Origin of the sequence: Methylocaldum szegediense (assembly GCF_949769195.1) — a bacterium.
Lineage (GTDB): Bacteria > Pseudomonadota > Gammaproteobacteria > Methylococcales > Methylococcaceae > Methylocaldum > Methylocaldum szegediense.
In genome coordinates, this window is the sequence record NZ_OX458333.1 from 4,375,996 (window position 1) to 4,489,740 (window position 113,745).

Consider the following 113,745-nt stretch of genomic DNA (forward strand, 5'->3'; position numbering starts at 1 on the left):
AGAACGACGGTTTCGTGCAATACCTTATTGTGCTTCAAGTTATGCAACAAGGCCGGGGGAATATCGTCTCGGCTACTGGTCATGAACACGGCGGTACCCGCTACACGCAGGGGAGGATTGCTGGTGATCTCGGCCAAGAAGTGATCGACGTCTACCGAGCCTTCCCGCAAGTTCTCCCGAAGCAGATCGCGGCCGCGTTTCCATGTTGATAGAAACGTGAAGGCGATAAGTCCGATGACTAACGAAAGCCAGCCGCCTTCGAAGATTTTTGTCGCGTTGCCTATCAGGAACACCGAATCGACGGTAATAAATCCGACGGCTGCCAAACCGCTCACGATAGGATTCCATTTCCACAAGCTGTACACTACGACGAGCGCCAAAATCGTGTCGACGGCCATGATTCCCGTTACTGCGACGCCGTACGCGGCCGCCAAATTGGATGAGGATTGAAACCCGAGAACCAGGATGACGGTGGCAACCATCAATGCCCAGTTGGTCCAGGGAATATAAATCTGGCCGTTTTCCTCTTCGGACGTGTAGTGAGTGCCGAGCCGCGGGCAAAAACCGAGCTGGATGGCCTGGGAGGTGAGCGCAAAAGTAGCCGAGATGATTGCCTGGGAAGCGACAATCGTGGCTATAGTGGCGATCACGATCATGAACGCGAGCATTCCCTCAGGCACCAGCAAATAGAACGGGTTCTGGATCGCGGAAGGATTCTGGATCAGAAGAGCGCCTTGGCCGAAGTAGTTGAGCATAAGTGCAGGCAGGACGAACAGAAACCATGTCTTGCGGATGGACTCCCGACCGAAATGTCCCATATCGGCATACAGTACCTCTCCGCCGGTTACGGCCAGGACGACGGCGCCTAAAACATATACGGATGGCCAGCCGTGTGCCGAGAGAAAATAAATGGCGTGCGCCGGGTTCGCAGCGGCCAACACCTCAGGAGCTTTTAGCAAGCTCAGCGTGCCAAACGCCCCAATAGCGAAGAACCAAACGCCCATGACCAGCCTGAATAGTGCCCCGCCGCCGGCTGTCCCTTTGCGCTGGAAGGCGAAAAGCCCTATGAGGATGGCGAGTGATAGCGGAACGATGTAAGAACGAAGTTCTGGTTGTAGGACTTCGAGCCCCTCGACTGCGCTCAAGACCGAGATAGCCGGCGTGATCATGCCATCACCGTAAAATAGCGACGCGCCGACCAGCCCCACCCCAATCAACAGACGCCGTAAGCGAGGGCCGATTTCTGCCTTTTGCTGGATAAGCGTTATCAGAGCCATGACACCGCCTTCGCCTTTGTTATGCGCTCGCATGATGACGATGGCGTATTTCAGCGAAATGACGATCAGAAGTGCCCAAAAAATAAGTGACAAGACGCCGAGTATGTTCTCCGGGGTTGGCTCCAGCACAAAAACGCCGGCGAAGCATTGTTTAAGCGCATAGAGCGGACTCGTACCGATATTGCCGAATACAATGCCCAGCGCCCCAAGTATCAAGCTTTTTTGCGCGTGTGATGGGTACGGGGCCAGAGTTACCGAATTCATGAACATTCTCCGTCGCCGACGCGAAAAGAGCGGGCGCAGCGTTCACGGCGTTGTGTGATGATCGGCTTGTCGATCCGTGCAAGAAGTGTCCTCGGGTAACCGGAACGCTTGTCGCGATCTGTCGGGACGCTATCTTGGCGATGCTTGTATGGGAGGGTGTCGCGGACGGTTGACAAGCGCATTTGATCCGATTGGCTCAGGCTTGACATTTCTAAGCAGCTACCGAATTTAAGGAAAAGAGTTTCCGCGATTCGGGATACCGCTCTCCGCTTGGATGTCCATATCCCGGCTTCCTTCCGCTTCGGGAAAGCAGACTCACGAGAATTCAGATCAGGCCGTGCCGGATGGGCCGGCTGTCAAAGGATCGCTGCTCAACGGGTTTGGGCATGCCTTGGCGCCATCCAATCGAGTTTTAGAGCATATGGGACAAAAGCCGTGATGCAACGCTCGACAACATTAAAAAATGCTGAAATCTCGCTCGCCCACAAGTATTGGGCAGCACAGAGCGATGTTACCCGAGGCTTGGCGTTTACAGAACAGTTCGAGAGCAACAACCGGTGAATAGCAATTTTCTACCGGAGAAATATTTCGGTTTGACTCGAATTCAATTTAGCGTTGTGCGGTGGGCGACCCCGCTACGTCTAGCTACGCCTTTCGAAGAGCGCCTAACGGCTGGGCGAGGGCGCGAGTGCGTATCTGCAACATATCCTTTTTGCTTGAAAAACCAGCGTTGAATCATTAAGCTTCCACGGTTTTACAACAAAGAGCGCTCGATGTTTCGTCGTCTTCCGGTCGTCGGAAGCTGGAAGATCGGCAGCATTCGAGGGTGAATATTCTTTCCGGCATTTCGGAAACTGAAACAGCGGAGGTGGGTGAATTCGCGCCGTTCGTGTGCATACCGGAGGCGGCCAGAGTGCTAGGAAGGAATAAATTTTATTGGGCGCGCAAGATGTAACGGATAAGGGCAATGGTGCGTTCACCGGGGACACGGCGGTGCCCATGTTGGGTGGTCGGATGCGATCTGGCTAGAGTGGGCCATTCGGAGCGGGGCGGTGATACAGGGAGTCCAATCAGGGGGTGGCTGCGAGTTTTAGGAAAGGGCTCGATCATAGGCTACAACGATTTTGACGCATGGATAAGGCCGTGGGACCGCACGGACAGAGCCATTTAAATGTTATCGGCACGCAATTAGATGCGGTGCTGGATCTGGCCAATGTCGCATCGTTGTCGAATGCGGTGATTGCCTACGAGCCGGTTCGGGCGATTGGAACCGGGAACGCCACAGCAGTTGGGCACATAATTGAATACCGGTGCTTGCGGTGGAAAATCGCGGAGCGGGAACCCGAAACCTCCGCTTCAGTCCGAGATTTTTACGGCGGCAGCGTCAAGCCCGAAAAGGCCCGGTCCCTGTTTGATATGCCCGACGTGGACGGTGGATCAATTGGTGAAGCATCCCTGGACGCCAAGTCCTTTCTCTCGATATGCCATTCGGTTTAGGTGAGTTTTATGTATCAGGCATTGACAATTATTCATGTCTTGGTCGCCTTGGCGATCATCGGATTAGTCCTTCTTCAGCAAGGTCGGGGCGCCGACGCTGGAGCAGGATTTGGGGGCGGGGCGTCCAGCAGTTTGTTCGGCGCCCGTGGTGCGGCCTCTTTTCTCTCCCGTACGACTGCGATATTGGCCACTCTGTTTTTCATGACGAGTTTAAGTCTTGCGTATCTGGCGGATAAACAAGATAATAAACAGGTTGATATCATAGATGGTCCCAGTGTGGACCCGTCTCGACGCGATCTTCCGCAGGTAGCGGAAGAGCCGCCAGCAACTGACAAGGCCGATTTGCCCGAGAGTGCCGATGCGCCTCAGTCGCCGGAGCCAGCAAAATAGCCAACCTTGTTAGATCATGTTCAGCCGATGTGGTGGAATTGGTAGACACGCCATCTTGAGGGGGTGGTGACGCAAGTCGTGTCGGTTCAAGTCCGACCATCGGCACCAATTCTTGATTCGAGACGGCCTGTCTATTTTGCATAGTCAGGCCGTTTTGCTTCCCAGCGCCTAAAAATTCGATGCAGTTTCATGTACGCAGCACTGACGGGAGGGCTCGACGGGGCGAGCTCATCTTTTCGCGAGGACGGGTACAAACGCCGGCATTCATGCCTGTAGGCACCTACGGTACCGTCAAGGCAATGACGCCCGAGGAACTTAAGGAAATCGGTGCTGAAATCGTTCTCGGAAACACCTTTCACCTGATGTTGCGCCCGGGTACGCAAGTGATTCGCTACCACGGTGGTTTGCATGAGTTCATGCATTGGGAGCGTCCGATTCTGACCGACTCCGGCGGATTTCAGGTTTTCAGTTTGGGTGCCATGCGCAAGATCACCGATGCCGGCGTTCAGTTCCGTTCTCCGGTGGACGGCAGCATTACGTTTCTAGGACCAGAAGAATCTATGGCCGTCCAGCGGGATTTGGGTTCGGATATCGTGATGGTTTTCGACGAGTGCACGCCATATCCGGCGAGTTACGAGCAAGCCGCCGATTCGATGCGGCTGTCTTTGCGTTGGGCGGAGCGGAGCAAAGAAGCGCATGCAGACAATCCGTCGGCATTGTTTGGCATCGTGCAAGGCAGCGTTTACGAAGAGCTCCGGCTCGAATCGATCGAGGGACTCAAGCGGATTGGGTTCGACGGCTATGCGATCGGAGGTCTTTCGGTGGGCGAGCCAAAAGAAGATCGGGCGCGTGTCTTGAACGCACTGTTGCCTCACATGCCCGCCGAAAAGCCTCGCTATTTGATGGGTGTCGGTACGCCCGAGGACATCGTCGAGGCCGTGCAGCTCGGCATCGACATGTTCGACTGCGTTTTGCCGACGCGCAACGCCCGCAATGGTCACTTGTTCACGCGCTACGGCACAATCCGTATCCGCAACAGTTGCTATCAGAACGATATCCGCCCGTTGGACGAGGAATGTCGTTGCTATACCTGTCGGAATTACAGCCGTGCCTATCTTCGGCATTTGGACAAGTGTGGCGAAATTCTCGGATCCCGGTTGAATACGATACACAACCTTTATTATTACCAAGAGCTTATGGCCGGGCTTAGGGAAGCGATCGGGCAGAATCGTCTGAGCGAATTCGTGGCTTGGTTTTACGAGCAGCGAGGAAAAGGCGATGTGTGAAGTTTTGTGTAATAATGCCGCGTTTTTAAAAAGATAAACAAGGATCCATTATGAGTTTCTTGATTTCCGATGCATTTGCTCAAGCCGCGCCGGCTCAGCAAGAGCCGGGATTGGCCGGTCTCATCTTACCGCTCGCTATTTTGCTGGTCTTCTTTTTCTTATTTGTTCTCCCCCAGCAACGCCGGGCCAAAGAACAGAAGAAAATGATCGAGTCTTTGACCAAAGGGAGCGAGGTCGTCACCAATGGTGGGCTGCTCGGTAGAATAGCGGATTTGGACGAAAATTTCGTTCAATTGGAAGTTGCTGATAACGTTTATGTTTACGTCCAGCGTCATGCGATTGCGGCACTCATGCCGAAGGGTACTTATAAGGCAAAGAAAAAAGCCGAAAACAAAGGCTAAGCAATAATCAAACGGCGGATGCCCCGTCCCCAAGGGTATCGCGCCTTACAGGCAGCTATTATGCGAAACAGCTTTCCACTTTGGAAAAATCTTCTGATTATCGGGATATTGGTGCTGGCGTCGATTTACTCGCTGCCCAATTTTTTCGGCGAAGATCCCTCCGTGCAGCTTTCACCTCTGCGAAGCGCCAAACTCGACGATGCCACTCGCGTTCAAGTCGAAAAATTGCTGAGCGACGCCGGGTTAAAACCGAAGTCGCTCGAGTTGTCCGAAAAGCGACTTCTGGTGCGTTTCACCGAAACCGAAACCCAACTCAAGGCGGCCGACCTGTTAAGCGAATCGCTGGGCACGAACTATACGGTAGCACTCAACTTGGCACCGGCCACGCCCGCTTGGTTGAGGGCGATCAATGCCCAACCCATGTATCTGGGTTTGGATCTTCGGGGTGGCGTGCACTTTTTGATGCAGGTGGACACCGAGGCGGCCATCCGACAGGCGGAAGAGCGTTACGCCGAAGACATTCGTTCGCTTTTGCGGGAAAGCAAGATCCGTTACCTGTCCGTGGACAGGGGTAACCGGGTTATCGAGGTGAAGTTCCAGGACGGGGATACCTTGGCCCAGGCCAGGGATGTCATTCGGCGAGAGCTTCGCGGTCTGGATATCAGCGTGGAAGGAAACGCGATTCGGGCCACGATGTCCGAAACCGAGCGACGGGAGACTCGCCGGCTGGCTGTGGCGCAGAATATCACGACCCTTCGGAACCGCATCAACGAATTGGGTGTCGCCGAGCCGGTGATTCAGCAGCAAGGCGAAGACCGTATCGTGGTACAGCTTCCGGGCGTCCAGGATACCGCTCGTGCCAAAGAGATTCTGGGAGCCACCGCGACGCTCGAATTTCGCTTGGTGGACACCGAGCACAGCGTTCAGGGTTTGGAAGAGGGCAGGACGCCACTGGGGAGCAGGCTCTATTACGATCGAAGCGGCAGGCCGATCTTGTTGCAGCGCAAGATCATCGTGACCGGCGATCAGATTGTGGATGCTTCCTCGGGTCTCGATTCCCAATCCGGTTCGCCGGCGGTTTTCGTGACGTTGAACAGCATAGGCGCCCGTAAAATGGCCGATGTCACGCGAGACAATATCGGCAAGCCGATGGCGGTCGTGTACATCGAAACCAAGACGGAAACCAAGGAAGTCGAAGGTCGAAAAGTGACCACCAAGAAGAAAATCGAGGAGGTCATCAACGTCGCGACGATTCGCGACCGTTTCAGCAAACGTTTCCAGATCACCGGACTCGACAGCACCGACGAAGCGCGCAATTTGGCGTTGCTGCTGCGCGCCGGTGCTTTGGCGGCACCGGTGGACATCATCGAGGAACGTACCGTAGGCCCCAGTTTGGGTAAAGAGAATATCGAGCAGGGCACCCGTTCCTTCATTATCGGCTTTGTCCTGATCGCGATCGTGATGATTCTTTACTACAAGGTCTTCGGGATCATCGCGAATATCACGCTGATTTTCAATGTGGCTTTGATCCTGTCGATTCTGTCAGTTTTGCAGGCGACGCTGACCTTGCCGGGGATCGCCGGCATCACGCTGACGATAGGTATGGCCGTCGATGCCAACGTACTCATTTACGAGCGCATCAAGGAAGAACTGCGTAACGGCAATTCCATTCAGTCCAGCATTTACGCCGGATTCGAGCGTGCGTTCGCAACCATTTTCGACTCCAATCTCACGACGCTCGTGGCGGCAGTCATGCTGTTCGCCATCGGCTCCGGTCCCGTGAAAGGGTTCGCCGTAACCCTGACGATAGGGATCTTGACCTCCATGTTCACTGCGGTGATGTGTACGCGGATGTTGGTCAATTTCGTCTACGGCCAGAGGCGCGTCGCCAAATTGTGGATCTGAGCCGGATTCGAAGAATTTCAGGAGATATGATCAGTGGCCGATACTAAAATTCGGGGTTATAAAATCGACTTCATGCGTTGGAGCTGGCCGGCGGTTGTTCTGTCCGCTGTGCTCAGCGTGGTGTCGCTCGTTTCACTGGGGTGGCAAGGACTTAACTTCGCCATCGACTTTACCGGAGGCACGATTATCGAGGTCGCTTATCAGGAGCCCGCGGATCTCGAAGAGGTGCGCCAGCAGTTGAAAGACGCCGGTTTCGCCAATCCGATCGTGCAGCATTTCGGAACCACCCGAGAAGTCCTAATCCGTCTTTCCCCACAGGAGGACATGACAAATACCGACCTGAGGACTCGGGTTATGGATGCCTTGAGAAAGGATCCCGCCGTTCAAGTCGAACTCCACCGTATCGAGTTCGTCGGCCCCCAAGTTGGAGAAGACTTGGCGGAAAGCGGCGTGGTTGCCTTGCTGCTGGCGGTACTCGGGATTCTGGCCTATGTCGCATGGCGTTTCGAGTATCGTTTTTCGTTCGGTGCCATCGTCGCCAGCGTGCACGACATCGTTTTGATCCTCGGGGTGTTTTCCGTTTTTCAGTTAGAGTTCGACCTGAGCGTGCTGGCCGCCGTTCTCGCGATCCTGGGTTACTCGATCAACGATACCATCGTGATCTTCGATCGAATTCGCGAAAATTTCCGGAAGATCCGACGCGGCGAGGTTTTGGACATCATCAACCTATCCATCAACGAAACGCTGAGCCGTACTTTGATGACCTCTTTTCTGACCTTGTTGGTCTGTATCGCGATGGCCATCTGGGGCGGAGAAGTCCTTCGGAACTTCTCTCTGGCCTTGATCGTCGGCATCGTGGTGGGTACCTATTCGTCGATCTACGTCGCGAGTGCATTGGCCTATTGGTTGGGGGTCAGCCGCGCCGACCTTCTGCTGCCTGAGAAGGAGGGGGCAACCGATAACCGTCCCTGATCGCATCCGGATTCGATCGGATCGGAAAGGCCGCTTCGAGCGGCCTTTTTTCGTCGGCAACTTTCCCAAGTTGGCTCAGATCAAATGGAGGACAGTCCCGAACGCGACTCCTCATGAGGGAAGGGCTAGCCATCGAGCAAATGGCCGCCAGATTGAAGGTCCACGTTCATACCCTGGCCGATCGCATAGGCGAGCGAAACTTGATGCTGCCGGAAGCCTTGCGCGCCGCCGAGCGCTACATCGCGGAGCAATGGGAGGCTCAAGGGTATGCGGTAAACCGCCTCGCCTACGAGGTGCGGGGGATAGAATGCGCCAATCTGGAGATAACACGGCAGGGAAACCGTCGTGCCGATGAGATTATTTTGATCGGAGCTCACTACGATACGGTATTTGGGAGTCCCGGCGCGGACGACAACGCCAGCGGCGTCGCGGCGTTATTGGAGTTGTCACGCCTGTTCATGAGCGCCGCGCAGAAAAGGACCGTCCGTTTTGTGGCCTTCGTGAACGAGGAAGCGCCGTTTTTCGGCGGACGATACATGGGCAGTCTGATTTATGCCAAAGCCGCCAAACAGCGCGGCGATCAGATACGCTTCATGGTTTCGCTCGAAATGCTGGGCTGTTATTACGATACGCCCAACAGCCAGAGCTATCCGGTTCTGCTCAAATACGCTTACCCCGACCGCGGCAATTTCATTGCCTTCGTGTCTAACCGGCGTTCTCGGAACGACTTGCTGCGCCTCGTCCGAGCCTTCCGCCGCCATTCGGGTTTTCCGGTTGAGTATCTCGCTGCGCCGTTCTTCGTGCCCGGAGTCGCGCTCAGCGACCATTTTTCATTCTGGAGGCAGGGGTATTCAGCGATCATGGTGACGGATACCGCGTTTTATCGAAACCCCTGGTATCACACGGCCGACGACCGGCCAGATAGACTTCAGTACGAATCCTTCGCGGCGGTCGTCCTAGGTTTGTATTCGGCGTTGCTGGATTGCGCGAACGATGCGTTCTGAGGCTGCACGATCATGTCCAAATCCGCTCGATCGGAAAATCGATACGCATCACCTAGCGACCTGGTCGCCGCGCTGGGCGGCCGTTTTTCGGCCGAACTGGAAATCGATGTATCAGAGCGGGGCGACGGCGAACTTTTCAAATGGTTTCTTGCGGCCGTTTTGTTTGGGGCGCGTATTTCCGAGAGGATTGCGGCGCGTACCTACCGGACCTTTGCCAAAAGAAAGCTGACGACGCCCGAAGCCATCATAGCGTGCGGTTGGGACGGCTTGGTGGCGGTCCTGGACGAAGGCGGGTACACCCGTTATGACTTCAAGACCGCGACGAAACTGTTGAACCTGTCGCAGTCTTTGCTTGAAGAGTACGGGGGCAGTCTCAATCGACTACATGCGAAAGCCGAATCCGCCGAGGACCTGGAACAAAGATTGATGGCCTTGGCGAAAGGCATCGGGCCGACGACAGTCACTATTTTCTTGCGGGAATTGCGCGGCATATGGCCCAAGGCGACACCGCGTCTGTCCGATCTGGCTATAGACGGAGCCAAAGCGCTGGGTTTTTTGCCCGACGAGCAGTGTGAGAACCGTTTAGCGGCAGCACGACTGCAGGCGCTTTGGGCAAGGGCTGGCGGGGCACCTTCCGAATTCCCGGATTTCGAAACGGCATTGGTCAGGCACGGCCTGTCGCTGCGACGGGCGAAGACGCATGCCGGCAAATCGGCCGGTTGATCACGCATAGCCCGTTTGGCTTTGCCCCGCGGAGTGAATTCTGGGCATTGTTTCGAGCGAATGACGGGAGCTCGATTCCGCGAGCGGAGCGGCGCGTTAGGTCGAAGGCAGGAACCGCTCGCTAAAGATGTGCTCATCGGAAATCCCGAAAGCGCGTGCCGTCTCCGTTGCTGCATCGATGAGCGCAGGGGGACCGCAAAGATAGAGGTCGGGAGCGGGGCCACCCTGTTCCAGGTCGCGCCGTAAAGCATCCACGGGAGTGCCGCGAAATCCGCTCCACGTCGGTTCCGGGTGCCACACGCACAGTTCGACCTTGAGCTGCGGCAAGTGTTGGCTGAGTTCCCGAAGGGGATTCAGGCAGAATAGTTCGGCTTCGCGATTGACGCCGAAATAGAGCCTGGCCGGTTGCGGTTCCTGTAACTCGGCCATGTGGCGAAGCATGGAGAGCAACGGCGCCAAGCCGGTACCGCCGCCCACGAAATAACGTGGCCTGAGGCTTTGTGCCTGCAAGACGAAATGGCCGCTAGGGCCACGGATGTTGATGCGCTGGCCGATTTTCGCCTCCCGCTCCAGGTAAGTGGAGAACGCTCCGCCCGGTTGCAGCCGGATCAGAAATTCCAGTTCACCAGTCCAGTTGGGGGTATTGGCGATGGAGTAGGCTCGGCTGATGTCGGTGCCGGGAATTTCCAGGCTCATGTACTGACCCGGTTCGAAATCCGCAGCTTGGCTGCCGTTGCTGTCCGGCTGCAGCCGCAGTAACAGTCGCACCGTTTTTTCGGCGATGGTCTCCAGCTCGACGATTTCGGCCGGGCGACTCGCCAGTCCTTCGAAGCGGATGCGCTGGAAATCGTAAGGCGCCTTGAGCGATAAATTGCTCAGCGGGCGCGTTCGGCAAAGCAATACGTCGCCTCTAGCAGCAGCGTCCGGGGGCAGCGCCAGGGGGTTATAGCTGTCCAAGTCGTAATCGCCGTCGACACGGGTGCAGAGACACGCGCCGCAACCGCCGTCCCGGCACAGTGACGGCAGTATAATGCCTTCCTCTGCGGCGGCGGCGAGGAGATTCTGCTCAGGGCCGCAGGTGAAATTGAGCTGCTGCCCGTCGCGGGTAGTGAGTGTGATGACATGGCTGGTCATGGCTTCTCCGTTGGAAAGTCGGTCATTGAAATCACTTGAGAGTAAATCGGCGAAGCGGTGCGGTGGGCTAGGCCGCGAGCCCGTAACCCACCAATCGACCTCAAAACGCCGGTTAAGCGGAACCCGCCCTGAACCGTCGAACGGATCGCCCCGAGCGGAGCCGAGGGGCCTGTCCTGAGCCTTGTCGAAGGGCTAGCCCCCATCGATCGATTTCGTTTGGCTCTACGATCCGACGACGAATGTTCACTCGAATGCCGAATGGAATAAGCTCTCTCCTCTCAAGTATTCAAGCCGCACGCTGAAGTGCTGCCTCGATGTCGGCTTCGGCCGTGGTGATCGGTTTCAGATCGAACCGCGCCGAAAGCTGTTCCAGGAGGGCTGGCGTCAGGAATGCTGGCAGGCTCGGTCCGAGCCGGATACCGCGAATGCCGAGTGATAGTAGAGTCAAGAGTACGGCCACGGCTTTCTGTTCGAACCAGGACACCATGAGGGACAAGGGCAAGTCGTTCACCCCGCAGTTGAAAGCTTGCGCCAGGGCACTCGCGATTTGAATGGCGGAGTAGGCGTCGTTACATTGGCCGAGGTCCAGGAGACGCGGGATGCCGCCGATAGTGCCGAACTCGTTCCGATTGAAGCGGTACTTGCCACAGCCTAGGGTGAGCACGACACTGTCCTCGGGTACGCGGTTCGCCAGATCGGTGTAGTAATTGCGCCCGGGCGCCGCGCCGTCGCATCCGCCGATCAGGAAAAAGTGACGGATGGCGCCGGTTTTGACAGCATCCACGACTTTGTCGGCAACGCCGAGCACCGCGTTGCGGGCGAATCCCACGGTGACGGTTTGTTCCGGGCCATCTTCCTGGAAACCTGGGAGAGCCAGCGCCGCTTGAATGACCGGCGAGAAGTCGCCGTTGGCGATATGGCGTACACCTGGCCAGCCTACAGGTCCTGTGGTGAAGAGGCGTGACCGGTAGCGAGGATGGGGTTCGATCAGGCAATTGGAGGTCATCAGGATCGCGCCCGGAAATTCGGCGAATTCGTGGGTCTGGTCCTGCCAGGCACCGCCGTAATTGCCGACCAAATGCGGATAAGCACGCAGTTTGGGATAACCGTGGGCCGGCAGCAGTTCGCCATGGGTGTAGACGTTGATGCCCCTGCCTTTAGTTTGTTCCAGTAGGGCCGCCAAATCCTTCAGATCATGGCCGCTGACCAGGATCGCCTTACCTTTGACCGGAGTCGTCCGCACGGCGGTCGGTTCGGGGTGGCCGAAGCTGCCGGTATTGGCGGCGTCCAGAAGCTCTAGAGCCGTTAGATTCAACTGGCCGACGGCCAGCGCTTGATCCAGGAGTGTTTCGGCATCGGCGGGGTTACCGGCTAGAAAGTCCAGGATTTCCTCGAAACGGGTATAGAGTTCGTCGCTTTCGTAACCGAGAATGCGGGCATGGTAGGCATAGGCGGCGACCCCTTTGAGTCCGTAAAGAATCATTGCCCTGAGACCGATGATATCGTCACCCACTTGTTCGCGGCCGGCGGTTACGGCGGCTGACTTAGTTTGCGCCAGCAAGCCGTCGATATCATCCATCGGCTGCCAGGCGGCGGGTCCGTTCAGGACTTCGGGAGCGCCGCCTCGTTCCCGTGCCGCCTCTTCGTAACGTGCCTTGATTCGGTCGCGCAGCCGGGCGGTTTCCTGAATCATGGCGATGAAACGGGCGGGATTGAAGTTGACGTTGGTCAGGGTCGTGAACATCGCGTAGAGTATGAACCCGTCCACCTCGCGGTCAGAGATGCCGAATGCACGGGCGCGCCGGGCATACTGGGCGATGCCTTTCAACCCGTAGATCAAAAGGTCCTGAAGATCGGCGGTGACTTGATCTTTACCGCAGATTCCTTTGGTGCTGGTACAGCCGTTACTGGTATCGGTACGGGCGGTTTGTTCGCATTGATAGCAAAACATGGCATTTTTCCTTTAATTGGACATTCAAATCGTATCGACGGTGAACAACATAGCGGCCGAAGAATCGTCTCTCCTTGACCTAGGTCAAGCGGCTTCCTTCGGGAGACCGGCATGAAGAGAACGATGCCCGATTGGATTTACCGGCACTTGCTGTTCGCGGAGTTGGATCAGCCTCAATTGGCCCAGGTGGTTACCGCCGCGCTTCCTGTTCAGCTGGATGCGGGAGAAGAGCTTTTTACGCATGGTCAGCGGGCGACCCGCTTCTTCATATTGGAAACCGGGACGATTCAGCTTTATCGCCTTTCGCCGGCGGGCGAGGAGAAGGTGATCGAGCTGATTTGGCCCGGCCAGTCTTTTGCAGAGGCGGTGATGTTTATGGAGGGCAACCGTTATCCGGTCAGCGCCCGCGCGATCGTTCCCAGCGAGGTTTGGGGGTTCGACATGAACGTGTTTCGGGCAGTGTTGCAGAATTCGCCCGCCGTCTGTTTCCGGCTTCTGGGCCGGATGAGCCAGCGCCTTCGCCAGCTGCTGCAGGAAATCGACGAGTTAACCCTTCAGAACGCCACGATGCGGCTTGCGCAATACCTGCTTCGGTCCGCGCCTGAGCCAAGCTGTGGACGTTACAGCGTGCATTGGGAAACGCCGAAGCAAGTGCTGGCTTCGCGGCTTTCGGTTCGTCCGGAGACGTTTTCCCGGATTCTTCAGCAATTGGCGCAGGCCGGCATAATCCAGGTCCACGGCAAGACGGTGGAGGTGCTGGATGCGGCCCGTTTGAGGAACTGGGCGGGCCAGAGCGATTAGTCATCTAAGAAACGGCGGCTTGACCTGTCCGCCGTTTTAGGACGGCAGCCGAAGCCGTACCCACCGCTGCGGCGGCGCTGTCGGATTTTCGCCGTTCGGCGATTTCGCTCAGTCGCCCACTGCGCCGAGTTCAAGCCGGGACGGAACCTGCCCATCGACCTCGTCGGACGTAGATTCGGCCTTTCCGATACCGACATGCGTACGATCGACGCCGGGCAGCCCGATCAGCTCTTGCTGAATCGCCTTGGCGCGGCGGTCTGCCAGTGCTTCGAGTTCGGAGGTAGGTAAGGGCGGCGCGTTGCTTACCAAGTGTTCGAACAGGCGTTCGTAGAAATCCTGGTCCTCACTTCCCCGACCGATTAGCGCCAACATTCGGCTGACACGCTGCGGCCTTTTTCCCGTTTTCTTTTCATAGTCGGCCTGAATCTCTTCTAAGGCTTTGGGACCTCCGCGTTCGACCACGAGGTCTTCCAGCGCACGCTGGGTCTTGGCATTGGTGAACGCCAGGGGCCCCGGATCTTCGCCGGGTTTGAGTCCCATGTCCAGTTTTTCCGCAACGGCTTGGCGAACGTGTAATGCCTTCAGGGCTTCGCCGTCGCGCTTGGGGTCAAACCGGCCATGTATGGTCAGCTTGAGCATCGGGCGTTTTTCCATGGCCTCCGCAACTTTCTTGAGCTTTTCCTTCTCCGGCGGTGGCAAGGTATAGCTGCCAGGACCGAAAAGAACGGTCTCCGGGTGTTCCTCTTCGCCCGCGAAGACCGATCCGATCATGCGAAACGGCGCGGTCACGGCTTTTTTCACCACCGTGGTGACGGCCTCCCAAATGAGCTTGCCGTAGCGGAACTCGGGGCTGTCTACATCGCCCTCGACGGGTACCGAGACGTTGATTCGTCCTTGAGAGTCGGTAAGCACGGCGACGGCGAGATCCAACGGTAGGGAAACGGCATTGGGGCTTTCGACGCGCTCACCCAGGGTGAAATTGTCGAGAACGATCGTGTTGTCACTCTTCAAGTGGCTGTTGTCGATTTTGTACTGGAGATCCAGATCGAGCTTGCCGGATTGAATCTTGCGTCCCGCGAAGGTCGCGCTGTAGGGCGAAAGCGACGTCATCGCTACGTTGCGGAAGGTCACCTCGATGTCGCTGAACTTTTTTTGCTGCAAGGGATTCAGCGCGCCGTCGACCGTGACCGAGCCAAACGCGTCAACGCGTCCAGTGAACGCTAAATGGGTTCCGCCGGACGCCGACGTCGAAATATCGGTAATCGTCCCATTGAAATCGTGAATCAATGCGCCAAAGGGGAAGACCAGACTCAGATCGCTGAAGTCGACGACACCGTTTTCGACTCGGACGCGTTCCACCGTAACAGGAAACGGCTTTTTCGAATCCTGCTTTGCGGGCTTCGGAGATGCAGCTGCTTTTGGAGCGCGAGCTTTTGGGTTTCTTTCTTTGAATATGGCGGCGAGATTTGTCGAGCGGTCTTCGAAAATGGTGATCTTCGATCCCGGTTGATCGATCCTGATTTCTTGAATCGATAGGCGGTTAGGTTCGAGCGAAAAATCGATCGCGGTTGCGGAAAGCTTTTTCCAGGATAGAAAACGTTGGCCGGTCTCGGTTTCCTTCAACAGCAGATCGGAAACACTGAGAACGCCTTTGCTCCGGATTGACGGTGCTTTCGGAGTTTGGACAAATTCCACGTTCATGGTCGTGGACAAGTCGCCGCTCTCGAGCTTGAGTTTGGCGAATTCAGCGACCAGAGGGTGTAAGCCCTTCAGGTTTATTCGTTCCATCTCAATCTTGGCGTCCGCCCGATCACCTTTAAGGGATGCCGTGCCCGTTGCCTTCAGCGTACCCCCCTGTTTGACCTTGAGGCTGGTATCGAATTCGACCGGTGTCTCGTCGTCATTGGTGAGGTTTTTGAGGTCGACCTCGATGTCTTCGAAGTCATAGGCGATCTCGGATGAGTAGCTATGGTCAACGACGCCGAGAGCGAATCCCTCCAGCGCGAACGCGTTGAGTGCGAAGTGCCATGGCTGGTTGCCAGACTTGTCGGCCGGTGCTTCGGTGGCTGGCGATTTCGGACTGGTTTCCTCCGTCTTGGGAGCGAAGAGTTCGGCCAAATGAATGGTACCGGCCTTATCTCGAACGATTCGGGCGTTGCCGCCCTTCAAAGCGGCGCGCCCGATGATCGCCTCGCGTTTCTCGAGGTCCAGGTGCCCGTCGGCTAGCTCTAGCACATCCCAGGCCGCTAAGGGGGCGGTAGAACCAGGTTCACTCAGCGCGATGCCGTTTAGAGTCGCCGCCAGCCCGCCGATATCGGCTTTGGTCGTTCCCGCTCCAACTTCCGCCTGGGCTTTGAGATCGAGGCCGAATCGGTCGACCGAAACGACATAAGGCGAACGGCGGCTAGCATCGGCATACGCCACGCCGACATCGGCAATCTTGAAATTTTCGACCGTCAGTTTCCAGGGTATTTCAGGCTCTGTGCCTTGGGGCGGATTGGATGGATTGGAAGGACTGCTGTTCGGTTGATCTTTCACCAAGCCTTGCCAGTTCAAGGAACCGCTTGCGTCTACGGATGCCCTGACTTGGCCTTTCTCGATGACGAGCGAAGGGACGGTAATCGACCGGCTCGCCAGGTCAAACTCGGCATTGCCGGTCTCGATCTTTTCCAGTGTCAGGATCGGCTCGTCGGTGTCGGGCATGGTGAACCGGAGTTGCGAGAGCTTCAGTGCAAGATTGTTCAACGAAAGGTCGGTTTTTTCACCGTTCTGGCTGTACCGGTAGTGTGCCGACAACGCGGCGACACCAGATGGTTCAGCTAAATTGAGGCGGTCTCGCAAATGTTTCCACGGGATCGCCAGGTTGAAAGCGTCCAAACGTAGGTTGCCTTCGGACAGTAGTGGCTGTAGCGACAGATTTCCCCGCCACTCCAGGGTTCCTCCGTCTGCAAGTTTGAGAGCGAGTTCGTAAGTACCCGTCTTGTCAGGGAGGGTTGTGAGCATATCGAGTGTCAAGTCGATCGGGCTCACCGTTTCGACGATATCGGTATCTTTGGAGTAATCGGCGTATTGCACTGAGCCATTCGTCAGTTCGAAGTGCTTGAGCAGAAAACGGGGGAGCGGCTTGTCGGGTTGTTCCGGTTCCTGCGGTTTTGGTCTAGCTTCTGCGATTTTTGCCAAGTTGAGTTTGCCGTCTTCGTCGACAACGGCTCGCAACGACGGGTTTTCCAGACGCAAATCGGAAAAAGTCCAGGCTCGGCGGAAAATACTCTCGAGTTCGAAATTTACGAACAAACGGCCGAGTTGAAAAACGGGCTGCCCATCCGTGTCGTTCAGCTTGAAGTCGCGGGCTTCGAGAGCGAACGAGAAGGGATTGAAGTTGACCACGCCGATCGAAGCGTCCCGCTTGAGCTGCTCGGCGGCCACCTTGGGCACGTAGCGCTGCACCAGAAAGGGCACGAGGGAAAACCCAGCTAGCGCATAAATCATGAGTACGGCCGCAAGGGTTAATATCCATGGATTTCTAGCGATTCGGACTAGCCGATTCATGCAAGTTCGGGCTCCTTGACGTAGGATTGGCAAAGCGTAACGAATAAGTGTAGTGCCGGTCTTGACTCGTGCCGATGTCAGGTTTCCCCACGGCGCAGATTACGCCGATTGAAAAAAGCATTCTTATCTTTTGACTCAGACAAGCTCAAAGCTGCTTCCATTACCAGCGGGGAAGTGAAAACATTATCGATTATCCGGTTGCCGGTCGAAAATAGCTGCAGTCGAGTTTAAGGTCGAAGTAAACTTTTGCGGAAATAAGGGGAGGGGCAAATCATCGGGTGCCTATCGGAGGCAGCGGAATCTCGGGCCGAAAAATCCACAGGGCTCCGAAGAATTGATAGGCGCTCCAAGGTTTTTTTGATATATATTTGTTTCCCCGTTTCTGGAGCATCTGGCGGAATCAGTTGCTAACTATCTCTGGGTGTGGCCGCGAGGTTGGACTGGGTGGTTCACACCAAGCAGTCGAAGTAGAGCCAATGTTTAGAGCTGATCGTGTTTTCTGGGAGCGTAATAATGTAACGGGACAAACTGAATGGTTTTTTCTGACTCGGGAAGGCGTTAAGGGACCCTATCAATCGGAGGCACTTGCGCGAAAGGCGCTCGATGAGTTTAAAGAGCAATGCATACGCGCCGGAAACAATGCCGCCAGAACTTCCGATTGGAACAGTCATTTTGAACTTGTTCGAGACGGGGCCGGTTGGACGCTGCGGAAAGTCGTTCCCGCCGAGTCGAAGTAATAGGATTCGGTAAAGCCGCCCGGCATTGGCACGCCGAAAAATGTTTTAAATCGGACAAGCTATCATCGATCCTTCGCCGATCACGGCGAAGGAGATGAGGTTCGCGCGGCAAAACCGTCTGCTTTCGCTGTCTATCCCACCGCGTCGTTTTCCGCTTTATTCAATACCAGACCGACCAAAGGCGTCCCTTCCAGGACTGCTATGGCTCGGGATAGTTCTTGTTGAGTCGTTTTTCCTTCTTCGACGACTAATACCGCGGCATCGACATGAGTCATGAAAGACAGCGCATCCGCTGTTCCCAAGTGAGGCAGGTCGAATATGATGAACCGGGAGGCGTAGCGGTGTTTCAATTCTTGCACCAGATGGGCCATCTTGGGCGACGCGATGAGTTCCGAAGAATTGAATACCGGCCGTTTTCCGGGCAGTACGACAAAACGACTAATGCCTTTGGGATTGATGAGAATTTTTGACAGGGGAACATTGTCGATCAGATGGTCGGCGAAGCCTACGGTCGGATCAATGCCCAGATAACGATGCACGGCAGGATCTCTGAGGTTGGCATCGGCGAGAAGAGCGGACTGGTGGACCTCGAGCGCGATGCTCAGTGCGAGATTGATAGCAGTGAGGCTTTTTCCGCAGCCTGCGCTGGGGCTGGTGATAGCCAGGGTATTCCAGCCGTGTTCGCGCATTTTGTGCAAGACACGGGTACGCAGGATTTTGTACGCGTCCACGAAGGCGCAGGGATTGTACCCGGCGATGACCCGTTGTCGGCGCAGGAATTCCCTCGACAGGGCCACGGTTCTGGTCTGGGTGTACTGGATGTTTTCCAATGAAACCAGGTCCGCCTTGGCGGTCTGCGGGCTCGCTAGTGCGGAATCCTGATGATGTCCAAATGCTCTGCTGATGCTTTCCATAGCTCACTCCTTCCCTGTTAGGTTGGCTTTCGGGAACCGACCCGTCGTCACTGTCGAAGTCGACGGGTCCGGCTAGCGGTTGCAGCGCAACCGAATTTCATAGGCTCTACTTAAAGCGTATCCATTTTGCGTAAGCCTCTAAACCATAACACATCCAGCGGTATCCAAAACCAATGGACAAGCGCCAGAACAAGCAAGATGAGTCCCAAACCCGCCAGCACGCTAACGGTTCTGATTTTGTGTTGCTGTGAAATCTCTTCGTCGGTTTGCAGGTAAGGTATCACGGCGACGGGTGCCGTGCCCGCCAATACGGCTATCTGCTTCATTCCGCGTACGGTTTGGTCCAAATTTTCCGTCAGCAGCACATATCCGAATCCGCCAGCCATCGCCAGCACCATGCCGAGAAACGCAATCGCAGGCCGGTTCGGCTTGAGCGGTTGTTCTGGCACTAGCGGAGGCTCAATAATAGAAAACCGCTCGCCCTTGCTTTTCCTTTCGAGTTGCTCGGCCACTTCCGCTTCCATTGCTTTAGCCTTCAGCTCGCGGTAACGGGTGGTCGCGTTTTCGTAATCCCTCACCAGTTCCAGATATTGCCGTTCCACTTTAGGAGTTTGCAATAGGCGTTTTTCATACTCACGGAGTTTTGCCCTGACCTCCTCTCGCCGCTTCCGCAGAGTTCGCAAATCCTGAATGACACCTTCGCGTTGCGCTTGCAGCGTGATGTAGGCGGGATTCTCAGGCTGCCCCGAGGTCATCTCTCTGATCGTGCGAGTCGTTTGAATCTTTTTCAGTTCCGCATCCAGTGCGGAAATCTGCTTTCGCAAATTAATGATATCTGGATGATTTTCGGAGTATCGTTCCCTGAGCGATGCCAATTGGCCGTCCAGTTGGGTGATACGCTTGGCCAGTTCCAAGCCACTTTCGGGGTTTCCCGCATCCAGTTTTAGCGAATTGATTTCGAGACGCGTCTTGACAACATCGGGGTGCTTGTCCGAATAGCGGCTGGCCATGGCCAAATACTCGGCCTTAAGACTCTTGAGGCGTTCCTCGGGACTCAGAATGCGTTCTCCGGTCGAAGAGATCACGGGAACATCAGGCTTGATTTGGGCCAATTGCCCGTCCAAATAGAACTTGCGGTCCTCCAAGGAACGGATTTCGTTGTCGATCTGCATCAGCTCGCGCTCGCTGCGGTCCATGAGATCAATATTGATCTGTTTTTGCTCAGGCAGGCTATTCAGGTTCTGCTCCTTGAATTCGGCGAGCTTTCTCTCCAGGGCGGAAACATGCTCGCCCATCCGTCTAGCCTCCTCCTCGAGGAAATCCGAAGTTTCAGCGGTTCTTTGCGCGCGGGTCTTGAGGTTTTCCTCCAGATAAAGCGAAGTGATTTCGTTGGCGACGCGCTGGGCAAGCTCTGGATCACGGCTGTCATAGGACAATGTAAACGCGATGGTGACTGTGGACGGCCTGCCGGTACGTGGATCGATGATATCGGCGCTGATCGTTTCCAGAGCGATATCGGCACGCATGCGTTCAATGATTTCCTCTTCCGTGAGCCGCTGGCGTTCGTCGGCGTACAAATCGAATTTCTCGATGATCTTGTTCAAGTTGGCCCTCGTCATGACTCGCTGACCGATCATTTGCAAGCGTTGCGTGGCATAGGTCGTGATGGTCGAGCGTACCAGGTCGGACGGTATTTCCTGCTCTTCAATCAAAATGGTTGCGCTGGATCGATAGGTCGGCGGCAGCAGCACGGCGAGCAAGAGGCTCAAAAACAAGATGCCCCCTAGAATCGCTGCAAATTGATGTTTGCGGCGCTTGAACGCAGCAATATAGTCGTGAAGTCCTTTCTCTTCCATGATTTCCTCGCCAATCAGTACTTTTGCTTATCCCACTGATAACGGATGGTCAGATAAGCGGCATGAGATTCAGGGATATCCGAGACGATATCGATCTCTTGTCGTCCATACTGATATGACATGGAAAAAGACCAGTTTTCGGTCCAATTCCAGCTTAGCTCGCCGCGGGCGCGGAAAAGCTGGCGATTGAGTGTAATGTTGCGCTGATCGGCCGTCTTGCGGTCCACATAAGAAAATTGAGCCAAGCCGCTCACGGTGGGCTTGAACTTGTGTTTTCCCGTGAACGTGACCGTATCGGCTTCGACCAAGTTGCCGTATAGGCTAGGGCTGACCGTGTGCGCATAGTGAAGATTCAGTTCGTCTGCGTCGAAGCGCTTAGTTGCGTTCAGATCGATCACATAGGTCACGAAGCTGCTGTCGACATGATCGAAATTATCGAGTATTGGCTCGCCACGGCTATCCCTGAAAATGGTTTGGAAAACGGCCTCGGTCTTGTTGTATTGGGCCCCGGTGGCGAAGCTGACATCGAAGGTTTCGTCAATGGCATAGGAAAATCCGGCAATGGCCGTGGCGTAATCAATCTCGATTTCGTCGGCGCGATTTTCGTAGTTTCCGGGAATGCGGAACGGTCCAAAATCCAAATGTCCCGGAATGAAAATCGTGCTCCCGACCGCCGAATAGCGGGTGTAGGAGACCGAGCCGTTCATCGTCAGCCGCTCGCTGTAATCGTGAATCAAAACTACCGACCCGGAATGGCTTTGATAATCGGGAAAAAAGGTATTCGCTTTGTTTCGATAATCGGTATTTTGGAATTGATAGTTCAGGCTGAGACGGGTTCTTTCGCTCAAGTCGTAGGTCCACGATGGATTAAGCGTCTGCCGATTTCGCCTAACCTGCTCGAATATCAGATCGTCGGTTTCGACGAAGGATGCACGGGTGGAATCTCGAATGTAATCGCCTCGAAGAGCGAATTGGCTGCGTTCCGTGACGAAGTAACTGCCTGTCAAAGAGACGAACTGATTGAGGCTATCCAAGCCCTTTTGATTGTAAAAATAGTTGTCGAGGCGGATATTCCCATCGAGTTTCCAGGTCTCCTCCGCGGCTGAAAATCGTGTGTTCAAGCCGAGCCTCGTGCCCCAGACATCGGTATGCGGGCCGGGTGTGAGAAAAAGGTTGGTGTTGTATTCCTGTCCCACGTTGGCATCTGCCTGGAAGGTATATTCCACCGCTCCGCTGTCCGATGCGATCAATAATCCCACGCCCCACGCGATACAGCGTCGAGCATTTGCGCGTCGCTGATTGTCGGCAGCGCCGACCGGTTTGGCTTCAGGCATGACTGTCACCGCCAGCCAAACATACGGGCGGCATCGGCGACATGGCCTACCGGTACCGGCGCGCTTCGCGCAAGCTCACGGGACCACGACGACATCTCCTCTCTGCAAAAGAATGTTTTGCTCCAAGGACTTACCGCTTGCGACTGCGTCATAGTCGAAGGGCAGTGCCACTTCCTTTCCGCCTATTCGGCGTATGATCTTGATCGCGTCATCATCGGCGAAAGGCGTTAAGCCGCCCGCCATAGACAGGGCTTGCATGACCGAAACCCGATTTGGCGTGACGAATTCGCCGGGTTTGTTGACCCTGCCGATCACATAGATCTTGTGGTTCAAATTGACCAAAGAGACGCTGACCTCCGGTTCGGCGAAGTATTCGCCGAGCTTTCGGGTGATTTCGGATCTAATTTGATGGATGGTCTGACCGCCAACTTGTAGATCGCCGATTAGCGGAAAGGTAATTCCCCCATCCGGTCGCACCAGGGCTTGTTTCGTCAGTCCATCTTCTTTCCAGACAGAGATCTCGAGGACATCCCCGGCATCGACAACATAATCGGAAGGAACAACGGGCACGGATGAATCGGCGGGGACATCAGGCGTCGACGCGCCGAACGCCGGGCAAGTAAAGCGAGCGGTGAGCGCAAGAACTAAAAATCCCTTTTTCATACGCGCAACTACAGAATGTTTCAAGACACCAGACGGGTGGGGTAGTCCAGCTTCCCATGGACCGTGATCGCCGGTGACGGTATAGTCGGAGAATACTACAGCTCATTACGTTTTTCACGCTCGTAACAATCCAGATAGTAGACGGAGAATGGGCCAGGGAGGTGCAGGCAATCTCTTCTTCTGATCGAAACCATTCTTGACCGGATTTTTCGGAGGATCGGCGCGTTCTGCGAAAAGCCGCGACTTCCGGATGGCCGATTTATCGTGCTCGAAGGGGAAACTTCGGGTGGATTTAACCGTTGGACATTAGGGACGATGCCATGCTGATCAGGGTTTTCGCTTTCTTAGGTTTCTCGCTCGCTGTGACTGTGTTCTTGACGGGCTGCGGCGGTGCCGAGGAACGCAAGGCCGAGTATCTGGAACGAGGAAGAAAATATTTCGAAGAGCGGAATTTCGAAAAGGCCAAGGTCGAGTTCAAGAACGTCTTGCAGATCGATCCCAAGATGGCCAAGCCTTACTTCTATCTCGGGCAAATCGCGGAGGCGCAGAAAGACTGGCGGGAAGCCCTTGGCTTTTACCAAAAGGCCGGCGAGCTCGATCCGAACGACCTAGAGGTCAGGGTCAGAATGGCGAAGCTGTACCTGCTGGGCAAGCAGATCGATAAGGCCGATGCCCTAGTAAACGCGGTGCTCGGTGTCAAACCCGGGGATATCGATGCAAGACTGGTAAAGGCGGGTTTATCGAGTCTTAAAGGCGATATAGCCGCGGCTATCGAAGAGCTCGGCCGCATCACGGCGGAACAGCCGTCCCGCGCCGAGGCGTTTCTCATTCTAGCGATGCTCCACACGCAACAAAACCGGCTCGATGAAGCCGAGGTCGTCTTGGAGCAAGGGCTGGCTGCCAATCCGGACGACGCCGAAATGCAACTCGGCCTTGCCAGGCTCGCGGTTCAGATGAAAAAGCTCGAAAAGGCCGAGGCGATTTACAAAGGAATGGTATCCGCCGACCCAGCTAACCTATGGCACCGTAAACGTTTGGCGGAGTTTTATGTGCAACAGGAACGCCGGGACGATGCGGAGCGCGTTTATCGCGAGGCCATCGAGGCCAGCCCGGGCGACAGCCGGCGTTACATCCTGCTTGCAGAATTCTTGGCAAAATCCGGGAAATCCGACGAAGCGGTCGCGGAGCTGTCCAACGCGATTGGGATTTATCCAAATGCGACGGATTTGCGCTTCGCCATGGCAAAGCTTCGCGAGCAGCGCAGGGAAATCGATCGCGCGGCGCAAATCTATCGAGAGATCGTTGCGTCGAATAAATACGCTCCTGATGCTTTGAAGGCGAAAATCCGTTTGGCCGTGCTGGCACTGGCGGAAGGGCACTTGAGCAGGGCTAGTGCATTGGCTGATGAGGTCCTCGAAGCGAATCCGGGGGATCGCCAAGGGCTCATGCTGCGCGGGCGCATAGCTCTAGTTCGTAAAGACAGTCAGAAAGCGGTCGCGGCATTCCGATCTTTGCTCAGAGAGCAGCCGGATTCCTGGGAAATACTCCATCTGTTGGCCGTTGCCCATAAGCTGGATGGCAAGCCGGCTCTCGCCCAGGAAAGTCTCGAGCGGGCGGTGGCGGCGAATCCCGATGAATTCAAGGCATACAAGAATCTGGTCGATTATTTGACGGAGCAAAAGAATCACTCGTTAGCGCTCGAAAAACTCGACGAATTCCTGAAGCGGCACCCGGAGCACCGGGAGAAGCTGGAAGCGCTGGTGCTTAAATCGGAAGTCTTGGCAGCAGCCGGAAATTCTCGCGAACAGGAAGCCGTTCTCAAACAAATTAAGGCCGAATTGCCCGAAAATCCTTCCGGTAGCTTTCTGTTGGGCCGGTTTTATCGAAGCCAGAAAAAATATGATCTGGCCTTAGCCGAGTATGAGGAGTCGCTCTCAAAATCGAGGGACGATTATGAAATCCTGAAGGCTATTCTCGGCGTTTATGTCGAGCGGGGCGAGGCTGAAAAGGGCGTGGAACGAATTACACGAGTGTTGAGCGCCGATCCGAAACACGCTGGGGCCTACCAGTTACTCGGTTCTTACTATCTGGGCGAAAAGCAAGAAATCGAGGCCGTCAGGTTTCTAAACCTGGCGATTCAGTCCAATCCGCGCTGGCTGCTTCCCTATGCGAACCTCGGGGCTTATTACGAGCAAACGGGCCGGCGGGACTTGGCGCTCAAAACCTACCGTCGGGCGCTGGCCGCGCTACCGGGAGAACCCAGCGTGTTAATGAATCTGGCGCGGGTTTATGAATTATCCAAGGATTACGAAAACGCCATCGAACAATACGAAACCTTGCTTAACTCAAGTCCCGGCAACCTGCTGGCGCGCAATAATCTTGCCAGTTTGTTGAGCCTCGATCACTCGAAACAGGATCTCGAACGGGCGCTCGAACTCGCGAGGGACTTCGATCAAACCGAGGAGCCGGTACTATGGGATACCCTGGCTTGGATTTATTACCGAAAGGGCGAGTACGAAAAGGCTTTACCTTTACAACTAAAGGTAGTCGAGAAGTCTCCGGGCGTACCGATTTACCATTATCACCTGGGTATGATTTACCTCAAGAAAGGCGAGCGGGCGGTAGCCGCGGAGCACCTTCAAAAAGCGGTGGACTCGGGCAAGGATTTCGCCGGACTGGAAGAGGCGAGAAGCGCCTTGACTTTGGTGACGGAAGGTGGTTGAGGAGAATCCCAGTTTTGGTGTCAAGGTCAAAACCGGGATTCCCACGTCTGCGGCTGACGCCCAAATTTCCGGGCCCGGCTGGGCTATCGCCAGAGGGTGAGCTCTTCCGGCTGGTAGCCAGAAGGTATCTGAGGACGATGCTCGGGAGAAATCGAATCGCTTATCCGGTTAAGGGCCATTACCGTGGGGCGCTTGCCGGACAAGTCCACCATTTCGACAGGTACGCCGGACAAGTCGCTGAGTTCTATCGGTGGTAGCGATATTCCGAACTGGCTTGCGAAACCTTGTGCTTTGGCGGCGATGCGTTGAGTGAAAGCGAGGAGCGAACGTATTGTCGCGTAATCATCGGCGGGCAACTGCATCGACGAGGGATTCGCGAGGCAAACTTCCGCTAGCTTGGTCTCTTTCTGAAGCACGTCCACCTGTTCGCAGCTGATGCCCGCAACCTGCTTTTCCCGTCCCGTCTTCACGAGACGCGACTCGTTCGCTGCGCTTTGGGCGGCGCCGAGCTGATCTATGGAAATGCCGCCCAGCATTTCCTCCCATTTCGCCCGTTGTTTCGGGGGTAGTTTTCTGAGTTGATCACCAAAGCCTTTAAGTAGAGGTTGAAGGTCTTGAGTTTGGCGAGCGATTTGATCGATCTTTTCTTCGGTGATGGGCGTAAACCGCTGATTTTTATGGTCGATCAAGACCAATTGCTCGCTTGCGCGCTGATAAATAATGTCCAGATTGCGATCGCCGCCGGCGCCTTTGACCATAATCCGTCCATCCGTGATAACAACCGGCTGAACGGCAGTTTTTTGTCCTTCTTCCACGCGGAATTCGATAGTGCTGTCCGCTTTGGAAGGCGAGATCCAAAAGAGATGGCTTATCACGAGCAGATAGAGCAATTTTCGATTGTGCATAAAGGAGATTCCTAAGGTGCTTGCTTGCCGCAAAGGCCGCGAATGGAAACGTTTGGAAACGTTGCGTAGAAAAACCGTAGCCGCTGTTCGCCCGAATACGCCAAGCCGATCGTGGATATCTAAAGAGCTAGCTCCGGGCTCGGAATCGGCTCGCCGGCGAAGCGTGTCTCTGGAGCGGCAGGTCAGGCTGATGCATCGCCAGAAAAAATCGGCGCTGGCGAGACGGTGACGTATTCATGAGTAGTTAAGCGTGACGTAAATGGCACCAACGATAAGAGCAAAAAAGAACAATCCGAGAAAGGCGCGAAGAATGCACACCCAACGGTGCTTCTTTGCAGCCGTTCCGAGTTTAACATCGATAGCAGCAGCAACCACGAACTCGAAAAGGTCCTCGATCATTTTGACGTCTAACTCAGGTTAGAATGGAGCGGTAGAACGCATTCTGACATGTGTGTTCGACTTGCGACAATCGCCGGCGTGATTTTAGGATTGCGTCAAGACGTAACCGGTTCTATCAGGTAGGTAGCCAGATGTTTAAAGAATTCAAAGAATTTGCCATGCGGGGCAACGTCATCGACATGGCGGTGGGCATCATTATGGGGGCAGCGTTCGGTGCTATTGTGAAATCATTGGTGGACGACGTACTCATGCCGCCCATCGGTATGTTGTTGGGAAACGTCGATTTTTCGGATCTTTACATCGTGCTCAAGGATGGTGCTGCGGCAGGTCCTTATGCTTCTTTGGCGGAGGCCAGGAAGGCGGGGGCTGTTACTATCAATTATGGGGTTTTCCTCAATTCGGTAGTCAGCTTCCTGATCGTGGCTTTCTCGGTTTTCTTGCTGGTCCGAAGCATCAACAAATTGAAGCGTGAAGCGCCGTCTGCGGCGCCGGCTACAAAAGAGTGTCCTTATTGCTTGTCGACCGTCGCACTGAAGGCGACTCGCTGCCCTCAATGCACATCCGAGCTTAAGTTATAGGTCAGGCCGTGGTGGGCGGACACACGCATGTTCATGTCGATGCGATCGGAGGGCACGCAAAATTCCGATTGGGACTCTCGGCCGCTCTGACGATTGCCTTCGTTATCTTCGAAGTCGTGGCCGGGCTGATCGCGAACAGTCTGGCCCTATTGACCGATGCCGCACACAACCTGACGGATGTGCTGGCGTTGGTGCTTTCCTGGTATGCACTTCATCTGGCCGAGCAACCGTCCCATGCCGGCAAAACCTTCGGCTACCATCGTGTCGGCATTCTTGTCGCCCTTATAAATTCCACAACGCTGACGGTAATCTCAGCCGGAATCTTCTACGAAGCCTATGAACGCTTCGTTTCCCCGCCGTCCGTCGCCGCGGATATCGTGATCGCCGTCGGTGCGGCTGCGTTCGTGGTCAATGTCATAACGGCCTGGCTGGTTAGCCACGGCGCAGAACATGATCTGAACATCAGGAGCGCCTTCATTCATTTGTTGGGCGACGTGTTTTCGACCGCCGGAGCCGTCGTCGCCGGCATCGGAATCTGGTTTACCGGCTTCTATTGGCTGGATCCCTTGGCAAGCGTTCTGATTGGGCTGCTTATCCTATGGAACGCTTGGATGATTCTTAGGGAAACCGTCGACATCTTGCTGGAGAGCACGCCTCGAGACATCGAGATGAGCGCGATGGTTCGGGACGTTCTTCAAATCGAAGGCGTAAGAGGTGTCCACGATCTTCATGTTTGGAGTATTTCGAAAAGCTTTCGCTTTCTTACCGCCCATATCGTGATCGACGACGTGCTGATCAGCCAAGCTGCTTTGTTACAGCATGAAATCAAGGAGATGATCAGAGATAAGTACGGTATAGGTCATTGCACCCTGCAATTGGAATGCGAGGGTTGCGACCCGGATTCCCTCTATTGCGACATCAGTAATCATTACGGTCATCGCCATCGCCACAGCAAGCATCGGCATGCCGACAAATGAAGCGGCAGCAGTGTTCCTGTGTTGTGGATAATTGTAAGTAGAGTGCCTCTCCACTTAGCCAAACGACCGGCGGCGACGGGCCATCCGGGCCTCGTCTCAGAATCGGCTTTTGAAGGCTTTATAGAAAAACCAGCCGGAAAGTCCCGCGGACGCCAAAGCGGTTGTCAGGGATGCCCAATCAGCGAGGGTGAACGGACCGAAGCTCACCGGCCATCCGGCGAACGACGACGCGGCGAAGATGCAAGCGATAGCGGCGAAAATGGCTCCGCCGAGGATCAGCGTTCCGCGGACGCCCCAGTCGGTCGCCTCCGAAGCGAAAACCATGTCTTCCTTGCCTGGAGCTTGAGCAGACATCTCGGCCTGCTTGAGCCTGAGCGCCTTTTTGCGCGCTTTGTCTCGCTCCCTGGCTTTGGCGCTTTGTTGCTTCTTGTAAAGCTCGATCCCCTTGGCGATTCCCTGCGCTATCAGCTTGGTCTGTTCCTTGGTTTGTCCCGGCTTTTGGATGCTCCTCGCCACCTTGAGCGCTTCTTCCTGGATGCTTTCCTTCATTTGAGTTTGAATCGACGGTCGAGAATCGGTTTTGGACATAGGCTTTCGCGAGAAAAAGATGAGTTGGTCACGTTAGTTCAAGATGGGCAGGTTGACAATCTCGCACTCACGAGACAACGACGTCCGGGAAGCCGATTTACCGGGAGTCGAATGGCTTGCCGTAGTCCCTTATAAGGTTTATCCATGGAAGTGCAATTGAAATGGCATGGTGCAACCGGAAAAGAATTTATTCGGAGCGATCGAATAAGTAAGGAAACCCGGATCGAACCCTTCGATCGCCGTAGGACGGGCCCTTGATTGCGCTCAGGACAAATTTGTCGAATGCTCTCCTGGGGGCTGTCAAAGGGCGTGAACGGAATCCAGTTGTTCAGGGGTTCTTTAAAGTGGCAATGCCGCTATCTCGGAGTGAGCAAATCGTGACCACGAAAAGCGCAATTAATGCGGAACGGATTCAACGAGCGATGCGATTGGGCAAGGCAGCCGAAACCGAGAGCGGAGGTTTGCGCTATGTCCGCTTCGTTCACGATTTCGAGGATATCACGCGCGGGACTGTCGTCCTTCATGACCAAGCCGTATACGGCTATCCGCCCATCGGACGGTTGCTCGCGCTGCAAACCGGCCTTGCGAAACAGCTTTCGGGTCCTTTTTGGCTGGAGGAGAAAGTCGACGGCTTCAACATTCGTGTGGTCCGAGCCCAAAGCGGCACTATTGCTCTAACGCGCGGCGGTTATGTCTGCCCGTTCACCACGGATCGCTTACAGGATCTACTAGACATGTCGATTTTCGACGATCAGCCCGATTTGGTGCTGTGCGCCGAGGTCGCGGGACCGGACAATCCCTATGTCGAGAGTGCGCCGCCCTTTGTTGCGGAAGACGTGAAGCTGTTCGTGTTCGACATGATGCGACAGAATTCCCCTCGCTTCCTGCCTCAAAATGAGAAAATGGCGCTGATCCGCCGTTATGCCTTGCCGTCCGTCGAGATCTTCGGGCGCTTCGAAGTCGGCGATGTCGCGCCGATTTCTGCGATTCTGAAACGGCTCGACGAAGAAGGCCGGGAAGGCGTCGTGTGCAAGGAGGATTCGCCGCGCCAGCGGCGCACCAAACATGTCACCGGTAGCGCCAATCTTTCGGATATTCGTGCCAGCGTCTACAGCCTACTGGATTTGCCGCCGGAGTATTTCACCAGCCGGATGTTGAGATTGGCTTTATTTGTCGAGGAGCAGGAGCTTGCGGATTCGGAGAGCCTGAACCAGCGTGCCGGTGCGGCATTTCTAGACGGATTGACAGGTGCCATTCGCCAGTACCGTCGGGAAGGGAGGGTTGCGCATCGTTTCCGCTGCCGGTTCCGCGATCCGGAAAATGCCCGCCGATTGATCCGATATCTGAAGCAGGCGGCGGGTCACGTTCAAATCGTCCCGCGGGAGCTGGAACCGGACGGCGACTACTGGCGGCTGGAGTTCGATCGGATCTATCCGTCGCTGAACGGACTACTGAGCGATTGGCTGGCCGGGGAGGTGGTGTTCGATTAGCGTTTCCAGAACGCTGCGGAGATTTTCCGGCATCAGGATTTTCACGCCGACTTTGTCTGCCCATTTGCGAAGACCCTCGTCCGCCGAGATCAGGACGCCGTCCAATTCGTATGCCAGAAGCAACACGTCCATGTCCTCCCGGCTGTCGATGATACCCTGCCGCAATGCTTCCCGGTAACGCTCCCTGAGCCGGTTGATGACTCGTCCCGGATCCTGGATCTCGCCAGTTTCCCGTGCCGCCTTGGCATATTCCTCGGCGATGTGCTGGCCGCGGTCGATGCGCTTGCGCACTTCTTCGATGAGTTCGTACACGATTTGAGCCGGAATCTGCAGGGTGAACTTGCGCGGCGAGCGGATGCGTACACTGGCCTCGAATTCCGGCGGCAGCTTGCCCAGGTTTTTCATGAGACGGAGTTCGTCGTACACCGATCGCGGCATGAAACACTGGACCGACGTTTGCCGGACTAACTCAAGAAAACCGAGGATGGCGTTCGGAGAATCGGTTCCGAATTGGGCGTAGATATCTGGATTGGTGAAAACGCTGGTATCGAGGACGAAGCGCTCAGTCATGGCGACTCCTTCGCGGATTTCAGGAGGTTATAGCCAAGCCGGCGGGCTAGCGTCAACCGTCCGCTGCTTGGGTTTGTCGAGGCGTGTCGAGTGCTGTCCTTCGGGAATCATTCGATCCGGTGCACTTCCAATACGGCATAGGCGTCTGTTGATTTTGTTTTTCCGATGCAAGGAGAATGTACGGCGATGTGATCCCGGCGCGTATGGCAACGGCTGACGCGCCAGTCTCTATTCGCCTAGAGGAGCCTCATGAATCTGGAAAAAGTCGTCTTCGGATTCTTCATCGTTCTCGCCGCCACGCTCAATTTCGGCTTCTTCATCGGCGAAATCGATCAGCCTCATCTCCATCATGTGTCCGAGCTGTTTACCGCCATCGTGGTGAATCTGATCGCTACTGTACTCAAATTCGGTGATCGTACCCAGATCGGCGCAATTCATCTCGCGACCAGTCTGGTGGCCGATCTTCAACTGATCGCAGCGGCCGTGGCCTGGGCCAACGCAGCGTATATGTCGCCCGAGGGCTTGACGCCCGGTGCCATGGCCAGCGTGGTGTCGCTATCTGGCGGCGCTTTGCTCGCCAATCTGGTTTCGGTGACGCTGCTCATCGCTGAGACCGTGACGCTGCGCCGATGAACACCAGCCCCGCCAATACCGCGTTTTTCGTGGCGCTTCGTCACATGCGGGCGCCCCTCATCTTTTTGATCGTGATTTTTGCGATCTCGGTCGGGGGGCTGGTGCTGATTCCGGGCGTCGACGCGGAGGGTAATCCTTGGCGGATGGATTTTTTCCATGCCCTCTATTTCATCAGCTACACTGCAACGACCATCGGTTTCGGCGAAATTCCCCATGCTTTTACCGATCAGCAGCGGCTTTGGGTCATTTTCTGCATCTTCCTGTCCGTGGTCGGCTGGGCTTACGCCATCAGCAAACTGTTTGCCGTGATTCAGGACCGCGGATTCAAACAGGCGCTGACCAGCCAGCGTTTCGCCCGTTCGGTGAGGAGACTGGGAGAACCGTTCTACGTGATTTGCGGCTACGGCGAGACCGGCCAATTGTTGGCCAGATCTCTGGATCACCTGAATATCCGGTTCGTGGTGATCGATATCGATCCCGATCGGATCGACGAGCTCGATTTGCAGGATTACGCGTTCAACGCGCCGGGCCTAGTCGGCGATGCGCGGCTGCCGAACAACCTGATCATGGCCGGACTGACCGACCCTAACTGTGTGGGTGTCATCGCCCTTACCAACGACGACTCGGCCAATCTCGCAGTCGCCATCGCGGTACGCTTGTTGAATCCGAAGATTCCTGCGCTGTGTCGGGCAACCACCGTGGACGTGGCCGCCAACATGGCGTCCTTCGGCACGAAACACATCATCGATCCGTTCGAAAAATTCGCCGAATACCTTGCACTGGCGATCCGGTCTCCGGGTTCCTACCGGCTGCTGCAATGGCTGACCGGACTGCCGGGAACGGAATTGGCCGCCGAGCGCGTGCCGCCTCGAGGAAACTGGCTGGTGTGCGGTTACGGCCGATTCGGACAGGCGATCGTCCGTCATATCACGCACGAGCATTTGGACGTGACCCTGATCGATCCAAAGCCGCCGAGCCGCGCAACGGCGTTGCCCTGGGTGCTCGGCGAAGGGACCCGCGCCGAGACGTTGCACGAGGCCGGGATCAAGGACGCAGTGGGAATCGTTGCCGGCACCGACGACGATATCAGCAACTTGTCGATCGTGGTTACGGCGCGCGAGCTCAACCCCAATTTATTCGTGGTGTTGCGGCAGAATCTGCAGGCCAACCATGAGTTGTTCAAGGCTTTCGATTCCGACTTCACGGTGGTTCCGAGCGAAATCATCGCGCACGAATGTTTGGCAATTCTGACGACGCCGCTGCTCTCGCGTTTCCTTTCTATTGTCAAGCGCAAGGACGATGCCTGGGCGGACAATGTTATCGCCCGCATATCGGCTGCGACCGGGACTCTGGTTCCTGCCGTTTGGAGCGTTACGATCGATGCACAGGAAGCGCCGGCCGTTGTCGAGGCGATCCAAAGCGCGAGCATTGGTTTGGACATCCTGCTGCGCGATCCGGCCGATCGCACCCGGGAGATGCCCTGCGTACCGCTAATGGTGGTGCGTGATACCGAAGCGATCGAGATGCCGGAAACGGGGTTCGGACTACGCAAGGGCGACAGTATCCTGTTTGCCGGACTGTCGTCGGTGATTTCCGACCAGCAGGCCATACTTCGCAACCTCAAAGTCTTGAATTATGTGTTGTTCGGCCAAGAGGTGGCCAGCAGCTGGATTTGGCGAAAATTGACCGGTGCCGATGCCGGGCTTTGAGAGCGCCGTGTGCTGGACATGGTTTTCGCCGCCATGACACACTTTCCGGCCCACGATTACCGTTAGGGAGACACACCGATGAGTACGAGCATCCGCCCCGATCAGCTGCTGCAATCCATCGACGAGTTCTGGGACCAGGAGATACTGCCGACGCTTATCGAATACATCAAGATCCCCAATGTTTCGGTGGCATTCGATCCCGGCTGGGAAGCGAACGGCCACATGCAGCGGGCGCGCCGGCTAGCGGTGGAGTGGCTGCACCGGCATACCGTTCCCGGTTGGACCCTGCACGATCTCGATATTCCCGGGCGGACGCCACTCTTGCTTTGGCATGTTCCGGGGGATTTGGAGAAGACGGTGCTGATCTACGGCCATTTGGACAAGCAGCCTGAAATGGAAGGTTGGTATGAAGGTTTCGGGCCGTGGACACCGGTACTCAAGGACGACAAGCTTTATGGCCGGGGAGGCGCCGATGACGGCTATGCCCTGTTTGCCGCGATTGCGGCCTTGAAAGCGCTGGAAGGGCAAAAGCGCCCGCGTGTAGTAATTCTCATCGAGTTTTCGGAAGAAAGCGGCTCCCCGGATTTGCCGGCCTATTTGGAACGCTTTGGTCATCTGATCGGTACGCCCGACCTCGTGATCGCGCTCGATTCGGGAGCCGGCGATTACGAGCGGCTTTGGTCGACCACTTCCCTGCGCGGCCTCGTGAACTGCACCGTGGACGTCAGAGTGCTGACGGAGGCTGCGCATTCGGGCATCGCGAGCGGTATCGTGCCGTCGTCCATGCGCATCATGCGTCAGTTGCTGGACCGTTTGGAAGATGCAACGACCGGAGACATTCGTCTATCCGAACTGCACGCTGAAATTCCGGTTCAGCGGGTAGAACAGGCGAGGGCAGCGGCAGCGATACTGGGTTCCGGTCTGCTCAATAGTTTCAGCGTGGTGCCCACACTTCGTCCGGTGGGCGACGATCCGGCCGAGCTGCTGCTGAACAATACCTGGAGGCCGACGCTTTCGGTGGTCGGGCAGGATGGCATGCCGCCTCTAAAAGAAGCCGGAAACGTGCTACGCGCCCATACCGCTTTCAAGCTATCCTTTCGGCTGCCGCCGACAGTGGACGCCCTGAAAGCCCAGGAAGCGGTCCGACGCGTGCTGACCGCCGATCCGCCTTATGGCGCCGAGATTTCCGTCGAGTTCGAACCGTCGGGGACTGGCTGGGACGCGCCGGCCTTGGCACCCTGGCTCGAGCAGGCGACGAGCGAGGCGTCACAAGCTTTCTACGGCAAGGATGCGGCCTATTTGGGGCTCGGCGGCAGCATTCCGTTCATGCGCATGCTCGGCGAGCAGTTCCCGCAGGCCCAGTTCTTGATTACCGGTGTTCTGGGCCCGAAAAGCAATGCTCACGGGCCGAACGAGTTCCTGCATATCCCTTACGCGAAGAAGCTAACCGCCTGTGTGGCATATATTCTGGCCCGATCCGCGGAGCTAGCCGGTTGAGCTCGGGGGGGGAAAGGAAGGTTAGCGGGTGACTTTAACCGAAAACCCGAGAGCCCTTATACGGTCCGCTATCGCATCTAGTTCCTCGCCCGGCAGTGCAGAGAGCCTCGGCGCCTGCTCCTGCATCGAGGGCCGCGCGAGGCCGTAGAGCAGAACGCCTTGGATCGGAACGTCTCGATGCTTGAGGTCTGCCAGGAAATCCAGATAAGCGCGCCGTTCCGCTTCTGAAGGTGATTCGCCGTCGAAGGAGAACAGACAGGTTTGAATCCAGGTGGGACAAAGCCGCGCGCAAATCTCCAGATTGCGGTGTACGGATCCCGGGGTGAGATTGACCTGGTTGATCCGAAGTATGCCCTCCACGGTCGCGCTGTCCACTTTGAACCAGACTTCTCCCCCGAGTTCGCTCCAGCGTTTTAGGGCCGCCTGTACGATCGGTTTGTGCACCAGACTGCCGTTGGTGATGAGCACCAGCTTGATCTGGCCGAGCAGGCCGAACTCGTCACAGACCGTGCCGATCAGCTCGACGATTCGATCTAAGGTCTTGCAACTGGTCGGCTCGCCGTTTCCCGAGATGGCGATGTCCTTGATGGCGCGTTGCTCGGGCGGTATCTGAAACCGGTGGTAGAAATCTCCCGTCAGGATTTGGTTCAACAGTGCGCGCAACTCACCCCCCAATCGTTCTGCATCGATGTCGGGAGCGGCACCGCGGGTGAGATTGGGCACTTGACAATAGACACAGCGCCAGTTGCAGGCATTGTTAGGATTAAGATTGATGCCGACCGACAACCCGCCCGAGCGCCGAGAAATGACGGGGTAAACATAGGTCAGGCCGGCGCTATCGCGGCTGTGGTCTTTGGTAGTGAGTGGGCGCATGGATCAGGAGGGGTCGTGGTCTGAAGTGTACGAGTTTCGTGAAATACCGTGTATGCCGCAATAGAACGCGCTTTGGCTCCGTCTAACTTTTCGGATGCCGTGCGTTCTCGTCCGGTGTGTCTTTAGCGGACGGCCGAGAGCGATTCTGGATCGAAGTCCTACGTTGACAGGGAGGTTCATCGGTGGACAAAACAGAGATCATTACCGTTGTCCCTTTTGGCAGACGCCTTGGATTCGGCCAAGAACTTCACGATTTGGTGGTGAGAGGGATAAATCGTTTCACGGTATTCAAAATTTTGCGAGCCGTGGCGATAGCGTGCGCCAAACCGGAGTTTACCAAATGTCCGGCCCCTTACCGTCCGAGTTTTTTGAGCGCGAAGCAGCTACGTGAGCTTGCCCTCGACCACAAGAACGGGATGTCGGAGCGCTTCGTCGAAGAGGCGCTCTCCAAGGGTGACGAATGCTACGGCATATTCGATGGCGATCGGCTGGCCTCTTACGGCTGGTATTCGTTTCGCCCGACGCGTATTGATCCCCCGGAGTTGGTGCTGCGCTTTGACCCTCAGTACGTCTACATGTACAAAGGGTTTACGCATGTCCGCTACCGCGGACAAAGGCTACACGCGATCGGAATGACATTGGCTTTGAAGCACTATCTCGATCGGGGATACAAGGGACTGGTTTCGTACGTCGAGTCCAACAATTTCGATTCGCTCAAATCGGTGTCGCGTATGGGGTATGAGAAGTTCGGCTCGATCTATTTGATGCGCGCTTTCGGGCGTTACCTCATCCACGTGAGTCCTGGATGCGAACGATTCGGCTTTGCTATCGAGGAGCGGGAAGGGGAGTTGGCCGAATTGTAGTAGCTTCCAGCTCAGCTTTACATCATCACCGGTTCGCTTCCTTTCTCGATGCAAAGACGCCATTGCTGTGCTCGCACTTGGGTGCATGAACATGGCGCTTTTGCGCGCGTTAAGGCTGCCGTTTTTTCCTTGCTCGTGGCGTCTTTGCTTTCTTGACTCCGGTGCGGCGAAAGACCCCGTGCGGAAGAGCACCGCCGAACGTTGGAACCTTAAAGCACTCGGATATGGTCGAAGAAACAAGATGCAGTTTTCACAAGAGCCGAATGCCGGTTCCTGGATAAGGCATCATCGGATTCGACCCGAGGGCTTCTGGACCAAGGAGGGCTGATCATGCGCATACCCGGTAGATCTGGTTTTTTCTGGGGTTCCGCTTTGTTGGTGCTTGCCGGGTTCGTGGCGGCTGCGCTTCCGTATCCTTGGCATCAAGCCGATCGGAAATCGACGTCCGATGTTTTGGCGGACGAACCAGTTCTCGGGGTTGCCGATGAGAACGATTCTACTTCCGCTGAGACATTCCGAAACCCGCCCGAGATAACCAGTTCGGATGGAGTCCTGCACGTGACACTCGACGCCGAGAAAAAGGAAATCCGGATCGGCGAGCAGAGCGTCACTGCGATGGTGTACAACGGCCGTTATATCCCGCCGACGTTGAGAGTTCACCCCGGTGACACCATGAACATCGAGCTGGTTAATTCGCTGGACGCATCGACGAATTTGCATCATCACGGCTCGAACGTGTCGCCGTTGGGCAATGGTGACAACGTCTTTGCCGATATCATGCCGAATACCCGCTATCAGCAGAAAATCGTATTTCCAGATACCCACCCCGCCGGCTTTCTGTGGTATCACCCGCACATGCACGGTTTGGTGGAGGCGCAGATTTTCGGGGGCATGTCCGGTGCGTTGATTGTCGAGGGCATGCTCGATCCGTTTCCGCAGTTGCACGGTATCAAGGAGCGAATCCTGCTCCTCAAGGATTTCCAGAATATAGGCGGCGAGATACCTTCGGAGAACATCGACAGTAATGCCGGAACGACCCGCACCGTCAATGGCTTGGTCAACCCGACCCTGAAAATTCATCCGGGAGAAACTCAGTTTTGGCGGATCGGCAATATCGGGGCGGATATTTATTACCGCCTGAAGCTGGACGATCACGTGCTTTATGAAATTGCCGCGGATGGTAACCGCCATACCAAGCGCGTCCCACGGGAGGAAATTTTACTGCCGCCCGCATCGCGCACCGAGGTGTTAATTCAAGGTGGCCGCCGCGGGATTTATCAACTGCGCACGCTTGCGGTCGATACCGGTCCCGACGGGGATCAGTATCCCGAAGTGGTGCTGGCAACTTTGATTTCGGAAGGCACCGCACACGAGCCGGTCCAGCTTCCGACCGAAGACCAATTCCCACCGGTAGAGGATTTGCGCGAGCAACCCATTGCGCAATTCCGCAGCTTCCAATTTTCGGAAGATCCCGACACGAACCAGTTCTATATCGATGGCAAACAGTTTGATCCCAATCGGATCGATACTCGGGTCAAATTAGGGGACGTGGAAGAATGGACGATCGAAAATGCCACCAACGAAATGCACGTGTTTCACATCCATCAGCTCGATTTTCAGGTGACGGAAATCGATGGACAGCCAGTGCCTTTTGTCGGCCGTCAGGACGTGGTCAATCTTCCCGTGAAAAGCCGGGTCAAAATCCTTATTCCGTTCACCAATCCGGTAATCGTCGGTAAGTTCGTCTACCACTGCCATATCGTCGCTCACGAGGACAACGGTATGATGGCGACCGTCGAGGTGGTCCCTTGATCGCCCGAATGGGTAGGTATTAAAAGCGAACGGTAAGCCTGGCTGTAGGCGGCGGGCAATCGGCACAGCCTGAGACAAATGGCGGTGGGGCCGTGTCTCCTGCCGCCAGGCAATTTAGGCAGCCTCTCGGATTTCCGAACACAGGGCAACACTTAGGAAAAGAGCTGCCGGATCATGTCCCGGATCCTTTGTTGTTCCGGGGATAGTGCGTCCGGAGGACTGTCCTGGAGCCAATTTAGGTATTGTTGGATCACATGCCCAGCCGCCGCGTGATCCGAAATCTGGTTCAATGTCAAAAAGAGATTCCAGGCCGCGGCTGTGGTGTCGGGGTGCCGGTCGCCCAGCACGTATCGCCGGACGTCCAATACCTGCTGGTGTAGTGCTTTCGCTTCGGCAAGGTTGCCCAGTGCCCAGAACATCTCGGCCAAGTTGCACAGCGCGGCCAAGGTTTCAGGATGCTCTTTTCCAAGCGTCCTCCAGCGAGCGTCGAGCACCATTTCTTGCAATATTCGAGCCTTGGTGAAGTCGCCCGCAAGCCAGAGGGATTCGGCTTCTCGCTGCACCAACGAGATGGTGTCATTGTCTTCGGATTGTAGACCGTTGTCCGCATACCTAAGAGGCCTAGGTTCGGCAATCAGGTTCACGTGCGGCGCGTCGTTCGCGGATGTCGGGACCATTGTGCGGTTTACTGATTCTGCTGTCGCCTCGCGGATCAGGTGTACTAATTCGGCGATTTCCAGTTGGTTTTCTACTCCGCTCAAGGAAAACGCGTTGTACATGGCGAACTCGGAGGGCACGATCGCACCGCCATAAAGAATCGGGATGAACCGCTTGCCGCTGTCGCCAGACAGATCCTGTAGAAGTCGTGTGCGGGAGGCGGTATCGGCGGCGGCGCAGGGCGGGGTTGTAGGCGTGTCGGTCTTATCGTCAGTGATCAGATAGAGAATCACCTTGGATTGACGGACATGTTCGTCCGAGAGGCTGTTAGCGCTTGCGTTATCCCCGTGGATAGCGCGGCTGTCGAGATAGATTCGTTCGCGACGAAAATAGCGGGAAAGACGACGATGGAGAGCCGACGCCGGAGCGGCAGCCGAGGCGCGGTAGTAACCAATAAAGATGTCGCAATAAGCCACGGTCTACTCTGCCAGGTTAACGAACCTGCCTACTCTGACAGGACTTCTCTCGTGGAAGCTTTCTGGCATTGACATCTTGCTCCCTGGTCATCTATGCCCCCTTGGGCCATCCGTGACCCTTAAACTCCTGGAGAAATTAAAATCTTTTATCGCTCATGATTCTGTGAAATATTCACATTTTCGAACCGGTTTTTTTCGATAAATTACCGACGGCCATCTGCGCTTCTTTTCTTGCGCGCAAAACGGCGGTTTCGAGCAGCAGCCGGGCAGTCCCCGCGCTCAAGCCGGTCTGGATTCCGGTACTTTCAGGTCCGGACTCCTGCCAGGCCATTTCTTCCACCGCAAGCCGCCGTGCCCCGTTCCAAGCCGCGTGGGCCATAAGCGGCGATAGCTTATGGGCCGGGTCGAATCGCTTCATGACGTAGTCAGCCACCGAGTCCGGGGTGGCCGTATCGCCGAATAAACAAATCCCATCCCAAATCAGAGCCCGTACGACGGAGCTCGTCTCATTTTTGTCGTCTTGTGTCATCAGTCTCGGTGTGTTAGGACCGACGCTGCCTGCTTTGCCGACGAGAGAAAAACATCATCTGGTTTCACTTTGAATCGACAAGCGTGATGCTTCGCGTGTGCGGCTCGACCTGAGCCTTCGGCGGTCAGGCAGAAATCGGTGTATGGAATGTCATAGAACAAGTCGGGAATTAGACTGCATCCTAGGGCGGAGCACCAAGACCGGATAGCGATGCTCGGGTGCCTCCTTCGGACCGCCCGCCGTGGATCATAACACGTAGGCGATTCCGATGCCGACACGCGGCCCTAACGGGTGCCGGCGCACTAGGCTTGATCTCGCTGTTCGCCGAATATCAAAGAAAGTTTGCGGAGGGGCGGCGGGGCATACGGCTTCGCGGAATAGGCCTCGATCAGCACGCGGACATGAGGCAGCGATTCGGGCGTGAAATAGACGAAGTAAGCCGCATCGTCATCGGATTCGGTTCCGTACATCGCCATTCCCTTCGGGCCGTTGCGCGCGATGTAGATGCGCCGGAATGTGCCCCGGATGACGGCTACTTCGCCGCTTTCGTATTCGTCGCGTGTCAGCCGGATGCGATACCAGTTTTCAGGTTTCTGTCCGACTGCGGTTTGTTCATCCATGAGGTTTTACTCGACCTGTGAGGTTCTTGGATTAGACACTTCTTTATCTTGGGTGCTCCTGTGCTCGAGCATCCGATCCGCCCGATGTCTACAAAGTATCCGCGGCAAAATCCGCCAGACGGGAGCGCTCGCCCCGTTTCAAGGTAATGTGCGCGGCATGGGGCCAGTCTTTGAACCGGTCGACCACATAGGTCAGCCCGGACGTCGTGGCGGTCAGATAGGGGGTATCGATCTGGGCGATATTGCCGAGGCAGACGATCTTGCTGCCGGGACCCGCGCGGGTGATCAGCGTTTTCATCTGCTTCGAGGTCAGATTTTGCGCCTCGTCGAGAATGATGAAGCGGTTCAGGAACGTGCGGCCGCGCATGAAGTTGAGAGAACGCATTTTAACGCGATTCAGCAGCAGGCTGTTGGTGGCCGCGCGCTCCCAGCTCGAACCGTTTTCGTGGCTGCTCAAGAGTTCCAGGTTATCGAGCAGCGCTCCCATCCAAGGCGTCATCTTTTCTTCCTCGGTGCCGGGCAGAAATCCGATGTCTTCACCCAATGGAATCGTTTCCCGAGTCATTACGATTTCTCGGTAGATCTTCTGCTCCAGCGTCTGGGCGAGACCGGCTGCCAAGGTCAACAGCGTCTTGCCCGTTCCCGCGATGCCCAACAGGGTGACGAAATCGATCTCAGGGTCCAAGAGCACGTTAAAGGCAAAGTTCTGCTCCCGGTTGCGCGCCTGTATGCCCCATACCGCATGTTGCGGGGATCGGTAGTCGCGCGCCAGTTCGATGACGGCGCTGCTTCCCTCCTTGCTGCGGACGATGGCTTCGAAATTCGATTCGTCGGGGAGATAAAGGAACTGGTTGGGATACCAGTTTTTCAACAAAGGACCCGAGACGCGGTAAAAGGTGCGGCCCTGTTGGTCTTGCCAGGAGTCCATCTTGCTGCCGTGGGTTTCCCAAAAGTCGAGCGGGAGTTCGAAGGCTCCGCTGTACAGCAGGTTGATGTCGTCCAGTACTTGGTCGCTGTGATAGTCCTCGGCACGTATCCCGAGAACCGAAGCCTTGATGCGCATATTGATGTCTTTCGACACCAGGACCACTTGCGCTTCTGGCTGTTCCTGGGACAGAGCCAGCACGGTAGCCAGAATGGAGTTGTCCGCCAGATCGCCGGGCAGGCTCTCGGGCAGCACCGAGTTCATGCGTCGGACCTGGAAGAACAAGCGACCGCTGCATTTCTCGTCGATTCGCGAGGCGTATTGCAGTTGGTTCAGAGGGATGCCGTTGTTGATCGCATGGATATCGGCATGCTGAATTAGTTCGTCCAGAAAACGGCTGGCCTGGCGGGCGTTGCGGGCGACGTCCGAGAGCCCTTTTTTCGAGCGGTCGAGTTCCTCCAACACGATCATGGGGATGTAGATATCGTGTTCTTGGAAGCGAAACAGCGACGCCGGATCGTGCATCAGCACGTTAGTGTCGAGTATGAAAAGCTTTCGCTCAGGCTGGTGGTCTTGGCTCATGATCTATTGCGAATAGAAGCGGGAAGTCAGAAAGTTGCGCCTTATTCGGGCGGGTCCAGGAAGGGTTTTGACAAGCGTTGGATAACTGTACGCTGGGGCGGGTTCGAGGGGAACGCCTTTAGCGGCCGGCCAATTCCCGGATTTTTTGCAGAACCTCAGCCGCATGCCCTTTGACGCTAACTTTCCGCCATTCGGCAGCGATTGTGCCGGCCGGATCGATGATAAATGTGCTCCGTTCGATACCTCGTACCTGCTTGCCGTACATGTTCTTCATTTTGATAACATCGTAGAGCTTGCAGATTGTTTCGTCCTGGTCGGAAATCAGTTCGAACGGAAGGTTCAACTTGCATTTGAAGCCTTCATGGGATTTCACACTGTCTCGGGAAATACCCAGAATCTCCGCGTTCAAATTCTGAAATTCGGTATATAGATCGCGGAAATCGATGCCCTCTTGCGTGCAGCCGGGCGTATTGTCCTTGGGGTAGAAATAAAGGACGAGATATTTGTTTCGATAATCAGCAAGCGAAATGGTCTTGCCCGAAGTGGCTTGAGCCGAAAAATCTGGCGCGGCGCGGCCAGGAGAAATCGTGGTCATGGTGTTTCCGATTCAGCGTTTTACCGGTTCGAGTATGGCATCGAGATTCTGCTGATCGCAGAAATCCAGGAATTCGTCACGCAGCGAGACAATGCGCATCCCGGTTGGAATTTTGACGACCATGTGCGCCAGAAACAATGGGGTGCCGCTGAAAGGGGCCGGATAACGACTGGTGCTAAGATCCATTATTTTGATGTTGCGGCTGGCGAGAAACACACTGAGCTCGTGAATACTGCTGATTTGATCCGTGGCAAAAATATCGATCGCATAAGGCAGGGCATTTTCTTCTCTATCCTCCGGTTCCCGCCCCCTCAAGGTGCTGATCTTCAAGGAGAATCGGTTCGCCAGATTTTCGAATGCGCTTTCCAAGCGGACAATATGATTCCAATTGCCCTCAACCAGCAGATGGCCAGCAAATTCCTGTCCCAGCTCGGTCATTCGACTTTCGAGGATCGTGCATTTGCAGTCCTTGATGGCGCGAGTGATTTCCACGATCAGATCGGGACGATCTTCGCCCAGGACAGTGATGACGAGCTGCATAGATGTATTGTTTCTCTTCATAAAAAAATGGCACAAGTGTATCACTTTCATCCACTGGGTGCCGCTGCCGGCAGAACCGCGATTCCCTTCGGTTTTCCTCGGTTCACAGGGGATCTGCGGTTGTCAGACGCCCGTGACGCACGGTAACATGTTCTTTTTATTGAACCGAGTTGAGTTGCATGATTCAAGGTAGCATCGTCGCATTGGTGACCCCAATGAAGCGGGACGGCTCGCTGGACGACGAAAGTTTAAGCCGCTTGATTGAATTTCATATCGAGCAGGGAACCGATGCCATCGTTGCCGTGGGAACAACCGGTGAATCGGCGACTCTCGATGAAGAAGAGCACTGCCGCGTTATTCAATTCGTCGTCGACCGGGTCGCCGGGCGGATACCTGTGATTGCCGGTACCGGCGCCAATTCCACGACCGAGGCAATCAATCTGACGAAGCGGGCAAAGGACATGGGAGCGGATGCCTGCTTGTTGGTGACCCCTTATTACAATAAGCCTACCCAGGAAGGCCTTTATCGTCATTACAAAGCCGTAGCCGAGGCGGTGGATATTCCACAGATCCTGTATAACGTTCCTGGCCGAACGGCTTGCGATATGCTGCCTGCGACGGTCGCGCGCCTTGCTCAGATTCCCAATATTGTCGGCATCAAAGAGGCGACTGGCAATCTTGACCGGGCAAAAGAGATTATGCGCCTGTGCGGTCCCGATTTCCTCCTATATTCCGGCGATGATGCGACCGCGTGTGAGTTCTGCCTCCTCGGAGGGAAAGGGGTGATATCGGTAACAGCCAACGTAGCGCCCAAGCTCATGCACGAGATGTGCGCTGCCGCCATCGCCGGCGACGCGGAGACCGCCCGCGCCATCGATGCTAAGCTGAGCGCCCTTCATCGCGACTTGTTCATCGAGTCGAATCCAATCCCGGTCAAATGGGCGGTGCACGAACTCGGGATGATAGATACGGGCATCCGTTTGCCGCTGACCTGGCTGTCGGACAGCTGCCATGAACAGGTGCGTAACGCAATGCGCCAAGCTGGCGTGATTTAACCTTCCACTATGAATCTATTCGCTCGCAGAGCGGCTATTTTGGCTTCAAGCGTGCTTGTTTTGAATGGGTGCAGTTTTATCAGCGGGCTCTTTCCAGACAAGCAGAAACAATATAAGTACAGCACGGAGATTCCTCCGCTGGAAATACCGCCGGATCTGGATGCTTCTACGATCGAAGGGGTAGACAGTCGATCTTCGGCAGTTGGCCGCAGTGTCGAGTCGGATCGGTACAGCGCTTCGGCTAGCGAGGGGGATAAATCCGAGGAGCGACCGAACGTATCGGCCACGTTGGCGCAAAATACCGGAGACATTCCGATGATCGAGCTCGAGGGGTCTTACGCCGAGGCCTGGAACGATGTAGGCAAGGCGCTTGGCCGACTCAGGCTCGAAGTCAGCGATCAAAACCGCTCGGAAGGTGTTTATTGCGTCTATTTCAGCGGCGAGGACAAGCCATACGAAGATCGCGGACTTCTCGGCGACCTCGGTTCTTTTTTCTCGGGATCGGAAGCGCACGCGAAAGAATATCGGGTCCAGTTGGAGGATCGACAGGGTGTGACCGTGATCTATGTCCTTGATCAGGAAGGCAAGCCCCAGAGTGACGGCCCGGGATTCGAGCTGCTGAAACGGCTGCACCAAACCCTGCAGTCGCTCGGAGCGCCTCAGGAAGCGGAAAAGGAATAAGGTTTCCGCGTTATTCCGAATCAGCGACGGGTTTTATCGCTGACCACAGTTGAAACTCGGACCATGTTTGCCAAATTTTCCGGCCCGTCCGCCCTATCGGCGTTTCGCCTGAAAAAACTACTGACCGACCTCCAGGCCGTCGAGCCCTCTATCGTCGAAGTCTCGGCTGTTTATGTGCATTTCGCCGAGATCGAACGCACGTTGAGCGGTTCGGAGAAACGTACGCTGGAAAGCATTCTGGCCTACGGACCGACTCAAAAAGTGCCGATTATCGAAGGCGAGTATTTTCTTGTGGTGCCGCGACTCGGCACGATTTCTCCCTGGTCTAGTAAGGCGACTGATGTCGTCCGGCGCAGTGGCCTCGCGGCCGTTCTGCGTGTGGAAAGAGGCATCGAGTATCGCATTCGCAGCGGGGAAGGCATTAAGCTTTCCAACGAAGACGCCATTAAGGCGCTGATCCATGATCGGATGACGCAAACGGTGCTCTCGCGGGATCAAGAGCATCTCCTCTTCCAACACCCTGCGCCGACTCCGTTAACGTATATCCCCTTGATGGAGGAGGGGAAGTGGGCGTTGATCAAGGCCAATCGCAATCTCGGGCTGGCTTTGTCCGAGGACGAATTGGACTATTTGGTGGAGAGCTTCACGGCCCTTCGACGGAATCCTTCCGATGTCGAGCTGATGATGTTCGCCCAGGCCAATTCCGAGCATTGCCGACACAAGATTTTCAATGCCCATTGGCGTATCAGCGGCGAAGCTCGAGACGAAACCCTCTTCGGCATGATCAAAAACACGACCGCTCAGTCGCCGGACGGGGTTTTGTCCGCTTACCGCGATAATGCCGCCGTGGTTCAAGGGCCGGCGACGAAAGTGTTTCTGCGCGACGCCGAAACCCTGGTATACGGTTATCGGGAAGAGCCGGCGCATATTCTGATGAAGGTGGAGACCCACAATCATCCGACCGCTGTTTCGCCTTACCCCGGTGCAGCGACGGGTTCCGGCGGGGAAATTCGGGATGAGGCGGCTACTGGACGGGGCTCACAGACCAAAGCAGGGTTGACCGGCTTTTCCGTGTCCCATCTTCGGATTCCGGGATTCGAGCAGCCCTGGGAACGGGATCACGGCAAGCCGGGTCGCATCGCCTCTGCACTGGATATCATGCTGCAGGGCCCGATTGGTGGGGCGGCGTTCAACAACGAATTCGGCCGGCCTAATCTGTGCGGCTATTTTCGCACCTTCGAGCAGCGGGCGGCGGACGGTTCCGGGCTGTGGGGCTATCACAAACCGATCATGATCGCGGGCGGAATGGGGAATATTCGGCCCCAGAATCTGGTGAAGCAGGCGATTCCCCCAGGAGCGCCCATCGTGGTGCTCGGCGGGCCTGCCATGCTCATCGGCCTCGGCGGCGGCGCCGCATCCTCTGTCGCATCGGGCGAGAGTTCGGAAGACTTGGACTTTGCCTCTGTCCAACGGGAGAATCCGGAAATGCAGCGGCGCTGCCAGGAAGTAATCAACCGCTGCGCCGCGCTGGGCGAGGACAACCCGATTCTTTCCATACATGATGTGGGCGCTGGCGGTCTGTCGAACGCCGTTCCTGAGATTATTCACGATTCGGGGCGGGGAGGGCGTTTCGAATTGCGGGACATTCCCATCGACGAACCGGGTATGTCGCCGATGCAGATTTGGTGCAATGAATCGCAGGAACGTTATGTCCTCGCCTTGAAACCTGAGGCACTGGATCGTTTCCGAGCTTTTTGCGAGCGTGAGCGCTGCCCTTATGCCGTCATTGGCTACGCGACCGAGGAGGAGCGCCTGGTTCTTAGCGATTCCCAATTCGGCACCCATCCGATCGATATTTCCATGGCGCTCTTGTTCGGCAAGCCGCCGAAAATGCAGCGCGATGCGACACGCGTTCAGACTGTTCAGCCTCCGATTCGCCGGGAAGACATCGACATCCGGGAGGCAGCTCGGCGGGTTTTGAATTTTCCCGCCGTGGCGGACAAACGCTTCTTGATCACCATCGGCGATCGGTCAGTCGGCGGGTTGGTGGCGCGCGATCAGATGGTCGGGCCTTGGCAGGTGCCGGTCGCGGACGTAGCGGTGACGACTTCAGGCTTTCTGGCGTATACCGGCGAGGCTATGGCGATGGGCGAACGGACACCCCTAGCTGTGATTGACGGTCCGACGTCGGGTCGTATGGCGATTGGGGAAGCCCTGACTAATATCGCCGCGGCTCGCATCGAGTCTTTGGGACAGGTAAAGCTTTCCGCCAACTGGATGGCGGCAGCCGGTTTTCCCGGCGAGGATGCCAAGCTGTTCGATACCGTGAGGGCCGTCGGCTTGGAGTTATGTCCCGCCTTGGGTATCGCCGTTCCGGTCGGCAAAGACTCGCTATCGATGAAGACCGTATGGCGCGAGAACGGCCGGGATGTGGTCATGACGGCGCCCCTGTCGCTGATCATTTCGGCCTTCGCGCCGGTCGTCGATGTCCGCCGCACCTTGACGCCCGAGCTTCGGCTGGACTGCGGCCCGACTCGTTTGGTTCTGATCGATCTCGGCCGAGGCAGGAATCGCTTGGGCGGATCCGCGCTGGCTCAAGTGTACGGGCAGTTAGGAAACGATCCTCCGGACCTCGACGATCCGGCGATGTTTAAGTCCTTTTTCGCCGCGATTCAATCCTTGAACGAGGACGGACGATTGCTGGCTTATCATGACCGTTCCGACGGCGGTTTGTTCGCGACGCTCTGCGAGATGGCGTTCGCGGCACGCTGCGGCCTCGAAATCGATGTCTCCGCGCTTGGAGAAGACCCCGTCGCCGCGCTGTTTTCCGAGGAGCTGGGCGCAGTGGTCCAGGTCTTGGAGGCGGACTTGGATGCGGTCAAGGATCTGCTAGACCGATCGGGACTGGGCCCGTTCAGCCATGTGATCGGCACTCCCAGCGCTGACAAACAAATTGTCTTCCGGAAAGGCGGCGAGATTCTGTTGACGCAATCCCGCGCTGATCTGCAGCAGATCTGGGCGGAAACCAGTTACCGCATGCAGGCTTTGCGTGACAATCCGGACTGCGCCCGTCAGGAGTTCGAAGCAATCGCCGATGACGACGACCCCGGCCTGAACGCCGTGCTGAGCTTCGATCCCGACGATGACGTGGCCGCACCGTTTATCCTCAAAGGGCGACCTCGCGTGGCGATCCTCCGAGAGCAGGGGGTCAATGGCCATATAGAAATGGCGGCGGCGTTCGACCGGGCTGGTTTCACGGCCGTGGACGTCCATATGAGCGATATTCTGTCGGGGCAACTAAGCCTGCGTGATTTCGTCGGTTTGGCGGCCTGCGGCGGATTTTCCTACGGCGATGTCTTGGGTGCCGGTGGTGGCTGGGCGAAATCGATCTTGCTTAACCCGCGCGGCCGCGATGAATTCCAGGCATTTTTCGAACGGCGGGATACTTTCAGTCTGGGCGTCTGCAATGGCTGCCAGATGATATCCCATCTTGCGGAATTGATTCCCGGTGCTGTGCACTGGCCGCGCTTCGTCCGCAACGAATCGGAGCAATTCGAGGCGAGGGTGACTCTGGTGGAAGTCCAGAGATCGCCGTCCATCTTTTTCGCCGGCATGGAAGGCTCGCGCATCCCGGTTGTCGTGGCGCACGGCGAAGGGCGCGCCGAATTCCACGACGATGCGCGTAAGGCGCTCAGTCTGGGTGTAGTCTCCTTGTGTTACACGGACACATACGGAAAGATTACGGAAGCGTTTCCATATAACCCGAACGGCTCGCCACTGGGCATCACTGGCCTGACGACGCTCGACGGCCGCGTCACCATCATGATGCCGCACCCGGAGCGGTGTTTCCGTACCGTGCAGAATTCCTGGCATCCGAAGACTTGGGGCGAATACGGGCCATGGATGCGAATGTTCCGGAACGCCAGGGTTTGGGTGGGCTGATCGGCGGATGCTTGAAAATCAAGCGCTCGCCGCCATATCAAGTTTGAAACAGCAATTCTTCAAACCAAGGAGACCATCCCAATGACCCGATATGAGCCCTGGAGTCTTTTGAATCAACTCCAGAGAGAGCTAGAGCGTTCGTTCGAAGGAAGCCGTGCCGGTACCGATACCGCTGCGACCGCCGAATGGACCCCTGCCGTGGATATTAAAGAAGAAACCGGCCGCTACATTCTTTGGGCCGATCTGCCTGGCGTAAACCCGGAGAATATCGAAATCATGATGGAAAACGGCATATTGACGCTGAAAGGCGAGCGGCAGACCGAGGCGGCAGTGAGACGCGAAGGGCTGAAACGCGTCGAGCGGGTATATGGGTCTTTTTATCGCCGTTTCTCTCTCCCGGACACCGCCGATGCGGAAGGCATCACAGCAAGGTGCAAGAACGGTGTGCTGGAAATCTCGATACCGAAGAAGGCTGTCGGACAGCCCAGGAAAATCACCGTCGTCGGCGAAGGTTGAGAGTTGGACGGCGGTTCGGCCTATGGTACGACCGAGTGCTGATGTACCCATCGCCGCGCAGGCCTCATCATCCGGAGACTTCGGCGCGGCCAGCTACCCGCCTACTGCAACTGTTCGGTTCTTGAGGAGGTTGACCTGACGGGAGAGCGTCCCATCAGGTCTTACCGGTTCTTCCGTCTAGCCTAGCGACCTGTCGCACTATCGTGAATTATCGAGAAAACCTTGATCTCACTTGGGATTCCTCGACGTCCTCTGCCGGCTTCTTTGCGGATTCGCCTGCGACCTTTGCGACTCACTTGCTCGTCGCGTCGACCGTCTCGCCGGGCTCCTCGTCGTTTCTTGTGCAGTGACAGGCGCTGCGGCTGCGTTTTCTGCAAGTACCTTTTCGGCAACGGCCGGAGCGCGGGGTGTGGTCGGTTCTTCTGTCAGTGCCGATACGTTTACGGCTTTGTTCTCGACTCGCGACGACTGTTCACCGAATGCAAAAATGAAATAAACCAGTGTCGAGAGCAGGAAGAGCGACAGTGGAACGGGTGGCTCTACAAAGAGTAGAAAGGCAAAGGTAATGACAAAAAAACTGGTTTGAACCGGATGATCCAGCGCGACGTTCAGCAACTTCTTCCAGTCTATGACGCGCAATCCCGGCTCCGACGCATTTATGGTATTCACATCCGTTCTCCCTTAACCGAGTGGTCGGTGTTGTTTTCGATGCAAGATATCTCAACTGCCTGAACTTCAGTACATTTTTTCATTGTTCTGTCCTCATCAATATAAAAGAAGGACGTCCTAAAAGCAGAACCCGGGTTCATGCCCGAACTGAAGAGCGTCGGTGTTCGGTCAGGGTTGTTTTTCGGGCCGTGAGTTAGATGCGAACGATTTGGCGCTGAAGAACATCGCGAGATAAACCAGACCTGCAAGCAGAAAAAACCGAAGGATCAGCGGCTCCCGTCCGAAGCTCAACAGCGCAAAGTCTGTCACAAAGAGGCTGGTGAGCAGGGGATGATCCAGAAAAACTTCTCCATTGATGCGCTCGAAAATCGCTTTCAGGCCAAAGCCTGATTTTGACGTAGGTGGGGGTAAATCGGACATATTTTTCTCCGAAAAATCTGGCGGCACGATACGCTATTCATCGGACCCAAAGGCACGTTACACGATACGGGGATGGTATCGAGCCTAGTTCTTGATGAATTCGGGATTTTGATAGATGACTCTAGGAGTAAAGTCAGAACCCGGATATTTGGGGTCGTGGTGCGTATCGGATGAGTTGCCCGGGAAAGAGCTCTTACCCGTTTGGGCGATCAATTCGTGATCTTGGTATATCACCGAAGGTTCGAAGTGATGGGCGGGATAGCGGGAATCGTCGTCGGAAAACGCGCAAGGCGATACGGCGAGAATGATGCCCGTACTCAGTACGAAAGCGCCGGCTCTTAGCATGTGCAATTCCTCCTCGAAAATCTTTTTAGTTATAAGGCTGAATTCCCATTTTCCCTTGATAGGCGTACGGTTATTCAGTTCTAGTACGGTCGCGCATTATAGCAATCAAGTGAACAGTGAGTTGCGCGCCGGTGAAAATTATCTTGTATGCTTCGAATGATCACAATGTTCTCGAACGGGAAGCGAACGCGTTTTCAGTTCGCCATTTTGTAAATCTTCCCCGCATTTGCGCCGGGGCGGTGGTGTGACCAGCGAAGGTCCCGAATGAAGAGCGCCACGACCATCAAAACGCTCAGTCCCAAATCACCTCTCCATTGCTTGCGATGACCTGTCGGTAAAACGACGCACTGGCTTTCGGGGTGCGTTTTTGAGAGCTGTAGTCGACGTGTATTAAGCCGAAGCGTTTAGAAAAACCAAACGTCCATTCGAAATTGTCGAGTAGCGACCAGGCGAAATAGCCTTTCAAATTGGCGCCTTGTTGAAGGGCTTCATGAGCCGCGCGTAGATGAGTCCGGAAATAATCGATCCGGCGCGGATCGTCGAGCTGTCCGTTCTTCGGCTCCGGATCAGAGAAAGCGGCGCCGTTTTCCGTGATGTACAACGGGATATCGCCGTACCGCCGTTTCACCCAGAGCAAGCAGGATTTCAGCCCGGCTGGAAAAACCTCCCAGTCGAGTTCGGTATGTTCGGCGTCTGGCTGGGGTACAGGGGAGGCGAAGAACGGCGGCGAGGACGGGGCGCTCCGGACCACCGATCGGGTGTAATAATTGATGCCGAGAAAATCGATGGGCTCCTGAATCAGCCTCAATTCGTTGTCCGGAAAACGGGGCCAATCGCGTCCGAAGATTTCCTCGAGTTCATCGGGATACGCTCCGAGAAAAACCGGGTCGAGAAACTGGCGGTTCATATAGGCGTGAACTCTCGCCATGGCGGCCAGGTCTTCGGGTTCGTTCGAGGCGGCATATTTGGGCTCGAGGTTGACGACCAGACCGATCTGCCCTTTGCCGTCCGCACGGAAGGCTTGCACCGCCTGGGCATGACCCAGCAGCAGATTGTGGGCCGCTAGCGGCGCTTTTTCGAGCGATTGGAGACCGGGTGGATGGACGCCGTGCACGTAGCCGGCATCTACCATCACCCACGGTTCATTGAGTGTGGTCCAATAACGCACCCGGTCTCCCAGTGCTCTGAACATCAGGTGGGCATAATCGGCGAACCAATGGGCGGTGTCGCGGTTGGCCCACCCGCCGAGATCGTCCAGCGCCATGGGGAGATCCCAGTGATGTAGCGTCACGAAAGGCTCGATGCCGTTGGCGATCAGCGCATCGACCAGACTACGGTAGAAGTCCAAACCTTTCTCGTTTTGTTTTCCGTGCCCGTGCGGCAGAATTCGGCTCCAGGCGATGCTGAACCTGTAAGCCTTCAAGCCGAGTTCTTTCATGAGTTTGACATCGTCGGCCCAGCGCCGATAGTGGTCGCATGCGATGTCTCCGGTGTCGCCGGTTAAGATCGCGCCCGGTACTCGGCAGAAGCGGTGCCAATTGCTGGGGCCGGCTCCGTCGGCCAAGGGCGAGCCTTCGATCTGATAGGCCGAAGTGGCAGCACCCCAGACGAAATCAGCCGGAAACTGAAGCTTCTCCATCGTAATCTTCTCAATGAAATGGCCTTTCCGCGGCAATTGTCCGATATTCGGGTATCGTTTTCGAAACTGGCGGTAATTCCGATCGTCTGCAGCCGTACCGCCCTATCGACCGGTCCGTGGTCTAAGGATTCTACAGAATGTTGGCGACGAGCAATCTTCGTAGTGTCAGCGCCCGGAATTCTTGCTACTTCTTGCCGTTTGTTCTTCAGTGCGTGTTTACAAAGCTTACGGAAGACCTCGAAGGCATAGATGGAAACTTTTGCTCTGACGCTGCAGAGTTCTGAGCAGTTCGAACGCATCGAAGGTGTAGAGAGCTTCGTGGGCGAGGACGCCTCCGGCAGTTTCGGCTTATGGGCACATCACGAGCGCTTCATGACCGCCCTCGTTTTCGGCCTCGCCCGCTATCGAAGGACCGGAGAACCGTGGCAGTATTTGGCTTTGCCGGGAGCTTTGGCCTATTTCCTCGATAATCAACTCTTCATCAGTGCTCGACGCTACATCCGCGATTCCGATTACAATCGGATCAGCGAAGCCCTGACCGAGCAGCTTTTGAAAGAGGAAGAAATGCTTGCGAGCTTGAAACAAAGCCTGCGCCGGTTGGAAGAGGAGATGCTGAAGCGTTTATTGGATATCGAGCGGGGAACGTGAGATGGACGAGCACGAAAAGCTGCGGCGCTCTATCGAACGGCAGGCGAGACGTATGGAGCAGGCGGAGCGGGACCGTCCGACGCTGCTGTCCCAGACGGCATTTCTGGGCGTGCTGGCGCTGCTTTTGGTCGTCCCCATCATTCTCGGGGCGTACCTGGGGCGTTGGCTGGATACGCTGTCGGAAGATTATTCCATTCATTGGACCATCAGTCTCATCATCCTCGGCGTGATCGTCGGCATCTTCAACGTGTATCTGTTCGTGCGCGAGCATTGATCATGGAGCAGGCAGAGCTCATCGCTTTATTGTCGTTCGATATCGGTCCGGTCCACATTGGACCGACAGTCATCACCACATGGCTGCTGATGATTCTGCTGGGAGCGTTCTCATGGATGGCCACTCGCAGATTGAGTATCGATAGGCCTTCGAGAGTGCAAGCGATGCTAGAGGGCGTGATCGTGTCCATGGAACAAGCCATCGAGGCGGTCGCGCCTACTCATGGTGCACAGCTGCTGCCTTTCATCGGAACGCTCTGGATTTACCTGGTGGTAGCAAATCTCGCGGGCTTGATTCCGGGACTCGGATCGCCCACGGCCGATTTGTCCGCCACGGCGGCGCTGGCGCTCCTGGTGTTTTTGTCGGTGCACTGGTACGGGGTAAAGACCAGCGGCTGGCGCTATTTGCGCCACTATCTTGCGCCTACTCCACTCATGCTGCCGTTCCATCTTTTGAGCGAGATTTCCCGAACGATAGCACTGGCGATGAGATTGTTCGGCAATATCATGAGCCTCGAGCTCGCGGTTCTTCTGGTATTGCTGGTCGCCGGTTTTTTGGCGCCAGTACCTTTGCTTTTATTGCACATCGTGGAAGCTCTCGTCCAAGCCTACATTTTCGGAATGCTGGCATTGATTTACATCGCCGGTGCGCTTCAAACGCAACAGCTAAAAGGTAAGGAGTGATGCATGAGCGATATGACTTGGTTTGTTGTCTTGTCCACGCTGGGGGCGGCACTGGCCATAGCTCTGGGCGTAGTGGCTCCGGGGTTCGCGATGGGCAGGGCGATTTCCCAAGCACTCGAAGCTTTGGCAAGGCAGCCGGAGGCGGAGAAGGCGATTACCCGTACGCTGTTCATCGGGCTGGCCATGATCGAGTCCTTGGCAATCTACGTGCTGGTCGTGGTCTTGATCATTTTGTTCCGTAATCCGCTGTTGGAATATTTGTTGAGATAAAGCCGTTCAATGAACTTCGATTGGACGACCTTCGTACTGGAATTCGCTAATTTCGTTGTCCTGCTGTGGATACTCCGGCGCTTTCTCTATCGTCCCGTTTTGAATGTCATTCAAGCGCGTCAACGGAAGATCGAAGAGCAATTGCGGTTAGCGGAACAGACACGCCTCGAAGCGTTGGCAGCCAAGGAAGCCTGCGAGAAGAATATGGCGGATTGGGAAAAGGAAAAGTCTCTCGCGAGAAGCGAATTAGAGGCGGAGATCGCTGCCGAACGTCAGCGTCTTTTGGAAAAGCTGGCGCAAGAGGAGGCGGATCGGCGAGCCAAGGAGCGAGCTCAGGCAGAACGAGAGCGGCAGGAATGGATACGTGCGACAGAACAGCAGGCGCTCGAGTTGGGGAGTCGGTTCGTGTCTAGGCTTTTGGGGCGCGTCGCTTCGCCGGAATTGGAGGCAAGGCTCATCTCGATAGCCTTGAGCGACCTCAGTCAATTACCGCAGGCAGATTTCGAAAAACTGCGCTCGGCGGTGGCCGAAGACGGGCTAGAGGTGGCTAGCGCGTACCCGCTGGATGCGGAACGGCGAAAAGCTTTGGCAACGGCGATTGGACAGACTGCCGGCATCGAGGTCAAACCGATATTCAAAGAGGATCCTTCATTGTTGGCGGGCGTTTGCATACATGCAGGGTCCTGGGTTCTGTCTGCCAATCTCCGTGACGAACTGAAATTTTTCCAGGATGTCCTTTCTCGCCACGCCGCGTAACAGCTCTTTACTCGCGGGGTTAAGGGAGGAGATCGACCGCTACCAGTTCCGTTTGCGCCTCGAAGAATACGGACGGGTACTCGCCGTCGGGGACGGCATTGCCTGGATCCGGGGGTTGCCGTCGGCCGCTATGGATGAGCTTTTGCTGTTCGAGGATGGCAGCCGGGGTTTGATTTTCCACCTTGGACGTCAGCGATTGGGAGCCATCCTGTTGGAACAAACGGTCCGGCTGGCGTCAGGATCAGCGGTTTATCTCACGGGACAGCGTCTGTCTCTGCGCGTCGGGGACGGTTTGATCGGAAGGGTGATCGATCCCTTGGGGAAACCTCTTGATGGCCAGCCGGCGCCGGAGCTGAGCTTGCGCCGGGAACTCGATGTTCCTTCACCGCCCATCGTCGCTAGAGATTTCGTCGAACGTCCGCTTTACACCGGCATCAAGATCGTCGACGCCATGATCCCGTTGGGCCGCGGACAACGGCAGTTGATCATCGGTGACAACGGAATCGGAAAGACTTCGCTGGCGCTGGATGTCGTGCTCAATCAGCGCGACCAGGATGTCTTGTGCGTTTACGTACTGATCGGTCAGAAGCGATCCGATACCATCAGCATCATCGATTTGTTGCGGCGTTACGGTGCGATGGCCTATACGACGGTGGTTGTGGCGGAAGCCAGCGATTCGCCGGGCTTGAAATACCTCGCGCCATTCGCTGGTTGTACCGTGGCAGAGCATTGGATGTGGCAGGGTCGGGATACCCTGGTTGTTTACGACGACCTTTCCACCCATGCCCGCGCCTATCGCGAACTGTCCTTGTTATTGCGCCGCCCACCCGGCCGGGAGGCCTATCCGGGCGATATTTTCTATCTGCACTCGCGTTTGCTGGAGCGCTCGACCTGCCTCGCGCCCGCTCATGGCGGAGGCAGCATGACGGCCTTACCCATCGTCGAGACCGAACAAGGCGAAATTGCTGCCTACATCCCCACGAATCTCATCTCGATCACGGACGGACAGATTTATCTGGATCGTCGCCTGTTCGGAAGTGGATTTCTCCCCGCGATCGATATCACCCGATCGGTTTCCCGCATCGGCGGGCGTGCCCAGCATCCGCGCATCAAAGCCGAAGCCGCGCGCATGAAGCTCGACTATTTGCAGTTTTTGGAGCTCGAGACTTTCACGCGGTTCGGCTCGAGGCTGGAAGCGTCCATGGAGGAAAAAATTCGGCGCGGACAGGTTTTGCGCGAGATCTTGAAGCAAGAGCGTCTGGCACCGCAATCGCCTGAATTCCAATTGGCTTGGATGATGGCGTATAACACGGGACGATTCGACGTTCCGGATATCGTTTCAGTTCGACAAAAGCTGGATGAGCTTGCAGTAGGGCTGCAGCGCTTTCCCATTGATTTGTCGGCGAGCCGCGAAGAGTGGAGTCAATGGCTGGACCGCCGCTTGACGGGAACGGGTAATCGAACGGGATGAGTCGGCGAGCCGACATCGAGCGCCGTTTGCGCCGTTTGGACGAGATCGCAGGCATCATGACCGCGATGAAGACGCTGGCGTTGATCGAGACTCGCAAGTTCAGCCGATTCATGGCGCATCAACGGCGTCTAGTAGAGAGCATTGAGGCGGCTAGTTCGGATTTTCTGAAGTTTTATCCGAGCTTCCGGAGCAGCGTTGCGCCAGGGCAAGAGGAGTCGCCCGTCTACATCTTGATCGGTTCGGAGCGCGGTTTCTGCGGCGATTTCAACGAAGCGATCATCACGAGTGTGGCCGCCTTGCGGCCGATTCGGCCGCGGTTGGTCGTGGTTGGGCGCCGGCTTGCGAGCAAGTTGCAGGATTACCCAGGCGTCGAAGCGTGGTTAGATGGTCCGAACGTTGCCGAGGAAGTGCGGCCGGTCTTGAGCGAGCTGATGATGGTCTTGCACCGTGTGCGGGCGGAGTCGGCCGGATGGAAGCGGCTGAACGTGCTTTCTCACGACTCGGAAGGGGGCGTCGCTTCCCATATTCTCCTGCCGATGATGCCAGCCGAAGCGCCGGCATTTGCTTATCCGCCCCGGCTGAACCTCGATCCGACGTCATTCTTTGCCGAACTCACCGAGCACTACTTGTTCGCGAAGCTTCCGGCCCTGTTCTACGCTTCTCTGATGGCGGAGAACCGTCAACGCCTGGAACACATGGAGAATGCGCTGCGCCGAATGGATGCCAAAATCGGGGATCTTCGGCGCAAGAGCAATGCGCTCCGTCAGGAAGAGATCGTCGAGGAAATCGAAATCATCCTGCTGAGCGCAGATTCTTTATTGACAGATCAGAACTGAATCAGAAAACTCCAGCTTCCTCTCACCGTTTCACCGTTTTTGTGGCAATGAAAAACAACAAGACGATTTTGATTACGGGCTGTTCCTCCGGAATAGGTCTATGTGTTGCTAGGGGGCTTAGACAACGGGGTTACCGGGTATTCGCGACCGCTCGGAAAGAGGCCGACGTGAACAATCTCCGTGCCGAGGGCTTCGAGGCGTTCCGGCTCGACCTTGCGGATTCCAGCTCGATAAGAACAGCTGTCGACCAGGTGTTACAAAGTACGGGTGGCGAGCTGTATGCGTTGTTCAATAACGGCGCCTATGGCCAGCCGGGCGCGGTGGAGGACCTAAGCCGCGAAGCGCTGCGCGCGCAGTTCGAAACCAATCTGTTCGGAACCCATGAACTGACGACCCTGGTCTTGCCGGTCATGCGCAAGCAGGGGTATGGGCGCATTATCCAGAACAGTTCCGTGCTCGGTTTTATCGCGATGCCGTACCAGGGCGCCTATACCGCGAGCAAGTACGCGTTAGAGGGTTTGTCTGATACGCTACGCTTGGAGCTGGCCGGCGCTGGAATTTTTGTGTCGCTGGTGGAGCCGGGACCGATTTCGAGCCAATTTCGGGACAATGCCCTAGCCACCTTCAAGAACACCGTCGATGGTGAGGGAAGCGTGCATAGGGAGAAATATCAGGTGATGGAGGCGAGATTGGTGAATGAAGGGCCAGCCGTACCGTTCACACTCGGTCCTGAAGCGGTGCTCAAGGTCGTCGTTCATGCGCTTGAGGCGAAAAGGCCGAAGGTGCGTTATCGCGTCACCGTCCCAACACATGTGCTCGGATTGTTAAAACGAATTTTGCCGGATCAAGCGCTCGATCGGCTTTTACTAAGCATCAATTGAGCCCAGGGGACGTGTTGGTGTAGACCGACGCCTAACTCGAATTGGCACTGACTAAGATGATCATCGGTATAGCGGGGGTTGCGCAGCATGAAAACCTATATTTTGTCGGCGGGTGTGGTGATCGTGCGCAACCATCCCGATGGGCCGCGTTATCTCTTGCTTCGTGCGTTTAATTACTGGGATTTCCCTAAAGGTGTGGTGGAAGAGGGTGAAGACCCTTTGGATGCCGCGTTACGCGAGGTATGCGAGGAAACCTCGCTGACCGAGCTCGACTTCCGCTGGGGCAAGGGCTATCAGGAAACGCCGCCCTATGGTGCGGGTAAGATCGCCCGGTACTATGTGGCCGAGTCTCCAAGCGGTGACGTGTGTTTGCCTGTCAATCCCGTGCTTGGGCGTCCGGAACACGACGAGTTTCGGTGGGTTAGCTTCGAGGAAGGCGACAAGCTACTCGGGCCTCGTCTCAGGCCGATCTTGAACTGGGCGGATTGGCTCGTCACGCGTGAAAGGCACGACGGCTGAAGTCCGTCAAGCTTTGTCGAACGGTTCGAACCAGGCGAGTTTCTTGCGTAACCGGACGACGGTACCAATGATGAGCAGTGTTGGAGCTTTTACCTCAGATTGATTCACGAGGTCCGGCAGGGTTGCCAAAGTGCCGGTCAAGACCAGCTGAGATTGGGTGGTTCCTTGTTGGACAAGCGCAGCAGGAAGATCGGCCGGACAGCCATGTTGAATCAGGCGAGAACAGATTTCCGGCAAACCTTGAAGTCCCATGTAAAAGACCAAGGTTTGTCCCGGACGGGACAGTTGTTTCCAATCGACGTCGATCAGCCGGCCGTCTTTCATATGGCCGGTCAGGAACGTACAGGATTGGGCATGATCGCGGTGTGTCAGCGGAATGCCGGCATAGGCGGCGCAGCCGGAAGCGGCCGTGATTCCGGGGACCACCTGGAAAGCTATGCCTTCGTTCATTAAGGTTTCGATTTCCTCTCCACCTCGACCGAAAATAAATGGATCGCCGCCTTTTAGGCGCACGACGCGTTTTCCGGATTTGGCGAGGTCGGCGAGAAGTCGGTTGATTTCGGCTTGCGGGAGCGTGTGCTGGTTGCGCTGTTTGCCCGCGTAAATTTTTTCCGCATCGCGTCGAACGAGATCCAGGATTTCGGGTGACACCAGGCGATCGTAAACGACCACGTCGGCTTCCTGAATGAGACGCAACGCCCGTATCGTCAGTAAGTCAGGATCGCCCGGTCCGGCACCGACTAGATAAACCATGCCGACATTCCGATTTCGCTCGCCGGAGGCTTCGGCGACAAGCGCCTGTTCCAGGCGTTGGGCCGCCTCCTTGTCTCTTCCGGCGAAAACCAGTTCGGCGATCGTTCCGGAGAGGACGTTTTCCCAAAATCTGCGGCGAACTCGCGGGTCGTCGATTGCTTGTTTGACGCGTACACGGAAGTCTGCGGCGAGCTTGGCCAGGCGCCCGTAAGCCGGCGGTATCCAGGATTCGAGACGCATGCGCAGAATGCGAGCCAGTACAGGGGCGGCGCCCCCCGAGGATACGGCCGCAACGACCGGGGAACGGTCGATCACGGCGGGAAAGATGAACGTGCAAAGGGCAGGTTGGTCGACCACGTTCACGGGTATGTTGTGCGTCTTTGCGGCCTCGGCGATCTTGGCATTCAAATCAGCATCGTCGGTTGCGGCAACGACCAGCTTGAACCGGCACACGTCCTCAGGGTGAAACGCCTTGTCGATGAGGGTTATGCGTCCCGAGTCTCGAAGCTTCAGGACCGAATCATGAATTTGCGGAGCCTGCACGCTGACCAGCCCGCCGGCCTGAAGCAGGGTCTCGGCCTTGCGAGCAGCTACCGGTCCGCCGCCGACGATCAGACAGGGTTCATTCTTCAGATTGAGGAATATGGGCAAATAATCCATATCTTTCGGTTTTGCTAAAATGGGCGCGGTCTCGTAGGAATTCCAATAGGCTTTGGTAAACCATGCAAGCTGATCTTGAAATAGACACCTCGGGGCTGATGTGTCCTTTGCCGTTGCTACGCTTAAAAAAGGCGTTGCAAACGATGGATGCCGGACAGGTGGTTAGAGTGCTAGCAACCGATCCGGCTTCCGTGATCGACTTCGGTGTCTTTCTGGAACAGGCCGGACATCAAATGCTGGAACATAAGAAGGACGAAAGCGGGGTTTTCTGTTACTTGATCCGCAAGGTATGACGGGACTTTGCTAATCGCCTGGCATGCTCTTCCGGACATTTTCCGTTGCGAAGAGTGATCACCGGCCACTTCTTCTGTTCTGCGTAGGCTTTGAGTGTTTCATCGGGGTCCACTGCGACCGGAAAACCTACGAGCGAGAGCAAGGGCAGATCGTTGTGGGAATCGCTGTAAAACCAACTGTCCGCCAAATCATGATCGTGCTCCGCTAGCCATTCGTGCAAGCGGTGTACCTTACCTTCCCGAAAACACGGGGTGCCCACGAATCGCCCAGTGTACCTGCCGTTTTCAAATTCCGGTGTGGTCGCAAGGAGGTGTTCGATGCCGTAAAGTCGGGCGATCGGTTCCGTCACGAAGCGATTGGTGGCGGTGATAATGATCGGGGTGTCGCCGGCGCGACGGTGTTTTTCGATAAGTGCCACGGCTGCGGGCAGTAATAAAGGTCTGATCTTCTCTTCAATAAACTGGGTACGCCACCGCCAAAGCGCATCGACCGGATTAGCGGCCAGGGGTCTCAAAGCGAACTCCAGAAACTGAACGATATCCAGCGTGCCGTTCTTGTAGTCTTCGTAAAACCGGGCGTTAGCCTCCTCGTAACGCTCTCGATCCACGATTCCCTTCTCGATCAAGAACTGCCCCCATAAGTAGTCGCTGTCGCCGCCTATTAGAGTGTTATCAAGGTCAAATATTGCCAGACTCACGCGTTTCCTTTAAATTCGATTCGGATGTTTTGAAGCCAAACAAGGATCAGCTCACGGCCGCAGAGTCGCGGCGACTCAACGACGACGCGCGGATTGTAAGCCCGATCCAACGGGCTAGCATTATATCATCGAGGTAATAGTAGGATTTTAATCGAACCATGATCGACGCGGATGGTTATCGCCTAAACGTGGGTATCGTTTTGTGCAATCAGGATGGCCGCGTGTTTTGGGCAAGACGGGTCGGCATGCGTTCCTGGCAGTTTCCTCAAGGCGGTATAAAATTAAATGAAGCTCCGGAAGCTGCGATGTACCGGGAGTTGTACGAAGAAGTTGGACTGAGACGGCAGGACGTTCAGCTGATCGGACGAACCCGAGATTGGTTGCGTTACGAGCTTCCGGAGCGATATATCCGAAAACATTCGTTTCCGCTCTGCATAGGGCAAAAACAGCTCTGGTATATCCTGCGTTTGTCAAGCGAGGAGTCGAGGATTCGTTTGGATTGCAGCGAACGACCGGAGTTTGACGCGTGGTGTTGGGTTGATTATTGGTATCCGGTGAGCGACGTAGTGTATTTCAAACGGCAAGTCTATCGCCAGGCATTAACAGAATTGGGAAATTATCTGACGCCTAAAACGGTTTCAACCTGCCCTCCTGATTCGTCGGCCGCTGGGCGAAAAACCTAGCGTCACGCGTGAATTTCCTATTTTTCCTATCTACGCGCCGTTATCCATTTCTGGCGCGGCTCCTTATTGTCACTTTTTTGTTCATTACCTCCGAACCGGCGGCTTCACAGTCCGTTGTGGTACATCCGGACGCTCCGGTTTCGGAACTCAGCCGGCAGGAAGCCAGGGCACTGTTCACGATGTCGCAGCGCTCATGGTCGGACGGCAGCCCGGTAGTCGTTTTCGTTCTCCCCGACAGCAGCCCAATCCACAAAGAGTTCTGCAAAAAGCACTTGGGGATGTTTGCACACCAGCTCAGGCAAACCTGGGATCGCAAAGTGTTTTCCGGTACCGGGCAAGCGCCGGAGCTAGTGTCGACAATCAAGGAAATGCGTGCACTGATTTCGAAAACACCCGGAGCGATTGGTTATCTGCCGGAATCTGAAATTGACGATAGTGTACGCTCGATCACTATTCGTGAAGGCGCCCGATGATAAGTTTATTCTGCTGCAAGAGAATCCGGTTTTCGGTTGTTTTGCTCGTTTTTTATAGTTGCCACGAATCGTTCGCCGATTGGAAAGATACTTTCCAATACCATGGTTTTATTAGCCAAAATTTTGTTTTGACTTCCGAAAATAATTTTTACGGAGACAGTGAAGACGGAAGCTTTGATTTTACAGAAGCTGGAGTCAATGTTTCATTGCGCCCACTGAGCCGCTTGGGTTTGGCAGCACAAGTGCTATACCGCCGTGCTGGCGAGTTGGAAGATGAAGAAGTCCGGTTAGACTACGGTGTGCTTGATTTTACTGCTTTGGAGAAGGCTAATACTCGCGCGGGGCTACGTTTGGGGCGTGTGAAAAACCCGCTCGGATTATACAATGAGACCCGAGACGTAGCTTTTACTCGTCCCTCTATTTTCTTACCGCAAAGTATTTACTTTGATCGCACTCGTAACTTTGCTTTATCAATGGACGGTGGTCAGTTTTATACCGAGTATGAAAGCTCAATAGGTCAGTTTTTTTTGCGGGCTAATATGGGATTTCCAACTGTAGATAAAGCACTTGAGGTAATTCTCTTTGGAGGTAGAAATCAGCCAGGGGAGTTTGATACGGAACTCACATATCTCGGTCAGATTGGCTATGACTTTAGTGGAGGGCTTATTCGTCTAGCATTTTCAGCTGCTTCGATTCACGCGAGCTATAAACCTGGGAACGCTGATGTTTTTTCCGAGGGTGATTTTTGGTTTCAGCCTTACATTTTTTCAATACAGTATAATGGCGAGAAGTTTTCATTAACCGGGGAATATGCGTTGCGGAACACCCGCCTAAGACATTTTGGCCCGTTTCTTCCAAATACGGCGTTTACGGGAGAAAGTTACTATATTCAAGGCGCATATCGCATCACCGACGAAGTTGAGGTGATGGTTCGTTATGATGTGCTTTATCAAAATGTAAACGATCGTTACGGCGAAAGGTTCGAACAGCGAACCGGCAGGCCTGGCTTCAACCGCTTTGCCAAGGATTGGACGGTCGGTTTGCGTTGGGACATTACCCCAAGCTGGATGGTTAGGGCGGAGTATCACCGCGTACACGGCACCGGTTGGCTTGCGGACACGGAGAATCCGGATCCACAGAAACTCGACCCCGACTGGGATTTGTTCGCGCTGGAACTTTCCTTTCGGTTCTAGCGGTACAATTCAAGGTAGAGCAAGGCCGTCAATATCCGTTTGACGTGAATTCCAGACCTGCCGGCACGTCAGTGAGCCGTTCCACTCGAGTACCTATCGTTCCATCGGCGTAAAGCTCAATCCAGCGATAGCCCGGAGCAGCTATGTCGAGGGCAAAGTTCGGACTGAAAGGTTTGAACTGAAAGCAAGTTGAAGGGGTGGCGAGCAAACGTAGCCGCCCAAACACCTTGTCGATCTCTTGATGAACATGCCCAAATACCACGGCCCGCGCGTGTGGGTATTTCTGTGTTATCGCCAAAAACTCGCTGGCGTTTTCCAGGACCATGGTGTCCATCCATCGACTCCCACTGGGAATGACATGATGATGAAGCGCGATAAGGGTATAACGGTCGGGATGGTTTCTTAGTGACTGTTCGAGAAGACCGAGCTGCTCATCCGACAGCCGCCCACTCGCCTTACCGCTGATCGTGCTGTCCAGGCAGACGATTTGCCATGGATCGAGCATGATTCGATGTTGAACGTGAACGTTTTCACTCGGTAGGAGCTCGGACATGAGCCGAGGATCGTCATGATTGCCCGGAAGACAGTAACAAGGGATGCCTAAGGCAGATAACCGTTGTTTGAGTCGTTCATAACTTGAATGACAAGGGTCTTGAACCAGATCGCCCGTCAATAGCGCCAAGTCCGGTTTCCAGGGGGCATGCCCGGCGTGTTCAAGTACTGCAGCAAAGCTTTGCTCGGTATCTACACCAAGCAGTGTTTGCCCTGGTTCGGCGAGGAAGTGAAAATCGGTGATATGAAGGATATGGGTAACCGCGGCTTTTCCAATCGTTCGCGCATCCTTACTGTTGTTGTATCCTGAGCCGTTCATTTGAGTCGTGGTTTTTAGGGCAGGCCGCTCGTGTGGATACGCGTACCGGGTCTGCTCCTAACCGTAAAGTCACGGTTTTTGCGGTCGAAGAAACAGCCCGATATACCAAGGTATCCACTCACTCGAGGAATGCCAAGGTTGCTATGCGATTAGCGATCAATAATGTAAGAGCGAATGGACAGGGTATCGTTCCAATTTTTTGCGTCCCTGTAGTTCGTCGAGTTCCACGACAAAAGCACAGCCGACGATTTCCGCCCCCAAAGCTTCAACCAGTTCGCAACTAGCTTTGGCTGTGCCGCCGGTTGCTAATAGATCATCAATCAAGAGGACTCTGTCTCCGGAATTCAAGGCGTCGATATGGACCTCAAGAGCGGCCGAGCCGTATTCAAGGTCATAGCTGATGGTTTGCACGTCATAAGGGAGTTTGCCGGGTTTTCGAAGCGGGACGAATCCTACACCCAATTCCCAGGCAACCAGAGATCCAAAAATGAACCCGCGCGCTTCCATGCCGGCAACGGCCGTGATATCTCGGCCAATGTAGGGATGGAGCAGGTGGTGCACGGCCAATCTCAACGCGGCCGGGTCTTTGACGAGAGGCGTAATGTCTTTGAAGAGAATTCCAGGCTTTGGAAAATCCGGAATATCCCGAATGGCCGCTCTAAGCCTCTCCATATCAAAGCCCCCGCGTAGCGACCGTAACACGGGGGGCGGCTGGTTTTAGCGCATTGAGGCTCTCCGCATAGCGCTCGATGGCGCTAGCGATGCCATCGGCATCCAGGCCGCAAAGGGCCAGCAATTCTTCCCGAGTGCCCTGACCGAGAAAACGGTCCGGCAAACCAAGGTTGAGTACGGGAACATAGCACTGGCGTGCTTGGAGAAGCTCGTTGACGCCACTGCCGGCTCCACCGGCGATGACGTTGTCTTCGACCGTCACGAACATTTCATGGGTTTTTGCTAGTTCGAAAATCAGTGCTTCGTCCAGCGGTTTTACGAAGCGCATATTGACCACGGTAGCGTCGATTTTTTCGCCTGCTTCGACCGAAGGGGCGAGCAAAGTGCCGAAAGCGAGTATCGCAATTCTTTTTCCCCGGCGTCGGATTTCGCCTTTGCCAATAGGAAGTGCAGTCATCTCGGCAACAACCGGAACGCCCGGGCCTTTACCTCGGGGGTAGCGGACGCTGGCGGGGCCGTTATGCTGAAAACCGGTGAAAAGCATCTGCCGGCACTCGTTTTCGTCTGCCGGTGCCATGATCACCATGTTCGGAATGCAGCGCATGAAGCTTAGGTCGAAACTGCCGGCATGCGTCGGTCCGTCGGGTCCAACTAACCCGGCACGATCGATCGCGAAGAGTACCGGCAAATTCTGAAGCGCCACGTCATGGATGAGCTGGTCGTAGGCGCGCTGCAGGAAAGTCGAATAGATCGCGACCACCGGCTTGTAGCCTTCGCAAGCCTGCCCTGCGGCCAAGGTTACCGCGTGTTGCTCGGCGATGCCGACATCAAAGTAGCGGTCCGGAAAGCGCTCAGAAAATTCCACGAGTCCGGAGCCTTCGCGCATTGCGGGCGTGATACCGAGCAGGCGATGGTCCTTTTCCGCCATGTCGCATAGCCATTGTCCGAAGACCTCGGTGAAGGTCGGGCTCCCCGGTTTCGATTTCGGCAAATGATCCTTGCTGAGATCGAAAGACGAAACGCCGTGATAAGCGACCGGATCTTTCTCCGCAGGCAAATAGCCCTTGCCTTTCTTGGTGACCACGTGCAGGAATCGGGGGCCCGGCAAATCCCGGAGATTCCGCAGGGTCGTAATCAGAGTATCCAGATTGTGGCCGTCGACCGGTCCGATATAGTTGAAACCCAATTCCTCGAACAAGGTCCCTGGAGCGACCATGCCTTTGACATGCTCTTCGGCACGACGGGCGAGTTCCCACACGCTGGGCATGCTTCGCATCAGGATATGCTTGCTGCCCTGTCGCACGGTTGAGTAGAACTTGCTGGAGAGGATTCGCGCCAGATAATTGTTAAGCGCTCCAACATTGGGCGAAATCGACATCTCGTTGTCGTTGAGTACGACAAGTAAATTGGCATCGAGGGCGCCTGCATGGTTTAGCGCTTCGAACGCCATACCGCCGGTTAGGCCGCCGTCACCGATGATAGCGACAGCGTGAGTGTTGCGCCCTTCAAGCGATGCGACGATGGCCATTCCGAGCGCGGCACTGATCGATGTGCTCGAGTGGCCGACGCCGAAGCAGTCATAAGGGCTCTCCTCCCGATTCGGAAACGCAGAAAGTCCGTTTTTCTTGCGAATGGACGGCAATCTATCGCGGCGCCCTGTCAGGATTTTGTGAGGATAAGCCTGATGGCCCACATCCCAAACCAGCTTGTCTTCAGGTGTATCGAAGACATAGTGCAGGGCGATCGTGAGTTCAACCGCACCCAATCCGGCTGCCAAATGGCCGCCCGACTGACTTACGCTGTCCAACAAGAACGCACGCAACTCGCTGGCGAGCTGAGGCAGTTGATCTTCGGATAAGGCGCGTAAGTCCGCGGGGCTGCCGACGGTTTGTAGGAGAGGGTATTGGTTCGCTTTAATCATTGATGTTGTGAGGCTCCAAACCAGGCTTATTCGCGGGTGAAAGATGATCCTGAATTAGGCGTCAACCGGCCCATTATGAAACTGGGAGTATTCGCTTTCAAGGATAGTTTGTTCTTCGGATACCGTTTCAAGGTAGCGCTATCACTCTTGCCGTTAGGGTTCAGGCACGCCGTTCGATGATGAACCGCGACAGCGCTCGGAGAATGTCTGCTTCGGCACCGAGGCCGGAAAGCGTGTCAACAGCCTCTTCGTGAAGTTCTCGCGCCTTTTGTTTGGCACCCGCCAGCCCTAAGAGCGCCGGATAATTCGGCTTGTTATTGTCCCGATCCTTGCCTTGGGTCTTACCTAAGGTCTGGGTATCGCTTTCCTCGTCGAGTACATCATCCTGGATTTGGAACGCGAGACCTATGCATTTGGCGTAATGGTCCAGCTTGTCGGCGATGCTGCTGTCGAGCGACGGATGGGCCAAGGTCGCCAGGTTGACGCTGGCGCGAATGAGGGCACCCGTCTTTCGGATATGCATGTTTTCCAGACTAGGAAGATCCAGCGTTTTCCCAACTGATTCGAGGTCTATCGCCTGACCCCCGACCATGCCCAGGGACCCGCTCGCCTTTGCTAAGGTCTCGACCATCGCGAGCCGACTGCTGGCGGGCACGGCAATTGACGAGTCATGGGCGAGGACATGAAAGGCCAGGGCTTGCAGTGCGTCGCCGGCGAGAATAGCTGTTGCTTCGTCGAACGCAATATGGCAGGTAGGCTTGCCGCGGCGTAGGTCGTCGTTGTCCATTGCCGGCAAATCGTCGTGTATCAACGAATAAACGTGTATGAATTCCACCGCGCAGGCGGGGCCGTCGAGACATTCCCATGGAACGCCGACGGCTTGCCCGGCGGCATAGGTCAACAATGGACGCAGCCTTTTTCCGCCTCCCAACACTGAGTAGCGCATGGCTTGATGTAGGCGTTCGGGCATGCGGTCAGCTGCCGGCAATCTGAGATCGAGGGCCGCCTCTGCCCGCGCTTGGCAGATCTGCATAAAACGATTCAAGTCGGTTTCAAGATTCATCGGTAAAAGGCTTTAACGTGGGTTCTCCATTTTCTTCCAGCAAAATCTGGACCTTTTGTTCTGCTTCTTTCAAGGCTTTTTGGCAGAAACGGGTCAATTGAATCCCGCGTTCGAACAGTTTAAGCGACTCCTCCAGAGGAAGATTGCCTTGTTCCATACGTTCGACCAGTTGTTCCAGTTCGGCCAGAGATTCTTCAAAATTCGGGTTCTTTTTGGCCATATCCCCATGTCCGACGAAAAATTCCGACCCTTTGAGCAAGCAAGAACGCCGATTATCTCAGAAGTTGGAACTTGATAAAAATTGTCGGGTTTTCCTACCGTCCCTAAGTGCTACACGTCGCGAGGTGACAACAGCGTCAGAAAGGGGGCTGTTGTCTTAAATCCGGTGTGCTTACACGCTGATTGGTGTGTCATTCAGCCCGCCCCATTCGGTCCAAGACCCATCGTAGACGGCCGCAGACTCGCAACCGAGGCAATACAGGCCGAGCGCGAGCACCGATGCGGTCACACCTGTTCCGCAGGTAGTAACGACCGGTTTCTCGAGGTCGATACCGGTATTCTCGAACTCGTTTCGAATTTCGGAAGCGGGCTTCAGGCGTTGTGTGGTTTCGTCTATGAGTTTCTTGAAAAAGAGATTCTTGCTTCCAGGAATATGGCCCGAGCGAATGCCAGGGCGAGGTTCGGGCTCTGTTCCGGCAAACCGCCCGGGTGAGCGGGCGTCGATGATCTGGGTCACGACGTCCCCGACGAGCACCTTCATTTCCTCGAGATTCCGCACCAGGTTCGGCCTGAAGGAAGCCTTGAAAAAGCGGGGTTCGGCGGTCACCGCGCTTGCATCGAGCGGTAGTCCCTTGGATTTCCAGTATTGAAGTCCACCATCCAACACCGACACGCGGTCATGACCGAACACTCGGAACGTCCACCATACGCGGGCCGACGCCATGAAGCTGTTGTTGTCATAAACGACGACATGGGTCTGATTATCAATACCCAACTGACCGACGCAGGCGGCAAAGAACTCGGGGGAGGGGAGCATGTGCGGTAGAGGATTGTCGCGATCAGCTATGGCGTCGATGTCGAAGAATCGAGCTCCCGGAATATGGGCGGAGCCATATTCTTGTTGTGCGTTGCGTGCCTGGTTCGGCAGGAAGAAGGTGGCATCCAATATGACGATGTCCGCGGAATGAAGGCGTTTGGCGAGCCATTCCGCATCGATCAGCGGCGAGTGCAGATCTTGTTCCATGATGGAGTCCCTTATGAAGCTATGAAGCGAGCAGGTTGACGAGGATCTGCTCGTAAACCGCGGAGAGCTTGTCGATATCCTCGATCGATACGTGTTCGTTGACTTTGTGGATACTGCCGTTAATAGGGCCAAGTTCTACCACTTGGGCCCCAGTCGGAGCAATGAAGCGGCCGTCCGAGGTGCCGCCTCCCGTGTCCATTCTGGCGCGTCGCTTCAGAACGATTTCGAGCGCTCTTTGAACGGCGTCGATGAGTTCCGGTTTGGTCGTCAGGAAGGGCGCGCCCGACAACCGCCAGTTCAGCTCATACCGCAAGCCGTGTTTGTCCAAGATGGCGTGAACACGTTGCTTTATCCGATCTTCGGTTAGCGCCGTCGAAAAGCGGAAGTTAAACATGACCTCGAGTCGTCCCGGAATCACGTTTTCGGCGCCGGTGCCGGCCTGGATATTGGATATTTGGAAACTGGTGGGCGGAAAGTATTCGTTGCCCTGGTCCCAGACCTCGTGGGTCAATTCCGAAAGTACAGGCGCAAAACGGTGGATCGGATTTTCCGCTTTGTCCGGATAGGCGACATGGCCCTGCACGCCGAATACGCGCAGGACGCCGGACAGCGATCCGCGCCGTCCGATGCGGATCACGTCCCCGAGTGTAGCGAAGCTGGAGGGTTCACCGATGAGACACCAGTCGATTTTTTCGTCACGCTCTTGCAGGGTCTCGACGACTTTGACCACGCCGTTCGTCGCTGCGCCTTCCTCGTCGCTGGTAAGCAGCAAGGCAATCGATCCTTTGTGATCGGGGTAGCGGCTTACGAATCGTGTCAACGCCGTGGTCATGGCGGCGATGCCGCTCTTCATATCCGCCGCCCCTCTTCCGTATAGCTGGCCATCGCGGATCTCGGGCTCGAACGGAGGCGATAGCCAATCTTCCAAAGGACCGGCAGGCACGACGTCGGTATGACCTAGGAACACGAGCAAAGGTCCAGATCTGCCCCGCCTCGACCAGATGTTTCTCGTGTCGTCGAAATTCAACCATTCGGTCTTGAAACCGAAGGGCTCCAGTTTGGCTGCGATCAGGTCCATGCAACCGGCATCGTCAGGCGTAACCGAAGGACGCCGAATCAGTTCGATCGCCAAATCCAAAGTCTGGCTCATAGCGCCTTCTCGTACAGCGCCGGCGAAAAACCGCTGAACATGTTGTTTCCCACCTTCAACACTGGCCGTTTGATCAGTGTGGGGAATTGAAGCATCAACTGCAGTGCCTTGTCTCGAGTCAGATGCGCCCGGTCTTCATCGGAGAGTTCGCGCCAGGTTGTGCTTCGGCGGTTGAGAAGGTGCTCCCAACCCACAGCGTGTTCGAGGTCCTCGAGAATCGAGCGCTCCAGGCCATCCTCCCGAAAATCGTGGAACTGGTAGCTCACGCCGCGTGTATCGAGCCAGGCGCGGGCTTTCTTGCAGGTGTCGCAGTTCCGGATGCCAAAGAGGACAATTTCGGGGTGGCTCACAACTCGAGATCCTCGATAATGGAGATACGGGGTTCTTTACGTCCGTCGGGTTCGGGCAGATACAAGGGATCTTTGCGGACAGACGATGCAATAGTTTGTTTGATCTCGTTCGTATCGTAGAACGGTCCGGCTTCTATGCGCACCAAGGGTAATCCCGCAGCGTCACAAATCGGTCTCAAAGGATCTTCAGGTGCTCTCGACCGCCTTGCTGATACGGCGTGTTCATAAAGTTCCAATGCGCACACGATGGACAGATCGGCTTTGGAGCAAAGGATGAAATCGAAGCATCGGTCGGCGACTTGCTCGAACGTTTTCCGCGCGCCGCGGTTTGTTTCGTCCTCACGCGGCGATATGAGTTCGATGACGGGAATCTTGCCGAAAATCTCATAATCGTCGCCAACGGCCTGCTTGAGTGCGAAATAAAAACCCCTTTCCTCTGCCGAGAACAGAAAGTCCTCCCTGCGGAAGCCGGATCTCCTCGTCTTTTCGGCGGATTTCGACGAGCCTCTTGTGAGCAACAGCAAGGTAGCAAGAGTGGCGATTCCGACAAGAATCAACCAATTCATTTATTTTCTCCAAGAACCACGTTGCCTGAACAGCCAATCTCGTCAGAAATGCGCCGCGCACCAAGCCGTCGAGAAAAGCAACAAACGCGGAGAAAGGGCAGCTCGGCTCGAGCATTAACCGGGGGGCTGGCTCAGACGACGATTGCTTAGTGTGCCGCGCATTATACCGAAAGCGGCTGTGTGGTGTGACAGGTCCTTGAAATTACGGTAATCCAACCGGACGCCTTAGTGCCGATCGGGGCGGAAACCGAGAAGCGGGTCCGCATGCCTAATCCCGGCCCGCGACGGCCGGGATTTCGACGGGCCGGAATGGATAAGCGGAAAATGCGGAGATTCAAGCTTGAGTCGAATTTGTGCGAGAGGCCGATGGCATCAATCGTCATCTAAGATGAACATATTGTCGTGGCGGCCCGAGTATTTTTCGATGCTGCCTTCTTCGCCCAGCTTGATCATCAGCCGCACTTCGTTTTTCGAATCTGCGGCGTGTAAGGCGTCCTCGTAGGTGATCTTCCCAGCTTTATAAAGATCGTACAAAGCTTGATCGAAGGTCTGCATACCCTGTTCGCGCGAGTGTTTCATAAGCTCCTTCAGCTTATGGATCTCGCCTTTACGGATGAGGTCGGAGGCGAGCGGGGTGTTGAGGAGAATTTCCACTGCCGGATAGCGGCCTTTGCCGTCGGCTCGGCGAATGAGCTGTTGCGCGATGATGGCTCGAAGATTCAAGGAAAGATCCATGAACAGCTGCCGGTGCATGTCCTCGGGAAAAAAGTGAAGAATGCGATCCAGTGCCTGGTTAGCATTGTTGGCGTGCAAGGTACTAAGGCAAAGATGGCCGGTCTCGGCAAAGGTGATCGCATGCTGCATCGTTTCGCGGGTTCGGATTTCCCCGATCAGAATGACGTCCGGCGCCTGCCGCAAGGTGTTTTTGAGCGCCACTTCGTACGATTCTGTATCAATGCCGACTTCGCGCTGGGTGATGATGCAACCCGCATGCGGGTGAACGTATTCCAGAGGGTCTTCGATCGAGATGATATGGCCGCTCGAATGCTCGTTGCGGTATTTGATCATGGCGGCCAGGGACGTGGATTTTCCCGTGCCGGTCGCGCCGACGAACAGGATCAGACCGCGTTTGGTCATCGCCAATTCATTCAGGATGGGGGGCAGATTGAGCTCTTCAACCGTCGGAATGTTCGTCTCGATCCGCCGCAGGACCATTCCGGGAGTGTCTCTTTGGATGAAAGCGCTGACACGGAATCGCCCCAACCCGGACGATGAAATGGCGAAATTGCACTCCTTAGTGTTCTCGAACTCGTCGCGCTGGCGCTGATTCATCACCCCAAGGACGATTTGCCGCGCCTGATCCTTCGTCAGCTTGGTATTTGAAATCGGTTGAATGACGCCGTCGATCTTCAGGCAAGGTTCTTTGTTGGTGATGATGAAAAGGTCTGACGCTTTTTTTTGCGTCATCAGCATGAGTAAGGATTCGAAATCCACGAGCCTGTTCCCCAGCTTCAGAATGCCGCTTTGTTAACCGCCTTGGCGCGCGCGGTAGCGCGTGCAACGACGCCTTTCTCGACCAATTCTTGCAAGTGCTGGTCGAGGGTTTGCATCCCGTCCTTGCGTCCGGTTTGTATGGCCGAATACATCTGTGCGACCTTGTCTTCGCGTATGAGATTGCGAATCGCCGGAGTGCCCACCATGATTTCCCAGGCCGCCGTGCGTCCGCCGCCGTTTTTCTTGAGCAGAGTTTGGGCGATCACGGCCTGCAAGGACTCGGACAGCATCGACCGAATAACGCCTTTTTCCGCGGCGGGGAATACATCAATGATGCGGTCTATGGTTTTGGCTGCTGAGTTGGTGTGCAGGGTGCCGAAAACGAGGTGACCGGTTTCCGCGGCGGTCAGCGCCAGACGAATGGTTTCCAGATCGCGCATTTCCCCGACCAGAATCACATCGGGGTCTTCGCGTAGAGCCGAGCGCAAGGCTTCGTTGAACCCCAAGGTATCCCGGTGAACTTCTCGTTGGTTGATCAGCGATTTCTTGCTGGTGTGCACGAACTCGATGGGGTCTTCGATCGTCAAGATATGGGAGTATTGATTCGAATTGATATGGTCGATCATCGCGGCGAGAGTCGTCGATTTGCCTGAGCCCGTGGGCCCGGTGACCAAGATCAGGCCGCGAGGATGCGTGGTGACCTCCTGGAAAAATTTTGGGCAACCCAATTCCTCCAATGTCAAAACCTTGGACGGAATGGTTCGAAAAACCGCCGCCGCGCCCCGGTCCTGATTGAACGCGTTGACGCGAAAGCGCGCGACTCCAGGGAGCTCGAAAGAAAAGTCGGTCTCCAGGAACTCCTCGTAATCACGCCGCTGCTTGTCGTTCATGATGTCGTAGATCAGCGCGTGTACCTCTTTGTGGTCGAGCGCCGGCACGTTAATCCGGCGTATATCGCCATCCACACGGATCATGGGAGGAAGCCCGGCGGACAAATGCAAATCGGAAGCCTTGTTTTTGACGGAAAAAGCGAGCAGTTCGGCGATATCCATGGATGTGTCTTGGTGTTGACTCTTGTGTAAGCTCTGGTCGATCGATACCCTTGCGTTTCGCTCAAGTATAGACAACCGTATCAGCACGATGAGGAGCCAGATACAACAGAGACTGGACGCGGTGCGCGACCGGATTCGGTCCGCGGAGGCGGCCGCTGGCCGACCCCGCGACTCGGTTCGTTTGATCGCCGTCAGCAAGACCCAGCCAGCGGAGGCCATTGCCGCGGCTTATTATTGTGGGCAGCGGGAGTTCGGGGAGAATTATGTTCAGGAGGCTCTTGCTAAGCAGGAAAAGTTGGCCCATTTCGATATCGGCTGGCATTTCATCGGGCCCATTCAATCCAACAAGACCAAGCTGATCGCCGCGCATTTTTCGTGGGTGCATAGCGTTGACCGGATCAAGATTGCGGAGCGTCTGAGCGATCAGCGTCCCATACAGCTGCCGCCGCTCAATGTCTGTATTCAGGTTAACGTGAGCGGCGAAGCGACGAAATCCGGCGTTGCCTTCGAAGAACTGGATGAACTAGCCAAAGCGATTGCGGCATTGCCAAGGCTTCGTTTTCGCGGACTGATGGCCATTCCTGCACCGACAAACGAGATCGACCTCCAGCGTGCATCGTTTCGGAGCTTGCGACAGGCCGCGGAACGCCTTAGCGATTTGGGGTTGGATACCTTATCTATGGGGATGTCCGACGATCTTGAGGCAGCCATAACGGAAGGCTCGACCATGGTCCGCGTCGGTACCGCTCTGTTCGGACCGAGGCCGCGCCGAGACGTGGCTGCGTTCGGTGCCGAAGGCGCCTCGGAGCGCTAAAAATGGTGCAGCCTAGAGTGGTTGTGGGGACGTTTTTGAGGGAGTCTCTATAGAGTTGTTTACAAGTGCGCCCGTTCGGTAGGAGATGATTACAGATGAAAACACAGACTTTGGGGTTTATTGGCGCAGGAAATATGGCGGGCAGCCTGATCGGTGGTCTGATTTCGGACGGATATCCGGCGGAAAACATCGTCGTATCGGATGTCGATACCGCGAAATTGAAGGATTTGGCCACGCGTTTCGGCGTCCAGACGTTCGAAAATAACCGATCGGTCGTGGATCGGTCCCAGACGGTAATACTCGCGGTCAAGCCGCAGATCCTTGAGTCGGTCGCTCGGGAAATCGCCGCTGCCGTACAGGAAGGTCGTCCTTTGATTATCAGCATCGCCGCCGGCGTTCGCGAGACCGCTCTGGATCGTTGGCTGGGCGGCAACGCGAGCATCGTCCGCTGCATGCCGAATACGCCGGCGCTGGTGAAAACGGGAGCTACCGCGTTGCACGCAAATGATCGGACAAGCCCGGCACAGAAGAGTTTGGCGGAAGCGATACTCCGTGCCGTCGGCGTCGCCGTATGGGTGGAACGGGAGGAGCTCTTGGACGCGGTGACAGCGCTTTCGGGTAGTGGGCCGGCTTACTTTTTTCTGCTCATGGAGGCCATGGAGGATGCAGCGACCGAGCTCGGCCTTGACAAAACCACGGCGCGTCTTCTTACTCAGCAAACGGCGCTGGGCGCGGCGCGTATCGCTATCGAATCTGACGAGGGGCCAGCCGAATTGCGAAGGCGGGTCACATCGCCCGGTGGCACAACGGAGAAGGCAATAGAGGTGTTTGAGGGGGGTAGCCTTCGCAGACTGGTGCTGGAGGCTATAAAGGCGGCAAATGCGCGGGCCGCGGAATTATCGAAGCAACTGGGAGAGTGACGATGTCTCCGGATTTTCTGGTGAATCCCGCTATCTTTTTGATCGATACGCTGTTCAGCCTTTATATTTTCGCCTTATTGCTGCGGTTTCTATTTCAGTGGATGAATGCGGACTACTACAATCCGATTTCGCAGTTTCTGATTAAGATCACACACCCACCGCTGCGTGTATTGCGCCGCTTCATTCCCGCCATCGGCCGCGTCGATACCGCCTCACTCGTCTTGATGCTGGGGCTACAGATGCTGGGCGGATATCTGATATTTTTGCTTCAGGATACCAGCCTGACGTTCTCGGCGTTGGCGGTATGGGCTTTCGCACAGTTGCTGGATTTGCTGTTCAATATCTTTTTTTTCGCCATCATCATTCGCGCTGTGTTGAGTTGGGTCAGTCCCAGAACGTATAACCCCGCTATTTCCTTGCTTTACAGTCTGACCGAGCCGCTGCTTCGGTTCGGCCGCCGTCTTTTGCCCCCGATCGGCGGTATCGACTTGTCACCGTTGATCCCTTTGATCGGCATACAGCTCGCTAAGATGCTTGTATTGCCACCGTTGCAGCAGCTAACGACCCTGTTGAACTGATTTGAGCGACTGGTATGCCTGGGACGGTCAGACATTGACGCTGAACGTCCACATTCAGCCCCGCGCGGGCAAGGACGAAGTCGTTGGCCTGCATGGCGATCGGCTCAAGATCCGCATCAAGGCACCGCCCGTCGACGGCAAGGCGAACCGGTACCTGATCGAGTTTCTCGCGGACGTTTTCGGCGTTGCCAAAAAAGATGTGGTTTTGCTGGCCGGCGAGACCGGAAGGGATAAGCGCTTCGAAATCCGCGCGCCCAAACTCTGGCCGGCCTGGTGGACCGAGCTTTCAAAAATGGACTGAATCTTGAATTGGTCTAAACTTCCTCCCAACTGCTCCAGAATTGCACTTTATTCCATAGACGATCGGATCGAGAGCCGGAGATGAGCATCATTCATTTAGAAGACAAGCTGCGAGACTACGGCCAATGGCGTGAGCAAATTAGCCAGGCGGTTGAGCGATATCGTTCCTGGTTGGATCGGTATGAATTGAACAGCGATGCCGTCAATGAAACCCTTCTGGGCATGCTCGACAGCTTGCGCTCGGACCGGATTGTGCTTGCCTTTGCGGCCGAATTTTCGCGAGGCAAGACCGAACTGATTAACGCCTTGTTTTTCTCAGATACCGGCGTTCGTCTCCTGCCGTCGTCTCCGGGAAGGACCACGATGTGTCCGACCGAGATTTTTTACGATCCCGAAGGCGGCGCCTATATTCGATTGTTGGCAATCGAGAGTCGTCTGAACCAGACATCGCTCAGTGAGTATAAACGCCATCCCCAGAGCTGGATGCAGATTGAGCTCGATTGTGCGTCGCCGGTGCAGATGCAGGAAGCGTTTCAGGAGTTGACGGCGACCAAGCGCGTACCGCTGGAAGAGGCGAAGAAACTCGGTCTGTACAACGAGGACATGCATCCGGGGCAGGTCGTAGCACCGGAGACCGTGGAAATTCCGTGTTGGCGTCATGCATTGATCAGCTTTCCACATTACCTCCTCAAAGAAGGGTTGACTATTCTCGACACACCTGGTCTCAACGCGCTCGGGGCGGAGCCGGAGCTGACCCTGCACATGCTGCCTAGCGCGCACGCGGTCATCTTCGTGCTCGCAGCGGATACCGGCGTGACCAAGAGCGATATGGACATGTGGTGCAACCATGTCCGGGGCTCGCGCCAAGGACGGGAGAATACTGGTTTGGCCGTGGTCATGAATAAGATCGATTCGATGTGGGGAGATTTACACGGAGACGATGTGATCGAAAAATCGATTCGGTCACAAGTCGACTCGGTCGCCAGAACCCTGGAGGTCGAACCGAGCTCGATCTTTCCTTTGACGGCCAAGCAGGCCCTCCTCGCCAAGGTGAAAGGCGATGAGGTACTCCTGCAAAGAAGTCGGCTCGACGTTTTTGAAAAATTTCTCGCCGAAAAAGTCGTGAAGGAGAGGCAGAATCTCTTGATGGCGTCAGTTACCCAGCAGGTCGGTCGGTTGGTCGAGGAGTCAACCAGCGTCTTGCGGGCCCATATCGCTGACGCCGAGCGGCAAATCAACGATCTTCGCAATGTGGATGTCAATAACCGGGACAAGATAAAACAGCTGATGGTTGAAACCAGGGAGCAGCAAAACGCTTATCTGTCCAGCGTTAATCAGTTTCAGGCCAGCCGACGGGTGTTCGCGGTGCAGATCAAATCATTGGCCGAAGCCTTAGCACCAGAGAAGATCGATGAAATCATCAAGCGTACCCGGCGACAAATGGCCGGGAGTCTCACGACGATCGGGATGAAAGCCGCTATGGCCGCCGTGCTTGAGGAGCTGAATGGGGTGCTCGTCAAGGCTCTTTCCATCAGCGAAGAAACTCGGAGGCTGGTGAAGGGGATATACGGGAAATTCCAGGAAGAACACGGTTTCGCCGACCTGAAGGCGCCATCGTTCTCACTCAAGAAGTATCAAATCGAGTTGGAACGGATATTTAAACAGGGAGAAGCTTTCAGAGACAGCGCCTCGTCAACGTTGATGGAGCAGAGCATGGTCGTGGTGAAGCTCTACTCGACGATCATCGCGCGCGCCCGTGAACTCTTCCTCCAGGCGTACAGGGATGTGGTGGCGTGGTCCGGCATGGCGCTAACGCCGCTTATCCATCAGATCCGGGATCACAAGCACGTGATCGAAAGTAAATTGGATGTGTTGCGCAAGATCAATGAATCCAGCCATGCGTTGGATCAGGAGATTGCGGCGCTCGTTCATGCCTTGGAACCTTTGCGGCAGCAATATGATGAACTCGTAGAGATACGACAGGCACTACAGTTGGATGAGGCTCGAACAGAGGCCGAAGTTGAGGAGGACTTGTTTCAACCAGCGGAGGCGGTGGCGGGTTAAGGGTTAAAGATCGTGTCGTCGGACAAACATCAAGTCCCAGACGTCGTGTCCAAGCTCTCGTCCGCGGCGCTCGAATTTGGTCAACGGCCGGTGTTCCGGGCGAGGCGAAAACTTAGCCTTACCGGCGACATTTTCGAACTTTTCACACTGTTCAAGCACATCCAGCATGTGCCTCGCGTAATCTTCCCAGTCCGTGGCGGCGTGAAAAATTCCTCCGGATTTGAGTTTCCTCGCTACGAGACTGGCGAAACCCGGGGTGACCAGTCGGCGCTTATGGTGGCGCTTCTTGGGCCAAGGGTCGGGGAAAAACAAATTGACTCCCGAGAGGCTGCCATCAGCGATCTGAGTTGTCAGGACCTCGACGGCGTCGGCGCAAAAAATCCGTACATTGGTCAATTCGCGTTCTTTTAAGCGCGACAGCAGCTGTGCCACACCGGGCCGGTGGACCTCGATGCCTATGAAATTGGTTTGTGGTTGATTGCTGGCGAGTTGAGCCAAAGTTTCGCCGTTACCGAAACCGATTTCAACGAGCAAAGGAGCGCTGCGACCGAAAATCTGCCCATAATCCGGGAGCGTATCGGCCATATTTAAGCCGTATATCGGCCAAAGAGTATCGAACGCCCTTCGTTGAGCCGCAGTGAATCGACCTTGGCGGAGAGTAAAGCTGCGGATGGAACGTAGGTGCGAGCAGCCGTTTTGCGGTGTCGAATAGGTGCTCGAATCGGCGGAGTTACTTCGGTTGTCGGTCATGGGCGGATTTCGAATTGGATAGAGTCGAAACGATGAATCGTCGGCCGATTATTTTAGTGGAACCAGTCCCACTTCGTTATCCATTTGTCGCATAAAGACGGCCCAAATGGGGAAAAACGCATCGACACTGAAGATCTAGAAATCGCAATGGATTTTTCGATCTTATTTGATCTTTACCGCTCGACCTTCGTACGCCGCATCCAAGATCGCTTTCGTTACATGTTGGACGACCTGAATTTGGCGACGGCCGTTCAGGCTATAGATAACTTCGATTCGGTGCTGCAGGATCATCTAGCCGATGTGTGGACGACACTTCATCTCGATCAAGACATTGTCTCGGAAAGCCTGGGCCAGGAATTGGAGCGCTCTTTCCTGCGGCTTTCGGACCAGCAGGGCTCCAACGAGGAGGCCGCGGCGAATGACCAAGCGCGTGAACGACAGAACGGTCAAATGCCACGCTACCGGCGGACTTTCGCATTTGACGAATATCTAGCAGGTAGAATTCGGGACGTCGAATCCCAGCACCGTCAAAGTCTTCATGATCTCAATGAAGTGTATGCCGAGGTCGTAGGAGTAGCGCGCGAGTTATTACCACCCGCGCCCTGGAGTCCCTCCGCAACTTTGAACGCGTTGTCAACGGTTCTTGACGGGATCGATGTACCGATTCATCAGAATGTGCGGGTGATCTTGTACGAAAAGTTTATTAAGGATGTTCTGAAACATCTGGATGAAGCCTGTCGCGCATTTCAGGAAGCTCTGGAGAAACACCGCATTGAGTCGGACACTCGAATAACGTTGGCTGGTCCAAATGCTTTGATGGCTGTTTTGCGCGGCGAAGGAATGGAAAAGAAAACCGTTGCAGATGTAGTCGCCGGTGGTGTCAGTTCGACAAAGCGAACGAAGATCGACGAAGGCGAAGCAGAGGTGGCTGGCGAGCCGGGTGAGTTCGAAGGAGGCAATTCGGAAGTGCCGTGGCGTCGCTATTACGTTCGTCTGCTTGTCTATCTGGTCGTGACTATATTGCTTGCGATTGTGGCCTGGCAGTTAGGGACATGGTTTGCCCAGCAGCGGGACGGAAGCATGGCCGAGAGCGGCAGCCGCGACCGCCAGCAGGTGGATTCGACCGACCAGATCGAAAAAGCGGTGATGCCGGAGAGCGTGTCGGTCGGAAGTGCCCAAGAACAACCTGTTCAGCCGCCAGTGGTATCCGACGCACGCATGAAACGTGACGTCTTGCGCCGGATCGAGTTGGTTGACTTCAGCTGGACTCTGACGCCAGCGGACCATACGATGCTTTTCGATTTTTCGATCAGGAACGGCAGCGCACGTCGGGTCAGCGGAATCGAGGTAGTTTGCCTGCAATATTCCCAAGAGTTTGAGCTTCTCGAGCCGCTGAAGGCTATTTTGCCAGGAGCGATTGAGCCGAACATGACCCGGACGTTTACTCAAATTCCTGTCGGACTCGGGAATGATCAGGTCGGTCGCGTGTCCTGTTTTATTCCGGACGTAAGTCTTGAATGAGTCTTAGTCTTTTGGCTCGATCCACATCGATCCGTATACGGTCCCGCACCAGCGGACTCACCGGATGGCGGGACAATTTCGTAGGGTGATATGTATAATCTCATATCGACGCCTTGCGCAGTGTTCCCCAGTCATGGTGTCTATTGATGACGGCAGGCTGCCTTTCCTGTGTTCGTTTGATGCCTCTTTGTTAGTGGCCTTGTCGCTGGCGAAGGGCACGCCCTGACAGTACTCCTACTCCCGAAAAGTAGTCCGTTCCTATAGTCGCCGAGTCAGAGGGGAGCAAGGCTTATTCCTGGTTTGGAGTGGGTTAAAAGCTTAGCGATTTAGTCAAGAAAGTTATTGCAAAGTCACCACCCATGCCTAAGAATATGCTAAAAATGCATTTGTAAGATTTTTTTATGCCGCATGAATAGAAAGAGGCGCATAACTGTCGAAGCTATGTGTCTTTACTGATATTCGGAAGCGGACACGGTTGAGCGAGGCTTAAATGGCAGAACACGAATGGGACCGCGAGCGCGTGCTAGAAATTATCCGTTCCAACAAGAATAAACCGGGTGCTTTGTTGCCGATCTTACACGGTATTCAGGATGCGCTTGGCTACGTCCCACCGAATAGCGTCCCATTGATCGCCGGGGAACTGAATCTTTCTCGGGCCGAAGTGCATGGCGTAATCAGTTTTTACCACTATTTCCGCGATACACCGCCCGGGAAACACACGATCTATCTGTGCCGAGCGGAGTCCTGCCAGGCTATGGGGTCCGAGGCTTTGGAAGTCCACGCGAAGCATCGCTTGGGTATCGATTACCACGAAACGACCGAAGACGGAGCTTTCAGTCTGGAGCCTGTATATTGTCTCGGCAACTGTGCATGCTCGCCGTCGATTATGATCGACAAAGACGTCTATGGGCGCGTGACGGCCGAGGAGTTCGACCACATTATTGAGAATATACAGACAGGTTAATTCAAAATGACGACCGTCTACGTTCCCCGAGATTCCAGTGCATTGTCATTGGGTGCAGAGCGGGTCGCCGCAGCCATTCGCGGCGAAGCGGCAAAACGGAATATCTCAGTCGACTTGGTTCGCAACGGTTCCCGCGGTCTGTATTGGCTGGAACCATTGGTGGAAGTGGTCACCGATAGGGGTCGTATCGCGTACGGCCCGGTGCGTGTTGGCGATGTTCCGTCCTTGTTCGAGGCCGATTTCCTACAGGGCGGCTCCCATCCCTTGTGCCTCGGGCCGACTGACGACCTTTGGTATCTGAAAAACCAAGAGCGATTGACTTTTGCGCGAGTCGGTATCACCGATCCGGTCAGCCTTGACGACTACCTGGCCCACGACGGTTATCGCGGGCTGCGTCGGGCGCTCGAGATGGCGCCCTCGGCCATCGTCGACGAAGTCACTACGTCGGGATTGCGCGGGCGCGGCGGCGCAGCTTTTCCGACCGGCATCAAATGGCGCACGGTTCTGAATGCGGTCTCTGATACCAAATATATTGTGTGCAACGCAGACGAAGGCGACTCGGGAACTTTCTCCGATCGCATGATCATGGAGGGTGACCCCTTCGTCCTGATCGAAGGCATGACTATTGCGGGGCTGGCTGTAGGGGCTACGCAAGGCTACATCTACCTGCGCGTTGAGTATCCCCACGCCCATCGTGCTTTGAACGAAGCGATCGGAGCGGCGTATCGTGCCGGTTACTTGGGAAAAGATATTCTGGGGAGCGGTAAGAGTTTCGACCTCGAGGTCCGTTTAGGTGCCGGCGCGTATGTGTGCGGCGAAGAAACCTCTTTGCTCGAGAGCCTGGAAGGCAAGCGCGGTTTGGTTCGTTTCAAGCCTCCGCTGCCGGCCGTCGAGGGCCTATTCGGGCGGCCGACCGTAATCAACAACGTCATTTCGTTGGCTTCGGTGCCGATCATTCTCGATAAAGGCGGGGAATATTACCGCGATTTCGGCATGGGCCGCTCGCGCGGCACGCTGCCGATCCAGTTGGCGGGCAATATCAAATACCCAGGGCTGATTGAAAAAGCGTTCGGCGTCACGTTGCGCGAAGTCCTCTACGACTATGGCGGTGGTTCTGCTACCGGACGACCGATTCGGGCTGTTCAGGTAGGCGGACCGCTCGGTGCTTATCTGCCAGAGTCGCAGTTCGACACGCCGCTAGACTACGAAGCGTTTTCGGCTATCTGGGCGGTACTGGGTCATGGTGGTATCGTCGCTTTCGACGACACTGTAGACATGGCTCGAATGGCGCGGTACGGAATGGAATTCTGCGCCATCGAGTCCTGCGGTAAGTGCACGCCCTGTAGAATTGGTTCGACCCGCGGCGTAGAAGTGATCGACAAGATCATCCGGGGCGTCGATCGAGAGAAGAATATTGCGCTTCTGCGTGATTTGTCCGACACCATGCTTAACGGATCGCTCTGTGCCTTGGGCGGCATGACGCCGTATCCGGTATTGAGCGCTCTGAACCATTTTCCCGAGGACTTCGGCATTTCTGCGGCGGAAAGAGCGGCTTAAACTCAAGGTGCGCCCGGCGCACATCACGATTCAGGAGTCATTCCATGGCACTACGCGATTACGACTTCGGCACACCTCCGAGCCAATCCGACAAGATGGTTACCCTGGAAATCGATGGTTTCAGTGTGACCGTACCTGAAGGGACCTCAGTCCTTCGGGCTGCGGCGAGCATCGGCATCCAGATCCCGAAGCTGTGCGCTACCGATAGCTTGAAGCCTTTCGGCTCCTGTCGGCTGTGTCTAGTGCAGATTGAGGGCGCACGCGGCCTGCCCGCCTCCTGCACCACGCCAGTGGCGGAAGGCATGAAAGTTTGTACCCAGAACGAGCGGTTGGCCAAGGTGCGACGCGGCGTGATGGAATTGTATATTTCCGATCATCCGCTGGATTGTCTCACCTGTTCCGCCAACGGCAACTGCGAATTGCAGGATATGGCAGGTGCCGTGGGGCTCCGCGAAGTGCGCTATGGCTACGAGGGTGAGAACCATCTGAAGGCGGAAAAAGACACGAGCAATCCCTATTTCGCCTTCGATCCGGCTAAGTGCATCGTATGCTCCCGGTGCGTGCGCGCCTGTGAAGAGACGCAGGGCACCTACGCTTTGACGTTGGATGGGAGAGGCTTCGACTCCAAGGTTTCCCCGGGGCAGAACCAGTCCTTCATGGAGTCCGAATGTGTTTCTTGCGGTGCGTGTGTGCAAGCCTGTCCGACGGCGACCTTGATGGAAAAAACAGTCATAGAAAAGGGCCAGCCGGAACACAGTATTGTGACCACGTGCGCCTACTGCGGCGTAGGCTGCTCGTTCAAGGCAGAAATGAAGGGGGCCGAAGTGGTGCGCATGGTGCCCAATAAGGATGGTCACGCGAATCACGGCCATTCGTGTGTCAAGGGTCGATTCGCCTTCGGTTACGCAACGCACAAGGATCGTATTACGACACCGATGATCCGGAAAAGCATCCACGATCCTTGGCAGGTCGTGTCCTGGGAAGAAGCGATCAACTACGCCGCCTCCGAGTTCAAGCGCATTCAGGCCAAGTACGGTCGCTATTCGGTGGGTGCGTTGACTTCTAGCCGTTGCACCAACGAGGAAACCTATCTGGTCCAGAAACTAGTGCGTGCGGCGTTCGGTAACAACAACGTGGATACCTGCGCCCGAGTCTGTCATTCGCCAACGGGTTACGGTCTCAAGCAGACGTTAGGCGAATCGGCCGGTACGCAAGCCTTCGATTCGATCATGAAGACCGACGTCATCGTGGTGATCGGTGCCAATACCACCGACGGCCACCCGGTGTTCGGTTCGAGGATGAAACGGCGTATTCGGGAAGGTGCCAAGCTGATCGTGGTTGATCCCCGCGATATCGACCTGGTGAAATCGCCGCATGTGAAAGCCGATTACCATTTGAAGCTGCGACCCGGAACCAATGTCGCGCTGCTCAATGCCTTGGCTCATGTGGTCGTCACCGAGGGGTTGACGAATGACACCTTCGCTTTGGAGCGGTGCGAGCGAGAGTCTTACGAAAAGTGGAAGACGTTTGTCAGCGCGGAGCGCAACTCCCCCGAAGCGACCGAGTCGATCACTGGTGTTCCGGCCGAGATGGTACGTGCCGCGGCTAGGCTTTATGCGACAGGAGGTAACGCCGCGATCTATTACGGCCTTGGCGTTACCGAACACAGCCAAGGATCCACTGCGGTTATCGCTATCGCCAACCTCGCAATGGCGACCGGCAATATCGGCCGGGAAGGCGTGGGCGTGAATCCCTTGCGTGGTCAGAACAACGTGCAGGGATCCTGCGATATGGGTTCCTTCCCACACGAGCTCCCCGGCTATCGTCACATCTCCGATTTTGAGACCCGCTCCCAGTTCGAAGCGGCGTGGGGCGTGACCTTGGAGTCTGAGCCCGGCCTGCGCATCCCGAATATGTTCGCTGCCGCTCTGGATGGCAGTTTCAAAGGGCTTTATTGCGAAGGAGAAGACATTGCTCAGTCCGATCCTGACACTCAGCATGTTCATGCCGCGTTACGGGCGATGGAGTGCGTAGTGGTGCAGGATTTATTCCTGAATGAAACCGCCAAATTCGCTCACGTGTTTCTGCCGGGTGCATCCTTCCTTGAAAAGAACGGTACTTTCACCAATGCCGAACGCCGCATTTCACCGGTGCGCAAGGTGATGCCGCCGCTCGCCGGCTATGAGGACTGGGAAGTGACCCAGATGCTTTCGAATGCCTTGGGTTACCCCATGAACTATTCTCATCCATCCGAGATCATGGATGAGATTGCTCGACTGGTGCCGACTTTCGCGGGAGTCAGTTACGAAAAGCTTGACCGACTCGGTAGTATCCAGTGGCCGTGCAACGAGAAAGCGCCGGAAGGCACGCCAACCATGCATGTCGACCAGTTCGTGCGTGGCAAGGGACGCTTCCTGTTGACGGAATATGTCCCGACCCAGGAGCGGACGAGCAGCCGATATCCGTTGATTCTTACAACGGGCCGTATTCTGTCGCAGTACAACGTCGGGGCTCAAACGCGCCGTACCATGAATTCGGTCTGGCATTCCGAGGATCGCCTGGAAATCCATCCCCACGACGCCGAACAACGCGGCATCAAAGACGGCGACTGGGTCGGTATCAAGAGTCGGTCTGGCGAGACCGTACTGAGAGCTACCCTTACGGAAAGGGTACAGCCGGGCGTGGTGTATACCACATTCCACTTCCCGGAGTCTGGCGCCAATGTCATCACTACCGACAACTCCGACTGGGCGACCAATTGCCCGGAATACAAGGTTACGGCGGTGCAGGTGACCAAGGTAGCCGGCCCCTCGGAATGGCAGCGCCAGTACCGGCAGTTCTCCGAGGAACAATTGGCGCTGTTGGAGCAGCGTTCATCGGCCACCGGCTGAGGAATCGGAGTGGCCGTGCACGCGCAAGAGCTGGGATGGCCGAGTTATCGGATCAGCCCGGTCGAACGTTGGCAGGGTTCGATTCATGATCGTCAGGAAGACTGCATTGCCGAAGAAGCGCCTATCGCCTTGATATATAACGGTGAGCCGTATGCAGTCATGCTGGCGACGCCGTTGGACTTGGAAGACTTCGCGCTGGGCTTCAGTCTTACTGAAGGCATTGTCGCATCGGGGACCGAAGTGGAGTCCATTCGTGTTTACCAGCGCGCCGACGGAATCGAGGTGCGCATGCGCATTCCAGCGGCGCGTTGCCAGGCCGCTACGGATAAAGGGCGCAATCTCGCCGGACGGACCGGTTGCGGGCTCTGTGGCGCGCGCACGATACAACAGGCGATGCGGCGGCCGACTCCGGTAGGTCAAGGCGTGCGGGTCTCGTCGTCGGAACTGGCCCGGGTACTGGTTGAGCTCTCGGATCACCAGAAGTTAAACCGCATTACCGGAGCGGTCCACGCAGCGGCTTGGGCCGTGCCGGGGCAAGGTATACAGAGCGTTAGGGAAGACGTTGGCCGGCACAATGCCCTGGACAAGCTGATCGGTGCGCTGGCGCGACGGGGTGCCGACTTTCGGGAAGGCTTCGTGGTTGTCACCAGTAGGGCCTCCTACGAGATGGTGCAAAAATGCGCGTCGGTCGGCATTGGCTTTCTCGCCGCGATTTCGGCGCCAACCGGACTCGCCGTGCGCGTCGCCGAAGACACGGGTGTCACACTTATCGGTTTTGCACGTGGCAACAACCATGTGGTTTATGCAAATCCTGAGCGCTTGTTGCATGACGAGCCTTGAGCTGTCAGTCCCGCCAAGCTTCCAATCGTCCGAACTAGAAAAATCATGAACATCGAGAATTTGGTAAAAATGGCCAATGACATCGGCAATTTTTTTGGTGCCGAACCGGATAGAGCTGTCGCGGTACGTGGCATTGCGGATCATCTTCGAAGATTTTGGGATCCGAGGATGCGCAAGGCAATCATCGCTCATTATCGGGAAGGCGGGATTGGCTTGAACGACCTGCCACGCGAAGCAATTGCAGAACTCGAAAAGGAAACCGAATTGCTACGGGAAACGGGGGACGGCTGAAGCGAAGCTCGCCGCATCGAAGCCGCCCGTGTCGTCAATGCTCGACTGTTAGCGAATAAGGCTCCGGAAAAATATCAGGAGGACGGTCGAGCAGAAGATCGGACAGGAGCCGAGCAGAAGCGGGGGCCGTGGCGAAGCCGTTACGGAAGTGGCCGCAATTGAAATATAAATTCTGAATTTCGGGATGGCGGCCGATGTAAGGGATGCCGGTAGGCGTGCCGGGACGCAGTCCAGCCCAGTGTTTTTCTATTGGGTAGGAGCGGAGTGCCGGCAGTGCGGCATAGGCGAATTCCAGAAGTTCGTCTCGTGCCGATTCGGTGGTGGCCTTGTCGAAGCCGGTATATTCTAGAGTACTGCCTGCTAAAATTTTTCCGTCTTTTCGGGGAATGAGGTAATGGCCTTGGTGTAGGACCATATGCCGGAGTAAATCTGGTTCAGCCGAAAAGACGATCATTTGCCCTTTCACCGGTTCTATGCTGGGGTGCGGCAAGGGAAAAAGGTGGCGGCTTACAGCTCCGGACCAGGCACCCGCAGTGATGACAAATTGGTCGGCCGTAAAGGTTTCATTCCCAGCTCTAACACGCCTAATCCTCCTCCTGCCGTCCATCCCGACCTCAGTGACTGGACGGTGTTCCAAAATTTGTGCGCCTTGAGCGAGCAAGTCTGATTGGCAAGCGCGGAGCAGTCTCGGATTTCGGACTTGGGCAATCTCGGACAAGAATAAGGGGGAACTCGGCGTAAGGCTCACGGACGGCTCTAGTTCGCGGAATCTTGTGAAGCTGAGTCGTTCGTACGCAATTCCGTGGCTTTTGCACCAGGTTTCGATGAGACTCGGGTTTTCGCAATCGCCGATCAATAAGCCACTTCTTTGCCACTCAGGATCAATCCCGGTATGGCGTTGCAGCGTTTCCGCAAGTTGCGGATATTCCGCATGACTTCGAAGCCAGAGTTGGATGATCGGCTCCGCGGTTCGCCAAGGATAGAGCGGGCTGAGTATGCCCCCGCCCGCCCAAGAGGACTCCCGGCCGATCATCTCTTTTTCCAGGATGATGATCTTGGCGCCGGTCGCGACGAGTTCACGTGCCGTCATTAGCCCGATAATGCCCCCGCCAATAATGATGATGTCGGTCATACCCTGTTCCCGCGCTGGTTAAGAGCTGCACCTGAAGGACCTTTTGCGAGTTGTGATACAGGTGAGCCGATCTGGATGTAATTCAGTAGAGACATTTCGGCGAAGCTTGCTATATTTCGGGCCATCGACATTCCACGTCATGACACATGCCGTGACGGGCTTGGTCGTGCGTGCGATAAGACATCGACTAGAGGAATATCAATGCGTTTGAACAAGAGTGTATCTGCCTCGATTATTTTACTGTTTTTGTTGCCTAGCGCTTCTTCGGCGCTAGTGGTCGATATTCAGGGTACTCGACTTGTGCCGCGAGCATCTACTGAAATGTGTGTGGATATCAGCGGCGATTATCGAGGCGTGCGGATAGAAGCGGATAGACCCGGCCAAATTCCCCGAATTTGCTACAACTCGGCGCGGCAGAATTCGGTCAGTATCGCTAACGCAACGTTTGTCGCCAAACCGCCGTTGAAAGAAGTAGTGATCAAATTCGAGCATGAGTTTCCCCCAGGTATCAACGGAAAAATCATGGCACGTGCCAAACTACAGGGGTTTTTTGCGACCGGCAGTGGTGTCGGCGTTCCCACCGGCGATAAATTGAAGCTCGAAGCTTTTTTCTCGCAAGGCGGTTCGGACGATGCCATAGCGGCGCCTTTGGAATTCGTCGTCGGCGATCAGATAGATTCGGCTGTGCTGGACTATTCGGTCAAGAAACAATACTTGGCCGCCGGACCACGGACGTTGAAGGGGATCTTGAAAATCGAATTCACGGGGCCGGAACACAAGCTGGCTTTGCCCGAGAGATGCGTTATATCGCTCGATACCGGCTCCACTCTTGAAGACAAGTTGGACACATTGGAAACATTGGATGAGGGCGACGAACCTGTGGAACCGCTGGAGCCGGGGCAGTCGGAGGTCGAAACGTCGCCGGCGGTACCGAGCGAGTTTGAGATCGAACGTCCTGACTTGCCTGCGTTAGAGCCGAGGGCTACGCCACGCTGAACAGCATCAACGAATGCTCCGGCGACTGAACCGGACGCCGCCGCTTTACAGCCCGGACTACGTCGTGCCGGCTGACGCTGATACATTCTACCTGCGCGACTTACCATCCACCCCTCGGCGCGCAGCATCGGCGTAGCAGCCCGGCTCATCGAGACCTATTTCGAGGCGTTGAGACGGTCGGGGTTCCAGTTCGCCTGCCTCACGTTCGTCAACGGCTCGGGCGCCTTCTGGGCGCGCTGCGGCTTCCGGCCGGTGGTATTGCCCGAAACCCACGCAGCACTCCTGGCAAGCTACGGCGAAGGCGCGCAGTATATGCGGATGCAGCTTCCCGCCCGAGCGCCGCACTATCACCGTATGCCGACAGCCGCCATACTTGTTAAGATGCGAGCGTTATCCTCTTCGAGTGGGAGCACGGCATGGAAACGCAGGAACTGCACCGCGGCCGGCTGATAGACCACATCCAGTTGGTCGTAAAAGACCTAGCCGCCACGCGGCGCTTCTACGGCGCCGTCCTCGAGGTTCTTAACATCCCCATCGGCGGGTCCGGCGACGGCTATTTCTGGGCCGACGAGCTGTTCTTCTCGACCCCCGGCAGCCCGACGACGGCGCAGGGCATGCTCACGGGGCGTATGCACCTGGCCTTCCAGGCCGAGAGCCGCAGCATGGTGGATGCGTTCTACAGGGCGGCGCTGGAGAACGGCGGCAGGGACAACGGCCCGCCCGGAGAGCGTCCCTATCATTCGGGCTACTATGCGGCGTTCGTGCTCGACCCGGACGGCAACAACATCGAGGCGGTCTACCATGGCGAAGCGAGGCGCAGCGCCCGGTCCGTGCGCATCACCTTCTAGCCTGCCCGGCCAAGGAACCTGTCTTGTCGAGCTAAAACCTACCCTTGATCAGGATCGGGTGCCTTTTCGGTATACCTCGTGAAGGCCGATTACGCAGTGAGGTTTTCCGTTGCCCCGCGCGCGACCGGCATCGGGGCATTCTCGGCATATCTGCACCAGTGCCCTTTACATCGGCCTTATTTCAGGCAACCGCGAAGGCGGCTCCGGCGGCACCGGCTGAGGGGTGGCAGGCTCGGAGGGCGCTTGAGGAGCCAGTTGTTTGAGCCGCGCCTGGAGTTTTTCTATTCCCGTTTCCAGAGACGGATCCATAATGACGACATTCCCCATCGAAAGAATGATGCGCTGGAGTTCGGGGATTCTCGTGGTGCCGGTCGAGACGATGTATACCGGTTGTATGTACAAAACCGAGTGGCCCACTGGCAGCACGATGATCCGGCCCCGCAGCACGTGTGAGCCTTTTTGGTCCCAAAGGGCAAATTGTCTAGCGATTTCTGGGTCTTGGTCGATCAGAGCGCTAACCTGGGACGGTCCATCGACTTGGACTTCCCGGCTGAATCGGTAGAGGACGATTTCCTTGATAAATTCGGGGCGCCCTCCGCGGGCGGCAGGCGTGCCTGCGACCGCCAACACACTGAGGTTGCTCCGTCCTATAGGAGTCATTGGGTTGATCAGGACGAAGTTTTCCGGCTCGCGTAGCCCTTCGAGGAGATAAGTCGTGAAGTAAAAGGGTTTCATTACGGAATCGCCGACTCTGGCAAAGTCCCAAGTCTCTGCCTGCTGGAAGAACAATGCGGGGTCAGTCTGATGATATCGGGCGTAGATGCTCATCTGCGTCGTGAACATATCCTTGGGATAGCGGAGCTGTTCTCTGAGCATCGGCGGCATGGTGCGCATATCCTTGAAGACGCCCGGATAGGCTTTTTGGTATCCCTGGATGATGGGATCGTTCGGATTCGCGACGTAATAATCGACCTTGCCATCGAAAGCGTCGACGATAACTTTAACGGAGTTGCGGATGTAATTGAACCGTTTGTCCTCGCGGTCGCGATTGAAGCGGTTGGTCGAGGTCTTGGAAACCGGATACAGGTCGGATGTCGTATAGGCGTCTATGATCCAGTAGATCCGTTTGGGGGTAACGACTGCGTAAGGGTCGTTGTCCAAGGACAAAAAGGGCGTCAGGTGTTTGACACGGTCGACAATATTCCGCCGGAACAGTGCTCGGCTGTCGCCGCGGATATTGACGGAGAAAAACAGGTTTTGGTCACGGAGGTAAATGGCCAGGAGCAGTCGTCGGAACAACGAGGAAATCGGAACGCCACCGCTGCCGGTATAGTTGTAGCTGGATTCTTCGTCGAAGCTGGAAATGCCCACGACGCTAAGCCGGTTCGGCACGACCGCGTAGGGCAGGTTTTCTTCGCCGAAATAGATATCGGGCTTCTCGATGGAGAAGCCGACGCTCGATTGGAGGGTCAGGTCGCGGAGAAACCATGCCATGGGCGTCTCCCCGTCCTGGGCGGCCGGCGTGATGACCGCACCGTAGCCGTGGGTATATCGGAGATGGGTGTTCTCCCAATTCTGCGCCTCGGGCGGCAGCTTGGCGATGTTGACCTCCCGCGCGGACAGATTCACCTGCTCGAGCCTTCCGTTGATCATATAGCGCGCGATGTCGACGCTCGGAAAGTGGTAGTAGGGCCGAATGCCCTGCATCTGCTGATAGACGTCGTCAAGGTATTCGGGATCCCAGACCGGAATGTTGTACAGGTGTTCGCGAAAAGCTTGATCGAGAATGTCTTGATCAGGAAGACCCGGCATGACGTCTATGATCTTGATATCGTTAAGCTCATAGGCGGCAAGCGTCGCATTGATATTGTTCTGCATGAACTCCTGTTCGACTCTGACCGGGTTCGGTTTCACCACGAACCGATCGATCAGGCCCGGTATGAAGTCAATCTTACGCAAGCCCAAGGAAGCGCCAAGAACGAGGACCAGGGTGACCAAAGCAGTCAGTCCTTTGCCTCGATGCGCATAGATTAAGGCGGCTGCCGCCGCCCCGAGCAGGCTTAGAATCGCGAGCCAGATCAGCGGCAAGTGATATCGAAGTTCGATGAACCCCGGCCCGAAGAACTGAGGCTCATGCACGTCCGTGTACAGCAACCCGAAGCGGTCCAGAATGAAACCCCACGCGATGACCAGCGAGGTAATGACGACCAGGCCGCTCAGGTGGATTCTCGCGCCGAGAGGCCATTCCCGTTTTTCACCGGGGAGCAAGCGGTGCTCCAGCCAATAGAGGAAAGCGATTGCCAGCGTCGCGATGACCGACGTGACGAGCAACTCCCTTTGGATCAACCTGAAGATGGGATAGGAGAACATGTAAAAGCTGACATCGTGCCCGAATACCGGATCGGCAATTCCGGCGCTGGGCGCGAACAGGAACAGTAAGGCGGCGTCCCATTGTTGGTAAAACGGAATCGCGATGAGAATCGCCAGGATCAGGGATAGCGGCGTGTAGACCCGCATGGAACCGGTTTGGAAGAGCTTCAACAATCGCCGATAGCGCGTTCCTTCGGTTTGGCCCAGTCTGGCGAAAGCCGTCTCGTCTATGCCGAGATAACGGGACGCGGCCCAGAAATTTAGAAAGAAAATGAAGAAAAAGAACAGCGTGACGCTGCCCGACAAAATATAGCGATACAGAACTTTGAGCCAAAAATATCCGCCGTATTCGAGCTCGTCGTGCCACCAAAAATCCACTATGAAATTCGTCAAAGCGATGCCGGATGCCAAAAGCACGACAGCCAAGCCAATGACGGCAGCGGCAGTTAACATCAGCAGTCGTTTCCAATTTTGCATAGAGTCCTCTCGGGTAATTCTGATTCTTGATGTCGGACTGGTTGGAATGAATGGAAGCGGAGCCGCCGTTTCAAGCAAGCGGCATCGGGGAGCCGAACTGGAGTCGTGTAAGTAGCGACCAGATTACACCTAAGATAATACCTAGTCCTTACTGAGACAAGTAGAGACTCGATGAGTGGCAAGGCCGTTCGAGAAGGGGAGGCGGAACCGTTGTCCGCCCCCTCGGCGGCTTGGGCAGGTTAAGCTGCCGTTTCGTGATTGAATCGCGCGTGAAACGGACGTATCTCGAGCTCAGCCGCAAAGCTCAAGGTGAGCCCGCAAGTAAAGCAAACGTTACCCGATGGATCAGTACGGATACGTTCTGGTCGGATAAGTTTGCTGCGGATAGCCAGCGGGTTGTTGCGGATAGCCGTTCGGCTGCTGTGGGGAGGTTCCGGCAGGAGGATAATAGCCTTGATCCTGCTGCGGTACGGGTTGTTGTTGCACAGCGGCTTGATTGGGGCGGATCAATAGTTCCACCCGGCGATTGCGTGCTTTTCCTTCTTCCGTGCTGTTGCTGGCGATGGGCTGGCTTTTCCCCATTCCGATCGTTTGCAGGCGGCTTCCGGAGACACCCTGGGCCATCAAAAATTCGGACACCGCATTCGCTCTACGGCGAGATAAGTCCATATTGTAGGCATCGCTGCCATCCGAGTCGGTATGCCCGACCACGGTGAGTAATGTTTCCGGAAATTGATTCAACGTCGTCGCGACCTGAGTCAACGCGCTCGCGGCTTGCGGCGAGATTTGGTCGGAGTTGTAGGCGAACGTGACGTTGCTCGGCATGTTCAAGACCAGATCATTGCCACTCCTCTGCACTTCAATTCCGGTGCCGGCCAATTGGTCGCGCAGTTGCGTTTCCTGACGATCCATGTAGGCACCTACGCCTGCACCCAGCAAACCGCCTACTCCAGCCCCAATAAGAGCTCCTTTGCCCTTGTCTTTGGCGATGACGGCGCCTAGCCCGGCTCCAGTGGCCGCACCTATCACAGCCCCTGTGGCGGTCTTGCCGAATTGAGGCGAACCACCGTAAGGACCGCTCGCGCAGCCTGCCAACAATGCAGCGATTGCACCGACGATGATCGTTTTGTTCGTCATTATGGTCTCCTCGAATGAACGTATCTATTGCGCGAAAGGGCGGCACCTTATGAGATTGCCGCATCCCCCCAACAGACACAGTGTAACGTAGGTATCGTTCATGGACCTCATCAGTCCGGAGGAGGAGCAGAAATCGAAACAGTCTTGCGATGATCCCGATGGCGCGGCGGGGCTCGGTGCGTGACGGAAGAAGTCGGAAACCGGTCGTTCGAAAATCGGCGGATTGTTCAGCGAAACCCTAGAGCTCGCGCTCCACTGATTTCGGTTTGTTCAGCCAATCCGCAAAGGTGCGCGTCCGGTCAGAGGACGAAAACACCTCTGCGGACCGATTAGGCTTCCGTTCCCGGCAAAGCTCAGCTCATTTCGCTTTTTTGGGGCCAAGTCACTGCATTTCGGCCAAGTCGCCCGCCGGGATGGCGCCATCAGAACGGCCTTTGATATAAGCATAAAGTCCGTCAATGTTATCGACTACGGCTTTATTGCCTTTATAGGCAGGCATATTTTTCCGGCCTTCCAATACGACCTGTTGGAACTGCTCTTTCGAGAGGTTTTTCATGCTGTTTAGCAGATTGGGAAAAGCGGGGCCGCCCTCGCCGGTAGGCCCATGGCAGGTTTCGCAACGTTGCCGTTTGTAGATTTTCCAGCCTTCGTAGGTCGCTTTATCGACCTTGTTGCCTTCGACCTTGTAGGGCGCTTCGGCGCGTGCCATTTGCGCGACGGCCAAGATCAAACAACAGGCGATGATGCTCGAAACCAATTTAACTGCCCGTGCGGGATGAGTGTCCATAATCAGATTCCTCCTAAGCTTGTGTTTGAACAGTTGGGCAGACAACGGTCGCCGGTCTCCCGAGCTCACCACCGGATCATCTCACACGATGGACGACAATTAAAACGGCCAAAATGCCTCGGCGAAACGGCCAAAAACGTTCTCGGTTGGAAGCCTTTAGTTCCGCTCGGGAAGACCATACCGACTTAGATTTCTTCTCGAAGGCGGCGCATCAGCCAGCCGCGAAACAGCGCGGAATCCGAAATAGTGGGTAGGCCCTTTGTCTCCAGGAATTTCTCCAATTCGTCCTGAGAAGTGGGTTCCCGTTCGTTCTCGTACCAAAAAAGGTCGAGAAGAAATTCCCGCCCAAATTTTGCTTGAAGGCGGGACCGGCTTCTCATCTGTTCCGCCAGTCGCTTCGCTCTCAAGGCTTGAAGGTCGATCAAATTGGATTGCTGGTCGGCCATGCCGAATTCCCCCGTAAATTGGATTTTTGGCTATCAATTAGGCCTGTAACGCCTGCCGGCACGTCGAACCGACGAAGCGGTATAGACCTGGATTTGGCGCATGCGGTTTATCGCCGCGCCCGGAATAGCGGGATTATCGCAAAGCGAGCATTCGAAAACACGGATGGCCGCCAGATTTAACGGCAAACGCGCGGCGCTGGATATTGAAGAAAAGGGCCGACGGGCGTGTAGCCCATCGCCTCACGGATCGTATTCCACGTGAATATGATGTTTTTCGCGGATCACCTGAAATTCGCCGCCTAAACTCCTCTGTAGCTCATGAGTGACCTTTTTGCAGATCGATGGAGCGAAATAGCGCGAGCGGAGGTCGACGGCCAAGCCCGCATAATGCAAGCTTCCCTTTTTATGACGGCCGTCCAGTCCGGATGTAACGACCAGCACTTTGCCGTGCCTCATCCAAATCCGCCCAGCTTTGTGAATAGCGGTGTGCATTTTCGCGTCCAACCCGTGCAGAACGACGCCTTTCTTGACTGCTACTGGGGTCGGAGACTTCAAGAGAGCATGCGTGTCTGCCACCCTAGCGAGTTCATTGCCCATTGCGAAAGTCGGTTTGGCAAACAAAATGGCCGACAACATGAGCAGAGCTTCGGTCGTTCTTGCGGGAATTCTCCTTGACTCCGGTCGCATTTCGCCCTCCCGGAAAATCCAGTCAGTCCACGAATAAAAAACGTTAGACGAGCTCGCGAGATCAGGGTTTTGATGTCGACGGATTTTTTAGAGGGTCTCACTGTAATAGCGGTCGAAAACGATTTGGTGTAGAAGAAAAAATCGGAAAATGATGCGTCAGCCTGTTTGAATGCCGACGCAGAAGTGTCATGAAAGTCTTGTTATTATTGTTTACCGCATTGTTTTTCGGAGATCTGGCCATGGCTTGGGATCCCTCGCAATTCAAGAAAGAGAGCAAAGAGGAGCTCCGCAAAAAACTGACCAACGAACAGTTCAGAGTCACTCAGGAAAATGGCACCGAGAGAGCCTTCCAGAACGAGTATTGGGATAACCATCGGGAGGGCATTTATGTGGATGTCGTATCGGGCGAGCCGCTTTTCAGTTCGCTCGACAAATTCGATTCTGGAACCGGGTGGCCGAGTTTTACCAAGCCCTTGGAGCCGGACAATATCGTGTACCGGCAGGATAGATCCTGGTTCATGGTTCGCAACGAAGTTCGCAGCAAACACGCCGATTCCCACCTCGGTCACGTGTTCGATGACGGTCCGCCGCCCACTGGAAAACGGTTCTGTATGAATTCGGCAGCCTTGCGGTTCATCCCCAAGGAAGACCTGGAAAAAGAAGGTTACGGGGAGTATCGCGGTCTTTTTGAAGGCACGAAGGACGAATAAGGGCCTTTTGTCGCCTGGTCTCTAACCCTTTGACTGAGCTTGGGACCTCGAGCTCGTCGAAAGGCATGAAGAAATCCACTCGTTCAGAGCTTCCTCGAAGAAGATTAAAGAAGAGATGAGGCGGGGGCGACCCGTTTCATCACCAAATCGCCCCATAGCTTCCTTCTCGCTCGAGCTGGGGATCCGTCGCGTCGGCACCGGTCCCGGCTCAGGCCGTTTCGGAATGTGCCGTGCTTTTCCGAACCTGTGCGCGCCGCGTTGCGCTATGATTGCCGGATCGGGAGCATCAGGAGAGATACGCTTGATCATCAACCAGGTAAAAGGCATCACCAAATCCACTCGAACCATTTTGGCTGAACACGGCATCTTTTCAGTCGAAGAACTGGCGAACGCCGACGTCGAGCAATTAGTCAAATTACCGGGATTCAACAAGGCCAAGGCCATGCGCATGATTCGGGCGGCCAAGTACCTGGTGGGCGACATGGGAAAAGCGACCGATGCCAGAAGGCTGCTGGAGAAACGTGTCGAAGGCGCGGCCGAAGGTCAGAGCGCTATTGGTTCCGTCGATCTATCCGACGGGCAGCTTTACATCAACCGCGAGCTGAGCTTTCTGGAATTCAACCGGCGAGTGCTCGAACAAGCCAAGGATGAACGTACCCCGCTGCTCGAGCGACTCAATTTCCTTTCCATTTCCTGCTCCAATCTAGACGAATTTTTCGAGGTCCGCGCCGCGGGCTTGATTCAACTCGCTGAAATCGGCGCAACGCAAACCGAGCCCGACAGCCTCGCACCGCAAGAAACCCTGGCGGCGATCAGCGCACGTGCCCATGAACTGGTGTCCGAGCAATACCGGGTGTTGAACCAGATTTTGCTGCCCTTACTGGCGGAGCAAGGCATTCGGTTCGTCCGCAGGAGCGAATGGAATGCTTCTCAGCAAGCCTGGCTCAAAGCCTATTTCGAAAAGGAACTGCTGCCGATTCTGAGTCCCATCGGCCTGGACCCTGCCCACCCGTTTCCACGCATCTTGAATAAAAGCCTGAATTTCATTGTGCCTTTGTCGGGCAAGGACGCTTTCGGGCGCGACATCAAACTGGCCATATTACAGGCGCCGCGGGCTTTACCGCGCATCATTCAGTTGCCTCCAGGCGAAACTGAGAGCGGTCCGTATGATTTCGTGTTTCTCTCGTCCATCATTCATGCCTTCGTCGATGATCTGTTCTACGGCATGAAAGTGCGCGGCTGCTATCAGTTTCGGGTGACGCGCAACAGTGAGATGTACCTCGACGAGGAAGAGGTGGACGACTTGCTGCGCGCCTTGGAAGGTGAACTGAGCACGCGTAATTACGGAGACGAGGTGCGGTTGGAAGTGGCGGACAACTGTCCGGACGAGATCGTCGAGTTTTTGCTGAGCCAGTTCGGACTCACCGAGGATCGCCTTTATCGGGTAGACGGTCCGGTGAATCTCAGCCGAACCCGCGAGGTGTACGATCTGATCGATCGGCCTGATCTTAAATATCCGCCGTTCACCGCCGGGTTTCCGGTTCAGCTTGCCGGCGGACGGGACATCTTCGCGGCGATCAAAAAGCAGGACATCCTGCTGCACCAGCCCTATGAATCCTTCACGCCCGTGATTGAGCTAATCCGGCGGGCGGCCGACGACCCTCAGGTGGTCGCGATCAAACAGACTTTGTACCGGACCGGTCCGAATTCGCCCATTGTGGACGCGCTCCTCAAAGCGGCCCGAGCCGGCAAGGAGGTTACGGTTGTGGTGGAACTCAGGGCGCGTTTCGACGAAAAGGCCAACATTTCTCTGGCGACGCGCTTGCAGGAAGCGGGCGTGCAGGTGGTCTACGGCATCGTAGGTTACAAGACCCACGCTAAGATGTTGCTGATCCTAAGGCGTGAGGGCCGGCACCTGCGCCATTACATCCATCTCTCCACCGGCAATTATCACCCTCGCACAGCTCGTATCTACACCGACTATGGGCTTTTGACCGCCGACCAAGAATTGGGGGAAGACATACGCCGGGTGTTCGTCCAGCTGACCAGTCTGGGCAAAGTAGGGCGGCTCAACAAACTTTTGCAATCGCCATTTACTTTGCACCAGACCCTGCTTAGAAAAATCGATCGCGAAATCGAGCACGCGTCAGCCGGCCGGCCTGCCCGCATCATCATCAAAGTGAATTCGGTGGCGGAGTCGCAGTTGATCCAGGCGCTTTACCGAGCTTCCATGGCCGGTGTGGAGATCAAGTTGATCGTCCGCGGAATCTGCTGTCTACGCCCGGGGATCCCCGGCGTATCCGAGAACATCGAAGTCCGCTCGATCATCGGGCGATTCCTGGAGCACAGCCGAGTCTACTGGTTCGAGAACGGCGGCCACCCGGAAGTGTATCTCGCGAGCGCCGATTTCCTCCCGCGCAACATGTTCCGTCGAGTGGAGATCTGTTTCCCCATCGAGAACAAGAAACTGGTCGAACGTATTCGGGCCGATTTGGACCTTTACCTCCGGGACAATAGCCAAGCCTGGCTTTTGACTTCCGACGGAAGCTATCGACGTGCACAGACCGAGGGTCCACGCAGCATCGAGGCACAGACCGTTCTGTTGGAACAACTGAGGAAACCGAGCTGAATAAGGGGGATGCGTCCGGGACGGACACGCCCTTTGGCCGATCGGGAGCCTAGAGCGTTTTCATCTCGCTTGTACGGGAAAACAAGCCTGGCAAGAGTCGTTTGGTGCCTTCGGCCAGGGTAGATCGGCTCAAGCTTTCGTAGGCCGGCAATGCTTTTCCGACAAAGCCGTGAGTTATGCTCGAAAGTTGTGGATGAGGGATTGAGGTAGGCGGCGTATTCTGGAGGGTCTTCAAGGTCATCCCTTCCTACAAGAGGAGCGAATACGCCATGAGTGACGATAAGATCATTCCGTTGAAGAATCCAGGGGCACCAGCTCCCGTGGCGGATGCCTTAACGGAGTTGTTACGGGAAGGCGCCCAGCGGATGCTGGCGGCGGCGATCGAAGCGGAGGTTGCCGCCTTTCTGGAGCGATTCAAGGACGAGAAAACGGCGGATGGGCGCCAAGCGGGTGGTGCGGAACGGTCATCTACCGACGCGGTCCATCCAGACCGGTGTGGGTCCTATCGAGGTCAAGGTGCCGCGGGTGCGAGATCGGTCGAAGGCGATCCGGTTGACCTCGGCGATTTTGCCGCCGTACCTTCGGCGCCCCCAGAGCCTTGAGGCGTTGTTGCCGTGGTTGTACTTGAAAGGGATCTCGACCGGGGATGTTCAGGAGGCGCTGACGGTGCTGTTAGGGCGGGAGGCGCCCGGATTGTCGGCGAGTACGATCAGCCGCTTGAAAAGAGGCGTGGAAGGACGAGCATCAGCGTTGGTCGCGGCGGGATTTGTCGAACCGGCGTTATGTGTATCTCTGGGTAGATGGCATTCATTTCGGGGTACGGCTGGAGGATGCGGCGCAGTGCATTCTGGTGGTGATAGGGGCTACGGCGGACGGCAAGAAGGAGTTGCTGGCGTTGGCTGATGGCTATCGGGAGAGCGAACCGTCCTGGCGCGAGGTGCTGTTGGATCTCAAAGCCCGGGGTCTCACCCTTGATCCGCACCTGGCCATCGGCGATGGCGCCTTAGGCTTCTGGAAAGCCTTACCGCAGGTGTACGGGACCACCCGTGGCCAACGCTGTTGGGTCCATAAGACGGCGAATGTGCTCAATAAGCTGCCCAAGAGCCAACAGCCCAAAGCCAAAGCGGCGCTGCACGAGATCTGGATGGCCGCCACCCGGCAGGAAGCGGAGAACGCGTTCGATCATTTCGTCGAGGTGTATCGGCCCAAGTAGCCCAAGGCGGTGGCCTGCCTGGAAAAGGATCGGGAGACGCTGTTGGCGTTCTACGATTTTCCGGCGGAGCATTGGATTCACCTGAGGACCACTAATCCAATTGAATCCACCTTTGCCACGGTGAGGCTCAGAACCGCTAAAACGCGAGGCTGCGTGTCACGGGGAAGTATTCTCGCGATGGTGTTCATGCTGGTGAAAAGCGCCGAGCGACACTGGCGGAGATTGAATGGAGTTCCGCGGCTGGCTCAGGTCATTGAGGGAGTCGTGTTCAAGGACGGCGTTCAGGAAGACGCCGAGAAAGTCGCCGCCTGATCAACTCCCCATACAGAAAAATTGGCCATTACTCAAGCCGTTGGCCCAACGGTACTGTCGGGAACGGATTCCCAACCTACTCGCGGATGCCCTACAGTAGGCATGAAAGTACTCTAGCCCGAAGCCCTCTCAGAGATAAGTCAACTCGATCCCTGCAGGTCTCAGATTGCGGGCTTCTTGCTCTAGATCAGCCGCGGTCAATGGATGATTTTCGAGCCATTGGCTCGGAAACCGCAGAACAACTCGCGATTCGCTGAGCTCGATTTTGATGTCGACAGGCAGGTTGCCCTGCCGGCTGCGGTTCAAGACGATGGCGAGCCGCAACAGTACAGACATGGGGCGAGCGGCCTCTTTCCATGGTCGGGGCAATTCCTTGAAAAGCTTGAACTGGAATTTCCGTCGGTGTAGTCGCACCAAGGTGGCCAGGAGCATTTGATCTTGGCGCGAAAAGCCGGGCAGATCAGCATTTTCGATGATATAGGCGCCGTGCTTGTGATATTGGCTGTGTGCGATGTCGAAGCCGATTTCGTGCAGACTCGCCGCCCAGTTCAGCCATTGTTCTGCCGTTTCCCGATCGATGCAGCCGATCGATGGAATCTGGTCTAGAAAAACCTTCAGCGTAGCCTGAATACGAGCGACCTGTTGCAAATCGACGTGATAGCGGGTCGCGAGCGCAGCCACTGTGCGGCTTCGGATATCGTCGTGATAGATTCGGCCGACTAGGTCATAAAGCAAACCTTCCCGCAAAGCTCCGTCGGAAACCTGCATCTCCCGGATGCCGAGTGCCTTGAAGGTCGCGTACAAAATGGCGAGGCCGCCCGGGAAAATCGGGTAACGGTCCGGGTTGAGGTCCGGGAACCCGGTCTTGTCGACTCGTCCGAGACTTAGGAGTGTTTCGGTCAGCCGGTTGAGCCCTTCCAAGGTAATCCTGTCCTTGCTCCAGCCGCGGCCGATCACGAGTTTTCGTATCGCTCGCGCGGTTCCCGATGCGCCGACGGCTTCGTCCCAGTGGTCGCTGCGAAAGGCGTATTGGAAAGGTTCCAGCTCGTACTGGGCCGCGATGACCGCATTCTTGAAGCGTTTGCCGGTGACCTTGCCTTCGGGAAAATAGGCGAGGCTCATGGATACGCACCCCATCCGCACGCTCTCCTTGCGAAGCGGAACCTTGTCCACGCCGATGACGTATTCGGTGCTGCCCCCGCCGATGTCGACCACCAGCCGCCGCCTGCCGTCCGTCGCCAGGCTTTGAGCGACTCCCGCGTAGATCAGCCGGGCTTCCTCTATGCCGGAGATAATGTCGATCGGATGTCCCAAAGCTTTTTCGGCCCGAATCAGAAACTGCCCGGCGTTGCGTGCCGCCCGCAAGGTATTGGTGCCCACCGCACGTACACTGCCCGGCGGTAGATCACGAAGTCTTTGGCCGAAACGGTCGAGGCAGGCGAGCGCCCGTTGCTGCGCCTCTTCAGTCAAATATCTCTGAGCGTCGAGCCCCGCGCCCAGCCTGACCATTTCGCGCAGACGGTCTACGATGATCAGTTCGCCGGCTCGAAGCTTAGCCACGACCATGTGAAAGCTGTTGGAGCCGAGATCCACGGCCGCGACGTGCTCGGGAGGATGTTTCTGCGTTTGACTCATGGATTTCTCGGAGAGGAAAGGAGGGGGATTAGCGAGGGTGGTATTTGTTACAATCTCGCGGTTAACCGAGTCGCCCCTCCATGTTGTCAAAGCCGGGGGCTCACGTTTCGCCGTATTTTCACAAATATCACCGGCAAATACAGCCCAAAATGAACGCACTCTCCATTCGCAATCTGCGGAAAACCTACCACAACGGCTTCGAGGCCCTAAAAGGCATCGATCTCGACGTGAAAGCAGGAGATTTCTTCGCGCTTTTGGGACCGAACGGTGCCGGAAAGTCGACGACGATCGGAATCGTCAGTTCTCTGGTCAGAAAGACCAGCGGCACGGTCAAAGTCTTCGGCCACGATCTCGACAAAGAGCGGGAAGCCGCCAAGCGCTGTATCGGCCTGGTGCCGCAGGAGGTCAATTTCAACCAGTTCGAAAAGGTTCTGGATATCGTCGTCAACCAGGCCGGGTATTACGGGATACGCCGGAAAGAGGCGTTGCGGCGTGCTGAGGAGTGCTTGACCCAGCTGGGTCTCTGGGACAAAAGGAACAGCGTTTCGCGGCACCTGTCGGGGGGTATGAAGCGGCGCCTGATGATCGCGCGGGCTTTGGTTCATTCGCCGAAGCTTCTCATTCTCGACGAGCCCACAGCCGGCGTGGATATCGAGATTCGCCGCTCAATGTGGGAGTTTCTGAGGAAAATCAACCAGGAAGGCACCACGATCATATTGACGACCCATTACCTGGAGGAAGCCGAAAACCTGTGCCGCCACATCGCCATCATCAATCATGGACAGATCGTGGAGCACAATGCGATGGCGAGCTTGCTGAGAAAGCTCCACACCAATCGCTATATTCTGGAACTGAGAAATGCCGCGCCATTCATCCCGGCGGTCGAGGGCTATCAACTCGAGCCTCTCGAGGACCACACGTTGGCTGTGGATGTGCCCTTGGAGCTTGGGCTACATAGCTTGCTCGATCAGCTTGCCGCGCATGGGCTCGAGGTGGTGAGCCTGCGTAATGCTGCAAATCGGCTGGAGCAGTTATTCATTGATCTGGTGGAAAACCAGCGCGTCGACCAGGCGCGGAAAACCGCCTGACAGCATTGTCCGAAAAACGACAACAGCATGCCTTACCTGATTGCTTTCAAGACCATTCTCTTCAAGGAGATTTACCGTTTCGTCCGGATCTGGCCTCAAACCATCCTGCCGTCCGCGATCACCACTTCACTCTATTTTTTGATTTTCGGCACCTTGATCGGCGGGCGGGTGGGTCCCATGGCCGGAATGTCCTATGTGGACTATATCGTGCCGGGTGTAATCCTGATGTCGGTCATCACCAATGCTTACGGCAACGTTGTAGCGTCTTTCTATTCCACCAAGTTCCAGCGGAACATCGAAGAAATGCTCATTTCGCCGATACCCAATTGGATCATTCTCGCGGGCTATGTCGGCGGGGGCATAGCTCGCGGATTCGCGGTAGGTGGTGTGGTGGGTATCGTCGGCTTGTTTTTCACCGATATCCGGCCGGCGCATCCCGGCCTCGTCGCGAGCGTTTTCCTTTTGACCGCGGCCCTGTTTTCACTTGCGGGCTTTATCAATGCCATCTACGCGAACAGCTTCGACGATATCTCCATCGTTCCGAATTTCGTTCTCACCCCCCTGGTTTATTTAGGGGGCGTCTTCTATTCCGTCGACCTACTGCCCGATCTGTGGCGGCAGATCTCCCTCGCAAATCCGATTCTCTACATGATCAATGCCTTCCGTTACGGGTTCGTCGAAATTTCCGACGTGGACATCCGTACGGCGTTTTTCATCATCGGAGGCACCATCTCAATTCTCATCATATGGAGCTTAGTGTTGCTCAGGCGCGGCACGGGGCTAAAGACGTAAGCAACTCCGAATAAAATGATCCGATTTGTGGTCCCATAGATCCGCCACGCGCGGAGGCGATACCTCTTCGCAAGCGAAGCTAGACAAAAGGTCGAGAAGATAATCCCGTGTTACGGGGATTGTTGAGCGAGACCTGGCGTGGCGGTTGTCCAAACTTTACGTGCGAAGAGTAGCTCAAGCAAAGAGATACACGAAGACCCTGGGTTTAGTACAGGGGGACGCGGAAAATGCCAACGTCAGGAACGAATTGCGGAAATGATGGATCAGCAGATCGGCTCGCTCGCCTTGGGCGAAGAAATTCCTGAGAACACGCTCGATGCGGTCAACGTGTTGCGGCGGATGGAACCGCGGCAGCGGGCGGCGGCGTTGTCGGGCTGTGCGCCCGAGGTCGCTCGGGCAGTTTTCGAGCAGTTCGAAGCACCGTTGCAGAAAGAGGTGCTGGCGTTTCTGCGCGACCATGAAGTCAATCGATTGCTGGAGGATCTCGATCCGGACGATCGGGTTCGCCTGCTGGACACTTTGCCTGAGCCGGTGGGCCAGGCGCTATTGACTCGTCTCAGCTCACGCGAACGGCGTCTGACCCGTAAATTGCTTGCATTCCCCACGGAAAGCGCCGGCCATATCATGCATCCGGAATATCTGCCGCTTCGGCCGGAGTTTTCGGTGCGGGAGTCCTTGGCTTTGATTCGGCGCGAGGGGCATGATGCCGGCACCGTGAATGTACTGCCGGTCCTGGATGCTGATGAGCGGCTGGTGGGGTTGGCGATGCTCAGTGCTCTGGTGCTGGCCGATCCGGACCAGCGAGTGGCGGACATCATGTTGTCGCAGGTACCCGCAGTGGGCCCTGAAACCGACCAGGAGCATGTGGCTCGTCTGATTCAGGAAGCTGATCTTTTGGCGCTTCCCGTGGTGGACGAGAATCGACACTTACTCGGCTTGATCACGGTGGACGACGCCATGGATGTCATTCAGGTGGAGCAGGAGGAGGATTTTGCCCGGGCCGGCGCAAGCGAGCCGGTGGATCGCCCTTATTTTTCTATCACTCTTTTGGGATTAGCTCGCGCGCGCTTAGTCTGGTTATTGCTGCTCGCGCTGGCCGGCACCCTGACGGTGAATGTCATAAGCGCTTTCGAACCACTGCTGGAGCGGGCGATCAGTCTTTCTGTATTCATACCGCTCCTGATCGGTATAGGTGGTAACTGCGGAGCCCAATCGGCGACGACGGTGGTCAGGGCGATGGCCGTCGGTGATCTTAACGGAGTGGGGCTGGGACAGGTCGTGTTTCGCGAGGCACGCGTCGGAGTGTTGCTCGGTACGGCCGTGGCTGCGCTCGCTTATGTTCCGGTGTTGCTGCTGTTCGAGGCAGGACTCGCGGCGACGGTGTCACTGACGCTGGTTGCGGTCTGTGCCTTTGCAACACTAGTAGGCTCCGGAATGCCCTTGCTGGCGCGGCGGTTTGGCATTGATCCGGCGGTCGTGAGTGCTCCGGTCGTGACGACGCTGGTCGACACCTGCGGTTTGATCTTGTATTTCCTGATCGCGAAATTCGTCATGGCGCTTTGATCGCGGCGGATCGTTCCATTTCAGAGCTTGTTAAAGCTCGTTCCAGCGGATAGGTCGCCTCTTTCTTAGGCCCAGTAGAAAACAATAGGCGGCTGACGCCGCCAAAACGTGCTTGAGCGCGTGCCCGCTGAGCGGATACAGTGCCTGGAAGATGGATTCGTCGAACAGTTCCGCAACCTTGGCGATGCCGTAGAGACCCAGTAGCGCCCAAATGTATCCCGTGCCGGTAAAGGAAGGCGGGTACAAAAGCAGTATCAACGGAATGAGCAGCATGGGCAAAAACTGGACGAGGCCGTAAGGCCGCAGATCACCGTGCCCGGCTTTTTCGGTCGCGTGCCAATACACGATTGCGGCGATGCCGAGAAGAATTAAAGGCCACAGCAGCTTTTGCCCGGCCTGATGAGAAATATATTCGCCGACGATGATGGAGAAGAATGCCATGAAGGCAACGGTCATGGGCAGGCGGTCCCAGACCAGGGTCGCATTGTTGGGGGTCAAATGGTAATACACCGACCCGGGACCGATCAGCGCGATACCGATAAAGAAGGCCAAATAACTCGGCCGGAGTTGCGCCAGTGTTCCGGCCGGCATGCCGCGGCGGAGCGCCTTGAGCCCAGCCAAACCAACCAGAAGGAAAAAAAGATTGGTTGCGACGTTCCAGAAATTGGGTACACCGAACCAGCGTTCGCGATCGGCGAATTCATGATAACTCGCGTCCTGCGAGATGGGAGGAAACAGAAACGCGCCGATAATGACGAACATCGCGGTGCCGAGAATCAAGGCTGGTTTCCAAGCGGGATGGCAGTCTGGTTTCATGCGACGAAGTTCACGAAGTTAGAACACTGGAGATGATTCACGCTATACAGTGACCGTCGGTCTGCATACTATTAGCCAACGGACGACTTTGGGCGTCCGTGCTCAGACACGAGGAGAGGTCCTATGAAAACAATAACGCTGGGTTTGCTCGTCATGCTACTTGGGGAGAGCGGCTCGACAATCGCCACAGAAGAAAGTATAGGCGCAGCGACCAAACAGCTCCTGAAAGACAGCGTCAAATCGGCTATTCAGCGGGAGACACGTGATCGGGTGCACGTGGCGGCCGAGAGCGTAGAAAAAGCCAAGAATCTGAGGGAAAGCATCGATAGAGCTTCAGCCGCATTGACTGCCGAACCCGTGGGACGCTTCGCGGGAAACGGCTTGCAGGAAGGTGTCCGCGAAGCGGCCGCCACAGCGACACGACCGGCTTCCGAGATCGTTGCGGGCCAATTGAAGAAGGTGGCTTCTGAGGCGGCCAAATCGGGCGTCAAAGCTACAGAAAACGGCATTGGCCAGGCCAAGGCGATTAATGGTCAGGTCAAAGTCGCATCGGACTCGGTCACGACAGCTGCTAAGGGCGCGAAACGCAAGGCGGCACGGCAAGCGGTCGAGAAGTTGCCCGATCTCTTGCGTTGACGCCCCTTTTGCCCTTTGCCTTTGGAGGATGTCGCAACAACAGTAGGCCGGGATGACGAAGAAATCTTCGGCGACCGGTTGAAAGTGCCGAGAATTTTTTCTCAAGCCGGCCTACATTTTCAGCCCATACGACACCCTTCTCGCAGGCAATAGGGCAGGCGTCGAATCAACTTTCCCTAGCAGAATCGCTTGTGTCAGTGGCGGCGGGAAAGCACAGGCACCGACTGGCTTTCCCAGGAACGAGCGACTGTGAACGGGCAGCCTACAGTCGGCGGAAGGCTGCCGTGGACCATAAGGTCCGTCCGAATGCGAGGCCGTATCCCTGCTGGGATTCCCGTTTGACAATCACCGGATAACGCAGCAAGCGCACGACTTTTCCCCTGACGACCGCAAACACGACCATGGCGGACGTTCCCACGGCCGTCTCAGCGCGCACGGGCGTTTGCAGAAAAAAGCCGGAGCGGCTCAGATTTTTTGTAATCCCGCGTAACGGGCTGCCGGCCGGAGGAATAAGATAGGTAAGAACCGATGACATCGAGCGCGGTGCGATCCGTCGATCGCCGGGGAAAACGGTCTTCGTTTTCATCGTATCTAGCCTTTTTTCAAATACCCCCAACAGTGAAAATTTCATCATATTTGCCAAATATTGACGAGAAAGACGTGTGAATGCGATATCCGATCGGCGTGTCGGCGGATTGAAGGCAGGTCGATCCGGAAGGTCTAAGAATAAAATGCAGACGAGTCGAGAGTTGGTTTAGACTCGAAAGCAGACTTCAGGTAATTGTGATGCTGTCACCAAGGGGTCGGATTATGGCCGAAAAACTTTTACGCGATATCAAACCGGTTTCGCCGGAGAATCTGGACGATTTGATGCTGATCATGGCCAAGAATATCGAAGAGTCGCTGTTCAAGAGCGGGGCACGTCCGGGGCTAGACTATTCCATCCTGGACCTCTACAAACTGGCTCAGCCCTTCGCCCTAGAAGTCTTCAAAAAGAACATCAACACTGTGTCCTTCAAGATTCAGTGGTAGTAGGTCGGCTCGAGAGGCAGGGAGTTTAGGGTGAAATTGTAGTCTACATATTGTGTCTATAGTCTTTTCGTGCACAATATATAGAACTTTGATTTGACGGCTGCTCGGCGATTGAGCGCCGTATAGCGATTTCTCCTGAACACCCACTGGCCGAAAAGAGGAAAAAGTATGTTGAATTGGGACGATCCCCTTGCCGGCGTTGCCGGCAAATCCGTCAAAGTCGAGCTGAATCCGAAGATGCCACTGTCGGCGGAGCTTGGAGGAGAGCCGGCAGCGGTGCGGACTGTAGGCAAGATCGTTCCTCAATTTAAGCCTGATTTTGCTGCGAAGCAATACGAGGCGGGTCAAGGGACTACGGCGTCCGGTGATGTACGGAGCGGCGCCACCGGCCTTGAGAGCATCGAGATGGGAGCCCGCCGCATTCAAGTGGATGACAAACAGATCATCAATTGCCGCGCCGATCTGAATCAGCTCGTGCCTTTCAAGTACCGGTGGGCCTGGCAGAAATATTTGGATGCCTGCGCCAATCACTGGATGCCGCAGGAAATCAACATGAACGCAGATATCGCGCTCTGGAAGAGCGCCGACGGACTGACCGAAGACGAGCGCACCATCATCAAGCGGAACCTCGGATTCTTTTCCACGGCCGATTCCCTAGTAGCCAATAACCTGGTACTGGCGGTGTATCGGCACATCACCAATCCGGAGTGCCGCCAATATCTACTGCGGCAAGCTTTCGAAGAAGCGCTGCACACGCACGCCTATCAGTACGTGGTCGAGTCCCTGGGCATGGACGAAGGCGAAGTGTTCAACATGTACCGGGAGGTGCCGGCCGTGGCGCGCAAGGCGGAATGGGCCTTGCCGTTCACCCAGTCGCTGGGTGACCCGACGTTCCGGACCGGTACGCCCGAGGGCGATCAGCGCCTGCTTCGGGATCTCATCGCTTTCTACGTGATCTTCGAGGGCATTTTCTTCTATGTCGGTTTTACCCAAGTCTTGTCCATGGGACGGCGCAACAAGATGACGGGTACCGCCGAACAGTTTCAGTACATCTTGCGCGATGAATCGATGCATATGAATTTCGGCATCGATGTCATCAACCAGATCAAGATCGAAAACCCGCACCTCTGGAGCAAAGACTTCCAGGAGGAAATCATCCGCATGATTCGCGAGGCGGTGGACATAGAAACGCAGTACGCCTACGACACTATGCCGCGCGGCGTGCTAGGGCTGAATGCCGGCATGTTCAAGGATTATCTGGAATTCATCGCCAACCGGCGTTGTGCTCAGATCGGATTGCCGGAACAATACCCCGGTGCGAGCAATCCATTCCCTTGGATGAGCGAAATCTTGGATCTCAAGAAGGAAAAGAATTTCTTCGAAACCCGCGTAACGGAATATCAAACCGGGGGCGTTCTGAGCTGGGATTAGTCACGACCCTGGCCGGGGGAGGGAGCATGCTTCAGCCGTGCATCCCGGACTCGGCGACGTAGTGCCACAGGACTCGCGTTACGCTGTGTAAGGTTGGGTGAAGCGTCACCGCCGGGTATACCGGTGCTTCACTCCTGCCGGGAAGTATTCGGGATCCTCGAACGGCCGCAGCGTAACCTGAGGGAGTTGTTTATCCGGCGGCGTGTAATTGGCGAATTCGCTATTGAGGCGCAATAACTGCGCTTTGACCGATTCCGCGATAATCCGGCATTTTTCATCGTCGGCCGTGGCACCGGGCAGAAGCTCGACGGTCACGCTCAGGTATTTGTTCCCGTCTGCCGATTCTTTCGTTTCCAGCACGAACTTGCCGGTTACCCACGCCATGATGTCCGGTCGCTCCAGACCGACTGCCACATTCTCGGGATAGATATTGGCGCCGTAGAATGACACGGTGAAGTCCGCGCGGCCGAACACATAAACGAAAGGCAAGGGCCTATAGGACAGGCTTTCATCCAAACCGTAATCGGTCAGCGATGCGACGCCCCAATCACGGAGGAAGTCGCGCATCTCGTGATAGGCGACGAGTCCGCCTTTATCGGCGATGTGGTAGCGGACCAGCGGCACTCCGTTGTCGCCTGAAACGATCAGCGTTTCTTCATGGACCTCGAAAAAGCGGCTGATCGGGTCGTACTGGACCAAGGTCGGAAGGCGCGATTCGCCGAAGAGTTCCCTGGCCGCTTTGGGGTGATCCGCCAGAAAGCGGCGGATAGCGATGCTCAGGGGCGTTTCGTTGCCCAGCACCCCGGCGTCCGCCGTGCCGTAGAGCGAGGCCGAATCGTAGCAGGGTGCTTTCGAGCCGACTCGTTCTCCGAGCAGGCTTCGCCATTCCTCGCTGAACACTTCACCGGCAAAGACCATATTTACCCGATAGCGCTGCCATTCGATGCCGGCGATAAGACCCGCATCGACGACATCCTTGACGAATGGCGGATAGCCGAGGAGCACGGTTTGCTCGAAACTCGGCGAGAGTTCCTGGATGACCCGAAAGATTTCTTCCTTCTTGTTGCCCGGCGTCGCCACCATAAGCGGATAGCCTTTGGCCGCGAGATGCCAAGCGCAGGACGTGGTGTAGAGTCCGCCCACCCAGTTGCCTAGGGCGAAGCAAATCACCGCCAGGGTGCTGCGTTGATGCGCCCTGAAGCTGTCGCGGAAGATCTGCTCAAAGCGAAGTGCGATTTCCAGTTCGTCGACCGCCGACCGCGGCCAAAACGTGGGCCTCCCGGTCGAGCCCGAGGAAACCGCGACCCTGTCGCATTCCGTCAGGCGGCCATTGCGGCAGCGCTCTGCCAGCGGGTAGACGTGTATGTAATTCGGCTTGTTGATCAGGGGAAGCCGCTGAAAATCAGCGAACGATACGACCGTCTCCGGCGCGATGCCACGGGCGTCGAGAAATGCCCGGTAAGCCGGGACATGGATTGCCGTTCGATGGAAAAGATTCAGCACGACCGCTTCGGCGTCCATGGCGAGCCGCTCGGCCATAAGCTCGTCGAGCGATCTGAACAGGAATCCACGGAACCGGTCCTGGATTTCAGAGGAGCGATGGGGCAACACGGGTTGTCGCGAAGATTAAAATATGTGGATTTGAATTATGATCTCAGGTTGCCTTCGGCGCCACACCCACAAGGCTTCGTTGCCGCGCCTGAGTTGGATGTGAGGTGATGAGCAAGGTTTGGGTCTTTCAGCAATCTACACTGGATAACGCATTGGACGAGTGGGTCCAGGAGCAGATCGATCACTTTCCGCATAAGGAGGAATTGATCCACACTGTGGCGCTGGCCATGCGCGACTTCCTCCATTCGCGGCAAGTGGCCGAACATAAAATGATGATGAACCTTCCGGACAAGCCCCCGTTCTGAGCGCCTGGTCGCCGTACAGCGTTCGGTGCCGCAACGGCTCAACGGTTCGGAAACCAGCAGGCGAAAGCGGAGACTTGACGTTCATTCACCGATCTGTTTCAGTTGGTCGGACAATCATTTCCGTTCCCGCTTGCCCGGAAGGAGGCGATATGCACGGTTTGGCCAGATCGGCGATACTCTTGCTCGCTATAGCGAGCGGAAGCGTATGGGCCTACGGCGGTAAGGGAGGCGGAAGCAGCGGTTGCGCCGAGCCTAAGTTCTTCGAGCCCAATCCGACCGGCGTCGTTCCCAAGCTGGCCGAGTTCGCGTTCATCGCGTCGGATAACACCGAAAGCGATACCCTCACGGTTGAAATCAACGGCTAGCCCGTTCAGCCGGTAATCGACCGGCGAAGGAACGGGGACTGGCAAGTCAAGGTCGTTCCGCCCCAGCCGCTGACCGAGCCTGGCCGGGTTCGAATTGCGGTCAAAGCGAAGAGCCGGGATGGATGTTGGGGCTTTCAGCCGTACTACGTCGAGGTCAAGCCGTGAGTTTCCGCCGGATGAACTGACCCAAGTACTTTCGGCGGTCTCATCCCCACTTTTCCAGTACCACGACCTTCCACGAGCGATTTTTGGTGGGCCGCGCTGTTTGCCAGGCGGCGATGCGGTTGGACGCTTGGCTGTTTCCGTGGGCCGGAGTATGGTAATAGCCAATCCCGGCCTCCTGGTCGGCGATTTGTCTAGGGAGTTGGCGCAGTTCCGGAATTTCGTTGAAGCGTTCCTCGCGGAACAGGTTTTCCCCGATTTCGTCCGTATCCGTGTCGTATAGGATGAAACCGCTGTCTTCAATGATCCATACGGTCCTTTGCCCAGTCTGGAGTCCAGCGGGTAATAATCGTCCCAGGAACTCGGCGGGCTTGAGGCGCGCGGAAATAAAGCCCTGTACCTGCCGGCCGCGTTTCATGGGCAGAGCGAGCGTGATCGCGTCGAAACCTTGGGGCGTCTCGTAGACGCGGCTCAATGTAGGTTCTCCGGAATCTGCCGCCGGAGCGCCGGATTCGAACCGGAAAGTGTCGGGGGTAACTGTGTCCGCGCTTTCTGCCGGAGCCACGGCGGTAATGGTTCCCGCTGCAAGCACAGAAGCAAAGAGCTCCACCTCGGGATGGCGGGCCAGCAGCGCGCTCAACGCTGGCGCTGCGATTTTGCCGTTGCCGAGATTGCGGATGGAATTCCCGATCTCCGCCATATCATTCTTGATCGCGTCTATGGCGTTGACGATGTCTTCTGCGATTTGGTCGGCGGCGGTCAGGTTTTCGTTGGATATACGGGTGACGTCGGCGAGAGCCGACTCGGCTCGTTCGCGGGCTTGAAGCGCGATATGGCGCTCAGCGACGGCCACTTGCTGTTCTTTCCTGGCATCCATCGCGAAATGGACGGCAAGCACCGCGCCGGCTGCGATCGCGATCATCACGGCAAGCCCGGCGGAAAGCGCCGCCTTGTTGCGGGCGATGAAACGGCGCAGCAATTCGCGGCGCGAATAGGCGTAAGCGCTGACCAATCGTCCGTCGCGGAAGGCGCGTAACTCCTCGGTCAGTTCGGCGGCGTCTCGGAATCGGTGAAGCTTGTCTTTCGCCAAGGCCTTGTCGCAAATGGCGATGAGCTCGGGCGGTGCAGAAGCGGGG

At 56.0% G+C, this 113,745-nt stretch carries 107 protein-coding genes, 1 tRNA gene and 1 pseudogene (2 of these 109 cut by a window edge); 61 read left to right on the top strand and 48 right to left on the bottom strand.

Annotation, left to right across the window (positions count from 1 at the left end; translation table 11 throughout):
* On the bottom strand, positions 1-1,541 hold the 5' portion of the coding sequence (locus QEN43_RS19145) for a potassium transporter Kup (RefSeq protein ID WP_026609856.1). It extends 346 nt beyond the left edge of the window; 1,541 of the gene's 1,887 nt are visible here — the first part of the coding sequence; the start codon lies at positions 1,539-1,541; its stop codon lies off the left edge, out of view.
* 1,131 nt (positions 1,542-2,672) lie between these two features.
* Between QEN43_RS19145 and QEN43_RS19150 the strand changes: the two genes are divergently transcribed.
* The 9 genes from QEN43_RS19150 to QEN43_RS19190 all read left to right on the top strand — a co-directional run bounded on the left by QEN43_RS19150 (position 2,673) and on the right by QEN43_RS19190 (position 9,719).
* Positions 2,673-3,038 (top strand): triose-phosphate isomerase, encoded by a 366-nt coding sequence (locus QEN43_RS19150; RefSeq protein WP_051331544.1) that lies wholly within the window; start codon positions 2,673-2,675, stop codon positions 3,036-3,038.
* Between the two features lie 9 nt (positions 3,039-3,047).
* Positions 3,048-3,428 carry a preprotein translocase subunit SecG gene (gene secG, locus QEN43_RS19155; protein ID WP_026609857.1) on the top strand — a complete coding sequence of 127 codons (381 nt, stop codon included), beginning with the start codon at positions 3,048-3,050 and terminating at the stop codon, positions 3,426-3,428.
* A gap of 23 nt (positions 3,429-3,451) precedes the next feature.
* Positions 3,452-3,536: transfer RNA gene (locus QEN43_RS19160), tRNA-Leu, on the top strand.
* Positions 3,537-3,607: 71 nt separating this feature from the next.
* Positions 3,608-4,714: a tRNA guanosine(34) transglycosylase Tgt gene (gene tgt, locus QEN43_RS19165; RefSeq protein WP_026609858.1), complete on the top strand. Its 1,107-nt coding sequence runs from the start codon at positions 3,608-3,610 to the stop codon at positions 4,712-4,714.
* A gap of 50 nt (positions 4,715-4,764) precedes the next feature.
* Positions 4,765-5,115 (top strand): preprotein translocase subunit YajC, encoded by a 351-nt coding sequence (gene yajC / locus QEN43_RS19170; protein ID WP_026609859.1) that lies wholly within the window; start codon positions 4,765-4,767, stop codon positions 5,113-5,115.
* A 60-nt stretch (positions 5,116-5,175) separates the two neighbouring features.
* Positions 5,176-7,020, top strand: coding sequence for a protein translocase subunit SecD (gene secD, locus QEN43_RS19175; RefSeq protein ID WP_026609860.1), 1,845 nt, complete (start codon positions 5,176-5,178; stop codon positions 7,018-7,020).
* Between the two features lie 33 nt (positions 7,021-7,053).
* Entirely contained in the window at positions 7,054-7,992 is a 939-nt protein-coding gene (gene secF, locus QEN43_RS19180; RefSeq protein WP_026609861.1) for a protein translocase subunit SecF, read from the top strand.
* A 113-nt stretch (positions 7,993-8,105) separates the two neighbouring features.
* Positions 8,106-8,996 (top strand): M20/M25/M40 family metallo-hydrolase, encoded by an 891-nt coding sequence (locus QEN43_RS19185; protein ID WP_051331545.1) that lies wholly within the window; start codon positions 8,106-8,108, stop codon positions 8,994-8,996.
* A 12-nt stretch (positions 8,997-9,008) separates the two neighbouring features.
* A complete protein-coding gene (locus QEN43_RS19190) occupies positions 9,009-9,719 on the top strand; it encodes an HhH-GDP family DNA glycosylase (RefSeq protein WP_051331546.1) in 711 nt (236 codons plus the stop codon).
* Between the two features lie 96 nt (positions 9,720-9,815).
* On the opposite strand, the gene mmoC is transcribed toward QEN43_RS19190, so the two are convergent.
* Together mmoC and hcp are read right to left on the bottom strand one after the other, a co-directional pair.
* On the bottom strand, positions 9,816-10,853 hold the full coding sequence (gene mmoC, locus QEN43_RS19195) for an aromatic/alkene monooxygenase hydroxylase FAD-binding subunit MmoC (RefSeq protein ID WP_026609863.1): 1,038 nt from the start codon (positions 10,851-10,853) through the stop codon (positions 9,816-9,818).
* A 286-nt stretch (positions 10,854-11,139) separates the two neighbouring features.
* Positions 11,140-12,804, bottom strand: coding sequence for a hydroxylamine reductase (gene hcp / locus QEN43_RS19200; RefSeq protein ID WP_026609864.1), 1,665 nt, complete (start codon positions 12,802-12,804; stop codon positions 11,140-11,142).
* Positions 12,805-12,915: 111 nt separating this feature from the next.
* On the opposite strand from hcp, the gene QEN43_RS19205 reads away from it, so the two are divergent.
* Complete coding sequence (locus QEN43_RS19205; RefSeq protein ID WP_084161810.1) at positions 12,916-13,605, top strand: Crp/Fnr family transcriptional regulator; 690 nt, start codon at positions 12,916-12,918, stop codon at positions 13,603-13,605.
* Positions 13,606-13,713: 108 nt separating this feature from the next.
* Here the strand turns inward: QEN43_RS19205 and QEN43_RS19210 are convergent, their stop codons facing one another.
* A complete protein-coding gene (locus QEN43_RS19210) occupies positions 13,714-17,154 on the bottom strand; it encodes a DUF748 domain-containing protein (RefSeq protein ID WP_026609866.1) in 3,441 nt (1,146 codons plus the stop codon).
* Positions 17,155-17,630: 476 nt separating this feature from the next.
* Between QEN43_RS19210 and QEN43_RS21865 the strand changes: the two genes are divergently transcribed.
* Complete coding sequence (locus tag QEN43_RS21865) at positions 17,631-17,891, top strand: DUF6316 family protein (RefSeq protein WP_026609867.1); 261 nt, start codon at positions 17,631-17,633, stop codon at positions 17,889-17,891.
* 131 nt (positions 17,892-18,022) lie between these two features.
* Here QEN43_RS21865 and QEN43_RS19215 read toward each other — a convergent pair whose 3' ends face one another.
* From QEN43_RS19215 to QEN43_RS19230, 4 genes are all read right to left on the bottom strand, one after another.
* Positions 18,023-18,805: a CpsD/CapB family tyrosine-protein kinase gene (locus QEN43_RS19215; protein WP_235726553.1), complete on the bottom strand. Its 783-nt coding sequence runs from the start codon at positions 18,803-18,805 to the stop codon at positions 18,023-18,025.
* Positions 18,806-18,915: 110 nt separating this feature from the next.
* The gene (locus QEN43_RS19220) at positions 18,916-20,661 is read right to left on the bottom strand and encodes a GumC family protein (RefSeq protein WP_026609868.1); all 1,746 of its coding nucleotides are present in this window, start codon (positions 20,659-20,661) and stop codon (positions 18,916-18,918) included.
* Between the two features lie 14 nt (positions 20,662-20,675).
* Positions 20,676-21,995: a porin family protein gene (locus QEN43_RS19225; RefSeq protein ID WP_026609869.1), complete on the bottom strand. Its 1,320-nt coding sequence runs from the start codon at positions 21,993-21,995 to the stop codon at positions 20,676-20,678.
* A gap of 75 nt (positions 21,996-22,070) precedes the next feature.
* On the bottom strand, positions 22,071-22,658 hold the full coding sequence (locus QEN43_RS19230; RefSeq protein WP_026609870.1) for a polysaccharide biosynthesis/export family protein: 588 nt from the start codon (positions 22,656-22,658) through the stop codon (positions 22,071-22,073).
* 299 nt (positions 22,659-22,957) lie between these two features.
* On the opposite strand from QEN43_RS19230, the gene QEN43_RS19235 reads away from it, so the two are divergent.
* Complete coding sequence (locus tag QEN43_RS19235) at positions 22,958-25,381, top strand: tetratricopeptide repeat protein (RefSeq protein WP_156912687.1); 2,424 nt, start codon at positions 22,958-22,960, stop codon at positions 25,379-25,381.
* 83 nt (positions 25,382-25,464) lie between these two features.
* On the opposite strand, the gene QEN43_RS19240 is transcribed toward QEN43_RS19235, so the two are convergent.
* Complete coding sequence (locus QEN43_RS19240; RefSeq protein WP_026609872.1) at positions 25,465-26,286, bottom strand: hypothetical protein; 822 nt, start codon at positions 26,284-26,286, stop codon at positions 25,465-25,467.
* A gap of 234 nt (positions 26,287-26,520) precedes the next feature.
* Positions 26,521-26,685, bottom strand: coding sequence for a hypothetical protein (locus QEN43_RS19245; RefSeq protein ID WP_317963519.1), 165 nt, complete (start codon positions 26,683-26,685; stop codon positions 26,521-26,523).
* A 131-nt stretch (positions 26,686-26,816) separates the two neighbouring features.
* Between QEN43_RS19245 and mscL the strand changes: the two genes are divergently transcribed.
* Positions 26,817-27,263, top strand: a complete 447-nt coding sequence (mscL, locus tag QEN43_RS19250; protein WP_026609873.1) for a large-conductance mechanosensitive channel protein MscL — start codon at positions 26,817-26,819, stop codon at positions 27,261-27,263.
* Positions 27,264-27,274: 11 nt separating this feature from the next.
* Positions 27,275-28,240: a cation diffusion facilitator family transporter gene (locus QEN43_RS19255; RefSeq protein ID WP_235726554.1), complete on the top strand. Its 966-nt coding sequence runs from the start codon at positions 27,275-27,277 to the stop codon at positions 28,238-28,240.
* Between the two features lie 96 nt (positions 28,241-28,336).
* Here QEN43_RS19255 and QEN43_RS19260 read toward each other — a convergent pair whose 3' ends face one another.
* Positions 28,337-28,789, bottom strand: a complete 453-nt coding sequence (locus QEN43_RS19260) for a DUF2956 domain-containing protein (RefSeq protein ID WP_317963520.1) — start codon at positions 28,787-28,789, stop codon at positions 28,337-28,339.
* Between the two features lie 416 nt (positions 28,790-29,205).
* On the opposite strand from QEN43_RS19260, the gene QEN43_RS19265 reads away from it, so the two are divergent.
* A complete protein-coding gene (locus QEN43_RS19265) occupies positions 29,206-30,318 on the top strand; it encodes an RNA ligase (RefSeq protein ID WP_202901094.1) in 1,113 nt (370 codons plus the stop codon).
* Here QEN43_RS19265 and QEN43_RS19270 read toward each other — a convergent pair.
* The gene (locus QEN43_RS19270; protein ID WP_026609875.1) at positions 30,277-30,888 is read right to left on the bottom strand and encodes an RNA ligase partner protein; all 612 of its coding nucleotides are present in this window, start codon (positions 30,886-30,888) and stop codon (positions 30,277-30,279) included. The two genes, QEN43_RS19265 and QEN43_RS19270, sit on opposite strands and share 42 nt — an antisense overlap.
* Positions 30,889-31,137: 249 nt before the next feature.
* Here QEN43_RS19270 and QEN43_RS19275 point away from each other — a divergent pair, with 249 nt between their 5' ends.
* From QEN43_RS19275 to QEN43_RS19285, 3 genes are all read left to right on the top strand, one after another.
* Entirely contained in the window at positions 31,138-31,521 is a 384-nt protein-coding gene (locus tag QEN43_RS19275) for a DUF6394 family protein (protein ID WP_026609876.1), read from the top strand.
* On the top strand, positions 31,518-33,230 hold the full coding sequence (locus tag QEN43_RS19280) for a potassium channel family protein (protein ID WP_026609877.1): 1,713 nt from the start codon (positions 31,518-31,520) through the stop codon (positions 33,228-33,230). Before QEN43_RS19275 ends, QEN43_RS19280 begins: the two co-directional genes overlap by 4 nt.
* 78 nt (positions 33,231-33,308) lie before the next feature.
* Positions 33,309-34,727 carry a M20/M25/M40 family metallo-hydrolase gene (locus QEN43_RS19285; protein ID WP_026609878.1) on the top strand — a complete coding sequence of 473 codons (1,419 nt, stop codon included), beginning with the start codon at positions 33,309-33,311 and terminating at the stop codon, positions 34,725-34,727.
* A 21-nt stretch (positions 34,728-34,748) separates the two neighbouring features.
* On the opposite strand, the gene QEN43_RS19290 is transcribed toward QEN43_RS19285, so the two are convergent.
* Positions 34,749-35,600 carry a radical SAM protein gene (locus tag QEN43_RS19290; RefSeq protein ID WP_026609879.1) on the bottom strand — a complete coding sequence of 284 codons (852 nt, stop codon included), beginning with the start codon at positions 35,598-35,600 and terminating at the stop codon, positions 34,749-34,751.
* Between the two features lie 182 nt (positions 35,601-35,782).
* Between QEN43_RS19290 and QEN43_RS19295 the strand changes: the two genes are divergently transcribed.
* On the top strand, positions 35,783-36,463 hold the full coding sequence (locus QEN43_RS19295; RefSeq protein ID WP_051331550.1) for a hypothetical protein: 681 nt from the start codon (positions 35,783-35,785) through the stop codon (positions 36,461-36,463).
* Positions 36,464-36,793: 330 nt separating this feature from the next.
* Complete coding sequence (locus QEN43_RS19300) at positions 36,794-38,275, top strand: multicopper oxidase family protein (protein ID WP_317963521.1); 1,482 nt, start codon at positions 36,794-36,796, stop codon at positions 38,273-38,275.
* Positions 38,276-38,427: 152 nt separating this feature from the next.
* Here the strand turns inward: QEN43_RS19300 and QEN43_RS19305 are convergent, their stop codons facing one another.
* The 6 genes from QEN43_RS19305 to QEN43_RS19330 all read right to left on the bottom strand — a co-directional run bounded on the left by QEN43_RS19305 (position 38,428) and on the right by QEN43_RS19330 (position 43,199).
* Positions 38,428-39,408, bottom strand: coding sequence for a tetratricopeptide repeat protein (locus QEN43_RS19305; protein ID WP_026609880.1), 981 nt, complete (start codon positions 39,406-39,408; stop codon positions 38,428-38,430).
* Between the two features lie 172 nt (positions 39,409-39,580).
* Positions 39,581-39,937 carry a hypothetical protein gene (locus tag QEN43_RS19310; protein WP_317963522.1) on the bottom strand — a complete coding sequence of 119 codons (357 nt, stop codon included), beginning with the start codon at positions 39,935-39,937 and terminating at the stop codon, positions 39,581-39,583.
* 302 nt (positions 39,938-40,239) lie between these two features.
* Complete coding sequence (locus QEN43_RS19315) at positions 40,240-40,557, bottom strand: hypothetical protein (protein WP_317963523.1); 318 nt, start codon at positions 40,555-40,557, stop codon at positions 40,240-40,242.
* 88 nt (positions 40,558-40,645) lie between these two features.
* Positions 40,646-42,064: a PhoH family protein gene (locus QEN43_RS19320; protein ID WP_317963524.1), complete on the bottom strand. Its 1,419-nt coding sequence runs from the start codon at positions 42,062-42,064 to the stop codon at positions 40,646-40,648.
* Between the two features lie 118 nt (positions 42,065-42,182).
* Positions 42,183-42,659, bottom strand: a complete 477-nt coding sequence (locus QEN43_RS19325) for a peroxiredoxin (protein WP_026609884.1) — start codon at positions 42,657-42,659, stop codon at positions 42,183-42,185.
* Positions 42,660-42,671: 12 nt separating this feature from the next.
* Positions 42,672-43,199, bottom strand: a complete 528-nt coding sequence (locus tag QEN43_RS19330; RefSeq protein WP_026609885.1) for a glycine cleavage system protein R — start codon at positions 43,197-43,199, stop codon at positions 42,672-42,674.
* Positions 43,200-43,378: 179 nt separating this feature from the next.
* Between QEN43_RS19330 and dapA the strand changes: the two genes are divergently transcribed.
* From dapA to QEN43_RS19350, 4 genes are all read left to right on the top strand, one after another.
* A complete protein-coding gene (gene dapA / locus QEN43_RS19335) occupies positions 43,379-44,254 on the top strand; it encodes a 4-hydroxy-tetrahydrodipicolinate synthase (protein ID WP_026609886.1) in 876 nt (291 codons plus the stop codon).
* A gap of 9 nt (positions 44,255-44,263) precedes the next feature.
* On the top strand, positions 44,264-44,935 hold the full coding sequence (gene bamC, locus QEN43_RS19340; RefSeq protein WP_317963525.1) for an outer membrane protein assembly factor BamC: 672 nt from the start codon (positions 44,264-44,266) through the stop codon (positions 44,933-44,935).
* A 63-nt stretch (positions 44,936-44,998) separates the two neighbouring features.
* Entirely contained in the window at positions 44,999-48,877 is a 3,879-nt protein-coding gene (gene purL / locus QEN43_RS19345) for a phosphoribosylformylglycinamidine synthase (protein WP_026609887.1), read from the top strand.
* A gap of 81 nt (positions 48,878-48,958) precedes the next feature.
* Positions 48,959-49,393: an Hsp20/alpha crystallin family protein gene (locus QEN43_RS19350; RefSeq protein ID WP_396661974.1), complete on the top strand. Its 435-nt coding sequence runs from the start codon at positions 48,959-48,961 to the stop codon at positions 49,391-49,393.
* An 837-nt stretch (positions 49,394-50,230) separates the two neighbouring features.
* Here the strand turns inward: QEN43_RS19350 and QEN43_RS19355 are convergent.
* From QEN43_RS19355 to QEN43_RS19365, 3 genes are all read right to left on the bottom strand, one after another.
* Positions 50,231-50,509, bottom strand: coding sequence for a hypothetical protein (locus QEN43_RS19355; protein WP_235726555.1), 279 nt, complete (start codon positions 50,507-50,509; stop codon positions 50,231-50,233).
* Positions 50,510-50,566: 57 nt separating this feature from the next.
* Positions 50,567-50,827 carry a hypothetical protein gene (locus QEN43_RS19360; RefSeq protein WP_026609890.1) on the bottom strand — a complete coding sequence of 87 codons (261 nt, stop codon included), beginning with the start codon at positions 50,825-50,827 and terminating at the stop codon, positions 50,567-50,569.
* Between the two features lie 292 nt (positions 50,828-51,119).
* A complete protein-coding gene (locus QEN43_RS19365) occupies positions 51,120-52,466 on the bottom strand; it encodes a GH1 family beta-glucosidase (protein WP_026609891.1) in 1,347 nt (448 codons plus the stop codon).
* Positions 52,467-52,715: 249 nt separating this feature from the next.
* On the opposite strand from QEN43_RS19365, the gene QEN43_RS19370 reads away from it, so the two are divergent.
* The 9 genes from QEN43_RS19370 (at position 52,716) to QEN43_RS19410 (ending at position 58,804) form a co-directional block, all read left to right on the top strand.
* Positions 52,716-53,114 carry a F0F1 ATP synthase subunit epsilon gene (locus QEN43_RS19370; RefSeq protein ID WP_026609892.1) on the top strand — a complete coding sequence of 133 codons (399 nt, stop codon included), beginning with the start codon at positions 52,716-52,718 and terminating at the stop codon, positions 53,112-53,114.
* 1 nt (position 53,115) lies between these two features.
* The gene (locus QEN43_RS19375) at positions 53,116-53,388 is read left to right on the top strand and encodes an AtpZ/AtpI family protein (RefSeq protein WP_026609893.1); all 273 of its coding nucleotides are present in this window, start codon (positions 53,116-53,118) and stop codon (positions 53,386-53,388) included.
* A gap of 2 nt (positions 53,389-53,390) precedes the next feature.
* Entirely contained in the window at positions 53,391-54,071 is a 681-nt protein-coding gene (locus QEN43_RS19380) for a F0F1 ATP synthase subunit A (RefSeq protein WP_026609894.1), read from the top strand.
* Between the two features lie 3 nt (positions 54,072-54,074).
* Entirely contained in the window at positions 54,075-54,341 is a 267-nt protein-coding gene (locus QEN43_RS19385) for a F0F1 ATP synthase subunit C (protein ID WP_026609895.1), read from the top strand.
* Positions 54,342-54,350: 9 nt separating this feature from the next.
* Positions 54,351-55,097 (top strand): F0F1 ATP synthase subunit delta, encoded by a 747-nt coding sequence (locus tag QEN43_RS19390; RefSeq protein WP_026609896.1) that lies wholly within the window; start codon positions 54,351-54,353, stop codon positions 55,095-55,097.
* Entirely contained in the window at positions 55,072-56,568 is a 1,497-nt protein-coding gene (locus tag QEN43_RS19395; RefSeq protein WP_317963526.1) for a F0F1 ATP synthase subunit alpha, read from the top strand. The genes QEN43_RS19390 and QEN43_RS19395 overlap by 26 nt, the downstream gene beginning before the upstream one ends.
* Positions 56,565-57,404 carry a F0F1 ATP synthase subunit gamma gene (locus tag QEN43_RS19400; protein ID WP_026609898.1) on the top strand — a complete coding sequence of 280 codons (840 nt, stop codon included), beginning with the start codon at positions 56,565-56,567 and terminating at the stop codon, positions 57,402-57,404. Before QEN43_RS19395 ends, QEN43_RS19400 begins: the two co-directional genes overlap by 4 nt.
* A gap of 47 nt (positions 57,405-57,451) precedes the next feature.
* The gene (locus QEN43_RS19405; protein ID WP_026609899.1) at positions 57,452-58,285 is read left to right on the top strand and encodes an SDR family oxidoreductase; all 834 of its coding nucleotides are present in this window, start codon (positions 57,452-57,454) and stop codon (positions 58,283-58,285) included.
* A gap of 87 nt (positions 58,286-58,372) precedes the next feature.
* Positions 58,373-58,804 carry a bis(5'-nucleosyl)-tetraphosphatase gene (locus QEN43_RS19410; RefSeq protein WP_036268628.1) on the top strand — a complete coding sequence of 144 codons (432 nt, stop codon included), beginning with the start codon at positions 58,373-58,375 and terminating at the stop codon, positions 58,802-58,804.
* 6 nt (positions 58,805-58,810) lie between these two features.
* Here QEN43_RS19410 and cysG read toward each other — a convergent pair whose 3' ends face one another.
* Positions 58,811-60,217, bottom strand: coding sequence for a siroheme synthase CysG (cysG, locus tag QEN43_RS19415; protein WP_026609900.1), 1,407 nt, complete (start codon positions 60,215-60,217; stop codon positions 58,811-58,813).
* 62 nt (positions 60,218-60,279) lie between these two features.
* On the opposite strand from cysG, the gene QEN43_RS19420 reads away from it, so the two are divergent.
* Complete coding sequence (locus tag QEN43_RS19420) at positions 60,280-60,510, top strand: sulfurtransferase TusA family protein (RefSeq protein WP_026609901.1); 231 nt, start codon at positions 60,280-60,282, stop codon at positions 60,508-60,510.
* On the opposite strand, the gene QEN43_RS19425 is transcribed toward QEN43_RS19420, so the two are convergent.
* Positions 60,489-61,208, bottom strand: coding sequence for a histidinol-phosphatase (locus tag QEN43_RS19425; protein WP_051331554.1), 720 nt, complete (start codon positions 61,206-61,208; stop codon positions 60,489-60,491). The two genes, QEN43_RS19420 and QEN43_RS19425, sit on opposite strands and share 22 nt — an antisense overlap.
* A 158-nt stretch (positions 61,209-61,366) precedes the next feature.
* On the opposite strand from QEN43_RS19425, the gene QEN43_RS19430 reads away from it, so the two are divergent.
* The 3 genes from QEN43_RS19430 to QEN43_RS19440 all read left to right on the top strand — a co-directional run bounded on the left by QEN43_RS19430 (position 61,367) and on the right by QEN43_RS19440 (position 63,557).
* A complete protein-coding gene (locus QEN43_RS19430) occupies positions 61,367-61,891 on the top strand; it encodes an RNA pyrophosphohydrolase (RefSeq protein ID WP_026609902.1) in 525 nt (174 codons plus the stop codon).
* A 116-nt stretch (positions 61,892-62,007) separates the two neighbouring features.
* Entirely contained in the window at positions 62,008-62,364 is a 357-nt protein-coding gene (locus tag QEN43_RS19435) for a type 2 periplasmic-binding domain-containing protein (protein ID WP_317963527.1), read from the top strand.
* Positions 62,361-63,557: a TonB-dependent receptor gene (locus QEN43_RS19440; RefSeq protein WP_036268086.1), complete on the top strand. Its 1,197-nt coding sequence runs from the start codon at positions 62,361-62,363 to the stop codon at positions 63,555-63,557. Before QEN43_RS19435 ends, QEN43_RS19440 begins: the two co-directional genes overlap by 4 nt.
* 28 nt (positions 63,558-63,585) lie before the next feature.
* Here QEN43_RS19440 and cpdA read toward each other — a convergent pair whose 3' ends face one another.
* The 11 genes from cpdA to QEN43_RS19495 all read right to left on the bottom strand — a co-directional run bounded on the left by cpdA (position 63,586) and on the right by QEN43_RS19495 (position 73,939).
* Positions 63,586-64,428, bottom strand: a complete 843-nt coding sequence (cpdA, locus tag QEN43_RS19445) for a 3',5'-cyclic-AMP phosphodiesterase (RefSeq protein WP_026609905.1) — start codon at positions 64,426-64,428, stop codon at positions 63,586-63,588.
* Between the two features lie 156 nt (positions 64,429-64,584).
* Positions 64,585-65,100, bottom strand: a complete 516-nt coding sequence (locus QEN43_RS19450) for an adenine phosphoribosyltransferase (protein WP_317963528.1) — start codon at positions 65,098-65,100, stop codon at positions 64,585-64,587.
* A gap of 1 nt (position 65,101) precedes the next feature.
* Positions 65,102-67,021: a 1-deoxy-D-xylulose-5-phosphate synthase gene (gene dxs, locus QEN43_RS19455; protein ID WP_051331555.1), complete on the bottom strand. Its 1,920-nt coding sequence runs from the start codon at positions 67,019-67,021 to the stop codon at positions 65,102-65,104.
* 160 nt (positions 67,022-67,181) lie between these two features.
* Positions 67,182-68,084, bottom strand: a complete 903-nt coding sequence (gene ispA, locus QEN43_RS19460; protein WP_026609907.1) for a (2E,6E)-farnesyl diphosphate synthase — start codon at positions 68,082-68,084, stop codon at positions 67,182-67,184.
* A complete protein-coding gene (locus tag QEN43_RS19465) occupies positions 68,074-68,304 on the bottom strand; it encodes an exodeoxyribonuclease VII small subunit (protein ID WP_026609908.1) in 231 nt (76 codons plus the stop codon). Before QEN43_RS19465 ends, ispA begins: the two co-directional genes overlap by 11 nt.
* 171 nt (positions 68,305-68,475) lie before the next feature.
* Entirely contained in the window at positions 68,476-69,327 is an 852-nt protein-coding gene (sseA, locus tag QEN43_RS19470) for a 3-mercaptopyruvate sulfurtransferase (RefSeq protein ID WP_026609909.1), read from the bottom strand.
* Positions 69,328-69,346: 19 nt separating this feature from the next.
* On the bottom strand, positions 69,347-70,477 hold the full coding sequence (gene dapE, locus QEN43_RS19475; RefSeq protein WP_026609910.1) for a succinyl-diaminopimelate desuccinylase: 1,131 nt from the start codon (positions 70,475-70,477) through the stop codon (positions 69,347-69,349).
* Positions 70,474-70,827, bottom strand: coding sequence for an ArsC family reductase (locus QEN43_RS19480; RefSeq protein ID WP_026609911.1), 354 nt, complete (start codon positions 70,825-70,827; stop codon positions 70,474-70,476). The genes dapE and QEN43_RS19480 overlap by 4 nt, the downstream gene beginning before the upstream one ends.
* On the bottom strand, positions 70,824-71,393 hold the full coding sequence (locus QEN43_RS19485) for a DUF2726 domain-containing protein (RefSeq protein ID WP_026609912.1): 570 nt from the start codon (positions 71,391-71,393) through the stop codon (positions 70,824-70,826). Before QEN43_RS19485 ends, QEN43_RS19480 begins: the two co-directional genes overlap by 4 nt.
* A gap of 372 nt (positions 71,394-71,765) precedes the next feature.
* Positions 71,766-72,887: a PilT/PilU family type 4a pilus ATPase gene (locus QEN43_RS19490; RefSeq protein ID WP_026609913.1), complete on the bottom strand. Its 1,122-nt coding sequence runs from the start codon at positions 72,885-72,887 to the stop codon at positions 71,766-71,768.
* A 17-nt stretch (positions 72,888-72,904) separates the two neighbouring features.
* Positions 72,905-73,939 carry a type IV pilus twitching motility protein PilT gene (locus tag QEN43_RS19495; RefSeq protein ID WP_026609914.1) on the bottom strand — a complete coding sequence of 345 codons (1,035 nt, stop codon included), beginning with the start codon at positions 73,937-73,939 and terminating at the stop codon, positions 72,905-72,907.
* Between the two features lie 88 nt (positions 73,940-74,027).
* On the opposite strand from QEN43_RS19495, the gene QEN43_RS19500 reads away from it, so the two are divergent.
* The 5 genes from QEN43_RS19500 (at position 74,028) to QEN43_RS19520 (ending at position 78,615) form a co-directional block, all read left to right on the top strand.
* On the top strand, positions 74,028-74,753 hold the full coding sequence (locus QEN43_RS19500; RefSeq protein ID WP_036268090.1) for a YggS family pyridoxal phosphate-dependent enzyme: 726 nt from the start codon (positions 74,028-74,030) through the stop codon (positions 74,751-74,753).
* Between the two features lie 95 nt (positions 74,754-74,848).
* Complete coding sequence (gene proC / locus QEN43_RS19505) at positions 74,849-75,673, top strand: pyrroline-5-carboxylate reductase (RefSeq protein WP_026609915.1); 825 nt, start codon at positions 74,849-74,851, stop codon at positions 75,671-75,673.
* 2 nt (positions 75,674-75,675) lie between these two features.
* Positions 75,676-76,251 (top strand): YggT family protein, encoded by a 576-nt coding sequence (locus QEN43_RS19510; RefSeq protein WP_026609916.1) that lies wholly within the window; start codon positions 75,676-75,678, stop codon positions 76,249-76,251.
* Position 76,252: 1 nt separating this feature from the next.
* Positions 76,253-76,552, top strand: a complete 300-nt coding sequence (locus tag QEN43_RS19515) for a DUF167 family protein (RefSeq protein ID WP_026609917.1) — start codon at positions 76,253-76,255, stop codon at positions 76,550-76,552.
* Positions 76,553-76,632: 80 nt separating this feature from the next.
* Positions 76,633-78,615: a dynamin family protein gene (locus QEN43_RS19520; RefSeq protein ID WP_051331556.1), complete on the top strand. Its 1,983-nt coding sequence runs from the start codon at positions 76,633-76,635 to the stop codon at positions 78,613-78,615.
* Between the two features lie 3 nt (positions 78,616-78,618).
* Here QEN43_RS19520 and trmB read toward each other — a convergent pair whose 3' ends face one another.
* Positions 78,619-79,200: a tRNA (guanosine(46)-N7)-methyltransferase TrmB gene (gene trmB, locus QEN43_RS19525; RefSeq protein ID WP_235726556.1), complete on the bottom strand. Its 582-nt coding sequence runs from the start codon at positions 79,198-79,200 to the stop codon at positions 78,619-78,621.
* 249 nt (positions 79,201-79,449) lie between these two features.
* On the opposite strand from trmB, the gene QEN43_RS19530 reads away from it, so the two are divergent.
* The 6 genes from QEN43_RS19530 to QEN43_RS19555 all read left to right on the top strand — a co-directional run bounded on the left by QEN43_RS19530 (position 79,450) and on the right by QEN43_RS19555 (position 87,429).
* Positions 79,450-80,886: a hypothetical protein gene (locus QEN43_RS19530; protein ID WP_317963529.1), complete on the top strand. Its 1,437-nt coding sequence runs from the start codon at positions 79,450-79,452 to the stop codon at positions 80,884-80,886.
* Between the two features lie 490 nt (positions 80,887-81,376).
* Positions 81,377-81,850 (top strand): formate dehydrogenase subunit gamma, encoded by a 474-nt coding sequence (locus QEN43_RS19535; protein ID WP_026609919.1) that lies wholly within the window; start codon positions 81,377-81,379, stop codon positions 81,848-81,850.
* A 6-nt stretch (positions 81,851-81,856) separates the two neighbouring features.
* Positions 81,857-83,407: a formate dehydrogenase beta subunit gene (locus tag QEN43_RS19540; RefSeq protein ID WP_026609920.1), complete on the top strand. Its 1,551-nt coding sequence runs from the start codon at positions 81,857-81,859 to the stop codon at positions 83,405-83,407.
* Between the two features lie 44 nt (positions 83,408-83,451).
* Complete coding sequence (gene fdhF / locus QEN43_RS19545) at positions 83,452-86,298, top strand: formate dehydrogenase subunit alpha (RefSeq protein WP_026609921.1); 2,847 nt, start codon at positions 83,452-83,454, stop codon at positions 86,296-86,298.
* Positions 86,299-86,313: 15 nt separating this feature from the next.
* Positions 86,314-87,138, top strand: a complete 825-nt coding sequence (gene fdhD, locus QEN43_RS19550; RefSeq protein WP_396661988.1) for a formate dehydrogenase accessory sulfurtransferase FdhD — start codon at positions 86,314-86,316, stop codon at positions 87,136-87,138.
* Between the two features lie 45 nt (positions 87,139-87,183).
* The gene (locus QEN43_RS19555) at positions 87,184-87,429 is read left to right on the top strand and encodes a formate dehydrogenase subunit delta (RefSeq protein ID WP_317963531.1); all 246 of its coding nucleotides are present in this window, start codon (positions 87,184-87,186) and stop codon (positions 87,427-87,429) included.
* 34 nt (positions 87,430-87,463) lie between these two features.
* Here QEN43_RS19555 and thiO read toward each other — a convergent pair whose 3' ends face one another.
* Positions 87,464-88,561: a glycine oxidase ThiO gene (thiO, locus tag QEN43_RS19560; RefSeq protein ID WP_026609924.1), complete on the bottom strand. Its 1,098-nt coding sequence runs from the start codon at positions 88,559-88,561 to the stop codon at positions 87,464-87,466.
* Between the two features lie 327 nt (positions 88,562-88,888).
* Between thiO and QEN43_RS19565 the strand changes: the two genes are divergently transcribed.
* Positions 88,889-89,557, top strand: coding sequence for a hypothetical protein (locus QEN43_RS19565; protein ID WP_156912690.1), 669 nt, complete (start codon positions 88,889-88,891; stop codon positions 89,555-89,557).
* An 87-nt stretch (positions 89,558-89,644) separates the two neighbouring features.
* Here the strand turns inward: QEN43_RS19565 and QEN43_RS19570 are convergent, their stop codons facing one another.
* On the bottom strand, positions 89,645-89,830 hold the full coding sequence (locus QEN43_RS19570; protein WP_156912691.1) for a hypothetical protein: 186 nt from the start codon (positions 89,828-89,830) through the stop codon (positions 89,645-89,647).
* 143 nt (positions 89,831-89,973) lie between these two features.
* Here QEN43_RS19570 and QEN43_RS19575 point away from each other — a divergent pair, with 143 nt between their 5' ends.
* Complete coding sequence (locus tag QEN43_RS19575) at positions 89,974-90,405, top strand: VOC family protein (protein ID WP_026609926.1); 432 nt, start codon at positions 89,974-89,976, stop codon at positions 90,403-90,405.
* A gap of 165 nt (positions 90,406-90,570) precedes the next feature.
* On the opposite strand, the gene QEN43_RS19580 is transcribed toward QEN43_RS19575, so the two are convergent.
* From QEN43_RS19580 to QEN43_RS19600, 5 genes are all read right to left on the bottom strand, one after another.
* The gene (locus QEN43_RS19580; protein WP_051331557.1) at positions 90,571-93,252 is read right to left on the bottom strand and encodes a UPF0182 family protein; all 2,682 of its coding nucleotides are present in this window, start codon (positions 93,250-93,252) and stop codon (positions 90,571-90,573) included.
* Positions 93,253-93,597: 345 nt separating this feature from the next.
* A complete protein-coding gene (locus tag QEN43_RS19585; RefSeq protein ID WP_026609927.1) occupies positions 93,598-94,389 on the bottom strand; it encodes an OmpA family protein in 792 nt (263 codons plus the stop codon).
* A gap of 382 nt (positions 94,390-94,771) precedes the next feature.
* Positions 94,772-95,098 (bottom strand): c-type cytochrome, encoded by a 327-nt coding sequence (locus QEN43_RS19590; RefSeq protein ID WP_156912750.1) that lies wholly within the window; start codon positions 95,096-95,098, stop codon positions 94,772-94,774.
* Positions 95,099-95,361: 263 nt separating this feature from the next.
* The gene (locus tag QEN43_RS19595) at positions 95,362-95,622 is read right to left on the bottom strand and encodes a hypothetical protein (RefSeq protein WP_026609929.1); all 261 of its coding nucleotides are present in this window, start codon (positions 95,620-95,622) and stop codon (positions 95,362-95,364) included.
* A 240-nt stretch (positions 95,623-95,862) separates the two neighbouring features.
* Positions 95,863-96,309: a hypothetical protein gene (locus tag QEN43_RS19600; RefSeq protein ID WP_162144280.1), complete on the bottom strand. Its 447-nt coding sequence runs from the start codon at positions 96,307-96,309 to the stop codon at positions 95,863-95,865.
* Between the two features lie 188 nt (positions 96,310-96,497).
* Here QEN43_RS19600 and msrB point away from each other — a divergent pair, with 188 nt between their 5' ends.
* The 3 genes and pseudogenes from msrB to QEN43_RS19615 all read left to right on the top strand — a co-directional run bounded on the left by msrB (position 96,498) and on the right by QEN43_RS19615 (position 101,173).
* Positions 96,498-97,019, top strand: a complete 522-nt coding sequence (msrB, locus tag QEN43_RS19605) for a peptide-methionine (R)-S-oxide reductase MsrB (protein ID WP_084161819.1) — start codon at positions 96,498-96,500, stop codon at positions 97,017-97,019.
* Positions 97,020-97,320: 301 nt separating this feature from the next.
* Positions 97,321-99,648: a polyphosphate kinase 1 gene (ppk1, locus tag QEN43_RS19610; RefSeq protein ID WP_162144281.1), complete on the top strand. Its 2,328-nt coding sequence runs from the start codon at positions 97,321-97,323 to the stop codon at positions 99,646-99,648.
* Positions 99,649-99,917: 269 nt separating this feature from the next.
* Positions 99,918-101,173, top strand: a pseudogene (locus tag QEN43_RS19615) (IS256 family transposase).
* 129 nt (positions 101,174-101,302) lie between these two features.
* Here the strand turns inward: QEN43_RS19615 and ppx are convergent.
* The gene (gene ppx / locus QEN43_RS19620; RefSeq protein ID WP_036268100.1) at positions 101,303-102,808 is read right to left on the bottom strand and encodes an exopolyphosphatase; all 1,506 of its coding nucleotides are present in this window, start codon (positions 102,806-102,808) and stop codon (positions 101,303-101,305) included.
* A gap of 149 nt (positions 102,809-102,957) precedes the next feature.
* Between ppx and QEN43_RS19625 the strand changes: the two genes are divergently transcribed.
* The 3 genes from QEN43_RS19625 to mgtE all read left to right on the top strand — a co-directional run bounded on the left by QEN43_RS19625 (position 102,958) and on the right by mgtE (position 106,251).
* On the top strand, positions 102,958-103,896 hold the full coding sequence (locus QEN43_RS19625; protein WP_026609934.1) for an ABC transporter ATP-binding protein: 939 nt from the start codon (positions 102,958-102,960) through the stop codon (positions 103,894-103,896).
* 27 nt (positions 103,897-103,923) lie between these two features.
* Complete coding sequence (locus tag QEN43_RS19630; protein ID WP_026609935.1) at positions 103,924-104,688, top strand: ABC transporter permease; 765 nt, start codon at positions 103,924-103,926, stop codon at positions 104,686-104,688.
* 255 nt (positions 104,689-104,943) lie between these two features.
* Positions 104,944-106,251 carry a magnesium transporter gene (mgtE, locus tag QEN43_RS19635; RefSeq protein ID WP_036268102.1) on the top strand — a complete coding sequence of 436 codons (1,308 nt, stop codon included), beginning with the start codon at positions 104,944-104,946 and terminating at the stop codon, positions 106,249-106,251.
* A 30-nt stretch (positions 106,252-106,281) separates the two neighbouring features.
* Here the strand turns inward: mgtE and QEN43_RS19640 are convergent, their stop codons facing one another.
* Complete coding sequence (locus QEN43_RS19640) at positions 106,282-107,067, bottom strand: ceramidase domain-containing protein (RefSeq protein WP_026609937.1); 786 nt, start codon at positions 107,065-107,067, stop codon at positions 106,282-106,284.
* A gap of 123 nt (positions 107,068-107,190) precedes the next feature.
* Here QEN43_RS19640 and QEN43_RS19645 point away from each other — a divergent pair, with 123 nt between their 5' ends.
* Positions 107,191-107,703, top strand: a complete 513-nt coding sequence (locus tag QEN43_RS19645) for a hypothetical protein (RefSeq protein ID WP_026609938.1) — start codon at positions 107,191-107,193, stop codon at positions 107,701-107,703.
* A 262-nt stretch (positions 107,704-107,965) separates the two neighbouring features.
* Here the strand turns inward: QEN43_RS19645 and QEN43_RS19650 are convergent, their stop codons facing one another.
* Entirely contained in the window at positions 107,966-108,289 is a 324-nt protein-coding gene (locus tag QEN43_RS19650) for a PilZ domain-containing protein (protein WP_156912693.1), read from the bottom strand.
* A 224-nt stretch (positions 108,290-108,513) separates the two neighbouring features.
* Here QEN43_RS19650 and QEN43_RS19655 point away from each other — a divergent pair, with 224 nt between their 5' ends.
* Both QEN43_RS19655 and QEN43_RS19660 read left to right on the top strand, forming a co-directional pair.
* Positions 108,514-108,735, top strand: a complete 222-nt coding sequence (locus tag QEN43_RS19655) for a hypothetical protein (RefSeq protein ID WP_026609940.1) — start codon at positions 108,514-108,516, stop codon at positions 108,733-108,735.
* A 168-nt stretch (positions 108,736-108,903) separates the two neighbouring features.
* Positions 108,904-110,166: a ribonucleotide-diphosphate reductase subunit beta gene (locus QEN43_RS19660; protein WP_026609941.1), complete on the top strand. Its 1,263-nt coding sequence runs from the start codon at positions 108,904-108,906 to the stop codon at positions 110,164-110,166.
* 105 nt (positions 110,167-110,271) lie between these two features.
* On the opposite strand, the gene QEN43_RS19665 is transcribed toward QEN43_RS19660, so the two are convergent.
* Positions 110,272-111,777, bottom strand: coding sequence for a phenylacetate--CoA ligase family protein (locus tag QEN43_RS19665; protein WP_202901095.1), 1,506 nt, complete (start codon positions 111,775-111,777; stop codon positions 110,272-110,274).
* 107 nt (positions 111,778-111,884) lie between these two features.
* On the opposite strand from QEN43_RS19665, the gene QEN43_RS19670 reads away from it, so the two are divergent.
* Positions 111,885-112,082, top strand: coding sequence for a hypothetical protein (locus QEN43_RS19670; RefSeq protein ID WP_026609943.1), 198 nt, complete (start codon positions 111,885-111,887; stop codon positions 112,080-112,082).
* Between the two features lie 149 nt (positions 112,083-112,231).
* Complete coding sequence (locus tag QEN43_RS19675) at positions 112,232-112,447, top strand: hypothetical protein (RefSeq protein WP_026609944.1); 216 nt, start codon at positions 112,232-112,234, stop codon at positions 112,445-112,447.
* Between the two features lie 205 nt (positions 112,448-112,652).
* Here the strand turns inward: QEN43_RS19675 and QEN43_RS19680 are convergent, their stop codons facing one another.
* Positions 112,653-113,745, bottom strand: partial view of a serine/threonine protein kinase gene (locus QEN43_RS19680; RefSeq protein ID WP_026609945.1) — the 3' portion only. Its footprint extends 869 nt past the window's final position; only the last 1,093 of its 1,962 coding nucleotides appear in the window; its start codon lies beyond the right edge, outside the window; its stop codon occupies positions 112,653-112,655.

Bases quoted from the DNA above. Each gene is read 5' to 3' on its own strand.
- QEN43_RS19580 (WP_051331557.1), bottom strand. From the start codon at position 93,252: ATGCAAAATTGGAAACGACTGCTGATGTTAACTGCCGCTGCCGTCATT.
- QEN43_RS19465 (WP_026609908.1), bottom strand. From the start codon at position 68,304: ATGGCCAAAAAGAACCCGAATTTTGAAGAATCTCTGGCCGAACTGGAA.
- QEN43_RS19420 (WP_026609901.1), top strand. From the start codon at position 60,280: ATGCAAGCTGATCTTGAAATAGACACCTCGGGGCTGATGTGTCCTTTG.
- QEN43_RS19625 (WP_026609934.1), top strand. From the start codon at position 102,958: ATGAACGCACTCTCCATTCGCAATCTGCGGAAAACCTACCACAACGGC.
- QEN43_RS19495 (WP_026609914.1), bottom strand. From the start codon at position 73,939: ATGGATATCGCCGAACTGCTCGCTTTTTCCGTCAAAAACAAGGCTTCC.
- QEN43_RS19225 (WP_026609869.1), bottom strand. From the start codon at position 21,995: ATGCCTGAAGCCAAACCGGTCGGCGCTGCCGACAATCAGCGACGCGCA.
- trmB (WP_235726556.1), bottom strand. From the start codon at position 79,200: ATGGCCGATACGCTCCCGGATTATGGGCAGATTTTCGGTCGCAGCGCT.
- ispA (WP_026609907.1), bottom strand. From the start codon at position 68,084: ATGAATCTTGAAACCGACTTGAATCGTTTTATGCAGATCTGCCAAGCG.
- cpdA (WP_026609905.1), bottom strand. From the start codon at position 64,428: ATGAACGGCTCAGGATACAACAACAGTAAGGATGCGCGAACGATTGGA.
- QEN43_RS19430 (WP_026609902.1), top strand. From the start codon at position 61,367: ATGATCGACGCGGATGGTTATCGCCTAAACGTGGGTATCGTTTTGTGC.
- mscL (WP_026609873.1), top strand. From the start codon at position 26,817: ATGTTTAAAGAATTCAAAGAATTTGCCATGCGGGGCAACGTCATCGAC.
- QEN43_RS19380 (WP_026609894.1), top strand. From the start codon at position 53,391: ATGGAGCAGGCAGAGCTCATCGCTTTATTGTCGTTCGATATCGGTCCG.
- proC (WP_026609915.1), top strand. From the start codon at position 74,849: ATGAAAACACAGACTTTGGGGTTTATTGGCGCAGGAAATATGGCGGGC.
- QEN43_RS19400 (WP_026609898.1), top strand. From the start codon at position 56,565: ATGAGTCGGCGAGCCGACATCGAGCGCCGTTTGCGCCGTTTGGACGAG.
- QEN43_RS19370 (WP_026609892.1), top strand. From the start codon at position 52,716: ATGGAAACTTTTGCTCTGACGCTGCAGAGTTCTGAGCAGTTCGAACGC.
- QEN43_RS19595 (WP_026609929.1), bottom strand. From the start codon at position 95,622: ATGGCCGACCAGCAATCCAATTTGATCGACCTTCAAGCCTTGAGAGCG.
- mmoC (WP_026609863.1), bottom strand. From the start codon at position 10,853: ATGACCAGCCATGTCATCACACTCACTACCCGCGACGGGCAGCAGCTC.
- QEN43_RS19660 (WP_026609941.1), top strand. From the start codon at position 108,904: ATGTTGAATTGGGACGATCCCCTTGCCGGCGTTGCCGGCAAATCCGTC.
- QEN43_RS19510 (WP_026609916.1), top strand. From the start codon at position 75,676: ATGTCTCCGGATTTTCTGGTGAATCCCGCTATCTTTTTGATCGATACG.
- QEN43_RS19385 (WP_026609895.1), top strand. From the start codon at position 54,075: ATGAGCGATATGACTTGGTTTGTTGTCTTGTCCACGCTGGGGGCGGCA.
- dxs (WP_051331555.1), bottom strand. From the start codon at position 67,021: ATGATTAAAGCGAACCAATACCCTCTCCTACAAACCGTCGGCAGCCCC.
- QEN43_RS19440 (WP_036268086.1), top strand. From the start codon at position 62,361: ATGATAAGTTTATTCTGCTGCAAGAGAATCCGGTTTTCGGTTGTTTTG.
- secG (WP_026609857.1), top strand. From the start codon at position 3,048: ATGTATCAGGCATTGACAATTATTCATGTCTTGGTCGCCTTGGCGATC.
- QEN43_RS19220 (WP_026609868.1), bottom strand. From the start codon at position 20,661: ATGGAAGAGAAAGGACTTCACGACTATATTGCTGCGTTCAAGCGCCGC.
- QEN43_RS19630 (WP_026609935.1), top strand. From the start codon at position 103,924: ATGCCTTACCTGATTGCTTTCAAGACCATTCTCTTCAAGGAGATTTAC.
- QEN43_RS19360 (WP_026609890.1), bottom strand. From the start codon at position 50,827: ATGCTAAGAGCCGGCGCTTTCGTACTGAGTACGGGCATCATTCTCGCC.
- hcp (WP_026609864.1), bottom strand. From the start codon at position 12,804: ATGTTTTGCTATCAATGCGAACAAACCGCCCGTACCGATACCAGTAAC.
- QEN43_RS19450 (WP_317963528.1), bottom strand. From the start codon at position 65,100: ATGGAGAGGCTTAGAGCGGCCATTCGGGATATTCCGGATTTTCCAAAG.
- QEN43_RS19485 (WP_026609912.1), bottom strand. From the start codon at position 71,393: ATGAATTGGTTGATTCTTGTCGGAATCGCCACTCTTGCTACCTTGCTG.
- QEN43_RS19315 (WP_317963523.1), bottom strand. From the start codon at position 40,557: ATGGATGAACAAACCGCAGTCGGACAGAAACCTGAAAACTGGTATCGC.
- QEN43_RS19215 (WP_235726553.1), bottom strand. From the start codon at position 18,805: ATGGAAAGCATCAGCAGAGCATTTGGACATCATCAGGATTCCGCACTA.
- QEN43_RS19555 (WP_317963531.1), top strand. From the start codon at position 87,184: ATGAACATCGAGAATTTGGTAAAAATGGCCAATGACATCGGCAATTTT.
- yajC (WP_026609859.1), top strand. From the start codon at position 4,765: ATGAGTTTCTTGATTTCCGATGCATTTGCTCAAGCCGCGCCGGCTCAG.
- cysG (WP_026609900.1), bottom strand. From the start codon at position 60,217: ATGGATTATTTGCCCATATTCCTCAATCTGAAGAATGAACCCTGTCTG.
- QEN43_RS19590 (WP_156912750.1), bottom strand. From the start codon at position 95,098: ATGGCACGCGCCGAAGCGCCCTACAAGGTCGAAGGCAACAAGGTCGAT.
- QEN43_RS19600 (WP_162144280.1), bottom strand. From the start codon at position 96,309: ATGCGACCGGAGTCAAGGAGAATTCCCGCAAGAACGACCGAAGCTCTG.
- QEN43_RS19540 (WP_026609920.1), top strand. From the start codon at position 81,857: ATGACGACCGTCTACGTTCCCCGAGATTCCAGTGCATTGTCATTGGGT.
- QEN43_RS19300 (WP_317963521.1), top strand. From the start codon at position 36,794: ATGCGCATACCCGGTAGATCTGGTTTTTTCTGGGGTTCCGCTTTGTTG.
- QEN43_RS19675 (WP_026609944.1), top strand. From the start codon at position 112,232: ATGCACGGTTTGGCCAGATCGGCGATACTCTTGCTCGCTATAGCGAGC.
- dapA (WP_026609886.1), top strand. From the start codon at position 43,379: ATGATTCAAGGTAGCATCGTCGCATTGGTGACCCCAATGAAGCGGGAC.
- fdhF (WP_026609921.1), top strand. From the start codon at position 83,452: ATGGCACTACGCGATTACGACTTCGGCACACCTCCGAGCCAATCCGAC.
- dapE (WP_026609910.1), bottom strand. From the start codon at position 70,477: ATGAGCCAGACTTTGGATTTGGCGATCGAACTGATTCGGCGTCCTTCG.
- QEN43_RS19500 (WP_036268090.1), top strand. From the start codon at position 74,028: ATGAGGAGCCAGATACAACAGAGACTGGACGCGGTGCGCGACCGGATT.
- QEN43_RS19655 (WP_026609940.1), top strand. From the start codon at position 108,514: ATGGCCGAAAAACTTTTACGCGATATCAAACCGGTTTCGCCGGAGAAT.
- QEN43_RS19670 (WP_026609943.1), top strand. From the start codon at position 111,885: ATGAGCAAGGTTTGGGTCTTTCAGCAATCTACACTGGATAACGCATTG.
- QEN43_RS19405 (WP_026609899.1), top strand. From the start codon at position 57,452: ATGAAAAACAACAAGACGATTTTGATTACGGGCTGTTCCTCCGGAATA.
- QEN43_RS19270 (WP_026609875.1), bottom strand. From the start codon at position 30,888: ATGACTGAGCGCTTCGTCCTCGATACCAGCGTTTTCACCAATCCAGAT.
- QEN43_RS21865 (WP_026609867.1), top strand. From the start codon at position 17,631: ATGTTTAGAGCTGATCGTGTTTTCTGGGAGCGTAATAATGTAACGGGA.
- QEN43_RS19285 (WP_026609878.1), top strand. From the start codon at position 33,309: ATGAGTACGAGCATCCGCCCCGATCAGCTGCTGCAATCCATCGACGAG.
- QEN43_RS19390 (WP_026609896.1), top strand. From the start codon at position 54,351: ATGAACTTCGATTGGACGACCTTCGTACTGGAATTCGCTAATTTCGTT.
- QEN43_RS19410 (WP_036268628.1), top strand. From the start codon at position 58,373: ATGAAAACCTATATTTTGTCGGCGGGTGTGGTGATCGTGCGCAACCAT.
- QEN43_RS19585 (WP_026609927.1), bottom strand. From the start codon at position 94,389: ATGACGAACAAAACGATCATCGTCGGTGCAATCGCTGCATTGTTGGCA.
- tgt (WP_026609858.1), top strand. From the start codon at position 3,608: ATGCAGTTTCATGTACGCAGCACTGACGGGAGGGCTCGACGGGGCGAG.
- QEN43_RS19260 (WP_317963520.1), bottom strand. From the start codon at position 28,789: ATGAAGGAAAGCATCCAGGAAGAAGCGCTCAAGGTGGCGAGGAGCATC.
- QEN43_RS19350 (WP_396661974.1), top strand. From the start codon at position 48,959: ATGACCCGATATGAGCCCTGGAGTCTTTTGAATCAACTCCAGAGAGAG.
- QEN43_RS19645 (WP_026609938.1), top strand. From the start codon at position 107,191: ATGAAAACAATAACGCTGGGTTTGCTCGTCATGCTACTTGGGGAGAGC.
- ppx (WP_036268100.1), bottom strand. From the start codon at position 102,808: ATGAGTCAAACGCAGAAACATCCTCCCGAGCACGTCGCGGCCGTGGAT.
- QEN43_RS19375 (WP_026609893.1), top strand. From the start codon at position 53,116: ATGGACGAGCACGAAAAGCTGCGGCGCTCTATCGAACGGCAGGCGAGA.
- QEN43_RS19575 (WP_026609926.1), top strand. From the start codon at position 89,974: ATGGAAACGCAGGAACTGCACCGCGGCCGGCTGATAGACCACATCCAG.
- QEN43_RS19325 (WP_026609884.1), bottom strand. From the start codon at position 42,659: ATGACCACGATTTCTCCTGGCCGCGCCGCGCCAGATTTTTCGGCTCAA.
- thiO (WP_026609924.1), bottom strand. From the start codon at position 88,561: ATGACCGACATCATCATTATTGGCGGGGGCATTATCGGGCTAATGACG.
- mgtE (WP_036268102.1), top strand. From the start codon at position 104,944: ATGATGGATCAGCAGATCGGCTCGCTCGCCTTGGGCGAAGAAATTCCT.
- QEN43_RS19205 (WP_084161810.1), top strand. From the start codon at position 12,916: ATGAAGAGAACGATGCCCGATTGGATTTACCGGCACTTGCTGTTCGCG.
- QEN43_RS19535 (WP_026609919.1), top strand. From the start codon at position 81,377: ATGGCAGAACACGAATGGGACCGCGAGCGCGTGCTAGAAATTATCCGT.
- QEN43_RS19150 (WP_051331544.1), top strand. From the start codon at position 2,673: ATGGATAAGGCCGTGGGACCGCACGGACAGAGCCATTTAAATGTTATC.
- QEN43_RS19365 (WP_026609891.1), bottom strand. From the start codon at position 52,466: ATGGAGAAGCTTCAGTTTCCGGCTGATTTCGTCTGGGGTGCTGCCACT.
- QEN43_RS19330 (WP_026609885.1), bottom strand. From the start codon at position 43,199: ATGCAGCTCGTCATCACTGTCCTGGGCGAAGATCGTCCCGATCTGATC.
- QEN43_RS19210 (WP_026609866.1), bottom strand. From the start codon at position 17,154: ATGAATCGGCTAGTCCGAATCGCTAGAAATCCATGGATATTAACCCTT.
- QEN43_RS19230 (WP_026609870.1), bottom strand. From the start codon at position 22,658: ATGAAAAAGGGATTTTTAGTTCTTGCGCTCACCGCTCGCTTTACTTGC.
- QEN43_RS19190 (WP_051331546.1), top strand. From the start codon at position 9,009: ATGTCCAAATCCGCTCGATCGGAAAATCGATACGCATCACCTAGCGAC.
- QEN43_RS19275 (WP_026609876.1), top strand. From the start codon at position 31,138: ATGAATCTGGAAAAAGTCGTCTTCGGATTCTTCATCGTTCTCGCCGCC.
- msrB (WP_084161819.1), top strand. From the start codon at position 96,498: ATGAAAGTCTTGTTATTATTGTTTACCGCATTGTTTTTCGGAGATCTG.
- QEN43_RS19320 (WP_317963524.1), bottom strand. From the start codon at position 42,064: ATGAGCCAAGACCACCAGCCTGAGCGAAAGCTTTTCATACTCGACACT.
- secD (WP_026609860.1), top strand. From the start codon at position 5,176: ATGCGAAACAGCTTTCCACTTTGGAAAAATCTTCTGATTATCGGGATA.
- QEN43_RS19310 (WP_317963522.1), bottom strand. From the start codon at position 39,937: ATGACACAAGACGACAAAAATGAGACGAGCTCCGTCGTACGGGCTCTG.
- QEN43_RS19650 (WP_156912693.1), bottom strand. From the start codon at position 108,289: ATGAAAACGAAGACCGTTTTCCCCGGCGATCGACGGATCGCACCGCGC.
- purL (WP_026609887.1), top strand. From the start codon at position 44,999: ATGTTTGCCAAATTTTCCGGCCCGTCCGCCCTATCGGCGTTTCGCCTG.
- QEN43_RS19520 (WP_051331556.1), top strand. From the start codon at position 76,633: ATGAGCATCATTCATTTAGAAGACAAGCTGCGAGACTACGGCCAATGG.
- QEN43_RS19640 (WP_026609937.1), bottom strand. From the start codon at position 107,067: ATGAAACCAGACTGCCATCCCGCTTGGAAACCAGCCTTGATTCTCGGC.
- QEN43_RS19240 (WP_026609872.1), bottom strand. From the start codon at position 26,286: ATGCACAATCGAAAATTGCTCTATCTGCTCGTGATAAGCCATCTCTTT.
- QEN43_RS19245 (WP_317963519.1), bottom strand. From the start codon at position 26,685: ATGATCGAGGACCTTTTCGAGTTCGTGGTTGCTGCTGCTATCGATGTT.
- bamC (WP_317963525.1), top strand. From the start codon at position 44,264: ATGAATCTATTCGCTCGCAGAGCGGCTATTTTGGCTTCAAGCGTGCTT.
- QEN43_RS19280 (WP_026609877.1), top strand. From the start codon at position 31,518: ATGAACACCAGCCCCGCCAATACCGCGTTTTTCGTGGCGCTTCGTCAC.
- QEN43_RS19185 (WP_051331545.1), top strand. From the start codon at position 8,106: ATGAGGGAAGGGCTAGCCATCGAGCAAATGGCCGCCAGATTGAAGGTC.
- sseA (WP_026609909.1), bottom strand. From the start codon at position 69,327: ATGGAACAAGATCTGCACTCGCCGCTGATCGATGCGGAATGGCTCGCC.
- QEN43_RS19290 (WP_026609879.1), bottom strand. From the start codon at position 35,600: ATGCGCCCACTCACTACCAAAGACCACAGCCGCGATAGCGCCGGCCTG.
- QEN43_RS19395 (WP_317963526.1), top strand. From the start codon at position 55,072: ATGTCCTTTCTCGCCACGCCGCGTAACAGCTCTTTACTCGCGGGGTTA.